Here is a 108,153-nt window from a genome sequence, read left to right as displayed (position 1 = left end):
ATATATTTAAAGATCAGTACACTTTGGATTGTTACAAATGGCTTGGCTACACCAGCATTTTAAAAAAGGACGCTACAGAAGGATATTACCTTATTAAATATACTGGTTTAGAGTTGTCATAAATTTAAGCTGAAGTAAAATTATAAATTATCACTGTCCTACCATCCGCATTAAGAAAAACGAGTAATCAAGAATGGTAGATGGAAAAACCTATGAACTCCTAATAATTAGTCATCAAGGTAAAACTGTTGAGGACATAATTCAAATTAGTGATATTTGGAGTACATTAAGTTATGCTAAATCTCAAGTAGGGAAGGAAGCGCATAATATACTAATTGAATTTGATTGTAATTTAGAGGAACAGCATAACGATTTAATACTTTACTGGCACAAATTAGTGGAAAGCGTACATTATGAAAACATAAAAAAATATCGCCCAATTCCCTTTGAGTTGTTATGGAATTAATGAGCGATCGCATTCGTCATCAAGTAGCAACGCGATCGCGCTATCTAAAGGTCATCGGGATTAATTCCCCGTTCTTGTAACTTAGCCATTAACTCTGCAAGCTGCTGTTGAACGCCCTCAGCACGTTCGCGTTCAGTTTCAGCACGTTGACGTTCAGTTTCAGCACGTTGACGTTCAGTTTCAGCGCGTTGGCGTTCCTGTTCAATGACATTCTCAGGAGCAGGGAAGCGGTTTCCGTTCTGGTCATACCAGTAGAGCCAATCACGAGTCCAACCATGATGCGTCCCCGACTCGTACCCAATGCCTAAATCAATTTCTGGTATCCATACTGGGTTGCCAAACTGTCGGATATAAACCCCATTTTCTAACCGATAAACTTCAAAAGGATCATGCTTGTCCCGCCGCCAGTAATCAGGGTTGTAGATAACGTAATACAGCGCCCCGATGCTGGCATATTTGGTCATTTTGTCGTCATATTCCCCGCCTTTTGTTTGGGAAACATATTCTAAGACAAACTGGGGGACAACCTGTTCTTGCCAAATTAAATAGCTGAGTCTTCCTCGGTTACTCTTGTGTCGCGGTACTCCTAAACTTAAGAAACCATCCGGTACAATTGCTGGCTGTTGGGGGTCATAATAAACTCCCATATTGATCCCAAAAAACCAGTCCGTGCGGTTTGCCCATAATAGACATAGGATGACGCGCAGCAGATGAGGAATCAAAAGTTGAAATTCGTTATCCACAGGGGTATTGTCCGAGTTGGGCAGATCCTCCTCTGTGGAAAGGTACTGTAACGGATTGTACTGTACCATATAAGACTTCTCTTTTATCCTAATTGCTTGCATTTTAGCAAAGTAATCAGGGTTTTCTGCCTGGCAATAAAGCGTTTTCTTACTGGAGCGATCGCGTCTGATTTCACCTAGCAGAAGTATTAGCAAAATTTGGCTTCAATTTGCCCAAACGGTCGAAAGGCCAGAAGCGCACAAATGCTTTACCGATGATGCGATCGCGTGGTACAAAACCCCAGTAGCGACCATCATAACTATCTTTGCGGTTGTCACCCAATACTAAATAAGAATTAGCCGGTACAATAACTGGACCCCAATCTTCCCCCTTAGTATCTCCAATATAGTTTTCCCGCAAAAGTTGGTCATTTATATAAACTCTTCCGGCTTTGATTTCTACCTTTTCTCCTGGCAACCCGATCGCACGTTTAATAAATGTATCGTGGAAATTTTGTTGTTGTAGCTTTTCTGTGGGTGAAAACAACACAATGTCGCCACGCTGAGGATTTTCAAAGTGATAACTTACCTTATCCGCCATCACGCGATCGTTAACTTCCAAGGTAGGCAACATAGATCCGGAAGCAACATAGCGACTTTCGGCAACAAAGGTGCGAAAACCAAAGGCAAAAATTAGGCTTAGTCCAACTGTTTTAAAACCCTCAAGCCAAACATTATTAACTTTCATCTGCTGATGTTTATCTATCACTTTTTCCTCCCTTGATATAGTGTTGCTTTAGTTTACTTCGCTAAGCCTTGAAGACGCTAAGCTGATGTGATTGTGCCATTTTGCAAGATGTAAAGGGCTGTAAAGCAGATTGCCCATGTCTACAACGTCTCTCCACAAGTGGGTTGGGAATGCGATTGCTATTTATTACATTTACCTGAAGATACTGGTACGGTAGCGCGGTAGGCTGGTATCAGGGAATTGCCCGCTGGAGGGATCGATCGATATGGAATTCAAACTGAGGAACGCCTTTAAGTTTTATCAAAATTTAGATCATCAAAATCAAGCCATTGATGAGCTAGAACAATGGTTGCACGATAAGCACCCAGAGGAGTTAGAGAAATTTCACCAAGCTTTGCTAAGTGGGCCCACCCCAGAAATTCACGCGGAAGCGATCGCCGTACCTAAAAAACAAACCAGTGAAATCCTTGATCTAGCAAGCTACTCGGATAAAATTCGTTTAGACGATCCGATTATTCCAGGGGGCGATATTACTTGGGCAGCAGCGATTCCTAATGGCGATCGCCACCTCCCCGAAAACAAAGAAATCGTCCAAAATATTATCACCCTAGCCGAGCAGCTACAAGTTATTAGAGACCAAATTGGCAAGCCTTTCCGCATCACCAGCTGGTATCATCATCAACCCTTCGGTTTTAAGCTCAATGGAGCGTCGAAGAAAGAGTATGTCATGGGAGGAGCTGTTGATTTCTGGGTGGAGGGCTACACTGGTCCTCAACTGGCTCAGATGTTGGATTGGTGGGAGGGCGGTTTAGGTACGTACCTTTATGTACCCTACATGGTTCATCTAGATATTGGCCCCCGCCGCCGCTGGCAAGCACCATATCCCCGTTAGGGAGAGTTATGAGTTTAAACAGCCTTCAATTCAAACTTAACACTCAAAACTCTTTTATTACGAGATAGTAGGAAAGTTATAGCAGTCCTATTTCATTTGTAAACTGTAGGACAGGCGAGAACGCTACAGAGGAAAAAATATTTCATAACTCGTTTAGGACTGCTATATCAACAAATGTGCTCTTTAGAGCGGGAATCAATTCGACAATCTACATCTTAAAATCGGGAAAGTTAATTGTTAATGGAAAAGTGAAAAGTTAGGAGGTGAGGAGCCAGTAATTAGTAACTTTTAACTAACTTTAATCCCAATTCCCAATTCCCAATTCCCAATTTTAGTAATTAATTCCCAATACACCTTGCAGTATAGTTCCCCTTAGCTGGGCCAGGTATAAATTAGCATTTTGCAGATTAACACCAAGCAAGTTTGCATCTATCATCTTGGCGTATGCTAAGTTAGCAAATCTCATATCTGCCTGTTGCAAGTCAGCACCTTCTAAGTTGGCACCGCGCAAGTTAGTAAATCTCAGAAAGGAATTTTGCAAGTTAGCTTGCTGGAGTTGGGCGCGATCTAAATTAGCTACGTACAAATTAGCACCCGCAAGATTTGCTTTTGTCAAATTAGCTTTTGTCAAGTTTGCCCGTTGCAGGTTAGCATCTCTCAAGTCAGCGCCGCTTAAATCAGCACCGCTGAGATCACAACCTAAACATTCTTTGGTTTTTAGTAAACGATCTACGTGTCCCGGATTTGCAGCTTGTACGGGTGTTGTTAAACACAGCACTGATAGCGCGGCAACTAGCGTTTTGAGTTTCATAGTATTTATAGCATTCTAATTTTATTATGGCGCTATTTAGAGGGAACGAACCGCAGAGGGAATAGGGCGAGTAGCCTCATTTTGCTAATAGCTCCCTACAATGAGCTTATATCAGAGTTAATAATGCTGCTATGACTTCCGTTACTACACAATCAGAGTTAGGTTTACTCTTACCTGACCATACGCAATTACCAGAGTCAGATGGCACATTTGTGAAAAATTGGCAAGAGCATCCCCAAAGCATCTTACTGACTGGTGCGATTCTACCTATCCTAGAGCAACGTCATCCCGATGAAAACTATTGTATTGGACAGGATTTAGGCATCTACTGGCGCATTACTGAACCACCAGAACGAGGCGCAGAAGCACCAGACTGGTTTTATGTGCCAAATGTCCCGCCTACATTCAATGGTCAAATTCGGCGTTCTTATGTCATGTGGCAAGAACATATTGCACCGTTGATTGTGTTGGAATTTGTATCTGGGGATGGACAAGAAGAACGCGACACCACACCCATGACTGGCAAATTTTGGGTTTATGAACAGGTGATTCGTCCGGCATTCTACGGAATTTATGAAGTAAATAAAGCCAGTGTTGAGGTCTATCACATGATAGAAAATCGCTATGAACTCATAGCTGCAAATGAGCGGGGACACTATCCAATTTCACCGCTTGGAGTCGAGTTGGGAATTTGGCAAGGACAGTATCAAAATACAGAATTACCTTGGTTGCGTTGGTGGGATGCACAAGGTAATTTGTTGTTGACTGGCGATGAACGCGCTGACCAGGAAACCCAACGCGCTGAAACTGAGCGCCAGCGGGCGGAAGCTGAGCGCCAACGCGCTGAGCGATTAGCAGCACAATTAAGAGCTATGGGAATTGAACCGGAAGCGTGACATACTCCCGAACAAAACGATTAAGGGCTTGAAAAACAAATGAATTTTTCTTGTTTTTTTTCAGGAGAAATGACTGCACTGCGGTTGCTGGTGCCGAATCGAGCTAAACTTTAAACTGGTAATTTAGCTAATCAGAAGTATTTAATTAACTTCAGGTTAACAAATGATTAAAAATATTATATAAAGGATTGATGAAGGAGAGCGCAGTTTGTTCAGGATTTGTTAAAGATGGGACGCTTTTGGGACGGTAATACCCAACCGTGGATACGTAAATACCGATCCTGGGATTGCACAAGGCTACTTACAATGACCATAGAGGCAGCCATAAGCCAGATGTAATGCTGATTTTTCTGTGTTATGGGTGTCTGGAGTGGTCTGTTAAGCAGTAGTTATCATGCAACCAACTAATCCGAACCAATTTACAGAAAAAGCTTGGGAAGCCATCACCCGCACCCCAGATATTGTTAAATCTGCCCAGCAGCAACAACTGGAAAGCGAACACTTGATGAAAGCGCTGCTGGATCAAGAAGGACTCGCCACCAGCATTCTCAACAAAGGTGGGGCGAACGTGCAGCGATTTAGAGAACGCACGGAAGACTTTATTAAGCGTCAGCCCAAGGTTTCTGGTAGCGGCACCTCTGTTTATGTAGGGCGCAGTCTTGATACTTTGCTAGATAGGGCTGAAGCTTTTCGCAAAGAGTTTGAAGACGACTTCATCTCTATCGAACACTTGATGCTGGCTTATCCCAAAGACGATCGCTTTGGTAAGGCTTTGTTTCAAGAATTTAAACTGGATGAAAACAAGCTAAGAACTATCATCGCCCAAGTTCGCGGGAGCCAAAAAGTGACTGACCAAAATCCAGAAGGCAAGTATGAATCTTTGGAAAAATATGGGCGCGATTTGACAGCATTCGCCCGTGAAGGGAAGTTAGATCCAGTGATTGGGCGCGATGATGAGATTCGCCGCACGATCCAAATTCTGTCTCGTCGCACTAAGAATAACCCGGTGCTGATTGGTGAACCTGGGGTAGGTAAAACTGCGATCGCTGAAGGTTTGGCGCAGCGAATTGTCAGTGGTGATGTTCCTGAGTCGTTGCGCGATCGCAAACTTATCGCCCTCGATATGGGTGCTTTGATTGCTGGTGCCAAATATAGGGGTGAATTTGAAGAACGCTTGAAAGCTGTTCTCAAGGAAGTTACCGATTCCAAAGGACAACTCATCCTATTTATAGATGAAATTCACACCGTTGTTGGTGCTGGTGCAACTCAAGGGGCGATGGATGCTGGCAACTTGCTCAAACCAATGTTAGCAAGAGGTGAGTTGCGTTGTATCGGTGCGACAACTCTGGATGAATACCGCAAGTACATCGAGAAAGATGCAGCTTTAGAACGGCGTTTCCAACAAGTTTATATCGATCAGCCCAGCGTGGAAGATACTGTTTCCATTCTGCGGGGTTTGAAAGATCGCTACGAAACGCACCATAACGTGAAAATCTCTGATAGTGCGTTAGTGGCTGCGGCTACTTTGTCTACTAGATATATTAGCGATCGCTTCCTCCCAGATAAAGCGATTGACTTAGTAGATGAAGCCGCCGCCCGCTTGAAGATGGAAAGTACCTCTAAACCAGAGGAACTTGACGAAATCGACCGCAAAATTATCCAGCTAAAAATGGAGCGTTTGTCGCTACAAAAAGAAAGCGATGCACCTTCTAGAGAACGGCTGGAAAGGTTGGATAAAGAACTTGCCGATCTTGAGGAAAAACAACGGACGCTGAATGCTCAATGGCAAGCTGAGAAAGATGTTCTCGAACGCCGTAAAACCTTCAAAGAAGAAATCGATCGGGTGAATATTGAAATTCAACAAGCTGAGAGAGAGTACGATCTTAACAAAGCTGCTGAATTGAAATATGGCAAGTTGACCGAATTGCAACGTCAGTTAGAAGAGACGGAAACGCAACTAGCGCAAACTCAAAATAGTGGGCGATCGCTACTTCGGGAAGAAGTCACTGAATCTGATATTGCTGAAATCATTTCTAAGTGGACTGGGATTCCGATCAGCAAGTTAGTGGAATCAGAGAAAGAAAAACTCTTGCAGTTGGAAGACGAACTACACAAGCGCGTCATCGGTCAGGATGAAGCGGTGACAGCTGTAGCTGATGCGATTCAGCGATCGCGTGCTGGTCTTGCCGATCCAAATCGTCCAACTGCTAGCTTTATTTTCCTTGGGCCCACTGGTGTTGGCAAGACGGAACTCGGAAAAGCCCTCGCCGCTTATCTATTCGACACCGAAGAAGCTTTGGTGCGAATCGATATGTCCGAATACATGGAGAAGCACAGCGTTTCCAGGCTTATTGGTGCGCCTCCCGGATACGTCGGTTATGACGAAGGCGGACAATTAACTGAATCTATCCGTCGTCGTCCTTACGCAGTGGTGCTATTCGACGAAATCGAAAAAGCTCACCCAGATGTTTTCAACATCATGTTGCAAATTCTCGATGATGGTCGCGTTACCGATTCTCAAGGTCACACTGTAGACTTCAAGAATAGTATCATCATCATGACCAGCAACATCGGTTCGCAGTTCATCTTAGATTTGGCTGGTGACGATAGCCAGTACGATGAGATGCGTAGTCGGGTAATGGAGGCGATGCGTACTAGCTTCCGTCCAGAGTTCTTGAACCGAATTGACGAAATTATCATCTTCCACGGCTTGCAGAAGTCGGAACTGCGGCAGATTGTCCAAATCCAAGTCAAGCGATTGGAAAAACGGTTAAGCGATCGCAAGATGTCTCTCAAACTTTCCGAAGCTTCTCTTGACTTTTTGGCAGAAGTTGGATACGACCCAGTTTTCGGCGCACGTCCCTTAAAGCGTGCCATTCAGAGGGAACTGGAAACCCAAATCGCCAAGGGTATCCTGCGCGGCGAATTTAACGACGGCGACACCATCTTTGTCGATGTGGAAAATGAGCGTCTTGCCTTCAAGCGCTTACCAGCTGAGTTAGTAACTGCACATTAAGTATTAGGTAGGGTGGGTTTTTTCCCACCCTATTTTTTTATCAATTAAACAACCGCGCCACAGGACAAGTAAAACCGGGAAGCAAAGGCGAAGTCAGTTCATCGCTGGCAAACAATGTCGCTGTTAGCACCAATGTTGCCCCCTCTCGTCGATAAATCTGAATTTGCTGCAAACGCCAATCCACTATCCAGTATTCCGTGGCTCCCTGCGATGCGTAAAGTTTCAGTTTCACCTGTCTATCTCTGCGTTCATTCTCCTCGCCTGGAGATAGCACCTCAACCACCAACTCTGGTGCTGCGGTTAAATGCCCTGCATCATCTAGCACAGCAGCTAATCGTTCCTTGCTTGCCCAAACTACGTCAGGAATCACGTTATCAGCATCTGTAAAAATGATGCCAGCACCACTTGCAGATTCTCCTAGACCAGTCTGTCGCGACCAAAAATTCAACTCTGTACAAATGTTGCTACATACTCTTTGATGACCCCAGTGTGGTGCGCGTGTCACAAATAATTCTCCATCCACAATCTCATAGCGATTCCCGTTATCTGGCAACAACTCCAGATCGGCAACTGTCCAACGGACTCGATCGGTAGTGGTTTGGCTCATCAGGCACTCCTTGAGTGTGTTACTCCATTTTATGAGTGCAAAGAAAAGACTGAGAACTAAAATTTAGTCCTCAGTCCGCGAAGAGAGTGCCGCTACGCGAACACTCCTTAGTGCTATTTTCAGATGAAGGCTTTAGCCGCGCAGATGGGCAGCTTCCATCAGCTGCTGTTGCAGATTCGCGGGTACCGGCTTGTTGGAGACGAACTCCATTGAGAAGTTAGCTTGACCGGAAGAAAGCGATCGCAACTGTGCAGAATAACCGAACATTTCCACGAACGGCACTTCCGCACGGATGACAGCGTAATTTTCCATCGTCTCAGAACCCAGCAGGACGCCGCGACGAGACGAGAGATCGCCCTGAACTCGACCGACAAACTCGTTAGGTGTTTCCACTTCCACGAGCATAATCGGTTCGAGGATGACTGGCGTTGCTTTGGCAAAAGCTTGCTTGAGTGCAAGACTCGCCGCAGTTCGGAACGCCATTTCCGAAGAGTCAATCGCGTGGTAGGAACCCGCTTCTAGTATCGCTTTGACACCAACAATCGGATAACCGATGAGATGTCCGCTTGCGATCGCTTCGCGGAAACCTTTCTCGCAAGCGGGGATGAATTCTTTGGGAATTGCACCACCAACCACCCGATTCTCGAACGCAAACGGTTCTTCGCAGGGTTCAATCCGACCGATAACATGAGCATATTGACCGGGACCACCGCCTTGCTTCTTGAGCCTGTAGTCGAAGGTTGCCGACTGGGTAACGGTTTCGCGGTAAGCTACGGCGGGCGCACCGACGTTCACTTCGGCGTTGTATTCCCGCTTCATGCGTTCAATGTAGATTTCTAGATGCAGTTCGCCCATCCCCGAAATCAGGGTTTCCTTGGACTCCGGATCGATGCTGACGCGGAAGGTAGGATCTTCTCGTGTAAAGCGATTGAGCGCTTTCGACATTTGAGCGGCATCTTCCTGTTTCTTGGGCGCGATCGCTAGCGTCATCACAGGTTCTGGCACAAACATCCCCTCTAAAGAAAGGTAGGTTCCGTCCGAGCAGAACGTATCGCCAGAAGCGCAGTCTACGCCCAGTAAAGCTACAATGTCCCCAGCTGCGGCACTTTCGACCTCCTCGCGTTTGTTCGCGTGCATCCGCACAATTTGGCTCACTAGCACCCGTTGGTTGGTGCGAGTGTTGTAGATGCGTTGTCCCTCGTGCAGCGTCCCGGAATAGATGCGGGTATAAGTCAGTTGTCCATACTCATCTTTGGCGATTTTGAAAGCCAAGGCAACGAGTGCGACTTCCGTGTCTGGATAGACATGAATCGGCTCATTGGTCGAAATCGCGATCGCTTTCACCACCTCTCTATCCACTGGAGACGGCAAATAAAGAGCAACAGCATCTAATAGGTTTTGAACCCCCTTATTTTTGAAGGCGGAACCCATCATAACTGGCGTTAATTGCAAGCTTAAAGTTGCCCGACGAAGGGTTTCCCAAATCATTCCTTTGGGGATTTCTTCGCTCTCAAGTAGCATCTCCATCATTGGTTCGGAGAACATAGAGAGTTGATCGAGCATCTTTTCTCGTGCTTCTTTTGCCTCCTCGCGTAAGTGTTCGGGAATCGACTGAATGACGCGAATTTCGCCTTTTTCTCCAGCAAAATAGTTTGCCGTCATTTCAATCAAATCAATGACGCCTTCAAACTTATCCTCGCTGCCGATAGGATACTGAAGCAGTACCGGGTTCAAACCGAGTTTTTCTCGCAGCGATCGCACGACTCGGAATGGATTTGCACCCGTCCGATCCATCTTATTAATGAAGGCAATACGCGGCACTCGGTATCGCTTCATCTGCCGATCTACGGTGATAGATTGCGATTGCACACCAGCAACCGCGCAAAGCACCATAATCGCACCATCAAGAACCCGCAATGCACGTTCAACTTCAATCGTGAAATCTACGTGTCCGGGGGTATCAATCAGGTTAAGCTGCGTATCATTCCATACGCAAGTTGTCGCTGCTGAAGTGATGGTAATGCCTTTTTGTTGCTCCAACTCCATGTAGTCCAACGTAGCGCGATCGCTACCTCCCCGAACTTCGCCAATCTTGTAAATTTTGCCCGTGTAGTACAGAATCCGCTCGCTGAGGGTTGTTTTACCAGAGTCGATGTGAGCAGAAATTCCAATATTACGGATGCGCGTTCGGGGAATCATAGGACAAATACTCTGCCTTACCAGAGCCATGAAAAGACGTTTGCCACTTGTGCGGCAATTTTATACTACATTTATACTACGAAAGTGTCAAGGGTGTGGGAAGGTAGAGTGATCGCGCTTTATTATCAATGAAGCTAGGGATTTTCCCCATTACTAAAAGTTGCTACTATCAAAGTACAAGCGTATTCAAATAAACCTAACCGACCTTTAAATTTAATTAAAAAAATGCAAAATGTTATATTGAAAGGGGAATATTAATTATGAAATGGCTAATTTTACTAGAAATTAATGAGTCAGATTTTTTGAATCTGTCCAAATTGCTTACTTTGTCTGAAAAATTGAAGTTAATAGAAAAAAATAGTTGTTATTACCTATATTCTTTAGATTTTGAACCGCTAACGAACGTCAGCGATGTATATGGGCGTGCTACTGAACTCTTTCAGAAACTAAATGCTGTGGCGATGATTCATTTTCCTGAATTTCAATTGCTCAATGCTGATGTAATTGAGCAAGTTGACGAAAATAGGAAACATCACCGCTTTATTGCTGGTTCAGGTACTATAAAAATGGATAAAAGTAAGGCTTCGATAAAAGTCGAAGGTGGCCAAGATTCGGCCCAGTTTTTAGAGTTAGAACCTTGGATTGATCTTGCAGATAAAGACAAAATAGTTGAAAATGTTTTCCGGATTTGGACTTCTTTTGAACAGAACTGGGTTAATCTTTACAAAATTTACGAAATTGTTAATCAAGATGCTAAAAGCAAGAAGCTCGAAGAATGGGTAACGAAAAATAAGATTAGTAACTTCACGCACACATCTCAGAGCGTAAACGCTATTGGCGATGACGCACGCCACGGTGTCGAAAAGCAAGAACCCCCGAAAAATCCTATGTCTTTACTAGAAGCAAAGAATTTGATTAGGGAAATCCTGAAGAATTGGCTTAATTGGAAGTGTCAACAAAAGAAGTAGAACAATAAAATAGTTAACGCATCCTAGCCGCTAAGCGCGATCGCTTCCTTCCCTTTGTCCCAGATAAAGCGAGTCAGCGCGATCGCGTAGTGTTGGGGAACGCGAAGTGTGTAGACGCCCAAAAAAAGGAATTAGCTGGATCAGCTCTCCAGGGCGATCGCATTCTCAATCCTTGCAAACTTGCTCAAAATATAAAAAAGCTGACCTGTAATTTGGTCAGCTCATAAGATTAGATTTAGCTAGAAATCTTAAGTCCAGTAGAGAATGCGACCTTGGGGAAAGCGCTTAGTAATCTCACCCTCAAAAAAGCGCCGTAGCGTCTTCATCGTGTCAGTGTCATAAACATACTTGGTGCCGCCAAACTTGTTACGCTTAACAGTGCGTGTTTCTTCGTCCATGTCCAGCTTTGATTGGGGATACCTAGTTTGCAAAACCTCTTTTGAGCCAGGTGTGAAGCGGTGAGAAATCAGCTCGAAAGTCAGGTCACAATCAAAATCGAGTGCTTCGCTAATCGAGTCAAGCAAACGAGTGTAATGTGTCTCCCAATCCTCTATAGGCATAATCGGCGCAATTACTAAACCCACTGGATACCCGCCACCGCCAGAAGATCGAGGTAAAGCCAACCGCCGCAAAGCTTGAAGCCGGGAAGCGACCGAGGCTGTACCGCCTTCAAACCGACAAGACACCGGATCGGCATTCACACTGATTCGACAGCGGGTGTGACCATTGTGCGGTAAGTCGAGTAATTCATCCACCGCATCAAACTTGGAAACCCAACGCAGATATCCGTTCGTCCGCGTGGTTCTCGATATCTATCAACTTGGAGCTTAAGTAAGGGGTAATCATAATTACCCCTTACCCATGACCTTAATTCTCTAAAACTTGGCGGATGCGCCGTTCCAACCGTTCCAGATCCAGACCGCCTTCATCGCGACTAATGCGACGCACAGTTAAGTTAACGTTGCCTAGGTCTACCAATAAATCTTGGAGAATTTCTTGCTGTTGACGCGATTGGGTGACTTCACGCGGTTCTTGTACTAAGTCACGGACAATGGTATCTTCAGCTCGTGAGGCAACGATGGGGTCAGCTTCCCCCTGTAGATGAACGAAGGTTCGCCGCCCCGGTCCACGCTCTTCCTCAATTGGGATAACTGCTGTCACCTGGTCGGAGCGCACGTACTTTCCAAATCCGAGATGGACTAAGACCGCTGACTGTAGTTTCATTTAGAAGAATGTTTATTTTGTTCCTTACTTCTATTTTAAACTCCTGCTAAAAGACCTATTAGCTATAACTAGAGCGGGTTCTACCCCTTTAAATGTAGTAGTATCCGCTGCGCGATCGCGCAAGCGATTTGACACCGCTATCATTCCCTACGGGTAACCTTGTCAAGTCCGACTTAGAAAATTGGCGGCGAAATGCGATCGCGTATACAAAGTCCCTGTAACATATTAAATAGTACATAAGCAACCGTATTAATTCGGAAGTTTGGTTTTGGGAATACACAACTTCCTACTGTTGACTAAACAGCACTTATGATCGCTATTGCGTCTATTGGATGGCTGTAGAATAATGCACTTTGGTCTACAAGTCAGGTTAAATTGGAAACTACGTGCAATCGAATCTTGCAAAGTTAAATAATCCTGTTGAAGAGGAGTCATATTCTGGTAACACAGAACCCCCCTTCACCCTGCAACAATTGAAAGCTGCAATTCCCTCAGATTGCTTTATGCCATCTGTTGGGCGATCGCTTTCCTACTTTTTGCTGGATGTATCCATAATTGGCATCCTTTATGCAGTTGCCAGCTACCTTGATTCCTGGTGGTTCTGGCCAGTATTCTGGCTAATGCAGGGAACGATGTTTTGGGCGTTGTTTGTCGTCGGACACGACTGCGGTCACGGTTCCTTTTCTAGGAAAAAATGGCTAAACGATCTGATTGGTCATATAGCTCATACTCCTATACTGGTTCCCTATCACGCTTGGCGCATCAGCCACCGAACTCACCATCAAAATACTGGCAACATTGATACTGATGAAAGCTGGTATCCAGTAACGGAAACCAAGTATAAGGAGATGGAGTGGGCTGAAAAATTTGTCCGCTTCGATGCCTTACTGCTTGCCTATCCCCTGTATCTGTTTAAGCGTTCTCCAGGTAAGCAAGGCTCCCACTTTTCCCCCAATAGCCCTCTGTTTAAACCCTCAGAAAAATGGGATGTAATTACTAGCACCACCCTCTGGACATTGATGGTAGGTTTGCTGGGTTTGCTGACCTATCAGTGGGGTTGGATGTGGCTAGTAAAATACTATTTGGGGCCATACGTGGTTTTTATAACCTGGCTTGATTTTGTGACATTTTTACACCACAGCGACCCGGATATCCCCTGGTATCGTGGCAAAGACTGGTATTTTCTCAAAGGTGCCTTATCCACAATTGACCACGATTACGGGTTTATCAATGGGATTCACCACAATATCGGTACCCATGTCGCTCATCACCTGTTTTTAAACATTCCTCACTACAATCTGAAAACAGCAACTGAGGCGCTTAAACCGATTTTGGGGGATTACTACCGAAAATCCAACGTGTCTGTCTTCCAAGCCTTCCTGCGTTCCTATCCTTCCTGCCACTTTGTGCCGGATACAGGCGCGGTAGTTTATTACAAATCTAAAAAGGAACTAATGAAGGACAATTAATCCTCGTTCTTAGTCAGAGACTCTGAACGTATTGCAGGAGGCGAAGAGCCTCCTTTTTTATGCCTGAAAGTCTATTTTGAGTCAGGCACCTGAATCGTAGGCATTTCCAGCATCTCACGGGGAAGGAGAAAACAGTATTAACGTATTGCCTTTTTATAGAGAGGTGGTGGAAAATTGTAAACTTATGTTAAATAAAGTCCTCAGTTTTCACTATGATTTCCCGTCGCACCTTTGTGAATGTTTTACTAGCCAGTTGTTTAGCCTTAATTGCCTGGTTTAACATCTCACCATCTGCATCTGCACTAGGCGGCAAGCTGCCCTCTGTAGATCAACCTGCTCCAGAGTTTACGCTGCCAACTAACAACGGCGATCGCGAACTCTCTTTGTCGGACTACCGGGGTAAGTGGGTGGTTCTCTACTTCTACCCGAAAGACTTCACCTCTGGTTGCACTCTGGAAGCCCGCAGATTTCAGCAGGATTTGCCGAAATACCTAGACAAAAATACTCAAATCATTGGTGTGAGTGCGGATTCTGTGGATTCCCACGCCAAATTCTGCGATTCTGAAAAGTTAAAATTTCCGCTTTTAGCTGATATCGATGGCAAAGTAAGTAAAGCTTACGGGTCTTGGATTGGCTTTGTCTCAATGCGCCATACTTTCATTGTCGATCCACAGGGAATGCTGCGGGAAACATTTACCGGAGTAAACCCAGCGATTCACAGTACCGAGGTGTTGTCTCGCTTGGATGAATTGCAAACGACATAAGCTAATGGCGAATGGCAATAAACAAAATGGCTATTAGCAAATAGCAAAATTGCTGGTGAACTTTCTTTCACCAGCAACCTACAATCTAAAACCTAGTTTTAATCACTCAATAACCCAAAAGAAATCGCTTTTTTTCCTTAACGACGATAGGTTGTAGAACCAACTTCTTCGGGGTCACGGTAACGGGCTGGTTCGCTGTTCTTGCGACCTGCAAGACCACCCAAACCTAGTAAGCCTAGTAGACCTAACCAACCCCAATCAAAACTGTTATCTTCCTGGGTGTCGTAAACGCCTGTAGTGGGGGCAGTAGTAGTAGTATCGCCAGTTGTTGTATCGCCTGTCTGGGAAACGGCAGGTAGGGCTAGGGGTAGAACGGCTACGCTGGCTGCGATCGCACTAGCACTAACAAATTTGGAAACGTTTGAAAATTTCATGTGTTAATCTCCTCTTCTCTTACTACTAAGAATAGCGATCGCACACCTCCAATTAACTCCATCTGAAGCTGGAAACTAAACCGCTTCTTTGTTACTGCCCAAGAGATAGAAAAAGCCGTTAGAGTATATGTGACTCTACGGCTTTAGTAGTATATACTTATTAGCAATTAGCAATTATTTCTTTTCCGCCAAGCGCTGTAGCTGCTTGAGAGTTTGATACATCTCTGGAAGGCGGTGGTAAATAGCGGCTGCTTTGAGAAATACTTTGTGGGGAATGGCTGGGGTACCTGTAACAATGGCTCCGGGTTCGATGTTGTTGTGGATGCCTGCTTTGGCGGTAGCGATCGCGCCATCTCCAATATGCGCTTGATTCGCTATCCCCACCTGTCCTGCCAGCAACACCCGATTTCCCACTGTTACGCCGCCTGCCATCCCCGCTTGTCCAGCGATCGCGCAGTTAGACCCCACTTTGCAGCCGTGACCGATATGCACCAAGTTGTCAATTTTCGTATTTTGTGCTACACGAGTTTCCCCTACAGCGGGGCGGTCGATGGTGCTGTTGCAGCCAACTTCGACACCATTTTCTAGCAGGGTGTAGCCAGACTGCTCCATTTTGAACCAACCTGTCGCGGTGGGGACAAAACCGAAGCCTTCGGCACCAATAACTGCACCGCTATGAATTACGCAATCTGCGCCGATGCGGGTGCGTTCGTGGATGCTACAGTTGGCGTGTAAGACGGTGCGATCGCCTATTTCCACATCGGGGTAAATTACAACGTTGGGATGAATCACTACCCCATCGCCAATTTTCGCCCCGGCTTGAATTACTGCATGGCCGCCGATGTAAACGTCTTTGCCAATTTCTGCGTCGGGATGAATTATCGCTGTAGGATGAATTTCGGGGGCGGGGTGAAAGGGTTTGTAGAAGAGTGCGATCGCGCCTGCAAATACTAATCGCGGATCGGATGCGGCTATCCAGGCAATATTGCGATCGCTGGCTTGCTGTTGTAATTTTTCATCTTTGGGTAAAATTAAGGCGCTGGCTGAAGTTTTTTCAACGAAAGCGGCAAATTTTCCCCCTTCGATGTAGCTGAGGGTGCCTGATTGTGCCTCATCGACTGCGGCTATTCCGGTGATTTCTGGATCGCGATCGCTGTGGGATGTGAGGCTGGTGTTGGTCGCATTGAGTTTTTGGACGATTTCGCTGAATTTGAGCATTGTGGCTAGAGATTTAAGAGAATAAACCGCACAGACAAGAGAGGAACACACAAAGGTTAGGAGGCGATCGCGTTTCCTGCTATGTAAGCTGTTGTCCAGGCATTTTGGAAGTTAAAGCCGCCTGTTACTCCGTCGATATCTAGGATTTCTCCGGCAAAGTAAAGTCCGGGACAAATGCGGCTTTCCATCGTTTTGAAGTTTACTTCTTTGAGGGTGACACCGCCACAGGTGACAAATTCTTCTTTAAAGACTCCTTTGCCTTTAATTGGGTATTGACTTTGGGTGAGTTCTTGAATTAACTGGTTGAGGGTTTTGTTGGATAGTTCTGCCCAGCGTTGTTCGGCACTAATACCAACAGCAGCAATTAAACTTTGCCACAGGCGACGCGGTAGGGGAACTGGGCAGCTGGTGGAAATTGCTTTTTGGGGTAGTTGGGATTTAACTGCTAATAGCATTTCCCGCAGGCTTTCTGGATTGTACTGGGGAAGCCAATTAATTTGCAAAGTTGCCTGATATTTGCAATCGTGTAGGACTCTGGCACCCCAAGCAGAGAGTTTCAACGCAGCGGGGCCACTTACACCCCAATGGGTAATTAGCAATGGCCCTATTTGTTCTAGCGGGGTTTTACCGGAAGTTAATAATCGCAGGCGCACATTTTCTACGCTGACTCCAGGCAAATCTTTTAGGCGGGAGTCGGGAATATTAAAGGTAAATAGTGAGGGGACTGGTGGTTCTATAGTGTGTCCTAAATCTTTTGCCCAGTGGTAGCCTTGAAAGTTGCTGCCAGTTGCGAGGAGAATGCGATCGCAATTTATTCTCTCTTTTGACTTCAACACTATCTCAAAACCTTTCCCCTCCTCCTTCCCAGCCTCAGCCTCGATTCCATCAACAGGGTTCAACGGTAAAATCGATGCCACAGGTATCCCCGTGCGAATTTCGACCCCAGCTGCGTCTGCTGCCTTAATCAAACAATTCACAATCGTTTCTGAACTATCTGTAACCGGAAACATCCTACCATCCGGCTCAGTTTTCAACTTTACGCCATGAGCTGCAAACCACTCTACTGTATCCTTGGCTTGAAACCGACTGAAAGCACCCCGCAGAGCTTTTCCGCCTCTGGGGTAACTTTGCACCAATCCGGCGGGGTCGAAGCAAGCATGAGTAACGTTGCACCGTCCGCCGCCGGAAATGCGAACTTTGCTCAGGAGTTGTCTTCCTGCTTCTAATAAAATAACTTGGGCGCGGGGATTGGTGGCACAGGTAATGGCACCAAAAAAACCCGCTGCCCCACCGCCAATTACCACGACTCGTAAAGGTTGCACAATCAAAAGGTAATATCTAACTACTATTCTTCTAGTTCAAAATCCTCTTTGGTGGCACCGCACAGAGGACACACCCAGTCATCGGGTATATCTTCAAAAGGTGTGCCTGGTGCGATACCTCCATCTGGATCGCCTTCTGCTGGATCGTAAACGTATCCACAAATCTTACATAGATACTTTTTCATTTTATCTGTTTTCCTCACAATTCTTCTGTATAGTAAAGCCCCTGAAGTCGGAACTCCAGAGGCTTATTGCAAAGGATTATTAATCAAGAGGCTCCAGCCTCGATTAATACTGGTGCAAGATTGAACCTGCTATGCAATTTTAGGTAGTGGTATAGAAGTAGTGATAAATCCACTTCCACCCCCTACCGTACAGGGCTTTGAGCATGGAATATCACTACCTGTTTACCACTACCGCAATTTTATTAGCCTTACCCCCCTTTTGAAGGCAGCAGGGTCATTTCATACAATCGAAGACAATATCGAAAATTGCGACATCTTGTAGGGGCATGACAATCAAAAGCCCCTACCGCCAACCAAAATCAACGTTACAAAATTTTCTTGTAATAAATGAAACCACTGTGCAATTTACCCTTGGGTAAATTGGGGGCAGATTTTAGCTGTAGGGTTAATCGATTCACAACCCACAAAATTACAGCTTGGCTTTTGCTTTCGACCAATAGCCGTGTTCGTCTTGTTCAAACTGCTCAGAAACTACATCCCAAGCATGATGTTCTGCCTTAGATTCATCGCCAGATTCAGTTAAAGCTTGATTGTAATTGGCGATAAATGTTCTTTGAGCGTCATCTGAAAGGTGAGAGCGAACTTCTGGGGATAAATCGCTGGGGTTTTCCAGTTGTCCGGAACGTTTGCGGGGTAATGTTGTTTCGCTGGTATGCACTTCTTCGCCACCAGCACTTTCTAGTAGTAGCTGAATTTCACCACTTTTATCAGCGGGGACTTCCACAGCTAACAAAAAGTCTCCGGCTTCCACGCGGGTTTGATAGATGGCGGCTTTTTCTTCTGGCATTCCCACAGCTATTAAAGCTGAGACTAAGCCAGCGCCAGTTGCACCTGCGATCGCTCCACTAGCTGCACCCAGCAACGCCGCACCCAATGGGCCTGCTGCCACTACTTGCCCTACAAACGGAATGAATAGCATGCCCACGCCAGTCAGCAAAGCTAGAGCTGAACCAAACAAGGAACCAAAGATTCCGCCTTGTTTGAGTCCACCTAAGATTACATCTTTTTTGGTGATGAAGCCAGTAATCCGGGTTTCCGAGTGAAAGTTTTTGCCAATAATTGAAATGTCATCACGGGAAACCCCACGATCCAGCAAGCGGGGAATTATGTTATCAATTTGCTCCCGCTCTTTGAAAACGGCTGATATAGTTCTTTCAACAGTGGAAACTGTTGACTGTGCAGTGGTGTCTATGGCTGTCATTCACTTCTCCTGAGAATTTTTAACTTTTGTTAAGTCTTCTAGGAGTTTATGTAACGATGCAGCGCGCTGCATGGCCCCCAAGATTGATTAAAAAATTGTACTTTTGGATACTGATAATAATTAAGAAATTGAGCTAGTATCGCCTAGTTTTCTCAATTCCAAAGAAAATACCAGTAGCAATCGACAGCAGGATTAACATCCAAATTACGCCGCCTGGTAGGAAGGTGAGAATGCCAAAGCCCCTCAGCACATAGACAGCGACGGTTAGCCCTAGAACACCAGCAAAAATAGCAGAAATCAGATTTTCGGAATTAGGAGATCGACTCACTTTCCTTGACAAAATAAATGGTAAAACAGAGTATACGATTAGTTAACGTCTGCTCAGGTTGTTTATGGCGCTCTTTTGAATCACGATAGTGGATGCGATCGCTCTGGCCATGCCAAAAATATACAACACGGTTGACGTTGCGGCGTTAGAACGGCTCACTTTCGTTGACTCCTGAAATGAGACTGGGTGGAATAATCGGTAGATGGACTGATTTGCTTTGACTATTGCCCTTGGGCAGAGCAACGTTAACTAGACATGGAATTAGTATAATCTCAGGAAAATTGATCTAGGAGTGGCTGAGTCAGCATGAGTATACTTTCTCCGTCGGACTCGATGGACGCCTTCTCAGACTCACCGCTGAATAAGGGATGCTCAGCGGCGCTTTTAAAAGGCGAGATTTTGTTGGAAACCCGAAAGCATTCTGCTTGGGGTGGTGCTGTCACAGCCCAAATGTATTTGCCTTCTTCGCGATCGCTTATCTGGCCCCAATTAACAGATTACCCCCGATGGGTGCATTATTTCCCGGATGTCATTCGTTCGGAGGTTCTTCACCCACCAGATGCTTTAAATCAAGGTTGCAAGCGTCTCTATCAAGTTGCCAATAAAGCTTTCCTGTTTCTCAGTATCCAGGTTGAGGCTTATCTAAGGGTAGTTGAAATTGTTCAGCAGCAAATTCAGTTTCGCTTAGAAAAAGGCAGTTTTGTTGATTTCTCAGCCGATTTAAGTCTGCAAGATTACGCGGATGGAACTTTGCTCACCTATGCTGTGCAAGCAACGCCCACTATCCCAGTACCGTCACTTTTTATTGAACAGGCAATGCAATTGGAATTGCCTGCTAATATGCGAAAAATGCGGCAGGTTCTTTGTGGGGGTTAGGGGCTGGGGGCTGGGGACTGGGGACTGGGGGCTAGCGACTGGGGACTGGGGGCTAGCGACTAGGAACTAGGTAAGACTTTTTCCCAATCCCCAATCCCCAATCCCCAATCCCCAATCCCCAATCCAATGACCTCATGAAAAAAGTTGATGTCCTCGTCGTGGGTTCCGGTCACAATGGCTTGGTAGCAGCAGTACTACTAGCACGCCAAAAATTGGATGTTTTAATAGTTGAAGAAAAAGCCGTTATTGGCGGTGCTTGCCGTACAGAAAAGCCATTTCAAACTGCGCCACAATTAAGCATTTCAACTGGTGCTTACCTGCTGGGATTAATGCCGCCGGAACTCCTGCAAATTTTAGATATAGATTTGCCTCTCATCCGCCGTGACCCGCACTACTTTCTCCCCACTACAGGCAAGCGGTATCTGCTGTTCGGTTCAGACATAGAGGCGATGCAGCAACAATTTACCGAATTTTTCTCTGAAGCTGACTGGAAAGCTAACCAGAAGTTGCAAGAGGAAATTTCCCAGATTCGGGAAGATATTGCACCAACTTGGCTAGAAGAACCACTTTCAATTGAAGATACAGCAGAACGCTACCTGCGTCCATCTTTGCGTCAGGTATTCATTGATTTGTGTCAAAAATCAGTAGGCGAATATCTGAATCGCTTTGAGTTTAAAAGCGATTTGCTAAAAGCAATGTACGCCGTGACTGATGGGTTTTCAGGACTTTATGGCACTTGGGATACTCCTGGTACGGGGATGAATTTTTTAATTCATAATATGTGCAGACTTCCAGGTAGCGACGGCACTTGGATGATGATTAAAGGCGGTATGGGTACAGTAACTCAACGTCTTGCGGATGCTGCAATTAAAGCTGGTGCGAAAATAGAAACGGGATGCGGTGTGAGGCAAATTCTGCTAGAAAATGGCGTTGCCAAAGGCGTTGTTTTGCAAAATGATACGGAAATATCTGCTAATACTGTAATTGTGAATGCCGATCCCTTCCGAATGCGCGATATAATTGATGCGAAAAATTTGCCAGCAAATTACAACGCCAGAATCGATAATTATCGAAAAGACGGTTCTACCTTTAAGGTGAATTTATGTCTCAAAGGATTGCCAAAATTTACCTGTCTGCCTGAAGATTGCGGTCAGTACGGCACTACAATTCACCTGCTTCCAGATGAGGCACAGGTGATGCAGCAGTTGCGTAGCACTTTCGCTGATGTGCAAGCTGGTCGCCTCCCGGATTTTCCAGCGATTGAGTGGTATATTCACACTACCCTCGATCCATCTATGCAGGATGCTGAGAAACACCACAATTCAGCGCTGTTTGTGCAGTGGGTGCCTTATGAATTAGAGGGTACAACTTGGGATGAGGAAGAAAGCAGATATATTAGTCATTTGCTGGAAATATGCGATCGCTTCGCCCCCAACACGTCACAATTAGTTCAAGAAGTGTTTCCCCTCCATCCCCAGAAGCTAGAACAACACTTCGGTTTGACGCGGGGACACATTCATCACGTTGATAACTCTTTTGGTTTTGCTGACAGGTTGCCTTACAATACACCGATACCGGGACTTTATTCTGCCAGTGCAGCTTGTCACCCCGCTGGTTCTGTGATTGGTGCGGCGGGTTATAATTCAGCCCAGCGCGTGTTGCGAGACTTTAGTTTTTAAGGCAAAGGTAAGCTAAGGTAATCGCAAATGAGCAGGGAGGCTTTGCGTTAGCGAAGCGGCGCGACAGCGCTACCTTTGTGTTTATAGATATTAGACAGGAGAGCGCGAGCGTGGACGTTAAAGCAGCAATAGCATTTGAGGCGGGTAAACCGTTAAGTATTGAAACGGTACGGCTGGATGGCCCCAAGGCGGGCGAGGTGCTGATAGAAATTAAGGCGAGTGGGGTGTGTCATACGGACGCTTACACGCTTTCTGGTAACGATCCTGAAGGTTTGTTTCCGGCGATTTTAGGACATGAGGGCGCTGGCGTTGTTGTAGAAGTTGGCGCAGGAGTGAGTAGTTTAAAAGAAGGCGATCGCGTAATTCCCCTCTACACTCCAGAATGCCGTCAGTGCGAATACTGTCTAAGCAGAAAAACTAATTTATGTCAAGCTATTCGTAGCACGCAAGGACGCGGTGTAATGCCTGATGGCACGAGTCGCTTTTCCATTGATGGTCAAATGATACATCATTACATGGGGACATCGACCTTCGCCAACTATACAGTATTGCCGGAAATTGCCGTTGCAAAAATCCGTGAAGATGCCCCTTTTGATAAAGTTTGCTACATCGGTTGTGGCGTTACTACTGGCATTGGCGCAGTTATCAACACTGCAAAAGTAGAACCGGGAGCCAATGTTGTAGTGTTTGGATTGGGCGGCATTGGTTTAAATGTGATTCAGGGGGCGCGGCTGGTTGGCGCTAATATGATTGTGGGTGTTGATATTAATCCGAGTAAGCGATCGCTTGCTGAAAAATTCGGCATGACTCACTTTGTAAATCCCAAAGAAGTCGAAGGCGATTTGGTTGCTTACTTGGTAGATTTAACTAAAGGCGGTGCAGATTATAGCTTCGAGTGCGTTGGTAATGTGAATATCATGCGCCAAGCTTTAGAATGCTGCCATAAAGGTTGGGGAGTTAGTGTTATTATTGGCGTTGCTGGTGCTGGACAAGAAATCAGCACTCGTCCCTTCCAACTTGTCACGGGGCGCGTTTGGAAAGGTTCCGCTTTCGGTGGTGCTAGAGGTCGTACAGATGTCCCGAAAATTGTTGATTGGTACATGGAAGGTAAAATCAACATTGACGACTTAATCACTCATGTTATGCCGATTGAACGCATCAATGATGCTTTTGATTTAATGCACCACGGCGAATCTATCCGCAGCGTCGTCACATTTTAGATTTAGTAGCGTAGGCATTACCCACCAACTCTAATTTCCCGGAAATTATCCCTTTTTCTCTCAAATTCCCTCTACATCTTCTTTTGGCTGGAGTGGTTCGTGAAAGCTATTTTTAGAGGATGTCTGAAAAGTCATAATCGAGACGCTTAGAGGATGGAGATCCCCCTAAATCCCCCTTAAAAAGGGGGACTAAGACTTGATTCTCCCCCTTTTTTAAGGGGGGGCTGGGGGGGATCAAACTAACTTTTGACACTTTTGGGACATCCTCTTAAAAAGGTGCGGTGAAACAAACTTGCATCCGCTTGCGCGGACGCGAGTTTGTTACGTCAGACATTTTCTAAACGCTGTCAAACAAAACAGTCGTCATATAATGTTCTGCCCACTCCAAACCAAAGGCTTTTTCTAGCACCCGACGAGTTTTGTCATTCTGCTGCTGTTTAGTAGAGTAGTAGCGCTGCCCGTTAAGGATTTCAGCTTGTTTTTCAGAACTTACTGGCTGGGCTGCGATCGCATTCAGACAATGAATTTCTAAAAACGACTCCACGCGAGAGAGAAACTGATTTTCTTCCTCTGGGCTACCAGGACGGACAAAAAAGCAAAATTCCGAAAAAATATCGCCCCAATCGGGTAATTCGCGGGGTTGAGAGAAATTGGGGGTGGGTAGCCCCCCCAGGGAAAAAGTATATTCTTCGGGTAATGAGCGATCGCTGCTGACGGGAGAAAGATCCGCGATCGCTGCGCTAATTTGTCCCCGACCACCGATTAAATCGCAGCCAAACATCGGCAGATTGTATTGTGGGTGAGGAAACATCACGCAATGCAAAATATCCAGCATTGTGCCGACTTTTGCCAATTCTAGGTGCATTTTGCGAAATTGCGGCGACTGGTAGCAGCGATTTTCAATCGTCAGCTTTTCTCCCTCTAATCTTCCTTCCACATAACCCAACTCAGCTGGTAGTTGGTAAGGTGAAAGATCGAGGTGTTTGTGCCAAACTGCTTCAATAGTGTCAGCCAGTTGGCGAATTAGAGGGTGTTGTTGTTCGCGTAGGGAAGACTTTGAAGTTTCTAACATTTCTTAAAATTTGCTTTCTCTTAACTACGATAATCCAGCAGCAGACACGGGTAGGTTAAGAATATCAGCTTGTCAGGGACAAAAAAAGCTATAACAGCCTATATATGCCAGTGACAGCAGTAAAAATATGAAGGGTGAAGTATTAGGTCGCTACCAAATCGAACAGCAGCTAGGTAAACGTGCTGGAAGACGCACACTGTTAGCGCGTGACAACCAAACTCAAGAATTAGTCGTAGTCAAGCTATTGTCTTTTAGCAGCGATTTTGAGTGGGAGGAGCTTAAGTTATTTGAACGAGAAGCGGAAACTTTAAAATCTTTAACGCATCCGGCTATTCCGCGCTACTTAGATTATTTCGAGCTAAATTCATCAGCATACAAAGGATTTGCCCTCGTTCAAACTTATGTAGAAGGGAAATCTTTAGAAGAACATCTCAAAGGAGGACGAACTTTTAGCGAAGCAGATATCAAGGAAATTGCCACAGCAATTTTAGAAATTCTCAATTATTTACATAGCCGTCAACCAGCAGTAATCCACCGCGATATTAAACCCAGCAATATTTTATTAACCAATCGTTCTGGTAATAGCGTTGGTGAAGTCTACTTAGTTGATTTTGGTTCGGTGCAGACTCTCGCCGCCAAGGAAGGCGGGACTATTACAGTAGTGGGAACTTATGGCTATATGCCGCCAGAACAATTTGGTGGACGTGCAGTTCCCGCATCCGACTTGTATAGTTTAAGTGCAACTTTAATATATCTAGCAACGGGTCAGCATCCTGCCGATTTACCGCAAACCGATGATTTACAAATTGAATTTGAAAAAACTGTTAATCTCAGTCCTTCTTTAATCAATTGGTTAAAGCGGATGACTCACCCCAACCTGAATCGACGCTTGGCTTCTGCTAAGGAAGCACTGCAAGCTCTCATGCAGCCGCAGGAACCAGACATTGCTCCTGTAACTGTGAGGAAACCCGCTGGTAGCAAAATTTCCGTGACTGAAAAAGCAGATTCTCTAGAAATTCTCATCCCTCCAGCGGGGTTGAATTCTAATATTCTAAAGCTGTGCTTTTTTGCGATAGCTTGGAATTCTTTCATATTAATTTGGACAAGTTCCTTCTTCTTTACAGCTTCCGGTATTAACTTCTTCATGGTGTTATTCTCTCTACCTTTTTGGTACCAAGGCATTCACATGGTATGGCAGATTCTCTTTGGGTTGTTTGGACGTGTTCGGCTAAGTATCGATCCGCAGCAAATTAGCTTAACCTATGAAATATTTGGATTTAAATTCAATTTTCCTAAGCCAGCACAAAGACAAGACATCACTATGCTGGAACACACCAGAAAATATTTGGCAACAGGCCATAGGGGCAGAGAAGTTGAGGTCAGCCCCCGCGTTATTATTTGGGCGGGAACGCAGAAATATGAGTTGGTTACTGATGAGGTGATGACTGAACCGGAACTCAACTGGCTCGCTCATGAACTGAGTGATTGGTTGAAATTGCCAATTATACGACCCATTAAAAACGAGCAGGTTCTTCCATCTGATAGCTAGTCTCCTATATTTGGGCATGGATAGTTTATCGGAGACTGGTATGTTTGGTTTAGGATGGACGGAAGTGAGTGTAATAGCGATCGCTCTTTTTCAACGAATCTCATTCTTGTTACAAAAAATGACAAAAATAGTAAAAGTATGAAGGGTGAACTATTAGGTCGCTACCAAATCGAACAGCAGCTAGGTAAACGTGCTGGACGAAGAACGCTGTTAGCGCGTGACAACCAAACTCAAGAATTAGTTGTAGTCAAGCTATTATCTTTTAGCAACGATTTTGATTGGGAGGATCTTAAGTTATTTCAACGGGAAGCGGAAACTTTAAAAACTATCTCCCATACTTCTATTCCCCGCTATCTCGACTTTTTTGAGCTAGATTTACCCACAGGTAAAGGATTTGCTCTCGTACAAACTTATGTAGATGGGAAATCTTTAGAAGAACATCTTAAAGCTGGACGTACTTTCAGCGAAGACGAAGTAAAGCAACTAGCCAAAGACCTTTTAAAAATTTTAATTTACCTGCATGGCCGTCAGCCTCCCGTCATCCACCGGGATATTAAACCTAGCAATATTTTATTAACAAATCGTTCTGGTAATAGTGTTGGCAAAGTCTACTTAGTTGATTTCGGTTCGGTGCAGACTCTCGCCGCCAAGGAAGGCGGAACAATTACAGTGGTGGGAACTTATGGCTATATGCCGCCAGAACAATTTGGCGATCGCGCAGTTCCATCATCCGATCTTTACAGCTTAGGCGCAACTTTAATTACTTTGGTGACGGGAACTCATCCCGCAGATTTACCGCACAAGGATGGACGCATTCAATTTGAGAAAGCGTGCAATCCTAGCCCAGCATTTAGCAGATGGTTGCGGTGGATGATAGAACCCAGTTTAGACCGCCGCTTAGCTTCTGCGCCCGTTGCACTGCAAACGCTCGAAAAGCCGCCGGAAGAACCAGAAATCGCTCCTTTAGTTGTTAGTAAACCAACGGGTAGCAAAGTTTCTTTGAAAAAAGACAATGATTATTTAGAAATTCTCCTCCATCCAGAGGGATTTAAGTTTAATTTGGTATTCTTGTACTGTGTTGACCTTTTTGTGGCTGTAGTTCTGTTTTCTGCCTTTTCTGCCTCTATCCCTTGGATGAGCCAATTTTTCTTTTTGGTGCTGATACTACCTTTGTGGAGGACTTTGTTTGCATTGTTTCGCCGAGTCAGGTTGCGGCTCGATCAGCGACAAATTTCCCTAATTTATGAGATATTTGGAATAAAGTTTAAATATCCCAGTTCGGCATCGAAACAAGATATCAATAAGTTGGAAGTGAAATATGTAGACCAAGTTAGGCAGAAGATTATTATTTGGGTAGGTACGCAAAAATATGAGCTTGGCGGTAACGGTATCATTTCTGAACCGGAACTCGACTGGCTGGCTTATGAACTGAGCGATTGGTTAGGATTACCAATCAATGTCAGGAAATGACCTCGTAGCGAGAGTTGATAGGACACGAAGAGATCCCCCCAACCCCCCTTATTAAGGGGGGCTAAGAGATGCCCCCAGCCCCCTTATTAAGGGGCTAACGGGCGAAGAGATGCCCCTAACCGCCCTTTTTAAGGGGGCTAAGAGATCAGCCCCCCTTTTTAAGGGGGGCTTAAAGGGGGATAGATGTCCCTATCCCCCTTATTAAGGGGGTCGCCGCAGGCGGGGGGATCGAGGTTTGAAACCCTCAGTGCGTAAGTCCTAGTTAAATGAAGATGTTTTACAGGAGAGTGATATGTTTGGTTTAGGATGGCCGGAAGTGGGTGTGGTAGCGATCGCTGCTATTTTAATCTTTGGCCCCAAGAAGATTCCAGAATTAGGTAGCGCGCTAGGGAAAACCTTGCGTGGCTTTAAGGATGAAATGAATCGCGAAGGCGAGGAACCATCCCAGGAAAATCAAGATAATAAATAAAGGCAAAAGGCAAAAGGAAGAATTCCTCACTTTTTGCCTTTTACCTTTTTATAGCTTCTGTACTACAGAAGACTTCACACTATCTTTGTTCTCCACTGGGATAGTGTTATTGTCGATGTTTTCCCCGACTGGGCGACGCGCCTCAATTAAGCTAATTGCGCGAGTGACGCTTTCTGGTAAAATCACCACCAAGCTGCCTTCTGGGGCTTGGTCGAGAGCGGTGTTAATCGCTGTCGTCTCATCAAGGATAGTTTCATACTGAGCATCTGGCTTTTCTTGGGATATCCCTTGAGAAATTAACTCAGAGGCATTACCGCGATCGCGTCCCCGCGTATCATCGTCTTCCTTAACGATAATGCGATCGAACATTAGGCTAGAGAGTTTACCCAGCGTCACAAAATCTTCGTCACGGCGATCGCCAGGGCCGCCCACAACCCCAATTCTTACCCCAGGCCAATTGCGGACAAAACCGCCCAACGCCTCGTAAGAAGCTGCATTGTGAGCATAATCTATCAGAGCATTATATTTGCCCAGATTGAACATATTCATCCGCCCCGGTGTCTGAGAAGCCGAAGCCCGGAACGTACTTAAGCCCTGACGAATCTCCTCAATTTTCACCCCTTGAGCAAACGCCGCCAGACTCGCCGCCAGCGCATTCGCAATTTGGAAAGGTGCCAACCCACCCATTGTCAATGGCACATTCACCGCCTGCTCAATTCGCAGCGTCCAATCTGCCTTTAAAATTGACAGATAGCCATTCTCATAAGCTGCTGCCAAGCCGCCTTTGCGCGTATGGCTCTGCACCAGCTCATTCTCCGGGTTCATGGTGAAATAAGCTATTTGCCCTTTCACGCGCCTTGCCATCGCCGCCACTAGAGGATCGTCTGCATTGAGTACCGCATAGCCTTCTGGCGCAACCGCTTCGGCTACCACACTCTTGAGATGAGCCATATCATGTATGGTTTCAATATCGCCAATTCCCAGGTGATCTGCGGCGACGTTTAAAACTACGCCCACATCGCAAGTGGTGAAAGCCAACCCAGACCGAAGAATACCGCCGCGTGCAGTTTCCAGCACCGCCACCTCTACCGTAGGATCTGAAAGAATCAAATTGGCGCTTTGCGGGCCAGTGTTATCTCCTGGTTCCGCCATGTAATCACCAATGTAGGTGCCATCGGTCGTTGTGTAGCCAATGGTTTTACCTGTCTGCTTAAAGATATGGGCAATCAGGCGCGTAGTGGTGGTTTTGCCGTTAGTTCCAGTGATGGAAACAATGGGAACGCGGCTGGCAGACCCTTGCGGGAACAGCATATCTAGCACTGGTGCTGCGACATTTCGCGGTAAACCCTGACTGGGACAGACGTGCATCCGGAATCCAGGGGCGGCGTTTACCTCAACAATCACGCCATCCATTTCTCTGAGTGGTTTGCTGATATCATTTGTCACCACGTCAATTCCAGCAATATCCAGACCGATAATCTTAGCTATTCGTTCAAAAAGCCAGATATTTTCTGGATGCACCTCGTCAGTACGGTCAACAGCAATGCCTCCGGTGCTGAGGTTGGCTGTTGCCCGCAGATAACAAATCTCACCTTTAGTTAGCACAGTCTCTAGGGTGTATCCCTGCCGTTGCAAAAGTTGCCAAGATGTGCGATCTACTTCTATTTTGGTGAGGACGTTATCGTGTCCCTCCCCGCGGTTCGGGTCGCGATTGGTTTCTTCTATCAGTTGCTCAATTGTGGACTTGCCATCTCCCACAACGTGGGCGGGGACTCGTTCCGCTAGCGCCACCATTTTGCCATTTATTACTAGCACCCGGTGATCCCGCCCGTTATAGAAGCGTTCCACGATTACGGATCGGGTTTTGGAGGCAGCACTGGCAGCATCGTAGGCTTCCTGTGCCAGTTGCCAGTCGTTGATGTTGATGGTGATACCTCGTCCGTGATTGCCGTCCAGGGGCTTGATCACAATTGGGTAGCCACCAACGTCTTCTATGGATTGTTCAAGTTCATCTAGGTAGCTAATTACTGTGCCACGCGGTACTGGCACCCCAGCTTCGTGTAGGATTTTTTTGGTGCCTTCCTTGTCGCAGGCAAGCTCTACCCCTAAAATACCGGAGTAATTGCTGAGCGTTGCTTGCATTCGCTTCTGGTAAATGCCATAGCCCAGCTGAACCATAGAACGGGCGCTTAAAGACATCCAGGGAATACCCCGCGCTTCTGCTTCTTTGACGATGGTTTCGGTGCTGGGGCCGAGGGCGGCATCGCGCGCCAAGTCTCTCAAGTCTTTGAGATCCTGCTGTAATTCCGCGGTGGGATAGCTGCCTGTGTCTACAATACTCTGGCATAGTCGCACTGCTGCTCTGGCGGCATAGCGACCCGCTTGTTCATCAAAATACTCGATGACTACCTGGTAAGTGCCTGGGGTGGCGGTTTCGCGGGTACGCCCAAAGCCGACTTTCATCCCCGCGAGTTCTTGTAGTTCTAAGGCGACGTGTTCAATGATGTGTCCCATCATCGTGCCTTCCTGAACTCTGCTTAAGAAGCCACCTCGGCAACCAGGGGAACAGAAGTGTTCTACCAGACTCGGCAGTGCCTGAACTAATCCCTCGTAGAAGCCTGGAATTTCATTGGAGGGCAACTCTGCCAGCTCTTCTAAGTCTAGGCGCATGACTACCAGTTTGTGGCGTCGAATGCTCCAGTAGTTTGGGCCCCGTAATGTCTGGATTTTTAGAATTCTCATACCTAATTTTGCGGGTGATTCAGAGGATGTGGGCGGTAGGGCGGGGTAGGGACTTTCACACAAAGCGATTTAGATATAGGTGTGCTTTTCTTTTATATAGACTTAATGCGAAAGCCCTTACATCTTGGTGGGAAAGCTGGAAATGGTTGCTGATGACCCCGCCCGTATTTAGTAATCTCTTAGTTTCCAGCTTTAAAAAGTGATAAAACTGTTCATAGAGAACAGTTTTATGACAAATGTAAAATTTAAAATCAAACATTCGGGGGCAGAATGACTCGCTGCTGTAGATGGTAGCGATCGCCATAGCTGAGAATATGCACCCGGAGATTGAATATACTAATTGGTTCGGTAGCTCCCACTGAAGGCTGGTTGGTGTAAGAAACTTCACCGGGATCGACGATAGAAACTGTACCTTTACCCATCACCTGTAATACACCGTCTCCCTCGATTAAGGCGCAGGTATCTTCGTCAATACCCATCCCTAGCTTATCTGGATAACCGGAGATCGCGCTGATCAACCGCCCCATGCGATTGCGATTGTGAAAATGCTGATCGACTATTACATCCGGGAAAATTCCTAAGCCCACTGCCATATCAACTAAGGAACGATTGGGAGATTCGCCGCTACCGCCACCAGCTATCATGTGATGTCCCATCACCGCTGCCCCTGCGCTAGTGCCTGCTAAAGTAATCTCACCCAAATGCGCCCGCTTGCGAATTCTTTCCATCAACGGTGTTTCTGCCAATAGCCCGCACAGCCGCAGTTGGTCGCCACCTGTCAGGAATACTCCAGTACACTCTTCAATGTACTCCTGCATCAAGGGATCTTCACTTTGAGAGCGATCGCGGATGTCTAGCACCTTTACCACCTTCGCTCCCATTTCCGTAAAAATGGTACGGTAGCGATCGCCAATCACTGCTGGTTCTCGCGATGCTGATGGAATAATGGCAATAGTCGCCTCTAGCGCCCCAGCACGATTAAAAAAAGTTTGTAGGATTTCGCGTCCATGAACTTTGTCTTCAGCGCCGCCAATAATCATAATGGCGGTTTTAGTCGATTGGGGCATCGTCTGTACTAAGGATTGAGATTCTAATTGCAGCATAATGTCACTTTTGAGCATAGGGTGAATCGAATACAATCTTTGGAGCTAGTTGATAGGAATGCCAATTTATCGCGTTATTGGTTTTTGCTCAACTATCTGGACACCCTTGCTCACAAGGACAATCCCTATTTTCACTCTTGTCAATAGTCCCAATTTTTCTTAATGACAGGCGTCCGATCAACATCACCAATATTTTGCTTTTTTTTCCTGATCCGCTCAGTAACAACGGTTACTACTCGCCATAGCGACTTAACCTTATAAGCATAATGCCAGATCCCGTAAACATTTTTTATAAAATATTTAATATTTTTTTATGTAACACATCAACCTGTGGGCAGAATGCTTGGACTGGGGGCTAGGTACTGGGAGAATTAGGAGTTATGAGTTTTGAATTTATAACTTCTAACTCCTGGCCTCATAACTCTTTCCTAGTCCCCAATCCCTAATCCCTAATCCCTAATCCCTAATCCTGCTGTGCGAATTGATATAGTTACTCTTTTTCCAGATTTTTTCTCCTCTCCCCTGAATTCAGGACTGCTGGGGAAAGCTTTAGCCAAACAGATTGCAGGAGTGCATCTGGTAAATCCCCGCGACTTTGCCACCGATAAACACCACCGCGTCGATGATGAACCATACGGCGGCGGCGTGGGAATGCTGATGAAACCAGAACCGATATTCGCCGCTGTGGAGTCCCTACCCGTTTTACCTAGACGCGAGGTGATCTTGATGACACCGCAGGGGCAAACGATGAATCAGCCGCTGTTGCGAGAATTGGCGACATATGACCAGTTGGCGATTATCTGCGGACACTATGAAGGTGTGGATGAGCGAGTATTACATTTAGTGACGCGAGAAGTATCTTTGGGCGATTTTGTGCTCACGTGTGGAGAAATTCCCGCTTTGGCACTAATTAATGGTGTGGTGCGCCTGCTACCGGGAACGGTGGGAAAGGAAGAGTCGCTGAAAGCAGAGAGTTTCGAGGCGGGATTATTGGATTATCCCCAGTACACTCGTCCGGCGGAGTTTCGCGGCTGGAAAGTGCCACCAGTGCTGCTGTCGGGAAATCATGCGGAGATTGAACGCTGGCGAAACTCACAGCAAATAGAGAGAACGCGCGATCGCCGCCCCGATTTATACGCTCAATGGTTGGACGATAATGCTAACGGGGGCTAGGGGCTGGGGACTAGGGACTGGGGACTAGGTAAGACTTTTTCCCAATCCCCAATCCCCAATTCCCAATCCCCAATTCCCAATCCCCAATCCCCAATCCCCAATAGGTAAAAATTCCATGAACATAAGAATTGGCAACGGTTACGATATCCACCGTTTAGTTTCCGGTCGTCCCCTGATTCTAGGAGGGGTGAAAATTGAGCATGAGTTGGGGTTGCTGGGACACAGTGACGCTGATGTGTTGACGCACGCAATTATGGATGCGATGCTTGGTGCCTTAAGTTTGGGTGATATTGGTCATTATTTTCCCCCCACAGATGAAAAGTGGGCGGGTGCTGATAGTTTAGTGTTGCTATCGCAGGTAAATGCGCTAATTCGCGATAAAGGCTATTCAATTGGAAATATTGATTCTGTGGTGGTGGCGGAACGTCCGAAACTGAAACCGCATCTAGAGAAAATGCGCGATCGCTTATCCCACGTCCTAGAATTAAAACCCGACCAAATTGGACTCAAAGCCACCACCAACGAAAAGTTAGACGCAGTTGGGCAAGAAGCAGGAATCGCCGCTTATGCTGTTGTCTTACTGGTAGCTTCTAATTAACCGGGCTAAACCATATCTAGTCAAAGGTTAAAAATGTTTAGGATAGGAATGAACCAGAGACGGATAAGGCAGAGACTCTCAACGCGCTGGGAGAATTAGAACAATGGAGGCTGGAAGATTTGAACTTACTCAGAGCGATCGCGCTTTGGTTTATCCTGCGGATATTATCGCCCGCAACAGTGAAGGGCAAACCGTTCTAGTAGTTGAAGTCAAAGCTACTCAACTCAAAGATAGTAAAGCCAAACAATGGGCGATCGAGTCCCTCACGTCGTACTTGCAAGCTGCGAACACGAAAATTCCCTTCGCTATGCTGGCTGACCTGGAAAACATCGAGATTTTTCAATGGGACGATGCTAAATTATCCGAACCAGTCAGCGTACTTAACACTGCTGCCATACTTAATCATTATGATCCCGAATTTAGCAGCAAACGGATATTTTGGCACTATTTGGAAACATTAATTGAGGCTTGGTTGCGCGACTTAGCTTATCATTGGAAGTCGGAAAATCCGCCAGCATCTGAAGAATTGGCCGCCATAGGTTTGTTACAGGTGCTGGAAGATGGAAATACTTACTCTGAAAGGGACTCTGAAGGTGGCGCTGCTTGGTGATACTTTACGTTGAAACTAATTTCCTAATGAGCATTGCTACAGGGCGCGACTCCCAAGCGAATACTTTGCTAGAGAATCCGACCGCATCAGTTCAGATAGCGATACCAAGCATTTGCTGCATGGAAGCTTTCTCTGCATTAGAGGATGAACTGAAGCGCCGCAATCGTTTCATGAATGAACTGAAAAAACAAATCAGCCAGTTACAGCGAGATGTCACTTCATCCCACGCCCGGTCTCTACTTTCCCATTTAGAACAATCCCTGATTGAGAATGAGGCGTTACTAAACGATGTCGAAAACCGTCTCTTTCAATCCCTCGCTCATCTCAACACGAAAGCAGAGATGATTTCATTAAATGGCGATATGCTTCAAGAAAGTTTGGATACACGTTTGATCAACAAAGACCCTACAGATAACTTGATTTTGCACTGCATTCTTAATCATGCACGCCTGCATCCCAGAGATATCAAAGTCTTCCTCAGCGCTAATTTCAAAGAATTTAATACGCCGGAAGTTCAAGCGGCTTTGCGTAATACTGGCGTGAATAGGTATTTTAGCCGCACGGAAGACTTTCTTGGTTGGCTACAAACTCAGTAAGCTTTATCAGCAGTTAGTAGAGAATTATGAGAATCCCTGTTATTAAATATTGTTGGCGGCGTGTGGTGGCTTTTGGGCTGGCGGTAGTGAGCGCGATCGCACTTCATGGCTGCAACCCAACAAACCTCAAAAAAACAGAAGCCGCCCAATTGTCGTACATCGGAGACGCTAGTCTCAGCGAACCTAATTCGTTTAACTACGTCCTCAGCGAAGGTGCGCCTGATGTTCTCAGCCTTGTTTATGAGGGGCTGCTGACTCAAAATGGACTCACTGGAGAACTAGAGCCAGCTTTGGCTGAGAAATGGGAAATTTCTGAAGATAAGAAACGGATCGTTTTTACTCTCAAACCAGGGCTGAAATGGTCTGATGGTGCGCCTCTAACCGCAGATGATGTGGTTTTTACCTACAACGATATTTTCTTAAACAAGGAGATTCCCACAGATATCAGAGACATCCTCAAAATTGGTAAAAGTGAAGCGCTGCCAAGCGTCCGCAAAATAGATGATTTGAGGGTAGAATTCACAGTACCGGAGCCGTTTGCTCCCTTTCTTCGCTACAGCGGCGGGTTGGCAATTTTACCAGCTCATGCCTTGCGGGAATCTGTTAAAACTAAAGATAAGGATGGAAAACCTAAGTTTCTTACAACTTGGGACACTGATATAGATCCTAAAAAAATTGTCGTCAATGGCCCTTATATGTTGGAAAGCTACACGCCCAGCGAGAGGGTAGTGTTACGACGCAATCCCTACTACTGGAAAAAAGATGCACAAGGCAATCAGTTGCCTTACATCGAGCGCTATTACTGGAATATTGTAGAATCTACTGACACTCAATTACTTCAGTTTCGCTCTGGGAGTTTGGATACATTTACTGTTTCTCCCGATTATTTTTCTTTGCTAAAACAACAGGAAAAGCAAGGAAAATTCACGGTCTACACCGGTGAAGCAGAAATGAGTACAACTTTTTTAGTTTTTAATCTGAACCAAGCCAAAGATTCAAAAAATCAGCCGTTGGTAGATCCGATAAAATCTCGGTGGTTCAATACGGTGGAATTTAGACAGGCTGTTGCTCATGCGATCGATCGCCCGGCAATGATTAACAATATTTATCGAGGTTTGGGCGAAGCGCAAAATTCACCAATTTATAAACAAAGTCCTTTCTATCTTTCACCGGAAGAAGGATTGAAAGTTTACGATTACAATCGGGAAAAAGCCAAGGACTTGTTGCGAAAAGCGGGGTTTAAATACAATGCTCAGGGGCAACTTTTCGATGCGGATGGTAATCGGGTACGCTTTACCATGCTGACAAATGCAGGGAATAAGCTACGAGAAGCGATTGGCTCTCAGATTAAACAAGATTTGGCTGGGATTGGTATTCAGGTGGATTTCAATGCGATCGCTTTCAATACTCTGCTCCAACAAGTCTACACTCAGCGGAATTGGGATAGTTACATTGGCAAAATTGGCGGCGGTGGTATTGAGCCTAACGGTGGAGCAAACACCTGGTTGACAAAAGGAGGCTTACATGCGTTTAATCTTGGCCCCCAAGAAAGCGAACCACCACTGATTGGCTGGAAAGTTTCCGACTGGGAAAAGCAAATTGAGGAGCTTTATATTCGGGGTGCTGGTGAACTTGATGAAGCCAAGCGCAAAGAAATTTATGCGGAAAGTCAACGCATTACCCAGGAGAATTTGCCATTTATCTATTTGGTGAATCCGCTAACAATGGAAGCAGTACGCGATCGCATTGAAGGGATAAGATATTCAACTCTGGGAGGTGCGTTCTGGAACCTTACCGAACTTAAAGCCAAGTCTGTAGAATAAAGGATGAAAAGTTTGATCAACAAACTTCGTAAATCTCGCTACCAGGCTGAGTCTGGTAGCGAGAATATGAGGCAGAGCCTCACGATTCCTCTAAGGAAATATTTACATGGCAAAAATTTAGCAATTTTCTCAAATTTTACATCCTTTTTCATCAGACAGAGCCTCCGAAGCATCGTTACCAAGCTGAGCCTGATAACGAAAAAAGAAAATCTAGCCGCGAATTATTTTCGCCAAGGCTGGGTTTTATCATTTATTATCTGTGTTACTTTTGCCTTACTTGGCTGTAGTCCGCAATCATTCAAAAGTCAGGAGTCTGAGAATTTATCCCAGCTGGTGACAGTGACTTTGGCAGATCCCAAAACCTTTAATTGGGTGCTTAACCAAGAGTTTCCTCATGTTTTTCTCTTTACTTATGAGGGGTTAACATTTGAAAACAGGGTTACTGGTGAAATTGAACCAGCGTTAGCCGAATCTTGGGAAATTTCTAAAGATAAAAAACGAGTGGTTTTCACCCTGCGAGAAAACTTGAAATGGTCGGATGGTGAACCCCTGACAGCGGATGATGTTGTTTTCACTTATGAAGATGTAGTTTTTAATAAAGAAATTCCCACCGATGCTAGAGATAGCCTCAAGATTGGAACTTCTGGTGCTTTTCCGAAAGTCCGAAAGGTAGATGAGCGGCGAGTAGAGTTTGTTTTACCAGAACCTTTTGCGCCTTTTTTGCGAACTACCACAGGTACACAAAATGATGCTATTATTATTTTGCCAAAACACGCCCTTCAAGACGCTGTAAAGTCAAAGAACTCCGAAGGAAAACCCAAATTAATGTCTATTTGGGGAGTTGATGCAAAACCAGATGAAATTATTGTTAATGGCCCTTACAAAATAGAAAGCTACACCACCAGCGAACGGGTTGTTTTTCGGCGTAATCCTTATTACTGGCGGCGGGATGCTCAAGGCGATCGCTTACCTTACATTGAGCGCGTAATTTGGCAAATTACGGAAAATATGGATACTCAGCTACTCCAATTTCGCTCTAAAGATTTAGATACTACTGACGGTTGGGGACGGATGCGACCGGAAGATTTTCCCCTACTGAAGCGAGAAGAAAAGCGGGGAAAGTTTAAAATTTACACCGGAGAGGGAAGACCGGGTACAAATTTTATTGCCTTTAACCTTAACAAAGGACGGCGTAATAGTCGCCCACTAATTGATCCCATCAAGTCTCGGTGGTTTAATAATGTGGCATTTAGACAAGCTGTTGCTTATGCCATTGACCGACAAACTATGATTAACAACACCTTGCGCGGCTTGGGTGAATTGCAAAATTCACCTATTTCTGTGCAAAGTCCCTACTACATTTCTCCAAAAGAAGGTCTAAAAGTATACGAATATAATCCAGAAAAATCAAAAGAATTACTGTTAGGGGCGGGATTTAAATATAATGAAAAAGGCGCACTGCTAGATGCAGAAGGCAACCCCGTCCGCTTTACTCTGATTACGAATGCTGAAAATCAAACCCGCGTGTCAATAGGAGCTACAATTAAACAAAATTTGAGCCAAATTGGTATCCAGGTTGATTTTAACCCGATGGCTTTTAACACGCTGGTAGATAAACTTACTAATACTCTGGATTGGGAATGTTATCTCTTGGGCTTTACGGGCGGCGTTGAACCTCATAATGGTGCTAATGTCTGGTTTACGGATGGGGGATTACATAGCTTTAATCAGGCTCCTCAAGTAGGGCAAACGCCGATTGAAGGGCGGGAGGTGTATCCTTGGGAGCAGGAAATTGCGGATCTTTACGTTAAGGCAAGCCAGGAATTAGATGAAACGAAGCGTAAGGCAATTTATGCCGAAACTCAGCGGATTACGCAAGAATATTTACCGATGATTTATCTAGTGAATGCGCTGTCAATGTCGGCGGTGCGCGATCGCGTCTCTGGCATCAAATACTCTTCCCTCGGCGGTGCCTTCTGGAATATTTATGAATTGAAAGTATCTGATTAAAGTAGTTTATCCACCAAAATCAGCAATTGGTGGGTAAACTGCTTTATCTGACCAATCCAAAATCTAAAACCTAAAATCCTTGTATCGGATAAGCCGTGTCCCAAACTGAAGCCTTACAGTCATTATTAAACGCCGTTGCCGCTGGTGAAGTAAACCCAGAGGTAGCCCTGGAAAAACTCAAGCACTTTGCCTTTGAACCAGTGGGCGATTTTGCTAAAGTTGACCATCACCGAGGTCTGAGAACTGGTTTCCCGGAGACGATTTGGGGGCCGGGGAAAACGCCGGAACAAATTGCGGCGATTATGGAAGTGATGCGCGATCGCAACCCCGTAGTCATGGCGACGCGCATTGACCCCGCAGTTTCAGACCAGCTGCAAGAAAAAGTTATTGGTCTGCGCTACTATCCCACGGCCCGGATTTGTGCTATCTCTCCTATTACCATAGAACCTCAGTATCCCGGTACCATAGGCATTCTTTCTGCTGGTACAGCCGATTTACCCGTCGCCGAGGAAGCAGCGGTGACAGCCGAACTCTCTGGCTTTCGAGTACAGCGTCTCTGGGATGTCGGCGTTGCTGGCATTCATCGCCTGCTGAGTAACCGCCACGTCCTTGAGTCGGCTGATGTGCTGATTGTCGTGGCAGGGATGGAAGGCGCTTTACCCAGCGTTGTTGCTGGTTTGGCGGATTGTCCGGTAATTGCCGTTCCCACCAGTGTCGGCTATGGCGCAAGTTTCGGCGGTCTTGCCCCCCTCTTGACAATGCTTAATTCTTGTGCTGCTGGTGTGGGTGTGGTGAATATAGACAATGGTTTTGGTGCCGCTATCTTAGCAGGACAAATCCTGAGAACTGCTTATAAGTTGCAGTAAATTTAGCATTAAGTTAGGGTGAGGAACTTCAGGCAACTTTTTAAACTTTATTCAGCTGATTTTCAATAAAATGAGGAACCTCATGCAACTTTTTAAACTTTATTCAGCTGATTTTCAATAAAATGAAACCCGCAAATTAACCAGGCAAGCAGCTCCTAATATTAAAATTATCTTTGGTTTTGGGTAGATGTAATAGAAGATTAAAGCGAAGCGTCAGGCTGACACCCCTAACGCCTCCGCAACCTTTCTGCGTTGAGTCGCGCCACATCTACTCAACAACTAGCGCGAGTAACTTTGGATAGGCAAAAGAATCCTGAGCTTGTAATAAGGAGCCGTGATAACTTTGGAATACGTGACTGGCTACAGCTTTCAGATTACCCATCAGATGCTCATCTTCGCCCAAGGTTTCAAAGCCTAAACTCCACCAATCATTATCTCTGATATTCACCTGAGCAATTTCTACAGCGCAGGTTTCATAAAGACGCTGCGATCGCACCTTTTTTACACTCACCCACTCGCCTTTTTCTGCAACAGATGCTACTAAGAAGCTCTCTGGTGTAGGATCTTTACAACTCCACTTTACCCATTTCTCTGCTTTCCCCTCTACTTTTTCTGCACGCAGCACGCCTAATTCTTGTTGTCGCCATTTGACTTCTAGCTTATTCTGCCGAAATTTGATACCCAGGTAATCGCACCCCGCCGCGTATAAATATAAATCTTCCGGTTCTTCTGGTGGTGCTAGATGACCTAAGAGAGAATCTGCACCGAACCACTGTTTGATTTCTTCTGGTATTGTGCCGCGATAAAACCAGCGCAGCTCCATAGTTGTTAACATCAGTTTGTTCGACTTGATAATTGTTTTAATGTTTATTACAGATAGCAGAAACAAATTACTCAAACAAACTGCCTTTAGTAAAATAGTTTACTTTAGTCAATCCGCTTTTTGATATAAAATATGTGAGGATTTCGGTTTATTGGTATATGAAGATACAAAAAAAAGTTAAAAAATGAAACAAACGCATTGAAAAAATGCTTTTTTTACATTTTACAGTTTAGATGAGTTGATTTATAAACATTTATATTGTTCAAATTGAAAAAGGCCGCTGGGGATGTCTTTGGGTAAGGGTTAATTTTTCTTGTAATGTAAACTGGATAACATAGATTTGTAATGATGACATTAAATGTTATAGAACAGGCTACTATTGCGGCACAGCAAAAAAACTGGTCATTGCTAACCGAGTGCTTGCAGCAGCTACCAGTGACGAAAACCTCGGCGGGAAAAGGTGAGGCGAGTATTCATCTGGAAGATGAATGTTTAGAGCAAATCCTTTCGTTGGCTTTAGAGGTACTGTACTCTGGTGATTTTCGGGAACGGTGGGAGGTGGCGAAGGTGCTTCCAAAATTTGGAAGCTGCGCGATCGCTCCTCTGATTTCCATCTTAGAAGACGAAGATGCCGAAATAGAAGAGCGTTGGTTTGCTGGGCGAATCCTGGGAGAATTTGACGATCCCGCCGTTGTCACCGCCTTAGTAGAAAGCTTGAAAACGGCTGATGATGAAGAACTTACTGTGGCGGCGGCGGCGGCTTTGGCGAATATCGGTTCTCCTGCTGTGGAGGCTTTAACTGGGCTATTGGCAGATCCCAACACGCGGCTGTTAGCAGTGCGTAGTCTTGCCCAAATTCGTCGTTCCGAAACCATTGCGCCGTTGATGGAAGTAGTTGAAGATCCTGAAGCGACGATCCGGGCTGCGGCTATTGAAGCACTTGGTAGCTTTCACGACAGTCGGGTGCCGCTGATACTGATAAAAGCTCTGAAAGATACCGCAGCACAAGTCAGAAAAGAAGCTGTAATTGGCTTAGGAATGCGGCCTGACTTGCTACCAAAATTGGATCTGGTTACGCATGTGCGATCGCTATTATTTGATTTTAATTTGGAAGTGTGCCAGCAGGCAGCGATCGCATTAGGACGGCTGGGTACAGAGGAAGCCGCCGCCGCTTTGTATGAGGTACTGTTGTCGCCCCATACGCCGATCCGCTTAAAAGTAGATATTGTACGATCGCTTCCTCAAACAGCAACCTCCTTAGAATATTTACAAAAAGCCCTCTCTGTTGAGTCCCCTGAACTATGGCAGGAAATTATCATGGTTTTGGGGCGAGTTGAGGAACCAAAGTTAGTACCATTAGCCGCTAAAATTCTCCAAAGCGCACTTGACATTGGAAGCCCAACAGCTCAAAATCCCAAAGTCAAGCAAGCTATGGCAATGACATGGGGACATCTTGGCGATCCATTAGCGATAAAGCCGCTAATTGAGCTTTTAGCAGATCCGGATGCAGGGATAAGACTGCATTGCATAGCAGCTTTGAAAAAATTTCCCACGGCTTATGAGAAATTACAGCAACTAGCTACCGACGAAAAGCTGACAGCAGAGTTACAACAAGGAGTAGCGATAGCGTTAGAAGAATGGGGGCTGGGGAATGGGGACTAGGGACTAGGGACTAGGTAAGATTCTTCCCAATCCCCAATCCCCAATCCCCAATCCCCAATCCCCAATCCCCAATCCCCAATCCCCAATCCCCAATCCCCATTACTGCTGTATCAAGCCTTACCAAACTCAGTAGCCAAATCCGCTAAATTCATTTCAGAAGGAAATGTAATTTAGGCTACACCCATGCGGCTAGAGCAGTTGCAAGCATTTCTGGCAGTTGCACAAACAGGCAGCTTTCAGCAAGCAGCACGAAAATGTGGATTCACCCAGTCCACCATCAGCAGACAAATCCAGTCTCTAGAATCAGAACTTGGTGTTCCACTGTTTCATCGCACAGCTCAGGCAAAGCTAACATTAGGGGGAGAAAGATTTTTGCCAAGAGCAGGCAAAATCTGTCAGGAGTGGCAACAAGCCACCCAGGAATTAGCAGACTTGTTGGCGGGAAAACAGCCAGAACTATGCGTAGCGGCGATTCATTCAGTTTGCGCCCACTATTTACCGCCAGTGTTGCAGCAATTTTGCCGAAATTATCCAGATGTGCAGCTGCGAGTGACTTCACTGGGAAGCGATCGCGCTTTAAAAGTCCTCCGCGACGGGTTGGTGGATGTGGCAATTGTGATGAATAACCGCTTTTTAACGGCTAGTCCGGATATGGTGGTAGACATCCTATACAATGAACCCATCGAAATCCTGATGGCGGCAAATCATCCGTTGACTGAGTATGAACAGGTGCCTTGGTCAGAACTCGTTAAATACCCGCAAGTTGTGTTTAAAGATGGCTACGGGATGCAACGCTTAGTGCAAGAGCGATTTTTGCGCCTTGGTGCTAATCTTCAGGCAGTTATGGAGTTAAATACGCTTGATGCCTTTCGCGGCGTTGTGCGTCAGGGAGAATTAATTGCTCTTTTGCCGCAGTCGGCTTTGGTGGATGCGCGTCACGATTCAACGCTGGCTATCCGCACCATTGAATCCACCCCAGCATCCCATAGCGTCGCTGACTCTCTCACAGAAATGGGCTTGTCTCGTCAAGTGGTGATGGTGACAACACGTGATCGCTTGCTGATTCCCCCAATTCAGCGTTTTTGCCAGCTGGTGCGCGAATCAATTCCGTTGCAATTTAAGCAAGCAATTAGCAACGCCGTAATCTGTTCCCCAGCCTCAGTCATTAGTCATTAGAAAAACAACTGACAACTAATAAAATCAAAACTCAAAACTCTTTATGAGTAACGCCTTTAGGGAAATTCTGCGAAAAATTGGTAGCGGCCCCCACACCGGGGAAAATATGACTCGCTTTGAGGCGGCGGAAGCGACGCGGATGATGCTGCTACAGGAAGCAACACCAGCGCAGATTGGGGCGTTTATGATCGCCCACCGAATTAAGCGTCCTACAGGCGAAGAATTAGCCGGGATGCTGGATGCTTGCGACCAAGTGGGGCCAAAGTTGCAACCGATTGACTCCCAGCGACCAGTTATAGTTTTAGGAACGCCCTACGATGGGCGATCGCGTACCGCCCCTGTGACTCCATTAACCGCTTTGATTCTGGCAACCGCAGGGCAACCAGTGGTGATGCACGGCGGCGGCCGGATGCCCACCAAAGAAGGCTTGCCGCTGGTTGAGATTTGGCAGGGTTTAGGCGTTGATTGGAGTGGGCTATCTTTAGCGCAAACCCAGCAAGTCTTCGAGACGACCAAAATAGGATTTATCTATTTGCCATCGCATTTTCCCCTCGCGGCTTCCTTGGTTCCCTACCGCTACCAAATTGGCAAACGTCCTCCCTTTTCGACGATGGAGTTGATGTGGTGTCCCTACGCAGGAGTTGCTCACGTTATAGCAGGCTTTGTGCATCCTCCCACAGAAGGAATGTTTCAAGGTGCTTCGGCGTTCCGAGGCAAACCGCAGTATTTTACGACGGTGAAGGGATTAGAGGGTAGCTGCGATTTACCACGCGATCGCACCCCCATCATTGGCACCTGGCAACCCGGTTCGGATCTAGAACGCATTATATTGCATCCCCGCGACTACGGTTTTGAAGGCAAGGAAGTACCCCTAGACGAAAAAGCTTTAGTGCCACAAATGCAGCTAGTATTGCAAGGCAAACCAGGCGAATTCACCCAAGCTGCTATTTGGAACGGTGGATTTTACCTGTGGCATAGCGGTGTAGTGACAGATTTATCATCCGGTTTAGCTGAAGCAGAAAACTTGTTAAAAAGCGGTCAGGTTGCTCAGAAACTACAGGAGATTAGCAAGGCTGTTGCTTCTTTTAGCGTGTTTGAAAAATATCTATCCGGGACTGGAGACTTGACGAGCGGGGGTTAGCCCGCTCGTCATCTGATGAATCAGTTACAGCAATCCCAGAAAATTGTTACACAAGGCATAGCGTAGGGCTTGATGAGAGTTTGTGAGGACACCCACAGGAAATTAACTGCTACTCATGGCTTTACGTCGCTGTAGCCTTAAGCCAATGCCAGTTAGAGCAAATAATCCTAGTGCCGCAACGGTTCCAGGTTCGGGGATAGTTTCGCCCGCCAGTGGAGGTGTACTGGTAGGAGGACGACGAACCAGCGATGCCTGCTCATAAGCATAAGCTAACCCAAGCAGCGTTGGCTCTGTGTAAGCCTTACCTAAGAAGCTGATGCCGAAGGGTGCCAAGTTTGCTTGATATCCAGCCGGAACGATAATGGTGGGATATCCTGCCTTAGCTCCGATGGATGCGCCTCTGGTTCCAGCAAACAGAACAGCATCTAGATCGTAAGTGTCGATGAGGAAGTCAAGCCCTTGTTCTTTTGCAAGGCGCAGGTCTGTTGCGCGATCGCTGAGGTACTTGATTGTATCGTCGCTTGCTGGCGACAGGTCGATCGCTTCCGATGCCAAAGCACGAGTCTGCCCATACTTCAAGGCAATCTCAGCATTTGCCTCATTAAAAGCAATTACATCAGCCAGAGTCTTCACAGGAGCGTCTGGCCCCAGACTAGCAAGGTAAGCGTTGAGGTCGCGCTTGAACTCGTAAGTCAATACCGAGGAGCTGAAGGTAGACAATTCTCTGGCTGTGGAGATACTAGCATCAATAATTTCAGCCCCCATGCTCTCCATGATGGCGATCGCTTCTTCGGCAATCGTCTTCTCCTCATCAGACAGTGAATCCCAATAAAAGTCTTTGGGAACACCAATCCTCGCCCCTTTGAGTGCATCCGCCTTGAGAAAAGGGGTATAGTCGCTATAAAACTTACCTGCGCTGGTGAGGGTTGCCGGATCGTTGGAGTCTACCCCTGTAAGTGCGCCTAAGAGGATGGCTGCGTCTGTCACCGTGCGCCCAAAGGGGCCTGCGGTATCTTGGCTGGCAGCAATTGGAATAATCCCATCCCGGCTAACCAGTCCCACCGTAGGCTTAATGCCTACAACTGAGTTTTGATTACCGGGACTGAGAATTGAACCAGAAGTTTCAGTTCCTATCGCAACTGTCACTAAGTTAGCCGCCACCGCTGCTGCTGAACCCGCACTAGAGCCACCCGGAGAAAGGATAGCTCTGCCATCTCCGCCTGGGAGAGGAACCGGGTTATACGGGTTAAACGTGTAGCCGTTTAGCGAACTGTAACCAGCAGGCATCCCGTTAGTCAGGAAATTGGCATACTCTGTCAAGCTTGCCTTTCCCAGAATGATTGCACCTGCATCTCGAAGTTGCTGAGTGATGAAAGCGTCGTTTGGTGGAATCGATCCCTCCAGAGCAACAGAACCTGCTGTGGTGGGCAGATCAAATGTGTCGATGTTGTCTTTGAGGAGGACGGGAATTCCATGTAGTGGGCTTCTTGCTCCTGTGGTCTGCCGCTCTAAATCTAGTGCTGCTGCTGTCTTTAGCGCATCGGGATTGATGGTGATGAAGCTGTTTAGTTTGGGCCCGTTGACATCGTAGGCTTCAATCCGGTTTAGATAAAGCTGAACCAGTTGCTCAGAGGTGAGCCGTCCAGAGTCAAAAGCCTGATTAATTTCAGGAATTGTGGCTTCTTGTAGGGTGAATGAAAATGCTTGTGCTACTGTCGGTAAAATCCCAATCAGTGCAGTTTGAACTGCTAAATAAGTAACAGCCCGTTTAGTTTTAAATTGCATATCTGTACAGTCTTGATAGGAACACAGAAACAGCAAGTTTGCATACCGAATTAGGCTGAATACGTTAGCCGCTCAAGCTAACTAAACAACCCTTAGGCATCAGTTACTCCTAACTCCTAAAGAAGCGAGCCAGGAAAGACGTTGATGTTATTAAAAGACCGCAAACTTACTTGCCAGACATCCTATAATTTTCTAAAAATAAATATTGTTAGAGGTGATACAGTAAGTAGAAATAAAACGATATAAATATTGCTGTAACAACGATTTTCGACGGTTGCGCGCCAAAGAACTATAGCGATCGCGCGTTTTACCACCGGATTTAGGTAGTGGAATATAACTAATACACCGACAAAATCATTCCCTCACGAGCCAGTAAACTATTGGGAAAAGCTGACTGAATTTGCTGTTCCATCAAGTCGAGAAAATCATCGTTGTAGTCAGGCTCGTAACAAGACATTACCACCTGTTTAACACCCGCAGTATGAGCCGTCTCAACGCAGGTTTGCCAAAAGCAGTTATCCCAAGGCTCAAGTTCATCAGCGCAAGACTTCACCGACTTTCCATGCAACCCGCAATCTCCGGTTTCTTGCGAATTAGATGCGCTGTCGTAAATTAGCAAATCTGCTTGACGGACTAAGTGCAGCAAATTTTTATCTGAGGCTTTCAAGTTATGTTCTGCACAAGTGACATAGACAGCAGTGTGTCCATCCCAGGTGACTCGGTAGCCAATTGTCTTTAGGGAGTCTTTTGTTAAGCAGGTTTCAATCTCAATTTCTCCTAGTGTCACCGTGTCACCGGGAGTAAGATCGTAAAATTTCAAGTCAGACTGCATCACCTGAATTGGAACAGGGAAATTTGGCGGTGTCATCTGGTCGCTGAGACTTTGTTTAATAGATGCGCCGTTACATGCAGCTGCGCCGTAAATGTGAAAGCAATTACCTTTAATAAAGGCGGGAACGAAAAAAGGCACTCCTTGAATACGAGCGATTTCCGTCTGAGTAAAAAATATATAAGCTTCCACTGGCATCTGTCGCAACAAATTGTTACCCAGAATTCGCAAGCCAGTTCCACCATCAAAAATTAACCGTTTGTCGCCTACCCGCATCTCTAGACATGGGGTATTACCACCGTAGCGAATTGTCTGTTTTCCTGTAGCGGCAATTTTGCCGCGCACCCCCCAAAACTGGACAACAAACTTGGTATCAGCGTTACTTGAAAGATGTGCTTGGTTAGACATTTGGGGATTTGCTGCGGCTGGCTCTAAAGAAGACATATGCTAGATCACATTAGCTGCAAGAGTTGCAGATCGTCGTAGCGTCGGACTTCCACCAGGCGATTTTCCCCGTCTACGAGGACAACCGTTGGATGATAAGTTTTCAGTTCTTCGGGGCTAAGTTGTGCGTAAGTCATAATTATTAAGCGATCGCCCTTTATTCCCAGACGTGCCGCTGCACCATTTAGTTCAACCACACCAGAATTTTCTGGTGCAGTGATCGCATAGGTAATGAACCGCTCTCCATTAGCAATATTAACAACTTGCACCTGCTCATAAGGTAATATACCAGCGGCATCCAACAAAGCTTTATCAATGCTGATACTACCCACATAGTCCAGATGGGAACCTGTGAGGGTGCATCTATGAATTTTCGATAGAAGGAGCGATCGCTGCATAGAAGACGGGTACTTACCACCAATGCTTTTGAAAGTGCAGGTGCATTTGTGCTAAATGCTTCCTTTTACAGGCTCTGCACCTTCCCCATTATGGCCCTATCAGCACCATGTTTGTAAGTAGGGAAAATTTTGTGAGCTACAGTTGATTTTAACCTTCAAAAACCATCTGCTCACAATTTTTTCCCGCTTTATCCGATAGTGCTACTTATTGCGACCCGCTATAACACATTGTTCCACCAGCGGCATCACCTCTTCGACATCTTTCCAACCGCGAATTTCCGTGACCTTCTTTTCTAAATTTTTGTAGGTCTTAAAAAATTCCGCGATTTCATCCAGCCGATGGGGGGCGATGTCTTTGAGAGATTTTACGTGGGCGTAGCGCGGGTCTTTGTCGGGAACGCAGAGAATTTTTTCGTCGCGATCGCCTCCGTCTATCATCTCCAACATTCCAATCGGTCGCGCAGCAATTACACACCCCGGAAAGGTTGGTTCTTCGATTATCACCATGCCATCCAGGGGATCGCCATCATCAGCCAAGGTATTTGGCACAAAGCCGTAGTCGTAGGGGTACTGCACAGAAGAATAAAGCACCCGGTCTAAGGCAAAGGCTTCCAAGTCCTTATCGTATTCGTATTTGTTCTTGCTACCAGCAGTAATCTCAATCAGTACATTAATCAGACCTGGTTTGGGTTGTGCAGGAATGCGTGATAAATCCAAAACTTTACTCCTAAGCGACACGTTGGTTTGGGGTAGCTTGTAAGGCTCTAAGGAAAAAAAGCTGAGACTTGATTAAATCTCATCCTTGCAAACAGCCCCCGTGTAGCATTCTACGGGAAGACGGTCAGCAGATAATCGCTGAGTGTCCAGATCCCGCTTGAGTGCAGCTACACCAGTTTAGGTGAAGGTAGTTGAGGAGTCCATCAATCTTCTGGCAAGGGTAATGAGTATAGGGTAGGCCGCTGTAAGGTTTCGACCCGACTAGGGGAGTAGTGGGCGATCGCAAACACAGGCAAAGTCAGAGTAATGAGCGCGATCGCAGTTCCCAGAAACTCTGCCCACCTTTGAGGAGGAGGTTGGTCAGAAGAGTTGGCGGACTGGCCACTTGATTCCATAAAACTAGGTACAAACTCAACAAAAATCAATTTCAAGCAAATTAAAGGGATGCAAATTTTAAACCCCTCTACCCTTGATTCTAACGAGTTTTCCCCAGCAGACTGTCTTCCATTAAACAATCTCAACCTCTAGGGGGCTGCTATCAAAGAAATTCGCTGATGTCAATAACATCTTCACGAGAGCGCCTGCACCGAGCTATCATTCATAAAGGAAGCGCACATCCGCACACGGACGGATAGTTATGTATATTCCCAACGCCCTAGCCGAAGAAATTAAATTCTACCTCAAGAATTTAGCCCAAAAGGGAGACATTGAAGCCCAAAAGCTGTTATCTCAAATGGAACAAGCAGCCAGTTCAACGCTGACGACGATAGAAGAAATACCACCAGAGGAGATAGGTTTGCAGTGTTAAACTAGGTGTCCGTTGGCATTTAAACCTTTGAACATTGAAAGGTTGTTGAGTTCTAACAACTTGACAACTTAACAACTCTTAAGTGACTACTACTTCGTTGTAATGTCTCAACCTCCTGCAAAACCTTCCCCGAAATCAGAAATTGCCAAGGCTGCTAAACTCAGGCGGGTACGCCGCTTAAGCTATATCTTGGATAACGCGATTCCAATTCCGGGAACATCCTATCGAATAGGCATAGATCCCCTACTAGGACTTCTACCGGGAGGCGGAGATATTCTGGGAAGCGGCTTTTCAGCTTATATCGTACTAGAAGCAGCGCTGCTGGGACTGCCGCGAGAAACTTTGGTGCGAATGGTGTTAAATATCGTTTTAGAGACATTAGCTGGCACTGTGCCAGTTGTGGGGGATTTTTTTGATGCTACCTGGAAAGCCAATGTCAAAAATATCGCTTTGCTGGAAGCTCACCTAGATTCCCCTCGACAGAGCCAAAGGGCAGATTGGTGGTTTATCATACTGCTGTTGGGCGGGTTGATGCTTTTTGTAATCGCGATCGCAGCTCTGAGTATTGTTATCCTAAGACTATTGTGGCAAGTGATAAATTTTTAAAAATTACCCATAAAAAATTAAACTTTGTTAAATTTAGGACGTATTTAGACCAGGTTGTTGAAAAAACTGAATTTCCAGGGAAAAATGGGAATTCTGTCATGATTTAATTTTAAGGAAAACATATCTAATTTTTAATATATGAAAGACTGGTGGCGAGCCACATTTCCACAAGGGCGTCAAACAGTAACAATTACCGACGCTAACGGACATCCTGTAAAAATTGCTTATGGCGAGAAAGGCACAGGCAAACCGCTATTTTTGGTGCATGGAGTTGCCAGTTGGAGCTATAATTGGCGTTACCTCGTAGACACACTGGCACAACATTTTCGCGTCATTTGTTTCGATGCCAAAGGACACGGGTTTTCCGAAAAGCCACTACATCCAGAAACATTGGGACATCAAGCTGTCGAACTAGAAAGAATTATGAGACGCTTGTGTGATCAACCCGCTGTAGTGGTTGCACAATCACTGGGAGCGTTGGTGACACTGGCTACTGCTCAGAATAATCCAGAATTATTTTCTGAGTTAGTAGTAATAAATGTACCAATTTTTCTAAAAAAATTGCCATTCTGGGGTATGCAATTGTTGGCAGATTTGCCCCTGGATTTAGTGCGGATAGCGGACGATATGCGGTTAACAAAACTGCTTGCACCGTTGATGAGGCAAATTGTGGCGGTGGGGCGGCGTGAAGTTGTTTTCGATCCAGCACAGATAACAGCAGAAGAAGTGTATTGGATTACTTATCCGTACATTGAATTTCCGAATGCTTTGACGAAAACTGCCGAAGATTTACAACACGCGGCGCGAGAAATTCAGTTTTTGGTACAGAATCAACCGAATCTGATTCGTAATGTACAAGATAAACTGAGCGCGATCGCAACTCCCACTCTCATTTTATGGGGCGCACAAGATCAGTGGTTTCCTTTTCAAGATGGGGAGAAACTACACGCCCATTTACCCGGTTCCAAATTCCAGATTATTCCAAATTGCGGACACGATGCGGCGGCAAATTGCCCCAATGAAATTTATTCGGCAATTCTTGAATTTTGCAGAACCTCACCCCCTATCAGCCTCGGAACCAGCAAAGAGGGAGTATAAGAAATAAATTCAAATGGTTAACTAGAACCTGGCTTTTGACGTGCAGCCGATTCCCATCACCCTTCATATAAGCGATCGCTTTAACTGGCGTTCCGCGCCACAGACGCTGACAACAGGATCAGGGTTGCCATCAGCATACTTGACTTCAAACGAAGAAAAACTAGGTATTAAGCCTTGAACTGGTGGAATTGGCGCAGTCAGCGACATTACAGGGACAATAGTTCTCAGCAAGCAATTTGTCAAAATTCGAGATAAGCGAATTTTAGGTTTTAGTGACATAGCAATGATTTACACGCAGAACAAAAAGACGTGCAGCAGCATTGTTATGTTGCGAATGCGGTTCCCCAGGCTGAGTACATCCGCGCCGCAAGAGCGATCGCCAACCCGTTCTAGCCAGCTTTAGAAGTCCCGATTTGCCTGGGATTCTGCCAATTTAGGAATGCGGTTAATATAGCACTCACCACGTTCCTCCTAATCTATCGAGTAATTTAAGCCGAAAGCATTAGACTAATTTTGACGAATTGTCCTAATATTTTTTAAATAGGCTTCTCACACTGGGTGTAAAAATGATAGAAATGCCCTTGTCTTTCATGATGCCGCTGGCAGTTGTCCTGCTATCTATCTATATATTTAAAAAGTCTGCTGACGAAATTTCCTATCTCGCTGCCTGTATTTCAATTAGCGCCTTACTGCTAAGTTTGTTGATAGCACCTTGGCAGCTCAAAAGCTTGCTGCTAGGGATTGCCATCTTCAGCACTAGACAGTTTTCGCTGCCGAGTCAGCCTGTAATGGAGACTCAGGAAGTCCAAAAAACTACACTCACTTATCGCGGAATTGACTACGAACCAACCCCTCCTACAGTTGAAGGAACTGAAAGCCAGATAACCGGGAACTATCGAGGTCAAGCTTGGAAATGTAACAAAACAGACAAAACTCCCACAACTCAACCAACATCGCGACTAAAGTATCGAGGTGCTAACGTTGTTAGCCAAGCTTCTAACACCCCTGTAACTAAAGAACAAAAAGTTACACCAGAATCATAAGTTATACTTAAGGTATGCGATCGCTATCATCGATAAAATCAGACTGTAAGCGAATATAAATTAGCCTAGAAGAAAGGTTAATTTTATATGGGGTAAGTTTGCAAAAGTGGTTAGATCCTGAATAGGAATGAATATTAAATAATTTGTATCTTTTAACTTTCTAGCGGTTGTCTAGAATGTTACAGTTAATCAGTTATCAGAAGACTTCTGATAACCAGTTTGGCACGCCATAGAGGTAATTGTTATGACAATAGAAATAACAGCTAACCAACAGAGCTTATATGACACAGACTACCTGATATGGATTAAAACTACAGTAGAGAAGTTGCGGGTTCATGACTACTCAAACATCGATTGGGAAAATCTGATTGAGGAAATAGAGGATATGGGGCGAAGTGAGCGCAGGAGTTTAGAGAGTAATCTCATCATTGTCCTGACTCACTTACTCAAGTGGCAATATCAACCAGAATTAAGAAGTGGTAGCTGGAAGGGCAGTATTGTTGAGCATCGTAGACGCATCCGAAAAGCTCTTAAAGAATCTCCCAGCCTTAAGCCCTACCTGGAAGAAGTGTTTGCTGAATGCTATTTAGATGCGGTTGAACAGGCGAGTGCTGAAACTGAACTACCAGTGGAAACCTTTCCACAATTATGCCCATACACATCCGCCGAGATTTTAGACTCTGACTTTGTTCCAGAATAAGTTTGGGTTCTCACTATGAAATGCGATCGCACCTCAAAAAGCGGCAAAAGAGGCGATCGCGCTACTCTATTAGCGAGTCTTTGGCTACAGATTGTGTCATAATAGGGCGATCTCTCCCCAGTGAACGCTACTAATGGTGCAAGTACCCCAATCCCCCAGCGACTTAGCTGCTATCCTGAACAACCCAGTCGATTTGGATTTTCATCTGCCCGATCCAGAGGACGAGGAGATTCCAGAACTGGATTTTCAGCAGCAGGTAGATAATGCTTGGTTAGTGTGCGATCGCTTCGACCTACAGACAGAAATTTGGCGGGGGCGGATTTTGCGGGTGGTGCGCGACAGAGAGAAGAAAGGCGGGGACGGGCGCGGGACGGGATTCCTCAACTGGCTAAAAGAGCGGGAAATCAGCAAAAGTCAGGCTTATTCTTTGATTCAACTGGCAAATAGCGCTGATACCCTCTTAGAAGAGGGAAAGCTAGACCCAGATGCCATTCGCAGCTTCAGCAAACGCGCCTTCATTGAAACTTCTAAGGCATCTCCAGAAATTCAACAACTGGTGACAGAAGCGGCGAATAAAGGCGATCGCATCACCAGGCGGGAAGTTCGACAACTTGCCGACGAGTGGACGGCGATGAATTCCGACTTGCTACCCGATGAAGTCAAGGAAATGGCTGCATCCGGTTCTCTTCCTTCCCGCTATCTGTCTCCCCTAGTCAAGGAAATGGAAAAATTGCCCGATTCTCACCTGAAGGTACTAAGAGGGGAAGTTGCGGGAAATCCTGACGTTGATACTGTTAAACAAGCTACATCAGATGCCCGTAATTTATCTAAGTATCTGGATGCCGCCGCCCAAGTACAAGCGATCAGCGAAACAACTCTAGATGTGGAAATGGCGTTAGAGGAAGCTTTGCGGGTGGGTTGTCTGAATACCACTGCTGACATGGTGAAGCAAGCGGCGCAGCTGGAACAAACTATCGCCAAATTTTACATGACCTGGAAGCGTCTGGGCAGTCTGGCAGATAGACTTTATGTGGACACTGGCGCAAGTACCCCCAATTTGCGATCGCTTCTCACTTGCTTGGAACGTCTCGCTGGTGAGGTGATCGAAGTTAATCTTGATGATACAGGCGAGCGAACTATTCGCCTCAAAGTTCTCACTGATGCTGAGTAGGGCGGGCATCTTGCCTACCCTAGAACATATGTGTAGGTTCGCGTGTTTCTACTTTCTGCGGAGCAATTTTTTCAAATTCTGCCAAATAGTGCCAGGATTCAAGTAACGGCGATATTTGGTTGCTGCTTCTTTTCCCACTAGCAACAAACCCACCCAAAAGGTAACTTCTGCTGAAACCGCCAACACCGGAACTAAGAGAGCTTTTTGAGCGATCGCTAGTGGTAGCAACGGCACAACCAATAATATCGCCACCCAAGGCAGAAAAGAGAAAACAATTAAAAATAGACCAAGCTTCTGCATATATCTTGATTGTGGCAGAATTTAAGTCTACTGTTTGGGTTCCTCAACCATTCCCTATGATTAACTAAGTTTGATGTAGCCGCAGATTGAAACCTGCGGGCATAAGGGGGCTAATTCTTCATCCCAGTTGCGGCAATACCGCGAATAAACTGACGCTGCCCAGCGAGAAACAGCAACACCACAGGCACGGTAGCAATTACTACAGCCGCCATCAACAGTTGCCAACTACTGGTAAACTGCTCCTGAAACTCTGCCAAAGCCAGCTGCACCGTCCGTAACTCTGGGCGCGTAGTGAATACCAACGGCTTAAATAAATCGTTCCACTCACCAATAAAGGTGAACAGAAACAGCGTCACCAACGCTGGACGAGATAAGGGAAGCATCACCCGCCACAAAATTTGCAGCCGATTCGCCCCATCCAACGCCGCCGCTTCCTCCAACTCTACTGGAATTGTCTGAAAATACTGCCGCAGCAGGAAAATTCCAAAACCATTCGCAGCTGTGGGCAAAATTAGCGCCCAGTAGGTGTTAATCATGTGTCCCCACTTTAAAACTAGGAAAATCGGAATCACCAACAGCTGAAACGGAATCACCAGCGTTGCCAGCACAATTAACAAAATTGCCTGTCGTCCCCGGAATTTGAGACGCGCCAAGGCATAACCTGCGAGTGCTGAGGTAAAAACCTGAAACGCAGTCACCGCGATCGCTACTAAACTCGAATTTGCAAACGCCAGCAGGAACTTTCCGCGCCGCCAAGCTTCTGTGTAGTTTACAAGGGTAGGGGCAGATGGCAACAAGCTACCGGGCGCGGTGCCAGCTTTATCAAAGGAGGTGAAGAAAACTATGCCCAGGGGCAGAAGTACAATTCCAGCGCCCAATAGTAGTACACCTAAGCTTAGCGGTTGCCAAAACCAAGCCGACCAATTTTTTAGATGTCTTTTAGGCATAAGTACGCATTTAACTCTATGCTTTTAGTAATCAGATCCGCTATTCTTCCACATGGGGAAGATGTATCAAAGAGTAGTAACGTCTAAGATAGACATTTGTTAAGTTATATTTAACCATTTTGTCCCGCACCCTGAATTTCTAGGGTTTACATATCTCGGACAGCTTAGTTACGCACACAGGAGACAAGCAAGAAATGCAGATTGCAGCCAACGCCGCAATTGACTTCCAGAGCGAAACCTACAAGGACGCTTACAGCCGCATCAACGCGATAGTGATTGAAGGCGAACAAGAGGCACATGAAAATTACATCCAACTGGGCGAAATGATCCCAGAGGAGAAGGAGGAGTTAATCCGCCTATCCAAAATGGAGAATCGTCACAAGAAAGGATTTGAAGCTTGCGGCCGGAATCTTTCTGTGACACCAGACATGGACTTTGCCCGCGAGTTCTTTTCCGGATTGCACAGAAATTTCCAAGATGCAGCAGCTCAAGGTCAGATTGTAACCTGCTTGCTGATTCAATCATTGATTATTGAGTGCTTTGCGATCGCGGCATACAACATCTACATTCCTGTGGCTGATGACTTTGCCCGTAAAATAACTGAGGGTGTTGTCAAAGACGAATACTCTCATCTCAACTACGGCGAAGTTTGGCTGAAAAACCATTTTGAGGAATCCAAAGCCGAACTCGAACAAGCGAATCGTCAAAACCTACCACTGGTTTGGAAAATGCTCAACTCTGTTGAGAATGATGCAAGCGTCCTGGGAATGGAAAAAGAATCGCTGGTTGAAGACTTCATGATTCAATACGGTGAAGCCCTAAGCAATATTGGCTTTACCACCCGCGACATTATGCGCCTCTCAGCTTACGGTTTAACCGGGGCATAATAGAAAAAGGTCGGTGAGGATACTCAAGTCAAAGCCAAAACCATCATCTTTTTACTTAAATTCGTCCTCAGTCGTGCCGATCAGTCAATGAGTCTTCTGATCGGCAATTTTGCGTAACCTTTTTAAGGTTTATCTCTGGTTTTCTGTCCCATCCACACTTTTTTGCCTGAAACGCAGGTTTAAATAAAACAGTCCATGTTTGGTCTAATCGGTCACCTTACCAATTTGCAACACGCCCAATCTGTGGCTAGAGAGCTAGGCTATCCAGAATACGCCGATCAAGGGCTGGATTTCTGGTGTAGCGCTCCGCCTCAAATCGTTGATCACATCACCGTCACCAGCATTACTGGGCAAAAAATCGAAGGTCGGTATGTGGAATCTTGCTTTGTGCCAGAAATGCTTGCCACTGGCAGAGGGAAGACAGCGGTGCGGAAAGTTCTCAATGCTATGGCTCATGCTCAAAAGCATGGTATCAACATTAGCGCTTTGGGCGGCTTTTCCTCAATTATTTTTGAAGAATTTAACCTGCACGAAAGCAAGCAGGTTCGCAACATCAAGCTAGAGTTTGAGCGCTTTACGACAGGCAACACCCACACGGCATACATTATCTGCCGCCAAGTGGAACAGGTATCGAAAAAGCTGGGAATCGAACTGAATAAGGCGACTGTTGCAGTTTGTGGAGCTACTGGCGATATTGGCAGTGCTGTATGTCGCTGGCTAGATGCGCGGACGGATGTGGCGGAGTTGTTGCTGATTGCCCGGAAGCAGGAGCGATTACAAGCTTTGCAGGCGGAATTGGGCAGGGGCAAAATTATGGACTTGGAAGAAGCTCTACCCCAAGCTGACATCGTGGTTTGGGTTGCCAGTATGCCTAAAGGTGTCGAAATTGACCCCACGGTTTTAAAGAAACCGTGTTTGCTGATCGATGGTGGCTATCCTAAAAACATGGCAACTAATATTCAGCATCCGGGCGTTTACGTCGTCAATGGTGGAATTGTGGAGCATTCCCTGGATATTGACTGGCGAATTATGAAAATCGTCAACTTGATGGATGTGCCAGGTCGTCAGTTGTTTGCCTGTTTTGCTGAATCGATGCTGCTGGAATTTGAAAAGCGGTATACCAACTTTTCTTGGGGACGGAATCAGATTACTGTGGAAAAAATGGAGCTAATCGGCGAGGCTTCTGTGAAGCACGGATTCCGACCGCTGTTGAGCTATTAACTTTACTCTCGTTCCCAGTCAGAGACTGGGAATGCAGTTTATAATCCAGCCGATTCCACTGTAAATGCGATGTACCGCAATTTTGTACAAGAGGAACTAGAGCGATCGCTCTAGTTCTTTCACGTAAAATCGCCCTAGATTTCCCGGCGCTGTTCAACTTCCACTAAAACCAGAAGCGCTAAATCTTCAATTGGCGCTAAAACAGCTATACCTTTGCCTTGGTGGTGCAAAATCACTTATTTGCCATCAGTCACTACCTGCGGTACACTCTCATCCAAATTTTCTGGCAGTTCGCTCAGGTTTATCCGAACAAGAATCGGGTGATTGAGGTTAGGGTAGATTTCTTGCATACTCTTACGAGGTAGGATGTTGAGATAATGTACTTAATGTTATCGAACTCGTTAAGGTGGCAAATCCTGAGCGCAAGCCGTTACTTTTAGATTTTGAAAAGCCTCTCTCTGAGCTGGAGGCACGAATTCACCAGATTCGCGAACTTGCCGAAGATCAGGATGTCGATGTCTCTGAGCAGATTCGGCAGCTGGAGGTGCGAGCGGTGCAACTTCGTGAAGAGATATTTAGCAGTTTGTCGCCGTCTCAGCGGCTACAACTGGCTCGTCATCCTCGGCGACCTAGTACATTAGACTACATCCAGGCGATCAGCGATGAATGGATGGAACTACATGGCGATCGCGGTGGTTGTGATGACCCGGCTTTAGTCGGCGGTGTGGCTCGTCTGGGCGGTCGTCCGGTGTTGATGCTCGGTCATCAAAAAGGCAGAGACACAAAGGACAATATCGCCCGTAATTTTGGACAGGCTTCTCCAGGCGGCTACCGCAAGGCGATGCGGTTGATGGAACACGCTAACCGTTTTGGGATGCCGATTTTAACATTTATCGATACTCCCGGTGCTTGGGCGGGTGTGGAAGCTGAGGAATTGGGGCAGGGAGAAGCGATCGCCTATAATTTGCGCGAGATGTTCCGCCTAGATGTCCCCATCGTCTGCACCGTTATTGGCGAAGGCGGTTCCGGTGGCGCTTTGGGAATTGGCGTAGGCGATCGCCTGTTAATGTTTGAACACGCAGTTTATACCGTAGCAACACCCGAAGCGTGCGCCGCTATCCTCTGGAGAGATTCCAGCAAAGCTCCCCAAGCCGCAGCCGCACTCAAAATCACCGCTTGGGATTTGAAAAATCTCGGCATTCTCGATACTATTTTGCCAGAGCCGATTGGCGGCGCTCACGCCGATCCTCTTAAAGCAGCCAGCATCCTCAAAGATGCCCTTTTGCAAAATTTGGAAGAACTCACCAATTTGACAGGTCAACAACGCCGGGAGTTGCGCTATCAAAAGTTTCGTCGCATTGGAGTTTTTACTGAAATCTCTGCCTAAAGGGGGTTGACAGTATCAGGCATTGTAGCGAGTGCTATAATTAGCGAGTAACGAAATATTACAGTGCCAGCAGCGACCGTTAGCTTTCTTAAAAATTAGCGATTAGCAATCTTAGCAATTGCAGCTATCGCTAACAGATGATAGACAACGGCTCAAAAGGTGAAAATGTACGCAATAAGCGCTCCCGTGGGCATTATTGGTAGCCTTCCTCAAAGGGAAAGCTAAGCTGAGAATTGATGGCTATTCTTCGTCGAGAAAATGGGAAGATTTGATGACTTCTCCTGTTCGTAAGTCTGCCTTGATTACCGGGGCAAGTAGTGGAATTGGCAAAGCGACGGCTCTGGCGTTTGCTAAAGCGGGGATTAATCTGGCTTTAGTGAGCCGTCAAGAGTCAAAGTTAGAGGCGGTAGCCGAAGCTGCTAGGGAAGCTGGGGTGGAAGCTAAAGCTTATCCCTTGGATCTGGCGGAAGTTGGTCAGGTAAAAGAAAAGATTAGCGCGATCGCTAACTCATTTGGTGCCATTGATATTTTGGTTAACAACGCCGGAATGGGCTACACCAACACAGTTATGGAAACACCCCTAACTGACTGGCAGCAAGTAATTGACCTGAATCTTACCAGCGTATTTCAGTGCATCCAAGGAATTTTACCTCAGATGCGCGATCGCGGGTCTGGGACAATTATTAATGTGACATCAATTGCTGCCCAGCAACCCTTTCCCGGTTGGGGTGCCTATAGCGTCAGCAAAGCTGGCTTAGTTGCTTTGTCTAAAACCCTCGCAGCTGAGGAACGTGCCAAAGGCATTCGCATTGTCACCATCAATCCTGGTGCTGTTAATACCCCAATTTGGGACACAGAAACGGTTCAAGCTGACCTAAACCGTTCAGCTATGTTAACACCAGAAATAGTTGCCCAGTCGATTCTTCACATGACACTGCTACCAGAACAGGCAGTAATTGAAGAATTAACCTTAATGCCCAGTGCTGGCGCTTTATGAGTTTTGAATTTTGAGTTAGGGATGAAGAGTGAAATTTATAATTCCATACTCTCAAATAATTCTTAACTCAATCCTCAAAATTTATAACTCTCAAAACAACTCCAAACCATAACACAGACTTATCATGACTATTGCTTCTTCCAGCGGCTCTAACTTATCCGCCGATTTAGGCTCTAAAATTGCTGCGCCTCGACCTGACCGAAACACACTCAATGGCAAAGAACCCAATTTGCAGCCGCCCTCGGAAGAAATCAATGACGAAATGATGGACGCTGTGCGGACGCTCCTATTGGGAGTAGGCGAAGACCCAGAACGTGAGGGACTACTGAAAACGCCGAAGCGGGTAGCAGAGGCAATGCGATTCCTAACTGGTGGCTACAATGAATCCTTGGAAGAACTTGTCAATGGAGCCATCTTTGATGAAGGTCACAACGAAATGGTTCTCGTGCGGGATATCAACTTCTTTAGCCTTTGCGAACACCATATGCTGCCATTTATGGGCAGAGCGCACGTCGCCTACGTCCCCAACCAAAAAGTGGTAGGACTTAGTAAGCTGGCTCGGATTGTCGAGATGTATGCGCGGCGTTTACAGGTGCAAGAACGGCTAACGCGGCAGATTGCAGAAGCAGTTCAATTAGTTTTGGAGCCGCAGGGAGTCGCTGTTGTCATGGAAGCTACTCATATGTGCATGGTGATGCGAGGTGTCCAGAAGCCCGGTTCTTGGACTGTCACCAGTGCAATGGTGGGCGTATTTCAGGACGATCAAAAAACTCGCGAAGAGTTTCTGAACTTGATTCGCCATCAACCAGCCTTCTTTTAGCAAGGTTCTTAGGCGGTAATCCCAACCCCCCTAAATAAGGGGGATTGGGGAATCAAAAAAAATTATTTACTGTAGGGACATCGCAATGCCATGTCCCTACAGATTTATAGAACCCAAGCCTTAAAGGGCTATACTACCTGGCTCAAAAACTTCACCTGTTGGTCAAAGTCAAGAGATTTCAGAGAGTTCAACAATTCTGTACCTTCCGACGAGAGCTGATAGTCAGTCGGCAAGCTAACCTGTTGTGCAAGCTGATACAAAAAGCCTAAACGGGAGTTAGTATCCAGAGAGCGATACTGACTTAGGGGGGGAGTACCTACCCCAGGAATCAGCTCCAGCAGTGCCTTGCTAGGATGTGGGTCAAGCACTTCCTCTTCTGCTTGAGTCTTTTGGTCGCAGAAAACATCGCGCAACAATTGCACCTGCTCATCCGGCCGCATTTCCTTAACGTGCTTTAGCATCTCTCCAGCATCTTTTGATGACGCTATACCGGAAGCGGAAGATGAAAGCGATCCGCTTGCTGCGGTGTAAATGGAGGCGAGTGCAGCCAGCTGGTCATCTACAGGTAAGCGCTTAAAGGCTTTTACAGCTTGGTCGAGTGTATCGGTGTTTGTAAATGTCATAGAGACTTCTAAAAAATTGACGACAGCTTCTTAGTCTCAGGGGCTAAGCAAATATCTTTACTGCGCCCTGAGTAATTCGAGGTTATTTCTGTAAACAAATGTAAACCTTTAATAAAAGGTCAACGCCTATACAAAGGCAGAGGCTTTTTCCAGATATTGATCCGAATAAATCCTTCGGCAGTAGGAGGCGGAATATTAGGTAAAGCTAAGACTATGATTTGTAGCCACACCCACTCTTGGCAAAAAGGTTTTAAGAAACCTGTAATCTCATAGTTTGGGTGACACAAAAGGTAAGCAAAAAAACCATTATTGTAACTAAAATATGGGAAAAATGCTTACTTTTAGTGGGTGAATTCTTTCTAATAATTTGTCAAAGTAGGAGAAAACTCTTGTTTAACTCAATGTTATTGGCAGCAATACAATCGACCACTCCCGATACTGCATTATGGCACTGGCAAGGAACGCCAATCATAATTGGTTCCTGTCTCTTGGTTTTATTAATTGCTAGTCGTACTATTCGCTATCCTCAGGTGGGTGCTAAGATGCCTTTGCCCTTCCCGTCTCTTTTCAACAACATTAGTGTAGGAGGCTTTCTGGCTGCGATGAGCTTCGGTCACATGATTGGAGTCACCGCAGTTATTGTGCTATCCAATATGCAAGTTTTAAAGTAACTACCATCAGCTAATCAGGTTGTGGTTTATCGTTTTTAAAGAGGCAATTTACTTTCTTTATAGGACTAATAATATTAGTCTCTCGAAGAAAGCAAAATGCCTCTAAACCAAGCAAAAGTTTGAATTGAGATTGTCAAGCCAATAACCTAAGAGGTTTTAAGATTTTGTAGAGTAGGCAATACCTACCCTACTACTAAACATCAAAACGAGGAAATGTTTATGAGCATCTTTTTTTAGACAACTTTGGCTTTGTGGCTGTGGGTGCAATTATGCTTCTAATCTCACCTTTGCTTCAGCTTTATTAATCCGGGCTGGTTTGCCCAGTCTTAGGGTGACAATGTGGCGGATAAAAGACACGAAGAGATCGTAAAATTACTACTGCCGCTTCCCTTCTAGCTTCTCAAATAGCTGGGCTACTCTGTCTAAATCTTTGTCTCCAGGCGATCGCTCCACGCCGCTAGATAAATCAATACCGGACGGATACACCTGCGTTAAGGCATCCAACACGTTATCGGGTGTTAAGCCACCTGCAAGAAACCAGGGACAGCTAGGCTGGAATTGTTCTAGGGTAGCCCAGTCCAGTGTTTTTCCGGTGCCTCCCAACATTTGGGGATGATAGGCATCCAGAAGTAGAGTGTCTGCACACTCTCCATAGGCATCTGCCTGAGTTAAATCTTGTGTCGTTTTTATTCTCAACGCTTTGATGATTTCCACGTTAGGTAGAGATTGACGCAGCTTGTGGCAAAATTCCGTTGTTTCTATTCCATGTAACTGTACACCTGTCAAGGCTGCAACGGCGACAGTTTCGCAGATTTCCTCTTGTGTAGCGTTGGCAAAGACACCAATCCGGTCAACGTCGGGGGGCAGTTCTTTCCCGACTGCTCGGATTTGCACGGCACTGACGTAGCGCGGGGACGCCTGTACGCAGATAAATCCCAGAGCGGTTGCTCCCAGATGCGCGATCGCTTGCCCTTGCTCCGGTTTCGTAATCCCACAAATTTTAATTCGCATTGAAATTGTTCTGATTTGTATTAAAAATTAATATAACTGTTAACTCTTAAAACAAATTCTGGCTTAGTGCAAAGAGATTTTTATAATCTTTTTTGTTACTAGATTTTAATAAAAGCAGGAGACAGTAATTTGATGACAATACTAGCTGCCCTCCAGTCTACCGTTCCCGCGACACCATCATGGACTCCCACAATAGGGCTGGTGATGATTTTATGCAACTTACTTGCTATTGTCATCGGTCGCTTTGCCATCCAGAAACCCGGTGTGGGGCCTGACTTGCCCTTTGAAAAACCTGCTCTGTTCCGGAATTTCAGTATTCCTGAATTGCTGGCAACCATGAGCTTTGGTCACATAATTGGCGCAGGTGTCATTCTGGGACTGACTAACGCCGGAGCGCTATAAAATAAGGCAACAGGCAAAAGCGTCCAAAATTCTGGTGCGAGGATGAGCGCGATCGCGCTACAGCCTTCCCCGGATGTTGAGGCAAAACAGGCGAAAGGCAAAAATAATTCTTCACTTTTTCCTTTTCAGCCCCTATCCCCTATTAACAATTCAGGAGAAAACAAAAATGGTTGACTTAAGTAGTTTACTTGCAGCAGTGCAGCCGACTGTTCCCCCAACTCCAAGCGGCACTATGGCCGGGTTCATTATCATGGGTATTTTCAACCTTCTTGGCTTGTTCGTCGCCGCCAATGCAGTCCAAAAGAAGGGAGTCGGCCCCAAATTGCCTTTGCAGCTTCCTGGTTTTGGTAAAAACTTTAGCGTCGCTCAATTTCTTGCAGGGATGAGCTTTGGTCATGTGCTGGGGACTGGTGCGATTTTAGGGCTGACCAACATTGGTGTCCTTTAGCACTCTGATTTAACTGCGAGCGAAACGAACAAGTTACTAAGGTGGGTATTGCTCACCTTAGTGATTATGGCACTCTATCGATTCATCCCACAGCTAGAAGCAACGGGATGAATCGTTTGTTATTTGTAATAGCAGGAATCAAAGAGGAAAATTTCGATGCAAGCAAGTTGGCGTATTGGCTCGATATTCGGAATTCCGCTGTTTATAGATTATTCGTGGTTTTTTATTTTAGCTTTGATAACTCTTGCCAATGCCCTGGATTTCTCAACAGTTTTAGGCCCAGTTCTTGGTGGAGGTGCTGGATTATTAATGGCTTTATTGCTGTTTGGTTCTGTCTTGCTACACGAACTGGGTCACAGTTTGGTAGCGCGAAAGCAAGGCATTCAAGTTAACTCAATTACTTTATTTCTATTTGGTGGAATTGCTTCTATAGAGCAGGAATCAAAAACCCCAGGCGAAGCATTTCAAGTAGCGATCGCAGGCCCTGCTGTTAGTTTTGTTCTTTGGTCGCTATTTTACCTGGTGGCTCACGCTCTCCCAGTAACGGGTATAGTGCAGGCTATGACATTAAACCTGGCAAAAATCAACCTTATCTTAGCATTATTTAACTTAATTCCCGGACTGCCTTTAGATGGCGGACAAGTTGTGAAAGCTGCGGTATGGAAAGCCACCGGAAACCGCTTTCAAGGCGTGCGTTGGGCAGCTAAATTTGGTTTAATTTTAGGATGGGGCGCGATCGCATTGGGGATGGCAATTATTGCTTTCAATGATCAGTGGTTCAATGGCTTCTGGATTGGCTTACTCGGCTGGTTTGGCATCCGCAACGCTACGTCCTACGAGCGGATGTCTACCTTACAGGAAACCTTGCTACAGATAATAGCAGCAGATGCTATGCAACAGGAATTCCGAGTTGTGGATGCTAACATGAGCTTGCGCCAGTTTGCTGACGAATACATTTTAGAAGCTTCTCACTTTCCCGTTTACTTTGCAGCTTCCGAAGGTCGCTATCGCGGTTTAGTTTCAGTTGACGATTTGCACTTCATCGAACGCAGTCGTTGGGAAACCGAAACCCTACAGAGTATCGTACATCCGCTGACAGAAATTGCCACAGTTGAAGAAAAGACACCCATAGCGGAAGTAATTAACTTTATTGAAGCCAAACAGTTAAATCGAATTACCGTACTTTCACCCGCAGGCGCAGTTGCTGGCGTTATTGACAGAGGTGATATTGTGCGTGCAGTAGCCGCCAAGCTAAATCTGGCAATTTCCGATGCAGACATCAAGCGCGTCAAAGCAGAAGCTAGCTATCCGCAGAGTTTACAATTGAATGCGATCGCTAAAGCAGCAACCCTCCAAGACTAACACCATTAACTTCAAGTTACGGCTGAATAACTATCTTTCCCGACTTGTCGATATAACTCAGCTTCCGCTCAAACGTCACCAACACGAAGCAATAACTACCTTACTATTTTTGTCCATGTAGCCAATCTTTTTTTGTTAATATCTCAGAAAGGTTGAATAATAAGAAGCTAACATACTAACTCTAAACATTAGCTTTAGATGATTTTTTGCTGCTGTATAATCATTAACGAATTATACAAATTTTTGCCAATAATTAATATATCGCCGCTTTTTGTAAATCCTCAATTACTCCTTCATAATCCCCTATGCCAGCCTTTTCCATTCCCTGTTTATAGAAGTATTCAGCACTCATGTGATTAATAGGTGTTTGTAGTGGTTCATAGATAATTAAAGGTAGTCCAGCCAACACAGTAGCTATTCCCAGAATTACAATTGTGCGGCGTAGGAAATTCATAATTTTACTTTTTTTCTATAACATCTGCACTGGAGTGCGCTAAAATTTCTTGCCACTCTGCATCAGATAAAGGCTGCATCACCATCTCGACACCGAAACAATTAGCTGCTGCTACAGTTAGGGCATCCACAACAGTTTGAATCAGCGTATTTCCCTGCTGAGAAAAGGGTAACTTTATCGGTGTCATAACTTCGCCAAACACCTGTTTAAACAACTCAGCATCCGGAGACAAACGCATCGAACCGTGTTGTAAGATAGCATTGCCTCGCCGCAGTTGAGCGCTACCAATCAACTTATAACCATCAACAGTAACTAAATCAGCACCAGTGGCGGTGCCAAAACAATTAGGATTGTGAATGTAGCCACGCCCAGCTGTACCGTAGTGTAAGTCTAAGCCAAGCGATCGCCATCCTTGAATCAAAAACTCACAAATTGCCTCATACGCCTTCAGGCGACTCCCAGCCAATCCTGAAGTAACAACCATATAGGTAAGATCTCCTTGGTGCAACACAGCACGTCCGCCAGTCGGACGACGCACCAAATCCAACACACCAGCTGCATTTAGCTGCTGCCAAGATGCAGGCCATCGAAGTTGATGATACCCCAGCGAGATTGCCCCTGGAGACCAAGTATAAAAGCGCAAAGCTGGCGGATGCCGTCCCATCTGGTGTTGCTCCAATAACCATCTGTCGATAGCCATCTGGACGCAACCTGACGCTTGCAGCAAGGGAATCAAACGCCAATAGTTGTCATTAGTCATTAGTCAGTTGTCCATTGAAGTATTCGTAGTAGCTAATTGCCATCTTATTTTTGCGATTACCAATTAGCTACTAGCTTTTGACTAATGACCACTGACTAATGACTAACTACCATATTCAGCCTGTAAAGGTTCGTCGTTGTTATCTGCAATAGTCGCCACAATGGTAATAGCGCGGGAAATTTCTCCCGGAGAAAGCTCTGCCACAGTGCGAGACGAAAGCACAACAACTTGGTTGTCTACAATACCGAAATGCGATTCAAACGTGTCAGACCAGTTCATCTCCAGTAGTTTCCGCATCAACTGCGCTTCGTTCTTGGCAGGTAGCTTCAGTACATTAGACCAAACTGTAAACGTATCATCATCGGTAATGCCAGTGAGTTGCACAAACACTTCGACAGTACCGTACTTAAACTTCCAGAGGTATTTATTGTCCTCGCCTTGACTCACCATCGCGGTGTCGTCCTGATCCAAGCTGGAGATGACAGTTTGAATCACATCTACATAATTCACTGCCGTTGCATCCTCGATCTGCTCGTTGGTAATCAGATCCTCTGTTGAAAGTCCTTGAGTGGATACAGTTTCGGTAGCAGGCTGTTTGGTGGTCATAAAACCTTCTGCTTATGAGTTTTGCGGTTTGCTTAGACCAACTCTATCGTCTAGAGGGACGCTTTGAGGACACCCCAATAGATTAGTTTTTTTTAAGTTTCTGAAATTTGAATGGGCGAGCCTCATACCTCCCCTCCCCATAACTCGTTCCCAGGATGAGCCTGGGAACGCTAGAGAAGGAAGCGATCGCGTCCCCAGGAGACAACCATAGTGCGAGACTATCGTTATACCAGTGGCTTTCTCGCGATCAAATACTTGCTCATAAAGTGAACCTCAGTGGTAATATCCGTGAACCCAGCCTTATCCAACCGTTCCACCAAATCATCAGTGATGTAGTGCTTGTAATACGGCTCGTGGAACATTTCGTGAAAATTTTCCATCAGTGGCTTCAATTCCGGAGAATCGCTCATCTGAATCGAGTCGCAAATAATAAACACTCCTCCCGGTTGCGTTACCCGGAACGATTCCTCAATCACCCGCTGACGCGCCGCCCCTGGCAACTCGTGGAACAAGAAAACAGACGTTGTCGCATGGAAATAGTTATCCACATAAGGTAACTCTTCCCCATTCGCCTGTAACAGTTGCGGCAATTCCCCTTGATTTTCCGTCAACAGTTGATTTGCCTTACGCAAGTAAGCAGGCGACAAATCTACACCAAACAGGGATGCCTTCGGCAGAGCATCACGAATTAACTTCAAAGTGCGACCCGTTCCGCAAGCCACATCAAGGATGCGAATTTGTTGTGGTGGAGTCGAATCAAAAGCTTTCAGTGCTTGCTTCAACGGAGCGAGAATGCGCCGCCGCATCGGATCTGCCGTGCCACCAAACAAAATTTCCACCTGCAAATCATACAGATTTGCTGACCAATCGCTCAAGTAGCCATCAGTTTGATGATGGAAGTTTTGCAGATAGTAGCTAGGATAACCATCCATCGCAATGTCTGGCGAAAACTCTTGATAACGCTTCTGATTTGCGCGCTGCCAAATTTGCAGCGTATCCAGGCAAAGCACGGGATAGTAGCGGAAAAAATCTGACCAAGGATTATCAAACAGCACACTCTGGGGATATACGCCCCGTTCGGCATCCTGCCAGTCTGCTTCGATAATCTGATTCATCCGTTGTTGAAGTTTGGGTATAACTTCTGGCGGAACAGGTTTACTTTTTATCTCAACACGAGGAGAGATTAGGTTCAGCAGCTGTGTAGTTAAGGCTTTATGAGCTAGACCAAAGTAACTTTTTCCCTGCTGAAAAGTTTGATAGGTCAGCTTGGCGAGATTGTCAGGAATGGGAATTAATTGGTCAATTTTGGAGGTGGACTGCATAGCGATTGAAGATTTGCGCTTTCTAACTTGGGATGAGTATAAAACGATGAGAAGGTTTATTTAGTTTTGTAAAGACACATTTTTTATCGTAGCTCAGTTTTTTCAGTTTCCATCTGTCGTTAGTGAGACAGCAAAAAAAAGCGCCACCCGTCAGAGTGGCGATTTAGATTTGGTTTTCTCGTTCCCGGTCGGAGACTGGAAACGAGAACGAGAAAATTAGCAATCGTAGTAGAGGGCGAACTCGTAAGGATGAGGACGCAACCGCATTGGGTTAACTTCGTTATCCAGCTTGTAAGAAATCCAGGTATTGATGAAGTCTTCTGTGAACACACCCGGTTCAGTTAAGAAAGCGTGATCGTGTTCTAGTGCTTCGAGTGCTGCATCCAGAGAACCTGGGGTAGAAGGAATTTTGCTCAACTCTTCGGGGCTGAGGTCGTAGATATCAACATCCAGGGAAGGGCCGGGGTCAATTTGGTTCTTGATACCATCTAGACCAGCACAGAGCATAGCAGCAAAAGCCAAATAGGGATTGCTGGTGGCATCCGGACAACGGAACTCTAAGCGCTTCGCCTTGGGATTGGTGCCAGACAGAGGAATCCGGATGGAGGCGGAACGGTTGCCTTGCGAGTAAGCCAAGTTTACGGGTGCTTCAAAGCCGGGGACTAGGCGCTTGTAAGAATTGGTTGTGGGATTAGTCAACGCCAACAGTGCGGGTGCGTGCTTGAGCAAGCCACCGATGTAATGCAGCGCCATTTGACTCAAACCAGCGTACTTATCGCCTGCAAACAGAGGTTGCCCATCTTTCCAGATAGACTGGTGGGTGTGCATCCCGGAACCGTTATCGTTAAATACTGGCTTCGGCATGAAGGTGACGGTTTTGCCATATTTCCTCGCAACGTTCTTGATCACATACTTATACGTCATCAAAGAGTCAGCTGCCTTGATCAAAGTTTCAAAGCGGAAACCGAGTTCGCACTGACCGCCCGAAGCAACCTCATGATGATGCTTTTCAATTGGCACGCCGCACTTGGCCATCGTCAGCAGCATTTCCGTCCGCATATCTTGGGAGGTATCGGTCGGGGCAACGGGGAAGTAACCTTCTTTGTAGCGAGGCTTGTAACCGAGGTTGCCACCTTCTTCTTTTTTACCAGAATTCCAACGACCTTCGATGGAATCTATGTGGTAATAGCCTTCATGCTGGTTTTGGTCAAAGCGAACATCATCAAAAATGAAAAATTCAGCTTCTGGGCCGATGAAGACGGTATCGCCAATTCCGGTAGAAATTAAGTAATCTACTGCTTTCTGGGCAATCGTGCGGGGGTCGCGGCTGTATGGTTCGCCTGTCCGGGGTTCGACAATGCTACAGACTACGCTCAAAGTCGGCTCTGCCATGAATGGGTCGATCCAGGCAGTTGTTGGATCAAGCACCATTGCCATGTCTGATTCGTTGATGGCTTTCCAACCTCGAATACTTGAGCCATCGAAAGGTACGCCTTCGGTGAAGCTGCTTTCATCGATTTGGTTTTGGTACACCGACAAATGCTGCCAGATACCCGGCATATCGATGAACTTTAGGTCAATGATCTGGATGTTTTTTTCTTTAACGTAATTCAGGAACTCTTGCGGGTTCTGGAACATTTGGCGGACTCCTTAATTTCTATGCTGGCTCAAATCTGGAAAGCCAAAAAAAACGGTCTAACGATCATCAGGGGTGGTGGATCGCCAAGTCAAGGGGAAACTTGGAGCGAGGGCAACCAATTTTCAGACAAAAGGCAATGCTTGTACTGAAACATCCTAAAGATAGGTTTCGGGATGTTTTGTATCGTACTATACAAATTTACGAGTCCTGATTTGCAACTAATTTGAAAAAAGTTAAAAATTGTAGCAAAATTTACAAATATATCTTATGCGCATCATAATTATAATTAATCGGTATCAAAAGCTACTTTTTAGGCGGGGGGAAGCGTGGTGTTTAAAATAAATCAGGATTTTGACCAGCAAGAAGCACTACAGTATCAATCGGGAACGCGGGTAGAGCTAAAGCAGCGTCCTGGGGTTGTAGATATTATTGCGGAATATGACCCGATGATGGTGCCACCAATCTGGTTGGTTAATGATCCTCAACCACGCTATCCAGAAGAATTGACATTGGTGCCAACAGCATGTATGAATGTCGGTTGGTTGAAAGCAGTGGGGGGTCGGAAAGTGCGATCGCAAGCTTCCCAGTCTCCAAACAGCAGCACAAGGTCGCTGGCATATCGCAGTTGCTCTCTTCCAAAAGTTGCCCACTAAGAAAGCACCGCACGCATCAACACTGTGGGATGCTTAATAGATGAGAATATGCTCAGGGAAGTGTTGGGTGTTGTAAACTACAACGTTGGTAGTGGGTAGGCAACAGCACCCTGAGTGATAGAAAATCATCTATAGAGCTTGTTGTTGGGAGAGTAATATCATGCGGGACGCAATCACAAACCTGATTAAGAATTACGATGTTTCGGGTCGTTACCTGGATCGTAATGCCGTCGATTCGCTGAAGTCTTATTTTCAGACAGGTACGGCACGAGTCCAAGCGGCTGCGGCAATCAATGCCAATTCAGCATCGATTGTCAAGCAAGCTGGTTCCCAGCTATTTGAAGAATTGCCGGAGTTGATTCGACCCGGTGGAAATGCTTATACGACTCGCCGTTATGCGGCTTGTCTGCGGGATATGGACTATTATCTGCGCTATGCCAGCTATGCGTTGGTCGCTGGTGATACGAATGTGCTGGATGAGCGAGTGCTACAAGGTCTGCGGGAAACCTACAATTCCTTGGGTGTGCCTATTGGCCCGACTGTGCGCGGTATCCAGATAATGAAGGATATTGTGAAGCAGCAGGTAGCAGCGGCTGGGGTGGAAAATACTGGATTTGTAGATCAGCCGTTTGACCACATGACTCGCGATTTGAGCGAACAGGATGTTTAAGCTAGAAGATTGAAGGTTAGAAAATGGAGGATTGGAGGTTATAACCTGTAACCTTCCAACCTTCAACTTCCTTTTTGAAGCGATCGCACTTTTTCCTTTGTATTGGGGAAAAGCGCGATCGCTTTTTTTATGTAGCTGCTTGAACCAAATGAAAGCCTATCTCGATCCTAAACTCTCGGCACTTAACGGCACCAAATCCCCGTGTGTTGTGTATCCTAACAGCATTGGCTCATGCTGTCGGATAAACTTGCCTGTCAGTACACAGCGTTCTTCCTGCTGGGCTGTGGCGGGAACGCTGGCTCGAATATCAGACCGGGAAAATTTGGGTTTATACTCATCGGATTTTTGCTGCACGTAGTTCCAGAGGATATCTCGAATCAACGCTTGATATCCTTGATGTCCTGCGAGTTCTTTGAGTTCTTCCTTGAGTTCCCTTTCTAGGCGTATGCTGGTGACTTCCATTTCTGTTGTCGAGGTGCGTGGTAAGGTACGCATGATTTTTTCTCCTAAAGATGTGGACATAGTAATACAAGTGTAGTATATTGAAAGTCACATTCAAATTAAAACCTTCAAAAAGCTTTCCTGTGAGACACATACCTACCCGCTCCATGTCAACCTGCCATCCGAACGCCCAAACAAGTTGGGAATCGGCGGCTATTGTCGTGGAGCTTCGATTTATGGGCGATTATGGCTTACAGGGAGATTCCTGCGGGATTGATGAAAAAAATTTGGATGGCAAAAATGGTGGTAGCCTGCGGTTTGCAGAACCACAGATAAATAAACAAAGCGGGAGGTACAGGCAAAAAGTGACTGTACCTATATAGGACGAGAAGACCCAAGAGCAGTTTTCCAGCCCCCGCTTCTAAGAAAAAGAGGCGGGGGTTAATTGTATGAGGAGCCAAGTCGTGACAAGCGCAACTGAGGTGTTAAATAGGTCGGTAGTGGTATTTTCCCAGAATTACTTACCGATGAGCCGGGTGAATATTAAACGAGCGATCGCATTGATGATCAGCGGTAAAGCCGAACCGCTAAATTTTAGCGATGCAGCCGGTTGGCAAGTGCGATCGCCCAGCATAGTTATCGATGTGCCAGAACAAATCCGCTTGACGGTGACTGGCGCAGAGAGAGTCTGGCGGGTTCCCCCAGTAAATCGTAGAGAATTGCTGCGGCGAGATCATCACACCTGTCAATACTGCGGTAACACGAAACAGTTGACGATAGATCACGTCATTCCCTTATCAAAAGGCGGAAAACACACTTGGGATAACGTAGTTATAGCCTGCGAAAAGTGTAACCAACGTAAAGGCGATCGCACTCCCCTACAAGCGGGAATGCCACTTCGTACCCAGCCAAAAGCACCCATGCACCCTGCTGTTGCCTTTGCCGAACAGTTTTGGCGCGAACAGCACACTCACTCTGAGTAAAGGAGATACCAGGCAATGTTGAAATTAACATACACCGAAAATGGATTTTACTTGGAATGTCTGGCTCAATCCTTAGAGGAGTGGGTAACACTACGGGTTGTTTTGGCGCTGCGAGTTGGCACAAGTATCTCCATCGAACCCAGCACTGCTTCGTTTTTGCTCCCCGCTACTTTGCCAGAAGTAGAACAATTAGCAACTCTGGTACAGCGGGAAGGTTCTGAAATCATCGGCGTGTGTGCTTGCGATGCCGATTACATCGAAGTCTGTCTGAATGGAACTTGGATCGAGGGAGATGGGGAGAATGGCGAAGGTGTGTTTGTAGCTGCATTAAGCGATCGCACTGAATTCTTCCTCTTCAAACTCTGGCAAGATGCTCAAGCTTGTACCTCCTCCTTGAGGTAACTGTAGGGGCGCACTGCGGTGCGCCTTTTTCTTGGCAAAAGGCGTTATGTCTTCTACTATCTACATAGAACAGCGAACAGATCGTCTGGATCTATTCGGTTAGCCATGTTAGGATTCTTACTCAAGATAAACGCCCCTCCTTCAAACACGATTAGGGGAGGTTTATTTCCACGAGCATTATAAGCACCCATAGTGGAATAAGGGCTACCATACTGTCCGTATTTATTCCATACACTGCTTGCAGAATAGCGGCTGCCATAACTTCCATACTGGTTGCAAATTGACATAGCTGCACGTTGGTTACTTGAAACCACACCCAACTTCTGATCATCTGCACCCAAAATATATGCGTTGCCATCTAGATCACGAATTACATCTACAATACTGACTTGAGCTACAAGCTGCTGTTGCAACGGAACTGTTGCTTGAGACTGTAGGGGTAAAAAAATTCCACTTGTTAAGGTTGCAATTGTAGACAAAACTGCTGTTTGAAGGGATCTCATGATTATTCTCCGTAAATAACCCATCAAACTAAGTATTCCCGGTAGTGGTAAACAGGTAGTGATATTCAATGCTCAAAGCCTTGTACAGTAGGGGGTGAAAGTAGATTTATCACTACTTCTATACCACTACCGTATTCCCATTAGCAACTGAGTTCTAACGTCTGTAATTTTTAAATAGCAGCCCTAGCGATTAGAAATCGCGGCTAAACAAACCAAGTCCGCCTGCGCGGACTTGTGAAACCTGCGAAGGCAGGTTAAGTCTCGTATAGGCGCGAATTCCATTCGTCAGCCTCACCGCAAGATGACAGGCCAGATCCCCACTCCTCATCGGCGACTAGCTGCTGTCGTGTAGCGCGATCGCATATTGTGCAGCCTTGGCGATTAGAAATTGCAGCTACACAAACTTGCCTCCGCCTGCGCGGATTTTTGAAACCTGCCTATACAGGTTTTGTTTGTATAGGCGCGAATTGTATTCTCTAGCCTTAGTGCAACATATGCGATCGCCCACTCCTCATCTGCTTTTGAAACCTGCCTTCGGTAGGTTTTGTCAGTATAGGCGCGAATTCTCTTCACCAGCCTTAGTGCAACATATGCGATCGCCCACTCCTCATCTGCTTTTGAAACCTGCCTATACAGGTTTTGTTTGTATAGGCGGGAATTCTATTCGCCAGCCTGAGTGCAAGATATGCGATCGCTCTCCCCCATCCTTCAGCACGTACTACAGCTACATATATATAGATGACTTGCCCGGTTATCAGCCGTAAAACCCTGTTTTGGCAAGGCTTCTGGTTATTTTTTATATCCCAGGGAAATTCTCAAAAAAAACTTTCCCCAAACCCTTGACACTTTATGTAGTATTTATGTAGTATAAATATATTGAAAGAGAGAAGAGACAAAAACCTCTAACCCCAAAGAGTCATGGTGCTACTCTACATTGAACGAATTAATAAAGGCTGGCATCCGCCAGAATCCTTTGAATTGCCGCATCAGCCTACTTCCAAAAAACCTGAAGTAGACATGGAAAAAGCGGATAATACACACCTAATTCAAACCAAAATTGCTGAATCTAGGCGTAATATTCAACAGATTTATCACCTAGAAAGGCGGTTGTGTTTGTAACCAATTACAGTCTTTTTTCTGAACCTTGAAAACTGAATAATAAATCACCCATTTAACGATTTATACTGTGCATTTTTAATGAAGCACAGACATCTCAAGTGGGGGAAAAGCCTAGCAAGCAATGCCCCCACATTCCTGAGATGTAACACGATTGTAGTGAGAGTATTTGCTGAAATGCTGCTGAAATTATGGGGCTGTAGCTCAGTTGGGAGAGCATCGGCTTGTCACGCCGAAGGTCGCGGGATCGAGACCCGTCAGCCTCGTTCAGCAGCAATTCGGACAGTGAAAATCTGGTTGCTCTCACCACATGGCCCCATCGTCTAAGCGGCTAGGACACAGTGCTTTCAATACTGTAATACGGGTTCAAACCCCGTTGGGGCTATCGGACAATTTAGTATCTGTGCCTCTTTGCAGAGGATAAATTATCCGAACCATTAAGGTCGAGTACCCAAGTGGCTTAAGGGGGGAGTCTGCAAAACTCTTTTGCGTGGGTTCAAATCCCACCTCGACCTCTCAAAGGGAGTATAGCTCAATTGGCAGAGCAGGCGGCTCTTAACCGTATGGTTGCAGGTTCGAGTCCTGCTACTCCCACTGCCATCAAGGGAGTATAGCTCAGTTGGTAGAGCAGCCTTCTCATAAGAGGCTAGTCGTAGGTTCAAGTCCTACTACTCCTACTCAAACTCAAAGCCTCATCGTCTAGTGGTTTAGGACGCTGCCCCCTCAAGGCAGAGACGAGGAGTTCAAATCTCCCTGGGGCTATCTGGAGAGGTGGCTGAATGGTCAAAGCGCTGGTTTGCTAAATCAGTTTGGGGCAACCCATTGCAGGTTCGAGTCCTGTCCTCTCCGCCTTTTTACCTGGGTCGGCCCGCCTATTAGTTTGTGGGGCAACGGTCTGTAAAATCGTCCTTTTTTGGTTGCAGGTGCAAATCCTGCCCGACCCATTCGATTCTGGATTTTGGATTTTAGACTTTGGATTCAAAGTTCAAACCGTATGTGGGGATGGTGTAACGGCAACATCTCGATCTCCAAAATCGATGATCTGAGTTCAAATCTCAGTCCCCGCGCCTTTCATAGTGCTGTAGGCAAATGGTTTAAGCCGCTTGACTTTCAATCAAGTGATTTGCTCACTTCAAATCCCGTCAGCACTACTAATGCCCTGTAGCTGAGTGGTAAAGCAGCGAGCTGTTAACTCGATGATCGCGGGTTCGATTCCTGCCGGGGCAGTGCAGTCAAATGACTGTTTTCCTGACAACAAATGAGAGCGTAGTTTAACTGGATAAAATCTCGGTCTACGAAACCGAAGACGTGGGGGTTCAAGTCCCTCCGCTCTCGTCAACTTGGAGAGGTGGTCGAGTGGCTTAAGGCGCAGGCTTGGAAAGTCTGATTAGGTTTTACCTAACGCAGGTTCAAATCCTGTCCTCTCCGCTTTGAAACTTTCCTCAGTAGCTTAAATGGTAAGCTATTTGGGTTTTACCATTTAAGACTACCTGGAATTATGCCTACCTGTCTGTATTGCGAAAAGCAGTTTCCTGTCAAAATCGTCATTGACGGTAAACAACACAACCTTCAACGGCGGAAGTATTGCTTGGACTGTTCACCGTTTGGCAGTCGCAATACAAGGAAACTTGTTCTCGCAAAAAAGCCACCAATTGAGCATTACTGTTCGATTTGTGGGCGCTGTACAACCGCCCGAAGACGACGACGGTGCCAATCCTGCTGCACTAAAATCAGGCGTTACTTGGCTAAGTCAGCGGCAGTACAGTACCTCGGCGGCAAATGTCAGCGCTGCGGTTGGGAAGGAGCGCTTCCAGCTTATGAGTTCCACCACCTAGATCCCAATAGCAAGGACTTTGCTATTGGAAATGTAGCCAATCGTAAGTGGGAGCTAATCAAGCAGGAACTTGATAAGTGTGAGCTACTTTGTTCTAACTGTCACAGGATTGAACACAGTAAACATGATCAAGTTCTTATAGCGGAAGCTGCAAGGTACAAAGGTCGTCTTTTAAGGGGAGATAGCTGAGATGGTTTTAGCACTTGCCTGAAAAGCAAGAGACGTGGGTTCAACTCCCACTCTTCCCATTTTTCAATGCCGGGTAGACGAATTGGTAAAGTCCTCCGCCCCTGAAGCGGAAGTCATGTAGGTTCAAGCCCTACCCCGGCAGCCATTCATTGGGGAGTAGGCGACGTTGGCAAAGCCACCTGATTTTGACTCAGGATTTCGTAGGTTCGATTCCTGCCTCCCCAGTTCTGCTCTCTCGTTTTGATTAGAGCAGCTAAGTAATGCTCCTGTAGCCCAATCGGAAGAGGCAGCAAGCTTAAACCTTGCGCGTTGCTGGTTCAAGCCCAGCCAGGAGTATTAACGGGATGTAATTCAGCGGCTAGAAGCCATGCTTTGGGAGCATGGAGTCGCAGGTTCAAATCCTGCCATCCCGATATGCCCCTGTAGCCCAATCGGAAGAGGTGCCGCACTTAGAATGCGGAGGTTACTGGTTCAAGCCCAGTCAGGGGTATTGGTGCGATGCGGGTGAAGTAGCCAGGGTAGGCTTGGAGGTCTCATAAGCCTCTTATCAGCAGGTTCAACTCCTGCCCCCGCCACCAAAATGCAGGTGTGGTGCAATGGCAAGCATAGAAGTTTCGTAATCTTCTGATGCGAGTACCCTTCGGGAACGCTTCGCGAACGACTCTCGCCGCCTGCTTCGGTGCAGATGTGGTGTAAGTGGCAACACAAGGGCATGGTAAGTCCTCGATGTGGGTTCAATCCCCGCCGTCTGCTCTTTGAATAATGCAGGTGTGATGTAACAGCAACATGAGGCTCTTGTAAAGCCTTCTTGCGAGTGCAAATCTCGCCTCCTGCTCTCAAGCGGATATGGTGCAATGGCTAGCATCTGAGTCTTCCAAACTCACGATACGGGTACTCTTCGAGAACGCTCCGCGAACGAGTCCCGTTATCCGCTCTTTCAAATATGCGGGTGTGATGTAGCGGCTAGCATCTGAGTGCGCCACACTCAGCGCGAGGGTTCGAGTCCCTCCACTCGCTTACGTAGTCCTGTAGCTCAGTCGGGAGAGTGCCTCTCTTACAAAGAGGATGTCACAGGTTCAAGCCCTGTCAGGACTACCAATCATGGGAGTGTAGCTCAATGGATAGAGCAAGGAGCTTCTACCTCCGAGGTTGTGGGTTCAAGTCCTACTACTCCTGTTGAAAACAAGATAAAAGGAGGTTGCCTTCTTCTGTAATTAATTGAACGAGATATGCGATAAGCCTAACGGCATGCTTCGCTAACGCATCGCATCTTGCGTGACCCAATCTTTAGAGCCTACATACTTTAGTACGAAAGGAAAAGTAACGCTGTTCTAAGACAGTGGGCGTTTGTAAACGAGGAGTGCGAAGAACCCGGCAGGTTGGCTTAAAGGTAGCCATCCTTTAAAGAGTGTGTAACAACTCATCGGCGGAGTCCCTCTAGTAACTGAGAAAACGTAAATTGCTCTTTTAACTTGCACGCGAGAATGCGATCGCATTCAACAAAACAAAACACGGGTCTGTAGCTCAATTGGCAGAGCGTCTACCTTGCAAGTAGAAAGATGTCAGTTCGATTCTGACGAGTATCCACCAAATTTAGGGGTCATAGCTCAATTGGTAGAGCGCTTGTTTCGCACGCAAGAGGTCAGGAGTTCGATTCTCCTTGACTCCATGATGGTGTCTGAAGCCAAAGCGATCGCGGCGCTTGCTTGTGAGGCAAGCCATAGCGGGTTTGAGTCCCGTCAGACACCCTCAAGGAAGGTGCCGCCGAGTGGACGGCAAGCGGTCTTGAACACCGTGGTGCGGCTAATAACCGTAGGAGTTCGATTCTTCCACCTTCCTCCAAGCTTGGACTCTCAGGTGGCATTAGTTTCCTGGTGTGCTTTACAGGAAGATGCTGCTAAATGGACGGCAACCAGTATGGAGGGACAGATAGATTGGCGAATGTGGGAAGTGCTGGGATTTGCCGGGAAGTGTTGTGATGCAAGGCTTTTAGCCTCTTGAGAATTATTTCTATTAGACAAATAGTTTGGCAAATCATGTCATGTCAATGACAAATAGTTTGGCGAATCATGAAACGCTCATAGTGCAAAGGGTTGCGATTTTAGGTATAAGATTAATTCTCAATAATGCTTGAATATGACAAATAGTTTGGCGAATCTGACTCGGATATTGACTATATAAGTTAAGTTGGTACTACAGTTTTTAAGTTATAAGCAATTTAAAAGATAAAGCATTTTCTTTGTTTGTTTAGGAGTTTAGAAGCAAGGAGAAAAGTAAATATATAATCTTATTGACGTTTACCGGAGAGTAGCTAGGAGAACTAGCTAGGCTACCTGTGGATCTGTCAAATAATCAATAGGATGTATAGACCCTGCCCCTTGGTGGGGTTTTATTATTTCGGCATGGACGGACAGCAACTCTATCAATTCCAGGGGATAGTGACTATTTCCTGGAAGATGGTAATTTTACAGGCGCACAAAATGGCTCTTAAAATGGATGAAAGCCTTACGGGATAATCGTTTTGCAGGCGCACAAATTTATAATTTTTGAATCGCGGTTTAAAAATTAATGATCAGGCATTGGTTCACAAATTGGGGCAAAACACAACATTAGGAAAATTGTCCAGTGATTTTCCTTTAAGCGCCCAGTTTTGGCGGGTTGCCAAAAAGAAAGGTCTGACAGTTCAAATCCTTGCAGTCAGATGGTTTTACAGGTTGGGAAATTCTTGATCGAGAGATTGATTTCAGGCAAACAAAAAAACCGCTGCGCAGTAATAAGCAGCGGTTTTTTTGTTTGGTTTTATTATCTTTAATCTTCAGTAAATTTGATGCCACAGCACAGTCCGAAGCCGAAGCCTAGTAACATACCTTTGCTTGGGTATTTTGGCTGGATTAATAGAGTCATAAAGCCGAAGGCGCAACTAACTGCCATTGTCTCTACTGTCACACTTTTGATTCTTTTGCGAACTCTACGATTCATTATTATTCTCTTTCTCAATTCTTCTCAGGCGTATGTTTAGCTTCCATTGCTCTTAGCAGTCCCTCCAAAATGATGGGAACAACCCCACCTTCGTCTGTTATGCAGTGCCAGTAATCCCACTGCGGCGGTAGCGGCTTGCATAACATCCAGCCCAAGTATTTAGTAGCTTCCAACAAGACAGGATGGTCTGGGTTCAACGGCACGGGTCTTGGATTGCTCTGCAATTCTGAAACTAGACGAGAACCATCATCTGGTTGCTCTTTTATGTCTTTCAGCTTGTGTAAATAGGCGATTATTTCTGCTGGACTCATCGGACTATAATTCTCTTCTCCAGTGGTTGTTAATTGCTTCTGCGGATTTCCGCATGAACTGTGAAATAAGATCGCGTTTCCGTAGTCTTATTTGACTAAAGATGCTTTCAGTAAAATAAGAACCCTGCTCAAAGGCAGGGTTCTTATTTTCTGTATTACTGTGTTTTAAAGGACTGGGGCTTCTCTCAATACATCGTAGGCTGCTGGTTTGGAGATGCCACCGCGAATTTGCTCCCCAAATTTATTTGTGAATAAAATGTACTTTGTCCAATAACGCACCACGGCATTATCAGAAGGACGCACTAGCTCATATTCAAAATCATTTACGACTTCTCCTTGCTCCAAGCGGTTGCAGAGGGAATCAAACTTCTTCATCGTAGGATCGGCACCCCGCCAAGACTTCAAGTAATCGTAATTATGAAATTTGGAAGGTGTCCACTGTTCGCCATCTTTGCTACTACCAGCTCTTTTGGCGTTTAGGTTGTCTGAAGTGAAGAAGCATCTGTTTGGATGCTGGGATTTTGTGTGCCAGGTCAAAATAACTATATTTCCGTTAGATTCTTCCTCGGCGGCAAACTCTAGTAGTTCTATTTGAGAAGTTTGAATTATAGAGCCGGAATCCTTTAACTCTATGATTGCGCTCTTTTTAGAGCCTGCCTCGCCTGCTTCTTGGGTTTGGGCATATCTCACTGGAATTTCGTGAGGGCTTCCTCCGTCTCCATTCCATCGCACTACTACCGTGTCAAATTCTTGTTCTAGTTCCTGGGATTTTTCCTTCCCCCATTGAGCTACTTGCTGCCAGCAACGCCTTAAGCCGAGTGCGTGTAATTTATCCTGAGCGTAAAGCACTAACTCGTTTTCGGATGAAATTTCTTGCTGGCACCGAGATATGAAAAAGTTAGCATCCATTTTCTTGCTTCTCCTGATGGTGATAGTGTTTGTGTCCAAGCTTTTCTACGATGTCGGGCTTTAAGCCTAATGCTCTGGCGAGTCCGATGATTTCTTCGGGTGTTGGGTGTTCGCCGTCTGCATTTCTAATCTCAATTATTCGCTCTACTGGAAGGAAGGCTTGTTCAGCAATGAAGCTGAGGCTCCCTTTGGTGTCGATCAACTCTTGCAGAGATATTTCGGTCATCTCTCGGTGGGACAATTGCCTGAGCCATTCCTCCATCTTTCCGGGCTTAGGGCTGGGCAGCCCCAGATTTTCAATCGCCTCCCATAGTTCAGTTGCTGTAGCGATCGCGTTCCGGATCAACGAGCCGATAGATTGAGCTGGGTCTTTCGCCCACTTTTTTAATGTTGGTCGCCAGCCTCTAAGGTCGATTGTGATTCTATCTTCTGGATCTTTCCTTCCCTCTTTCGCCATATGTTCACCGTTTTTCACCACTGTAGCTTGATTTGGTGCTATCAAGTATTTATGGTGAATGATGGTGAAACATTAGAGTAAATGGTGAACGATGGGAAAACGTAGAAATTTTGAACTAGCGAAAGTAATTCTAAGTCTACCAGAAATAAATCCAGCCTCTTACTGCGCTCGGTATTCTTGGCTTTGCCCGGAGGAATGGGGAGCTAGAAGAAACTATGCTAACCTGCTGCATCGGTTGCTGTTTGGTGCTTACAGCAGTTCGACCATTGAGAGGAAGTGGGGGATTGGGCTTGTTGATATTCCTGTACTGGCGAAGCTACTCCTTAAGATTCATTATGCTCTAAGCGTAATTGAAGACGCTTACCCCGACCTCGGTTTCAAGTTGCAGCAGGCAAAAGACCGTGATCGTGATTTGTTCATTAATGGTGAATAGTGGTGAGACATATAGACCAATGGTGAAGCTTTTCTTGACCCCGCTAGTCGGGGTTTTTTATTGTCAGTGTGTCGAGAGCAAACAAAAGGAACCTATGAAAATCGATGAGCTAAACACCACTGGACTTGACGTAGATCCAGGCGACGAGGATGAGACGGATGAAAAGGAGGATGACGAAGACTTAGACCCAGACCAACTCTAAGTGACTAATCATCTGCCCTCCCTTGGGGGCAGATGTAGGAGAAAAAAATGTTTAGTGTTTTCTTTGCAATTCTGACTCTACTACTTCCGGTATTTCATTTAGCTGGGTTCACCTTCACCGCAAAACACATCGACGGCACGGGGACAAGTTCGCCAGATAAGAGCGGCGAACACCCACGAAGACCCTAGTTCAATCAACAAAATAATTTTCACCTAGTCGGCTTGTTGAGCCGACTTTTAAAGACCATTCAGTAGCTACCACCGCTCACTTAATAGCACGATACGAACCCATCATGGCAACCACCAAAGAAATCAGACAAAACTTAGTATTCGCGCCTGGGCATGGCTTTACTAAAATTGCTCTCGGCGAAGAAGCGACTCCAGAGCAGAAGCAGCAGGCAATTTTCCCCAGCATAATTCGCCCTTGGCCCTCTACGAATGCGCCTAAGCTGGACGATCACACGTACTTGGTCGAAGTGTCGGAGAGTTCAAACCCTGATCTGCATGGACAAGTCCGACTCATAGGGGAGCAAGTTAAAAATCTCGGCACCGATACCATCCGAACATTCGCGAGAAATTCAGATAAGTTTTCTTCGCGGATTGCCCCGTGGTTGGCGTTTGCATCCCTATCAACTAACATTCCGCCCGGAGTTAAGAACTGCGAAATAGCGGGTGTTGTGCTGTCGATGTTGCCGCACCCAGATTTACATGGAGACATTTACCGTCAAGCATTGGCGGGAAAGCATAAAATTCGGCTGCACCGGAAGGCTGGAGTTGTGGATGTTCAACTCAATTGGACTAACCCAGAGGAACAAATCCAGATTTTCCAAGAGGGTGCTTATGGTTTCTATTACTGCCGAGCGCAAAACTTGTTCGGCAAGATGTACTCAAAGGCTTTGTATGTGTCCCAAGATACTGGGATGAACACCGCTATAGTCTGTGTTCAGGATGCTCAAGGCGAGATTCTGAAAGTCCGAGTTTTTGAGGACTCCGGCGCTGTGGGGCTGGCGGAAAATATTAAATCAGATCCGAGGCTGCGGCAGCGGGTTGGCGGTGATTGTGACTCTACTGTTTTAGTTGACGCTTTCTCATCTCCAGATCCGCAGTTTGTTTATGGAGAAGGTGGATGCGGGATTAAATTTGGCGACATTTTCCCCTCATGCCGTGAGCAGTGGGAGTCTTCTATTGACTCTATGAGGAACGAAGTCCTATCTAAAAAACAACGTCCTTCTGTGGCGTTTATCACCCTGTTGGGCGGAACCAGCCACCACTACGAGAAAGAAGATCCCTTAATTCTGCGCTTGCAACATCCCCACGATCCACAGAGGGCGGACGTTGAAGGGCTGCGGATTTATGCGATAGAGAAAGGACTGATTCAGGAGTAATTAGGTAATGAAACGGGAACAAATTTCGAGTCGTTTGATAAATCTATCGGGGGACATTAGCCCTGGCTGTAGCAAAGGGTCGGCTGAATCTCGCCATATTGCAACCATTGTGGGGATTTTAGGGCTGTGCTTGTCGAATACAAAGCCAAGAGACAAGGTTCTCCTGAATTACCTAAAAGTGCTTGAGGATGAGATGTTAAAGAACACATCCAGGTTCAGACACCGAGGTGGTGATTGAAGTTAATAGGTCATTAATAAAAACGGGTGCGGCCCTTCACTGCACCCGTTACTAAGGGAGAGATCAATGGCAAGTAAAGAAACGGTGAAATGTAGGGTCTGGCAGGAGAACTATCACAGAGTTGAAGCGCTGGCTGACAAGCTGGGCTGGCATACCCCGCACGGGAAAAACCAGATTCTGAATTTAATGCTCAAAATCGCCGAGGATGCTATCAATAGCGGCGCTGTTGATTTAAACGCTCTACTTCTTGGCGGTTCTCCGCAAGTCAAAGCAGTAGAGAGAACAAATTCTCCAGTCCGGGCTTCTAAACCTGTCGCGGTTCCAAGTCCGCCGAGAGAGTTGGGCGAAGACGACGATGAGGAAGAAGTATTTATCAATCCCCTCTATAACCCATCCTCTTCACTGTGGGAAAAGAAGGCGGGATAGGAGCGAGATACATAGTAGCGCTGTTGAAGATACAGCAGAGCTACCAAAGGATTCAACAGAGACACGCTCGGTCACTCTACAAGACACAACCGAGCTACTGACGTACCAGGGAAACATTACCAACTATTTACCATGCACTACCGGAAAATCTGGGCTGATGCTCCGACGCACAATCAGCCTAATCTAGTCGCACATCGCCCTTCACCACTACAGCGCTTTATCAAAGAAGTTTTCTGCGAGGCGCGAGTCTGGATTGCGATCGCAGAAGGGGTTATCTCCAGGGCGGCCGACACCGTGACCGCAGCCCTAGCCGCCAGTCCTACTGATGATTACGCTTACGATCCGCTCTACCTGTTGCCTTGTTGAAGCTGTTTAACTGTTGCGCTGTTGAAGCGCGAAAAGCTTCCAGATCAAGGTATTCAGCCACCAAACACCTCAACTAAACACCATGTATTTGCAGCAATGGAGACTTTTATCTGAATATCGAAAGCGCCTGATTGTGGTGGCAGGGCTTTTGGGTTTGTTCGTGCTTGGGATTGGAATCGCGTTCCTGTTGACCTCACTCCGCAATGCTCCAAGCGAGGGAGAGAAACTTTGGGAGGCAGAACACGGTGCCAGGGTGTTGTTTGTTCAGGAAGTTGCAGAGTTTGACTACACCTGGAAGCCAAACGCGGCGGCGATGGGGCTGCTGTGGCAGAACGAACTCAATCACGCAACGAGTCTGCGCGAACAGGTGAAGAACGACCCCAAGACTCCTGGCACCGATTGCTATGAGAAGTTATCCGTGAGAACAGCGGATGCTTGTGCGGATTTCCTCACAGCACGGGCATTCAAAAAGCTGTCGAAGGCGATCGCTTCCTCAGACAGTGAAACTGTGATGGTGAAACTCACCAAACGCGATCGCGTGGCCCTGGCGCTTCTGGAAATTGTCAGCGCTGACTTGAGCCGTTACCAGGAAGCATCTTTTGCAGTTGAATTGAATCCGACAGCTTTACTCAAGCGATGGATGGCATTAAGCGAACTACGCATCCCCCGGCAGATTACTGATTCCGCTTCCTTCGAGGAGCTTACGAGACAACTACTTGACTACTTTGGGAAATAATCATGGGTGTGGGAATAGCAAAATTTATTCTGGCTTTTGTAATTGCGCTGGGCGCGATCGCTTCTACGCCACCCAAGAGCAATGATTTCACCAAGCCGAAAGCTAATGATTTTTCTGGGTTGCTGTGGTTTGCCAGTATCAGCTTAGTTGTCTGGGGTTCGGTTGATATTCTGTTGCCGCCCAAAGCCAGTCAGCGACCAATGCCAGAGGAACCAACACCCACGCCCGTCGCACCTATTCAGCCCTATCCTTCAGATCGCCCATCGCTCTACGACACCATCAGGGATGAAATGCTGAATTCCCAAACTCCAATATCCAATCCCCAATCCCCAACGCCTAATCCCCAAGTTCAAACTTCTTCAATTCAACGCCAGGTGCCACTGCCTCAAGCTCCGAACATTACGCCCCAAGCTGCGAACATTACACCTGAGCTGCCAAGTTCCCGCCCACCTCTTCAGTCTGAGGAAAATTTATTTGGCAGTCCCCGCAGCGTCTACGGCATCGCTCCCAGCGGCACAGGCAAAAGCACCCACCTCCGCTATGAGTTAGGCAAGCTGTTCCGCAATGTTCCAGGCGCTCTTGTCGAGATTCTAGAAACTAAAGGCGACGACTGGAACGGACTAGAGGAGATTCCTGGGGTCGTTACAACTGTTGGTATGAGCAACGTGCAAGAGGCAATTAAGTTTCTTGAAAGGGCCATGCGGATGGTTGAAGAGCGTCAGTCCTTGCCCGAATCAACCATTGAAAAGCTACGGGTTGAGCAGCCAGCTTGGTTTGTGATCGATGACCATTTCGGAGTCCGCAAGCTCATATCAACTTATGATGCGAAACTCCTGAAGAAGTTTGATGATCTGATTCAGTACGTCGTCACCGTAGGGCGCAGTTTGGGCGTGAAGCTGGCAGTCTTCACCCAAAGCCCCAACCTCAAAGCTTTGGGAATCGACGACGCTGAGGTACGCAAGAGCATCATTCTCTATTTCTATGGAAGAGAGAAGGCAAAGGGTCAAGAGCAAGGCGATAGCTACTTCCGGGAGGATGAGTCTTCCGGGTTTGCCGCGATTACTAATGTTCTATTCCGGAACGCGGCAATTATTGATGATCCGGAAGTACGCGATCGCTTAAAGTCCCAGCTCCCCGCGATTAAAGAATATTGTCTGTCTAGTGGGCAAGGCGTGTTGATGAAAGCCTCCGGGATGGGTGGTTACTCGCTGCTGCCTGAATACAGTCAGATGTTGGCTGGCGCGGAGATTCCAGCAGAGGTGCTTCAGAAGTCATCCCAGCAGCCATTACCTCAGTCTGAAATCCCCGCGCCTGTCGCTGAGTTGCCTCTTGAAGCCTTGCTCAAAGCGGAGTTGGAGATGCGGCAGGCGCGGACAAATTTGGAATGTCAAATGCCGCCGCACCTGGACGCGATTCTGTCCGTTGCTCAGGCCAGAAAGAGATCAATTAAGGCTCGTGACGTTCAAATGGCGAACAAAAAGGCTACTGAATCGCTCACGCCGCAAGACATTCGCCTTTGTTTCACCACCCTAGAGAACTGGGGATATGGCAAATGTGACGGAGAAGGCGATCGCATAAGTTTTTGTCTCAATGAATTTTTGGAGGATTAAACAATGCCTACAGATAAAAGTCGCGACATTGATATTGAACCAGATGAAATCGTTGCCCGTGCCGCTTGCAGCATGGTGCAGTCTTTGCAAGACCAAATCGACTCCAGAAACGAGATGGCAAGAGAGGCGATGAAGCGCCAGCGCCAAAACCTGAGTATGCAGCATATGTTTGGGACAATTGGGCTTTTAAAGCAAGCTTTCCCAGAATATTTGGGAACTGTTGAACAGCCTGGGACACTAGAGGCAACCTATACAACTGTTCCCACTCCCAAAGAGGATGATTCGAGCAAAGAGGCGCTTTATCAACTCAAATTAATAATCGCTTTCCTGCTGGGAATCATCGTTTGTGGTTTGATTGGCGGTTTTATGATGTGGCGCTCCTCTGGCGATGAACCAGCGCACTCAAACGCTTACAGCAGCGAGATAGAGGAGGCACGAAGGGCAGGGGAAAACATGAAGGGGAAGTTTAATAACCCATGATTAAATTTCGCCTGTACGACAAGCTTGTCGGCTTTGGGTTGGTTGCAATTCTCGGCTTAGTCTTTGTTCCTGAGAAGATGCCGAAATCGTTGGTTTATGCCGCGAACAATATACGGCCGCAACCAAAGGGTAAATGTAAATCAAGCCTTACTTTATCTGAATGGATGCGGGTGAATCAGCTGATTAATGCGAAAGCATCCTACAAAGAATTTGAATCTGTGATTGGGAAAGGTTGCGTTGTTGATAAGAAGAAAGTCAAGTCTGCGACCTCCCCAAAATCTCTGGAACTGAGATTCGATACTCAAGGCAAGAGGAGACAGAAGTGAACAGAACCGATTTGAAACGGCTGAGGGAAGCCGAAGATTCTCTGACTCCAGAACAGCGCTATCAGGCAATTTATAAAAGATACAACACCGAAAAACGGGAGGGATTAATCAAATCCCTGTTTGGTAAGCAGGCTAAACCTCAAAAAACTTCCGCTGTTTCCCTTCCTTCCTCTGAACAAAAACCTTTAACTTCCGCTGAACTTTTTGAGCAACAAATAGAAGGATTAATTGGGAGTTTCGCAGGGAAGAAGGTCAAGGGCGCGGCGATTCCCCCGGTGGTCGCATCCGACCCCAGAAAAGCTTATCGGCGCGGGTCTGCATTAGTAGCACTTATGGCGCTTATGGCAGTTGGATCGCTGGGGACAATTTGGATCTCAGCTCCGGATACCATCACTATTTTCCGGCTACTGCCCAACCAGGAGAAACGCCAACAGCAGCAAATTAAAAGTGAACCTGGCAAGATTAAACACCTGCTATCAGGGAAGCTTGTCAACTCCCGCAAAATCCGAGTGAGCGGCTGCAATATTACCGATATCAAGCGGTTCCGGTTCCGGCATCCGGTGAGCGGCTTGGCTCGGTGGCATAACGGTATTGATTTGGTCTGCCCAAGGATGCCGCACCCCATTTATTCCCCGTTTGACGGCACCCTAAAGGTTCTCCGTCCCGCCAACTCTGGTGGCGGTGGTCTGGTAATGCGGGTTACATCGCCCGATGGTTGGATGGTGCAAATTATGCACGCGCACTCATCTATCAAACCGGGGAAGGTGAGGATAGGTCAGGAAATCGGCATGGGGGGTGCCACTACACAGCCCAATATGGGCAAGGCAACCGGGCCGCATAGCCATGTTGAAATAGCAAATATCAAAGGCGGCCGCCGCCGCTACTATACCCCCAGCGTCAACTTGCTAACGGCGATTTTGGAGGGTAAGGGCAAATGACGCTCAAAAAACACCTTCCTAATCGATATCAGATTGTAAGTGGCGTTTGCTTGGCGGCAGCAGGCTGGCTATTTTTCAACACCGCGCCAAAGCTGCTAGTAGTTCTAGAACGTGCGGAAATCCTCACACCAAAATTGAGTTCCCCACCTACTCGCATGGAGGTTATCAGGGAACAAGCCTTCCTAGATACTCTCGCCACCGCCGAGGTCGGAACTGTTGACCCTGAAGGCTACAGAAGAATTGTTTTTCGCGGTAAGGTTAAAAATTTTGCTAGGCACCCAAGAAAGTTGGAGTGCGGAATCATAGGTGGAAAGCGTGTTTGCTCTACGGCAGCGGGGCGATATCAGGCATTAGATATCACCTGGTCGAGGATTGCCGCAAAGCTGAAGCTGAGGGATTTTAGCCCGAAGTCTCAGGATAAGTTTGCCATTGAGTTGATTAGGGAGAAACGGGCATTAAGGGATGTAAGGGCGGGGCGATTTGATAGAGCGATCTGTAAGGTCGGGGGGGTCTGGGCATCTCTGCCATGCAATACCTATAGGCAGAATCCGCGATCGCTCTCAGCTCTGAGAAAAATTTACAACCAGCGGGTTGAGTTCTATCTGAATTTCTACCGCCGCCGTGGACAGGAGGTTCGCTAGTGGCATCAGGGAAGACTCACGATATCGTCACCGCTTACACCGGACACGTTGTTTGGTTTGTTGGGGTTATTACCACCTGCGCCGAAGGAAGTCGTGACGCTCTTTACCCAGCCGCCATTACAGCCGGATATCTAATTGGCGGCTGGCTACTTTCCCCCGATTTGGATTGCTATCCTGCGGTGTCGAATCCCCTGAAGCGGTGGGGTTGGTTCCGAGTGATTTGGTTCCCGTACCGGAAAGCTGTAAAGCACCGGAGTTGGATTTCCCACACTTACGTTGTGGGAGTAACTTTGCAATTAATTTATTTAGCTTTAATGCTGCTGCTAATTTATTGCGTTTTATTCGGCTTGCTTTCCGTAGTCGTTTCACTGCCCACGCCAAAGGATGCCCTGGTGTGGGGATTCGGGTTAATTGAAAGCAACTCCGCTATCTTCCTATCCCTCTGGATAGGTTTGATTATGGGCAGCGCTTCCCATTTAGTTCTTGACGGAATTGGATTAAAAAAATGAGGGGACAATAATGAAACTACCATTGAGCAACGCTTACGATGCTTACCTTAGAGGGACAATCACGGTTAAAGAGTGGAAGAGGCTATCTAGAGATTCAAATTTATCGTTAGCTACAAGCACTGTTGGTATGGGCGTTATTTATTTGCTCAATCCTGCACTAGGAGTAACTGTGTTTGCTGGAACACTTTTAGCTTCGGTCTTTGACGAGTATGTTGTACAAGCGAGTAAGTATAGAGAATCTGGATCGGATATCCAGATTGAGGATTTAGAAGGAGTTGATACAACTTACCGAGTGGCTTATTTAAAAGGGGATAGGATCGTCCCCTTAACCGAAGAGCAGGTAGAAGCATTACAAGAACTCAAAAACGAGTTCATTAATTTGGAATATACGCTTTTTTAGAATCGGAACCACAACCCAGATGAAAGTGCCTGGAATAGAAAAGCTGTTTTGGGTTGGTGTGATTGCAGGGCTTTATCTTTATCCAGTGCCGCAATCAACCAACAAACCCCAAGCGAAAAGTAGAGGAAAGGAAACGATCGATTATTTTCTGGAAGTCGCTATGGGGAGTGAGTACGAAGGTGCCAGCCCCACGATTAAGAAATGGGAGAGCGATATAAGGATTAAGGTTATTGGTTCGCCGACACCTGAAGACCGGAAGACTTTACAGGTGGTGAATCGTGAGCTTAACAGCTTAATCTCTTCTATTGAAATAAAACTTGTGGAGCAGAATCCCAGCCTGGAAATTTATTTTGTTCCGGTTTCACAATTTGCTAAGTACGAGCCAAATTATAAGCCGTCAAACTATGGCTTCTGTTGGGTTGGCTGGAAGGATGATGTCATCTATAAGTCAAGAGTTTTAATTTCTACAGTTGGAATCACCCAGAAGGAACGCTCTCACCTTATCCGTGAGGAGCTAACTCAAGCTTTGGGGCTGATGAAGGATTCTGATAGATACGCAGAAAGCATATTTTATGCTGGCTGGACTGACTCAACAAAATATGCTGAGATTGACAAGGTTCTTATTCAAATGCTTTACAGTCCAGGGGTTAGCCCTGGTATGAATAAAGCGCAATTACTCGAAGCATTTAATTCTGGAGGGCAAAATGGGACATAAATTTCACGCTTGCTCATGTGAAGAAGATGGGTTTAAATTTCCTAGCAAGTTGGAGCGGGACACCTATTCGCAATTGAAAAGGTTGCATGACAAAGGGGTTATAACTAACCTCTTCCTTCAGCATACTTTTCAGCTAAAATCAAATTCAGGAAAGGTAATAGGTAAGTACGTCGCTGATTTTGTTTGTGTCTTACCTAGTGGAGAAAAAATAGTAATTGAGTCGAAAGGAGTTGCTACCGCAGTTTGGCGACGCACTCGGAAGCATTTTATCGCTGACTTTCCAGAATATAGATTGATTGAAGTACGCGATCACTCTCAGTTCCCTTTGGAGTTTTGAAGCCATGAATGACAATTTTTTACCCAACAGCTACGAACCACCCAAAGCAGCTTCTGGTTTATTCTTTAAGCTTCTAGGCGGTGAAAACCGCATCCGAATTTTGGATAAGCCTGAGATGGGCTATCAATACTGGAATGAAAATAATAAATGTGTGTACTTACGTGAACGCCCTGCTGTCCCGCCAACCAACATTCGCAAAAAAGGTGGAGTGCCTGAGAAAATTAAGCATTTTTGGGCGATGCCTATTTGGAATTATGGAACAGAACAAATTTGCATTTGGGAAGTCACCCAGTCCACCATTCAAAGTGCGATTATGGCTCTCAGCCGAAGCGAAGATTGGGGAAGCCCCATTGGCTATGACCTCAAAATTATCAAAACGGGCGAAAAGCTAGAAACCGAATACAATGTTATCCCCGTTCCCCCTAAGCTGCTCTCCAAAGAGATAGAAGAAGCGTGGAAAAAGAGCAAAGTAAAGGTTTCGACACTGTTTGCTCCGACCGAAGTTGAATGGGAGGAAGACTACCAGGCAGAAGATGAGGAGTTGAACTATCAAGAGATATTTCCGCAGCCTCCGTCTCCTCGTACAGCCGCTGCGCCTCCTTTGGTGTCTTATTCAGCTCCGAGTCCGAGGCGATCGCATCCCGCGCAACTTACACGCGATCGCTTGATGGAGATATCACTTCAGGAATGTAAGCGTGTCGGGTTGACCAGTAGAGCCGATGGGTCAAGGTATTTGCAGTCTAAGTACAAGAAGAACACCAGGCAAGAACTTTCTGATGAGGAGCTGTTGGAGTTCGTGGGATTCTTACAGTCCCAGCCCAGTGCAGTCCGTTGAGGTTTCTGCGGAATTCCGCACGATTAATCGTTCTTAAGGCTGATAGTACGCTGAAATTTTATTGTTGCTGGAGCGTCGCCGAGGGTGATTCCTCCAGCTTTAGCTAGAGTGGTAAGCCGTTCCGATAGCTCTTCTAGCTGGATTCTATGGAACGCGATCGCACTCCACTTCGGCGAGACTCCAGAAATTCTGCCGCCAGTTTTAGCCATAGCGATAAAAGTGCTTAAAAGCAAATCGAGGTAGGACACTCTCAACGTCTCAAATCCTTGCAGAACAAGAAAAAAGTGTTTTAAAGCAAATTGGGAGTATTAAGGCATGAGTGAGGAAGAGATTTACACTAAGACTTGTGCTTCGTCCGATCCTGAGCGGGATTTTGCAAACATTTCTATTTTCACTTTAAATAATCGAAATCCAAGCGCAGAGTATATTTGAATTGCAAGTTACCAGGTGGATTATCAAGGCGGTGATGTGATTGGAGCTGCTAAAACTATCGGCAAGGCTATACATCTTATTCGTATGTGGCTTAGCAATAATAGCTATGCTGATGAACTTCAAGTAACCGAAATAGAGCTTTATTAATAAACCATGTAACTTAAAAGCAAAACCGGAGACAATAGATCAACGGCAAAATCTATCTCTCCGGCACACTTATGAGCGTTAAGTTTCTGAGTATTATTATAGTTTCATTTGTTCTAGTTGTTGGTTGTTCTCGGCGTGATACGTCCACCCCAGCGGCAACTCTACAAGGTCACTGGGTTAGTGATAACAAGCGATCGCATTGGTGTTTCGATGATGGCACCATGTATGTCTACGATGCTGTAGAGGATAAATTGGTTAAAGACTTCTACGCTATCTTGTCTCAGTCGCCCAAGTCGCGGTCACTTAATTTTAAGTTTGGTGAGGGGAAGGGTTTTGAAATGTTGATGGTGTTTTCCCCTGATGGGAAAGCAGCTCAAGCCGTTGAACCATTAACTGATACTACTGTGTTTAACTTTAATTATGCAGGGAATGACGTGAAAACTTGCGGAGCCAAGTCGAATTAACTGCTTTAAGCTATTTTTATATGGAGAGTCAATCCGCCTATTTAGGGATTAAAATTGACTTTTACTCCGTAAAAATAGCAGGAAATAGCCAAAAACGGTTTATGTCTCGCTCTCAATCTCCCCTGTGTACTGAGGTATTAGATTACTTCATAGCGCTTTGCGAATCTGAAGTAATTTCAACGTGTCAGATTTATCGAGAGGAATCAGAAACAGGGATTGTTTTGGTTGTTGATTGTCCCTCTAAGGTTGTGACTGAAAAACTTTGGGATGAGAGGAGTTTATTAGTCTCTGCGGCCCACTTGCTAGGATTAGCGGAAAGGATAATACTGAAGATGAAAGGATGCCGTTACGGATCAGCATCCTTTGCTGGTAATTCACTAGACTTTTCAGAAAAGGTAGAACCACATACCATGTTATCTCTAATCCTGCCTCGCGCTCAACGTCATGCCGCTTTGCTGGAAGCTGTCGGCGCAGGTGCAGTTACAACAACTTTACACGACAGCAGTCAAGACAGTGACTTCACTTATTTAGATGTATATGCGCCCTTGCCAGAGCGTCTGAATAAGCCTAAGAAAGAAATGATAGGACAGCCTCTTTCCTTGATTGACCCTCGGATCTCGGAGCCTCGGCGACACTACATTAAACGAGCTTTGGCTAACGGACAGTGTGAGAAATATAGCTATAGCTATGAAGACTCTCACCTTTGGCATTTTGAGGTCACACTAGCTCCTTTGTATGGCACTGAAGAACTCATTGCCATCATCCGTGATACTGCATCTTGGCAGCTAGGTCATTGGGTAAATCGCAGGACAAAATCCGAATAATTGTCTAGCCGTTTTGAAAATTACAATTAGTTTCTGCCTCTTCACAAGGGGCAGATTTTTTTTGGTTTGATAGGGCTTTAAGCCATTCCTCTTCTGAAAATATGGATTCATGAGGATCTACCAATTCTCTAATAACCCGTAGTTCTTCATCATGGGGAATAACTTCCCCTCTAAATATTAATTCAAGCTGCTGGAAAGACATATCTGCCGTCTCCTTGAGACGCATCTCTCCTAGTTGAAATTCTATTTCTTGCAAAGTGACTTGTCTGCGATGCAAACACTCGTTTATTAAATCTTGAATAGTAGTAGTAGACACTTTCCCTTTCCCTTTTTGCTCCCCATTACCGAACGCCAACAACGCACGATTCTTGCTCACAATGTTGAGGGGTCGAGATACCAGTGCCATTGACAGCAGTTCCCATGTCCCGTAGGGTGCACCTGTTTTCGGGTTTATGGGTTCTAAAATCTCGCACAGTAAATCAAGCAATGGGACATTAACACTCTCGGTTGCCCCATTTTCCAAATTGTTAATCGTGGATCGGGGGAATCCTGTCACCTCATAGAGATCATCCAGGGACAGATTCTTCTGCTCCCTGGTTTCGCGAAGAATCTGCCCCAGCTTCTGAAGTCCTCCCGCATCAAACCAAGCCCGTTTGTTGACGGGCTTTTTCTTTTGCTTCTCTCTTCTGGCTAAGGATGGTGCGGTCATTGGCGTTACTACGCGATCGCTTTCTGCTCTAACAATGTCTCCGTAGGAGGTGCGCCAATAGAGGTTTTAAAGCAGTACATTAAAAACCAAGAAAAGCCGTCCTATAAGGACGGGGCTTGTATCCCATTAATTTCGGTCAATTAACTGCTGATATTCTGCATTGAATATCTTCTGGTAATCCAGAGATGTGATACTCCCAGCCGCCTCCGCGTTCTTGGCGTTTACGTTTAGGATTCCAGTCCTGACCTTTGACTTTTTTCTGCAAAGACCGAGAGGTAACACCCAGTATCGTAGCTAGTCTGCTCAAGGAAATCCATTCTTCGGACGCTTCGCGCTTTGACAGGCTGCTGCGCCTCTCGTTAACCAATAATTCTCCTATACTGCAATCGAAATAGTCACACAGAATTTGAATCAACGAGCAATCAATTTTCTTGAATCTGTTAGAAAATAGCTTTTCTAATTCCTTGAGATCGATTTCAGTTTCGCAGGCTAAGCGTTCAACAGTTAATGACGGGTCTTCCCTGGACATTAATTCTTTTAGCCTGCACCTGACTCCCTGCTCTGTTTTTGGCACACTTGTTATTCGACGTTCGTTAAGCGCAGGATTTAATAGATTGATCATCACTGCCTCGATGAGTTCAAGAGATTTTGTCTCGTCACACTCCAGCCAAGCAATATAGATAGTACCGTTGACTTCTCGGTCTTTAAGTTGATACCAGCGCTCATGGCCCCTCCATCGCTGAACCAAATTAATTGCTTTGCCGATGTAAAGTACAGTACCTCCTTGGATTACGAAGTAAACGGCTGAGCAGGTGGGTAGGAGTCGCCTGTCAGCAAGCAGTAATTTTGGCAAGGCTGATAGGCTAAAAGCTGACAAGTCAATTGTGCTTGTCTTCACTTTGGTATCTGCGCCTAGTATTGCCTCTTGAATCTTGATAGGTAAAGAGCTGATGTGATATTCCCATCCGCCGCCCCTCTTCATCCTTTTTCTTTTTGGTATCCAGCTAATCGCCTTCTTGTGTACCGCCTGCCGAGATATCCCCAAGAGACAAGCTAGTTCTGTCCCCGATATCCATTCCTTGTCGTTCATTGGCCGCTTCCTTCTCTGGTAGGTCAATATGTGTGATTTTTTCTTTCGCCCCTCTTCGTCCTTCTTCTTTTTGGTACCCAGCCCTCTTTATTCGCCTTTCTTTTGATTCCTTGGCAGGTCTGGGGAAGTTCGGACAAACCCAAGGACAGCAGCTCAGAAATTGAATACCACATACTTCTCCCGCACTACTAAACGGCTTTTTCTTCGTTTTGCCTGACGGACTCATCTAATCCATCAGTGCGATCACTTTCCTCAATCGGCTGGGTTTCGGCGCGATCACTTTGTTCTGCTACGGGCTGATAGGTTTCGGGGCTTTCTTCTCCCTCCACGGGTGTGATCTCTTTAGGTAATTGCGGTTCGGGGTGATTGCTCTCCTCAACGATCAAGTCGCTCAGCGTCTGCTCAAACTCATAAATAATCCAGTCTCCTGGCTGGATTCGCAGTCCTCGGCAAATATCGCCGATAGTCTTCAACGTAGGATTTGATTTTCCGTTTTCAATTTTGGAAAGATACTGTGGACTTAATCCGGTCAGCCGAGAGACATCATTTAAGGACACTTGTCTGGCCTCTCTTATTTCTTTAAGCAGAATCTTCACGGGCATAATTTCGGCTCTCAATTAATACTTTAGTTTAATATCCCCTTGGGTGTCAACCATTGGTTGACAGTTGACAGATGTCAACTAATAGATGAAAATTAGGTATAGAGAAAGCGGCCACCGCCTGGACAGCAAACAACCGCTTCTCTACCCCCAAAACCACCATTGATTAAGGGTTGTAATCATCATGTCACAGACAATTGCCGCGATCGCATCCTCCCGTAGATCGCCTCTTTCGCTTCAAGACAAAATCACGATCGCCCAAGTCCTTACCTGGGACTTGCAGCGCGAGGTTCACCCCGAAGAAATCGAAGGTATCCGCCTCGACCATGACATTGTTTGGGTTAAGCTTTCGGGCGGCTCAAACCCCATCCACAAAGAAACCTTCAAGAGCATCCTGGCAGCGCAGCGCCAGCAGCAGGCACAAAGCGAACTCAACCAATACATTGAAGCCCAAGCGCAGGAAATCGCGCCAGAAGTCGAGATTGATCGCACCGAAGAAGGTGTTTATCGTGCCTGGATGGGGAGACAGCTTATCGGCACTTTTTACTACAACAGAAAACTCGGCAAGTGGGAAGCAGAACCCCGATATGCAACCCTGCGCCGCTACACAACCCGCGAACAAGCTCAAAAAGCGGTAACTGAGGCATATACCCAGAAATTCCGCTGTGTCGCTTAATTAGTTCCGACTCAACAACAGCGGTCTCCGGGCTGCTGTTGTTTGTCCTAGTCATCTCTCGTAAATAATCATGATTTCAAGTAATCGGCTAACCGTCATACAACCTAAGTCCCTACGCGCCACAAAAAAGGAACTGCTGCTTCAGGTAGGCGCTCTAGAAGGAGCTTTAAACAGTCTCTCTATCGCGCATCAAGAGCAAGCCACGAAGATCCAGCGACAGTTTGCCAGAGATACAAAGGCGCTCAGACAACAGATTCAGTTCTTGCGAGACTCTATCGCGCACCCAGGAGGCGAATTAGCTCCGGATGTTGCACAACAAGCTCAGGAAGTCACGCCAGAGATTGAAATCAACATCAATGTCGTCCCCAGTGGTGCATACCGTGCTTGGTGTGGAACCACTCTAATTGGCACGTTTTATCACTACTTCAATCCTAAAAGGTGGGAGGCAGAGTCTTGTTATGGCACCACCATCGGCGTGTGTTACTACAACTGCGATTTAGAGAAGTGGGAAGGGAGGTCTTCCTATAGCTTTATTCCTCACTATGGCACCTACAAACAGGCACAAAAATACGTAATTAGGACGTACATCTGCCAGACAATCTGTTTAGCTGCGATCACTCAGTCCACAGAAGAGCAAAAGTTCATGCCCCTAATTAAGGAATACATCCGCCATGCCGCCCAGCTATAGCAAAGATGCCTGAACTTGCCTAAAGCTGTGAGGATTTCCGCAGAGATGGACGAACTAAACAACAAATTTTCTTTGGCTTTTACCTCTACAGCGCTGGTGGTCAAAGCAGATGATTTTACTACCGCCGTAAAACTTAGAAAGCAGATAAAGCGCTGGGCTGTCTCCGCCTTAAAAACTGAAAAGGAGGTCACTCGCATTACATGGGCGGGATCTAATAGGTCTTTCGATATTCCGGCATTCCTGGGACTGAAGTATCAAACGTCAAGATTTTAGTTTTGACTCTTTAAAATTTAAAGGCTTAATAGGCATACCTAGGATGCGCCCTAGGTATGCTTTCTTCTTTAAAATAGGAAATTAAAATAGCAGCTTGTCCTTTTGCTGATTTGGGGTTGCAGTTCCTCTGTATATAAGTTGAACGCCCAAGATGAACCTAACTTGAACCTAAGTTCATCTTGGGTTCAAGTTTTGAAACTCACCGCCAACAATAGTTCTAAGTGTTAGCTACGATAAATTAACGCCAAAAGAACTGAAGTTGAACCTACAAGATACGAAGTTGAACGTACTTAACCACAAAGTTGAACCAGTATGACAGCTTGGCAAGATACTGATCCTTTCAATGTTTCTTCCGGCAACAGTAATCCCTACTTGGCGCTAATCAACCAGTGTCAATTGTCTTTTGTAGACGACGAGGTATTAATTGGGTGCTTAAATGATGAGTTATTTAAAGCTGTCTATCGTTGGGGGTATCAAATCGCTGAAGAGATCATGAAGACAGCATCAATGGAGATAAATCGTATCACAATAGTTACGGGGAACAGAAGAGCATCGCTCCCCGTAAAACCTACTGTTGATTTGCATTTACCAAATACTATGATACAGCCACAAACTTCCGTTCGCATTCCTTCTTTGTCCGATGAAGATGTTATCAAGGAAGTCCTGGGATTTCCGGGCGCTGCTGCAATCGTCAGGTTTCGAGACAATAAAGGCTTGTTGTCTAACGAGCGAGTGGAACTCGCCAGCGGAACAAACCCCAACGACTGGCAGGGGCAGAACATGGCGAACTATTGGCCGGAGGATGAGCTGCTGAGGTTCAAACGAGCTTTGCTCAAAGATACCCAAGTCCTGAATTATCCCTATGTCGCCTATCTTTTTTCTGGGGAAAAAGCTAGTTTTCTGGTGGAAGCTCGCCTGATCTACTACCGAGGAGACTTAGTGAGAGTGGTCAAGCATATTGAGCCAGCGAAGCCCTTAACCTAAGAAACTCCGTTATCACAAATGCTACCTTGATCGTCTTCCTGCCCCTCTTGGGCGGGATTTTTGGTTTTTGCGAGTCCGCAGTATAGAGCCAGCTCTTCCCAGCTAGAAAACGTTTGTCCAGTTTCGGGGTTTCTCAGTCTTGTTGCCAGCAATCCTAGCTTGTATCTAGCGTCGCTGAGAATAATGCCTTGCAAGATGTCTTTGATATCTGAGGGAGAAAGTAGAGCCTCTCTGGTGAATTGCTCTAAGTCAATATCCTGTCGTCGTATCTCATCCAAAATTAATTGGGCAAGCTTTTCCATTTCGCTGCTACTAGCTTGTTGGTAGACCTCCTGCTCTCGATCAAAGGCGCTCGTGGCAATTCTCTCCAGCTCTCTCCAGTCGCTTCCATAGGTATGTTCGGTATCTATGGTAATTAAGTCCGAAGGAAATGAAACTACTTTGAAGATGTATGGAGCTAAGGCTTCAAGAGTTTTCGGCTGTGGTTCTGATATATGTCCGTTCACGTACTTGTGAACAGTCCCATGAGAAATGCCGGCTTTTCTAGCTAGCTCCCTTGCAGACCAGCGATTCTTTTGCAGCGTCGCCCTAATTGCAAGTTTCAGCCTTGCGATCCCAGCCGCTGTATACCTTGTTCCCTCTAGCTCGTGTTGAGAGAGAGAAATTATCGTCATTAGCCCCTCCAGCTTGTCCGTACAACAAATATAACTTCATCGGTACCACTAGCACCAGTGGTACCGTAGTGATAAGATTGTCGTTAACAGCCGTAGACAGTCATAGACAGTCGAAGTCAGATGACACAAGTAAGACCTAGGATTTCTCGAAAACTTTATCGGTTGGTGAGGTTGGGCGCGGCTGTCAAAGAAGTCTCCGAGCGCGATTGGCTGGCTGAAGCCATTCAAGAAAAAGCTGCCAGGGAAAAAATACAGGAGGTTGTAAGTGAGAGCTTCAGTAGTGTTCCAACCTAGCCAACAAGAGGAGTATGTGGTATTCCATTTCTGAACTACTGTCCTTGGGTTTGTCCGAACTTCCCCAGACCTGCCAAGGAATCAAAAGAAAAGCAAACAGGGAAGGCTGGGAGCCGAAAAGAAAAAGAAACAATAGAGGCGGCGGATGGGAATATCACCTGTCAGCACTGCCTCTCAAGATAAGGGAATCGCTGGGCGGAGAAATAGTAGAGGCTCCCCCGCCAGCTGTCCCCAGGACATCTTCTGCTGATGTTGACCCTGAATCCATTATCGGACGTTCTCCTGAGACAATGCGAACGAATGTGCGGAATTACGCATATTCCAAGGCAGCAGCGATCGCGTTCATCCTCGAAGAGCTATTGCCCTTCTGTGAGGAAAATTCTCTACTTAAGTGTCACTGCCGGATGCTGTTCGCCAGTGCGTACAACAAAGGACTGATCTCAATTCCAGAGTGGGTGCGAAAAGCTGTGCCGACTGTTAGCGATCGCAACCTCCAGCGCTGGGAAAAAACTTCGATAGAAGAGCTTGCTATCAATAAGTATGGCAAGCGCAAGGGACAGGACAAAGTTGGGCGAAATCCCGAAGTAGTCGAGTTGATCCAAACTAAAGTGGCAGCGGGCTGGTCAACTCCTCATATATATGAGCTGCTAAAGCTGGATTTTGAAATCAACTTTAGCTCTCGCACCCTTTCCCGTTGGATCGACAACTGGAAAGCTAAGAATCCGTCCCTTGCCGCCATCATCGAACATCCGGAGAAAGCCCGGAGTTCCTACGGTTCTGCTATTGGCTCTCAGTCCCAGAACCTGACTCATCCGAATCAGGAATGGGCATTAGACAGCACATTAGTAGATAGCAAAGTGGTGGAGTTCTCTTTGAAAGAGGGCGCGACTTGGAAACGCTTCTACTTAATTGCAGGCATTGACCTTTACAGCTGTCGCTGTAGATTCTATGTCACTCCCACGAGTAACGCCGAAGCGATTATTGCCTTAATCAGGCAGATGATGCTGGACTTTGGTGTTCCAGAAGCAATCAGAACTGATAACGGAAAAGACTATATCAGTAAAAGATTGCAGATTGCGATCGCGCCTCTCAATTGCCGACATATTAAATGTCTGCCTCGCACTCCCAAACAGAAGGCGCGGGTGGAAAGGTTGTTCGGAGTATTGTGCGATGACCTGATAAGTCGCCTGCCAGGATTCTTGGGGCGCAATGTAGAAGAGCGTCAAGCCATCAGGAGCAAGAACAGACTCATCGGCAATACCGACGAGAAGCTATTGGGACAATTCACCCTAGACCGCCATGAGTTTCAGCAGCGGCTGGATGAATGGTGCGGATGGTATGAATCGCAACGTATCCATAGCGAGTTAGGCATGACCCCGATTGCTAAATGGCATGAGGGCGTGATGGCGCAAGCTCCGACATCAGTGGAGGAGAGACAGCTTGACTTACTCCTAGCGCCTGCGGCTAAAGCTCAGTATGGGCTGGGATTGAGAAAGGTCACTCAAGGGAAAGTCATCATTTCCGACTATGAATATGTCTCTGCGCTACTCATGCGTTCGGACATCAATGGCACCCTGGTTCACGCCAGGTACGACCTCTGCAATATTGGCAGAGTCGTAATCTACCGAGATGAGAGCCTTGCTGAATTCCTGTGTGTTGCAGAGTGTAAAGCTCTGATGGGGCAGAAAGAACTCATCGCCGAAGCCAAGGCAGGCAATAAAGAATTTGCCAAAGCTGAGAGAGAAGCCAAAGCCTTGCTACAAAAGGCTGCTGACACTAGCGACGATATCGCAAGAATCCAAGATGATCGTGCGGCTAATTCTAAGGTGATTCCCCTATTTGGCAAACGCCAGCCAACTAAAAGTTTTGAATCTCAGAGTCTACGCGAGGCTCAAGAAGCGCTCTCTGAACTGGACGCGCAGCAGCAAATCAGTCTGCCTGCGATCGCTCCCGTTCCACCAGCGCAGCCCGAAGAGTCCGCAGCCCCAATCATCATTCGCGACGGCGAATATTTCCTGGCACTTTGGCGACAGCTAGAGACAGGTAACTCAATTCCTGCTGAGGATGCTAACTGGATGCGGCTCTACATGGGTTTGTGGCAAGGGCAATTAATTCTGGAAGAGCAAAATCTTTCTGAAGTGCAGATACTCCATAAACTTAACCAGCTCAACGGCTCTAGCCGGGAAGCTTTGTAGTTCAAAAGAAAAATCCCCAGGTAATGGGTTCCAATTCAGTGCCTGGGGCAAAAACTCCACGTTTTGAGGTCAATTATATGGCAAGTAGCGACAAGACTAAGACTTTAGCGAACACAAGCAACCGCCGCAAATTGAGGCTTGCTTATGAATCTTTGCTTCGGCAGCCAGCATTAGTAAATGTCAAGTTTGCCGTTCTCTCCGGCCAGTCCGGTACAGGCAAAACGACTGCGATCGCAAACCTCGCGGCCACTACAGATGCCTACTATGTTTCTGCCTCCCCCAATTGGACACCCGCGACCATGCTCCGAGACATCATCCGGGAGTTGGGGGCTGCACCGCTTCATCGCACGAAAGATATGGAAGATGCAGTCATCAAAATTTTGAGCGAAACCCGAAGAGGTTTGTTTGTAGACGAGGCTGATTATTTCTTCAGCCACCGCAGTCCAGCGTCGCCAGCTATCAGCACAAAAGGCTTGGCGATGCTGGAAACCCTTCGCGTAATTCATGACCGTGCGGAAAGCCCAATCATCCTGGTGGGCATGGAGCATCTAGAAGCAAAGCTGGCACATCGGGAGCAACTAGATCGCCGGATCTCGCAGCGAATCCGGTTCGGCCCGATGACTGAGGACGATGCGCGAACAGTCGCCGATAGTTGCTGCGGCATCCACTTGGATGAAGATTTGTTAATTGAAATCTTCAAGCAAACACAGGGGAGCATTGGACGCTTTGTTTTGCGCCTTGCGGAGATTGAGGAAGTATCCAAAACCCAAGGCTGGGAAGCAATGACTGCTAACCAGTACGCACAAATTCAACGCGGTAAACGCGGGGGGATGAGATGAAAAAATTTCCTCAACATCAAATTTTGTGGCAGTCGATGAAAGAGTTGGGAACCTTCAACACTGAGCGATTGCAGAAAGACGCGCAGGTTGGACTTGCGACAACTGTTGCCTACTGTCGGCATTTGAGGAACGCGGGATATCTACTTTTGATTGGCAAGGATGAGAGATTTCCTATCTACAAAATGGTGCGAGATACAGGAGTATATGCACCCGTAATTGACGTGGATGGTATCTTCGACCCCAACATTCAAGGGAACCTTGATCCCAAGGCTCGGATGTGGAAAGCAATCCGCATCCTAAAAAAATTCACTCTAGCTGATTTGCAAGGAACAGCCGAAGTCCCAAGCAAGGTGGCGTGGAAATATGTCAATTTCCTTTGCCGCACTGGGTTCTTACATCTGCTGAACCCAGATGCCAGGAGATCCGCATCTAAGCGAGTTTATATGCTGGCGCGGAACACTGGCCCGATTTCTCCTACTGTTTGCCGATTAGGGAAGCGAGAACAAGTCCTCGACTTCAACACCAAAACTTATTACGACGTGCATCTGGAGGTAGCAGCAAATGGATAGTCTTCCCAGACAGCAAGGCGATCGCGTTACGACCCTCTACCCTATCGCCCTACAAGCAGCAATTGAGGAACTGGTAGAGCGGATTTTGGAAGATGTTGACTACTGGTTTGAAGTTTCTGATATCGACCGCAACCAGGCGGAAATCCTCGCTGCTTGTTTAATCCGCAGACTTTCCTGGTCATCCGACCTTAGAAATGATTTGAGTACCTTAATTTGCGACCTACCTTCCGACTAATTAAAGGCGCACGGGCATCAACCGTGCGCCAACTTTATTTGAGGAAAAACAAATGAACGAGGCCGGAATGAAATGCCCCCAGTGTTCCACCTTCAATAACAAAATTCTCCAAACTAGAAGCTCCCCTTTTCACATCAAACGGCGGCGGCAATGCCTTGATTGTGAAGCTAGATGGACAACTTACGAGCGAGTCAGACCGTGCAATCCAGTAGAGGGAGAGAGCGTCTGATGAACCAAGTAAACCCAGACTTCGCCGCCTACCAGCTAAAGGAAATCATTGCTTCAGTGAAGAGATTTAGCGGCGTGATGCCAGAAGCTCTTACACCAGAAGCCAAACGCAAAGCGCTTAGTGAGTTTCGCGGTTGGATGGAAGCCCAGCCTGTAGATGTAACTCGCCAGATGGCAATTACTGCGTTTGGTGAATTGCTGGATGCGATCGCTCAAAAAGAGCGTTCTGTTGCTGATCAAAGAATCTTGAACTATCAAATTGATTGCTTACAACGGCGCTTGCAGGAAATCGGCAAGATTGCAGGAGGTGGGCTGTGAAAACAACTCGTTGGTCGCAGCAAGACCAGGACTTATTAATCGCCGAATATGATGGCACAAAGCCATCTTCTGAGCTTTTATCTAAAAAACTCGGTAGGAGCGAAGGGGCAATTAGACGCAAAGCTGCCGAGATGAACTTGACTCGCTGCCTCCGACTGCGCCGCTGGGAACCAGAAGAGATTCAGCTTTTGGAAGAACACGCAGGCAGCGAACCGATATCCACGATTCTCGGACGCTTGAATAGTTTATGCCGCAGTAAAGGTTGGAACGGTAGAACGAGGGATTCCCTACAAAAGCAGATTAATTACTTAGGGTACAGCCGGAGAGTAGAAGGCGATTACTATTCCCTAACCCAACTCTCAGAGGCTCTTAAATGCAACAAGCACGTTGTTTACCGCTGGCTAGAAATCCCTGAATTTGTAAAGCTGTTGAAACCTCATAAAGGGGAGCATTCAACATTAATACATTGCAAAAACTTGAAGAAGTTTTTCACCGTTTATCCGGGTGAATTAGCACGAACTCGCCCAGATTTAGTTTGGGTTGTTTCAGTTTTGACCTACACCAGTCAATACAAAACTGACGATTGATGTCCTACCCCGTGACACTGCCGGAGCCTTGCTGGGTATGCGGATTCGCTAGGGGTTGTGCGATTTCCCTCAGCAAAAAGGAATCCCTACCCGCCTTAATCAAGTGCGGCAAATGCGACACATTCCAATACAAACAAGAAGAGAACAATGCAACAGAATTACATTCCTTTCCGCCCATATCGCCGCCGAGTCCTCCAACCCCTCGACCGCGTTCGCGTCGAACGCCTGGGTAGCCGCTATCACAATCAAGAATTTTTGGTAGCGTCTGTCGCCTTTGAGGGGGTGTATTTGTCCGAGCATCAGGGTCAAAGAACAAAGTCGAATTTTGGCGAATGTGGACACGTATACAAGCGGCTACCGGAAGTTTTTCAACTGTCCGACTTGGTGCGAATCAATTAACAACAAGGAATTAAAGAATCATGGCTAATAACTCTTTGTCGGTAAGTAGCAGTAACAATTTGCTTTCGCTTGAAGAACTCGAAGGCATTGTAATGAGTGATTCGATAGATGCGGTTGATCTACCGAAACTTAAAACCCTCTCCAAGGCAGATGAGAAAGCGTTGGAAAGCTGCGAACTCGCTCTGTCTAGAGGTTTCAAAGTTGACTTTATCAAAGGCTTGGCACTTCAATGTATCAATGAGAATCGGCATTACCTGAAGTACGCCGAAACCTTTGAGCAATACTGCGAGAAACGCTGGGAACTCAGCGTGAGGACAGCTTACGAGCTAATTGATGCTGCCAAAGTAATCGCGATATTTCTGCGGAATTCCGCAGAGGTTCTGCCTAAAAATAAATCCCAGTGCTTACCTTTGGCGACACTGCTGAAGAATACAGAGCCAGAGGAGCAAGAACAGAAGGTTTTGGGAGCATGGAGCGAGTGCCTTAAGGACAGAGGCAAACCCACCATGAGCCAAATAGAAGAGGTGGTGAATCGGATAGTAGGCAAGCCTCGCCGCGATACTGCTGGCTCCTTGCCTACGGCTTCGCAACAACCAGTAGAAGATGAAATTTTTTACTACCAGGGGAAGGAAGTACCCGGCAAAATCAAAGCTGGCATGACTGAAGACGCTTATGGGTTTCTGAAACCAGGAACAGAGGTTTACATCTCTACTACCTCCCAGCCCTCAGACCCAAATAAAGTTTATGTCCGCATTCTCGGTCAGCCGGAGTCTGTGATTGAGGTTCGACGAAATGATTTAAAGACTCTGGCTGAAAGTTTTGATTTTGCCGTCGGCGATTACGTTGCCCAAAAACAAAACTATGATTTCGCTATCGAGCGGCTAGAAAACCCGAATTTGATTCAGGTTTATGGGCGGGTTACAGACATTATTAAATCTAGCCCAAACCCATTTGTCGTTAAGTGGAATGTGGGTTCGTCTGAGGCGGGGTATCCAGGGGAACATTTAAAGAAGATACCCACTGAATTAATTGAGGAATACCTCAAGCAAATTACCCCTCCCAATCCCAGCAACCCTAAGCCTAAGTCTGGCGGCGGTGGAGGAGGTGGCGGATCGGCAGCAAAGTATTGCAAGGGTGACTTGTACAAAATCATCGGCGCGTACCCTGAAAAGATTGGGCAGGTTGTTGAGTTCATTGAGCAAAACAAGGACGGCTCAATGCGATTCAAGTTCCAGAACCGGGAAGAATACATTGCTTTGAGGGATGGTGATGTTGAGTATGTCGGAAAGGCGGCGCGTCCGGAGCCGGAGACTCCATTGGAGAGAGCGATCGCATCAACCCTCGAATCCCCAGAGACAGACTATCTTGCTCCCAAGTCTCTCTCGCAGCTAGAAGATTTTCTGTCTGTGTCTAAGTCGGTTGCTGTATATGCCAGCGAGAATTCAATTAGCCAGACTAGCGGAACGAGGGAATTCCATCAAATACTTTCAAATCTCCAAAGCTCCTATCAATCAGGAGCCATAGAAAGCGCGATTATAACGATGTCCGTAGCCATGACTGACAGCAAAGGCTTCTTGAAGCTTGTCAAGATGGCTGGCGGCATCTGCTACCTGGAGGGGGACGGCAGACCTCCAATGGAAGTGGCAATTTATTTAGGCAAAAAGTTTCAGGCTTTCCGGTTCTATCTGGAGCTGCACAGTGTAGGGAATGTCGCCCTAGAGCCTCCTAGCGTCTCTGCTGATAATGGGGAGGACTATGAAGAACCGGAGAAACCAGAGGTGGCAGAGGTACGGGAGATGAGTGCTGGCGAGATCATCTAAGTTATAAAGAGCAAGGGCGATTCTCCCTATACGGGAAAGGCGAAGGTTCTTTCAGTTGGCAATAAGTATCTCAGAGCGGAAGTCTGCGGAAAAGAAATTTTCTGCGATCGCGATAAGGTAAGGTTCCTGACCCCGGAAGAGGAACGCCTCCCAATCCTAGAAGCGATTGAAGCGTTGTAAGTTCAATAAATGCGGAATTCCGCATTTATTGATAGGTTTAGCTAACCAAACGGGACACAGTTTCTGTAAGCACTTTCACATTATTTTGTAAATCCCGAATTTCCAATAGTAGCCCTTCAATTACCATGTCATCTTCAGTTTTTGGCTGTCCATCATCCCAACAAAGATTAGGTGTGTGATAGCTAGGCATCCCTAGTTCTTGTCTCAACCTATTGATTTGACTTCTGTGCATAAATTTTATAGCTGTTTAAGAAACAGATTGATTTTAGAGGAATTTAGTTAGCTCCAACGCGCCGTCACAAGCTATTAAGAAGCTCTCTTAACTCAGCTTGGATTTTACGAGTATCGTTCACAATCCTCCAGCCCTCCTCAACATGGCTACCTCTGGTGTCTCCCATCAGCAAAATAATTCTTTCAGCGTCAAGGTTACGCGCCCCGTGATACCAGTTGAGAAAAGCCTCGCCTGAGAGGAACACTAAATCACCCGGTTCTAACTCGACCTCGAACTTTTCAGCTAGGTCATCGTCCGATTTTTGAAGGCTAAAAAGGGCATCTCCGCAAATGCCCAAAAAAGCCATCCGACTAAAATTGAATGGGTCATCCTTATGCGCTCCGAGTATGGCACAGGGGTCATACTTTGCTATTTGGAAGAAGGATGGCAGGAAGTCTTCCTGTGGATGCGGAAATTTGGGTAACTTAGCAACCAGCTCCCGCCATTCCGGCCCTCTGTTTTTTATGTTGACGGTTTCCTTTCCAGCGGTTAAGTCCAGCCGCCAAAAATCCCCATCCTTGGCAGCAGCACACCTTTTTCTACCTTCATGGAGGACGCAGCGGTGACAAGGGGCTTCATGCCAGGGAAGGGAACGGGCATAAGCGGCAAGATCGGATAACAGCTTTTCGTCTGTACAAAATTGCTTAATAAGGGTAAAACCGTCAGGAGGATTAATCATTGTTAGAAACCAAGACTAACTTCCTTTCTAATAAAAAACCCACCCCTCATCCAGGGTGGGTTTTCTGCGGAATTCCGCACAGGAGGATTATTCAGATTTCACTCGGCGATTAACCCAGTAACCCAGCTGCCAAGATGCGGCATCATGGACGACAGTAATCACCTCCTCCGAGCCATACAGAGGCGCTACCGTGACATCAAAGTGCCAGATATGGGAGTCTTCGTAGGTGTAGCTGTATTTCTCGCATTGCCCGTTGGCTAAAGCTCGTTTGATGTAGTGCCGCCTGGGTTCTGAGATGCGGGGGTCAACAAA

At 46.3% G+C, this 108,153-nt stretch carries 125 protein-coding genes, 29 tRNA genes and 1 pseudogene; 108 read left to right on the top strand and 47 right to left on the bottom strand.

What is annotated here, in order from left to right:
- The first annotated feature begins 193 nt into the window (after positions 1-193).
- Entirely contained in the window at positions 194-466 is a 273-nt protein-coding gene (locus H6F63_RS25170; protein WP_190640057.1) for a hypothetical protein, read from the top strand.
- Between the two features lie 44 nt (positions 467-510).
- Here the strand turns inward: H6F63_RS25170 and H6F63_RS25165 are convergent, their stop codons facing one another.
- Complete coding sequence (locus H6F63_RS25165) at positions 511-1,404, bottom strand: Uma2 family endonuclease (protein ID WP_347276836.1); 894 nt, start codon at positions 1,402-1,404, stop codon at positions 511-513.
- Positions 1,382-1,936 (bottom strand): signal peptidase I, encoded by a 555-nt coding sequence (gene lepB / locus H6F63_RS25160; RefSeq protein WP_190640078.1) that lies wholly within the window; start codon positions 1,934-1,936, stop codon positions 1,382-1,384. Before lepB ends, H6F63_RS25165 begins: the two co-directional genes overlap by 23 nt.
- 265 nt (positions 1,937-2,201) lie before the next feature.
- Here lepB and H6F63_RS25155 point away from each other — a divergent pair, with 265 nt between their 5' ends.
- Positions 2,202-2,828, top strand: coding sequence for a D-Ala-D-Ala carboxypeptidase family metallohydrolase (locus H6F63_RS25155; protein WP_190640056.1), 627 nt, complete (start codon positions 2,202-2,204; stop codon positions 2,826-2,828).
- Positions 2,829-3,159: 331 nt separating this feature from the next.
- On the opposite strand, the gene H6F63_RS25150 is transcribed toward H6F63_RS25155, so the two are convergent.
- Positions 3,160-3,639, bottom strand: a complete 480-nt coding sequence (locus tag H6F63_RS25150) for a pentapeptide repeat-containing protein (protein ID WP_190640055.1) — start codon at positions 3,637-3,639, stop codon at positions 3,160-3,162.
- Between the two features lie 131 nt (positions 3,640-3,770).
- Here H6F63_RS25150 and H6F63_RS25145 point away from each other — a divergent pair, with 131 nt between their 5' ends.
- Complete coding sequence (locus tag H6F63_RS25145) at positions 3,771-4,535, top strand: Uma2 family endonuclease (protein ID WP_190640054.1); 765 nt, start codon at positions 3,771-3,773, stop codon at positions 4,533-4,535.
- Positions 4,536-4,929: 394 nt separating this feature from the next.
- Positions 4,930-7,551, top strand: coding sequence for an ATP-dependent chaperone ClpB (clpB, locus tag H6F63_RS25140; RefSeq protein WP_190640053.1), 2,622 nt, complete (start codon positions 4,930-4,932; stop codon positions 7,549-7,551).
- Between the two features lie 40 nt (positions 7,552-7,591).
- On the opposite strand, the gene H6F63_RS25135 is transcribed toward clpB, so the two are convergent.
- The gene (locus tag H6F63_RS25135; RefSeq protein WP_190640052.1) at positions 7,592-8,158 is read right to left on the bottom strand and encodes a Uma2 family endonuclease; all 567 of its coding nucleotides are present in this window, start codon (positions 8,156-8,158) and stop codon (positions 7,592-7,594) included.
- A 132-nt stretch (positions 8,159-8,290) separates the two neighbouring features.
- Positions 8,291-10,357: an elongation factor G gene (gene fusA, locus H6F63_RS25130; protein ID WP_190640051.1), complete on the bottom strand. Its 2,067-nt coding sequence runs from the start codon at positions 10,355-10,357 to the stop codon at positions 8,291-8,293.
- A 260-nt stretch (positions 10,358-10,617) separates the two neighbouring features.
- Between fusA and H6F63_RS25125 the strand changes: the two genes are divergently transcribed.
- On the top strand, positions 10,618-11,325 hold the full coding sequence (locus H6F63_RS25125) for a hypothetical protein (RefSeq protein WP_190640050.1): 708 nt from the start codon (positions 10,618-10,620) through the stop codon (positions 11,323-11,325).
- Between the two features lie 248 nt (positions 11,326-11,573).
- On the opposite strand, the pseudogene H6F63_RS25120 reads toward H6F63_RS25125, so the two are convergent.
- From H6F63_RS25120 to H6F63_RS25110, 3 genes and pseudogenes are all read right to left on the bottom strand, one after another.
- Positions 11,574-12,125, bottom strand: a pseudogene (locus tag H6F63_RS25120) (spore photoproduct lyase family protein); the annotation flags it as partial.
- 67 nt (positions 12,126-12,192) lie between these two features.
- On the bottom strand, positions 12,193-12,549 hold the full coding sequence (locus H6F63_RS25115) for a hypothetical protein (RefSeq protein WP_190640049.1): 357 nt from the start codon (positions 12,547-12,549) through the stop codon (positions 12,193-12,195).
- 88 nt (positions 12,550-12,637) lie between these two features.
- Positions 12,638-12,787, bottom strand: coding sequence for a hypothetical protein (locus H6F63_RS25110; protein WP_190640048.1), 150 nt, complete (start codon positions 12,785-12,787; stop codon positions 12,638-12,640).
- A 148-nt stretch (positions 12,788-12,935) separates the two neighbouring features.
- Between H6F63_RS25110 and H6F63_RS25105 the strand changes: the two genes are divergently transcribed.
- Entirely contained in the window at positions 12,936-14,018 is a 1,083-nt protein-coding gene (locus tag H6F63_RS25105) for a DUF3474 domain-containing protein (protein WP_190640047.1), read from the top strand.
- A gap of 212 nt (positions 14,019-14,230) precedes the next feature.
- Positions 14,231-14,782, top strand: a complete 552-nt coding sequence (locus H6F63_RS25100) for a peroxiredoxin (RefSeq protein WP_190640046.1) — start codon at positions 14,231-14,233, stop codon at positions 14,780-14,782.
- A 137-nt stretch (positions 14,783-14,919) separates the two neighbouring features.
- Here the strand turns inward: H6F63_RS25100 and H6F63_RS25095 are convergent, their stop codons facing one another.
- From H6F63_RS25095 to H6F63_RS25070, 6 genes are all read right to left on the bottom strand, one after another.
- Positions 14,920-15,216: a WGxxGxxG family protein gene (locus tag H6F63_RS25095; protein ID WP_190640045.1), complete on the bottom strand. Its 297-nt coding sequence runs from the start codon at positions 15,214-15,216 to the stop codon at positions 14,920-14,922.
- A 174-nt stretch (positions 15,217-15,390) separates the two neighbouring features.
- Positions 15,391-16,434, bottom strand: coding sequence for a UDP-3-O-(3-hydroxymyristoyl)glucosamine N-acyltransferase (lpxD, locus tag H6F63_RS25090; RefSeq protein WP_190640044.1), 1,044 nt, complete (start codon positions 16,432-16,434; stop codon positions 15,391-15,393).
- 56 nt (positions 16,435-16,490) lie between these two features.
- A complete protein-coding gene (locus H6F63_RS25085; protein WP_190640043.1) occupies positions 16,491-17,756 on the bottom strand; it encodes an aminoacetone oxidase family FAD-binding enzyme in 1,266 nt (421 codons plus the stop codon).
- Between the two features lie 23 nt (positions 17,757-17,779).
- Positions 17,780-17,941 carry a rubredoxin gene (gene rd / locus H6F63_RS25080; protein WP_190458687.1) on the bottom strand — a complete coding sequence of 54 codons (162 nt, stop codon included), beginning with the start codon at positions 17,939-17,941 and terminating at the stop codon, positions 17,780-17,782.
- 469 nt (positions 17,942-18,410) lie between these two features.
- Positions 18,411-19,202, bottom strand: a complete 792-nt coding sequence (locus H6F63_RS25075; protein ID WP_190640042.1) for a ChaB family protein — start codon at positions 19,200-19,202, stop codon at positions 18,411-18,413.
- A 133-nt stretch (positions 19,203-19,335) separates the two neighbouring features.
- Positions 19,336-19,530, bottom strand: a complete 195-nt coding sequence (locus H6F63_RS25070) for a hypothetical protein (RefSeq protein WP_190438336.1) — start codon at positions 19,528-19,530, stop codon at positions 19,336-19,338.
- Between the two features lie 306 nt (positions 19,531-19,836).
- Between H6F63_RS25070 and H6F63_RS25065 the strand changes: the two genes are divergently transcribed.
- The 3 genes from H6F63_RS25065 (at position 19,837) to H6F63_RS25055 (ending at position 23,305) form a co-directional block, all read left to right on the top strand.
- Positions 19,837-20,406, top strand: a complete 570-nt coding sequence (locus H6F63_RS25065) for an SRPBCC family protein (protein WP_190640041.1) — start codon at positions 19,837-19,839, stop codon at positions 20,404-20,406.
- Positions 20,407-20,540: 134 nt separating this feature from the next.
- The gene (locus tag H6F63_RS25060) at positions 20,541-22,085 is read left to right on the top strand and encodes an NAD(P)/FAD-dependent oxidoreductase (protein ID WP_190640040.1); all 1,545 of its coding nucleotides are present in this window, start codon (positions 20,541-20,543) and stop codon (positions 22,083-22,085) included.
- Between the two features lie 110 nt (positions 22,086-22,195).
- On the top strand, positions 22,196-23,305 hold the full coding sequence (locus H6F63_RS25055; protein WP_190640039.1) for an S-(hydroxymethyl)glutathione dehydrogenase/class III alcohol dehydrogenase: 1,110 nt from the start codon (positions 22,196-22,198) through the stop codon (positions 23,303-23,305).
- A 337-nt stretch (positions 23,306-23,642) separates the two neighbouring features.
- On the opposite strand, the gene H6F63_RS25050 is transcribed toward H6F63_RS25055, so the two are convergent.
- Positions 23,643-24,377, bottom strand: a complete 735-nt coding sequence (locus H6F63_RS25050; protein WP_190640038.1) for a phycocyanobilin:ferredoxin oxidoreductase — start codon at positions 24,375-24,377, stop codon at positions 23,643-23,645.
- 127 nt (positions 24,378-24,504) lie between these two features.
- On the opposite strand from H6F63_RS25050, the gene H6F63_RS25045 reads away from it, so the two are divergent.
- The 3 genes from H6F63_RS25045 to tatA all read left to right on the top strand — a co-directional run bounded on the left by H6F63_RS25045 (position 24,505) and on the right by tatA (position 27,865).
- Positions 24,505-25,926, top strand: coding sequence for a serine/threonine-protein kinase (locus H6F63_RS25045; protein ID WP_190640037.1), 1,422 nt, complete (start codon positions 24,505-24,507; stop codon positions 25,924-25,926).
- A gap of 138 nt (positions 25,927-26,064) precedes the next feature.
- Positions 26,065-27,396 carry a serine/threonine-protein kinase gene (locus H6F63_RS25040; RefSeq protein WP_190640036.1) on the top strand — a complete coding sequence of 444 codons (1,332 nt, stop codon included), beginning with the start codon at positions 26,065-26,067 and terminating at the stop codon, positions 27,394-27,396.
- A gap of 292 nt (positions 27,397-27,688) precedes the next feature.
- Complete coding sequence (tatA, locus tag H6F63_RS25035; protein ID WP_190438317.1) at positions 27,689-27,865, top strand: twin-arginine translocase TatA/TatE family subunit; 177 nt, start codon at positions 27,689-27,691, stop codon at positions 27,863-27,865.
- A 48-nt stretch (positions 27,866-27,913) separates the two neighbouring features.
- Here tatA and cphA read toward each other — a convergent pair whose 3' ends face one another.
- Positions 27,914-30,607: a cyanophycin synthetase gene (gene cphA, locus H6F63_RS25030; RefSeq protein ID WP_190640035.1), complete on the bottom strand. Its 2,694-nt coding sequence runs from the start codon at positions 30,605-30,607 to the stop codon at positions 27,914-27,916.
- A 251-nt stretch (positions 30,608-30,858) separates the two neighbouring features.
- The gene (locus H6F63_RS25025) at positions 30,859-31,710 is read right to left on the bottom strand and encodes a cyanophycinase (protein WP_190640034.1); all 852 of its coding nucleotides are present in this window, start codon (positions 31,708-31,710) and stop codon (positions 30,859-30,861) included.
- Positions 31,711-32,184: 474 nt separating this feature from the next.
- Between H6F63_RS25025 and trmD the strand changes: the two genes are divergently transcribed.
- From trmD to larB, 7 genes are all read left to right on the top strand, one after another.
- Entirely contained in the window at positions 32,185-32,883 is a 699-nt protein-coding gene (gene trmD, locus H6F63_RS25020; protein WP_190438308.1) for a tRNA (guanosine(37)-N1)-methyltransferase TrmD, read from the top strand.
- Positions 32,884-32,998: 115 nt separating this feature from the next.
- Positions 32,999-33,481, top strand: a complete 483-nt coding sequence (gene ispF / locus H6F63_RS25015) for a 2-C-methyl-D-erythritol 2,4-cyclodiphosphate synthase (RefSeq protein WP_190418368.1) — start codon at positions 32,999-33,001, stop codon at positions 33,479-33,481.
- 103 nt (positions 33,482-33,584) lie between these two features.
- Positions 33,585-34,091: a type I restriction enzyme HsdR N-terminal domain-containing protein gene (locus H6F63_RS25010; protein ID WP_190640033.1), complete on the top strand. Its 507-nt coding sequence runs from the start codon at positions 33,585-33,587 to the stop codon at positions 34,089-34,091.
- On the top strand, positions 34,088-34,687 hold the full coding sequence (locus tag H6F63_RS25005) for a PIN domain-containing protein (protein ID WP_190640032.1): 600 nt from the start codon (positions 34,088-34,090) through the stop codon (positions 34,685-34,687). The genes H6F63_RS25010 and H6F63_RS25005 overlap by 4 nt, the downstream gene beginning before the upstream one ends.
- A gap of 26 nt (positions 34,688-34,713) precedes the next feature.
- On the top strand, positions 34,714-36,510 hold the full coding sequence (locus tag H6F63_RS25000; protein WP_190640031.1) for an ABC transporter substrate-binding protein: 1,797 nt from the start codon (positions 34,714-34,716) through the stop codon (positions 36,508-36,510).
- Positions 36,511-36,513: 3 nt separating this feature from the next.
- Positions 36,514-38,520 (top strand): ABC transporter substrate-binding protein, encoded by a 2,007-nt coding sequence (locus H6F63_RS24995; RefSeq protein ID WP_242020098.1) that lies wholly within the window; start codon positions 36,514-36,516, stop codon positions 38,518-38,520.
- A gap of 95 nt (positions 38,521-38,615) precedes the next feature.
- Entirely contained in the window at positions 38,616-39,386 is a 771-nt protein-coding gene (gene larB, locus H6F63_RS24990) for a nickel pincer cofactor biosynthesis protein LarB (RefSeq protein WP_190640030.1), read from the top strand.
- Between the two features lie 268 nt (positions 39,387-39,654).
- Here the strand turns inward: larB and H6F63_RS24985 are convergent, their stop codons facing one another.
- Positions 39,655-40,221 carry a hypothetical protein gene (locus H6F63_RS24985; RefSeq protein ID WP_190640029.1) on the bottom strand — a complete coding sequence of 189 codons (567 nt, stop codon included), beginning with the start codon at positions 40,219-40,221 and terminating at the stop codon, positions 39,655-39,657.
- A gap of 333 nt (positions 40,222-40,554) precedes the next feature.
- Here H6F63_RS24985 and H6F63_RS24980 point away from each other — a divergent pair, with 333 nt between their 5' ends.
- From H6F63_RS24980 to H6F63_RS24970, 3 genes are all read left to right on the top strand, one after another.
- The gene (locus H6F63_RS24980; protein ID WP_199298267.1) at positions 40,555-41,871 is read left to right on the top strand and encodes a HEAT repeat domain-containing protein; all 1,317 of its coding nucleotides are present in this window, start codon (positions 40,555-40,557) and stop codon (positions 41,869-41,871) included.
- A 183-nt stretch (positions 41,872-42,054) separates the two neighbouring features.
- Positions 42,055-43,047, top strand: a complete 993-nt coding sequence (locus H6F63_RS24975) for a LysR family transcriptional regulator (RefSeq protein WP_190640028.1) — start codon at positions 42,055-42,057, stop codon at positions 43,045-43,047.
- A gap of 43 nt (positions 43,048-43,090) precedes the next feature.
- Positions 43,091-44,188 (top strand): anthranilate phosphoribosyltransferase family protein, encoded by a 1,098-nt coding sequence (locus tag H6F63_RS24970; protein ID WP_190640027.1) that lies wholly within the window; start codon positions 43,091-43,093, stop codon positions 44,186-44,188.
- Between the two features lie 102 nt (positions 44,189-44,290).
- Here H6F63_RS24970 and H6F63_RS24965 read toward each other — a convergent pair whose 3' ends face one another.
- The 5 genes from H6F63_RS24965 to H6F63_RS24945 all read right to left on the bottom strand — a co-directional run bounded on the left by H6F63_RS24965 (position 44,291) and on the right by H6F63_RS24945 (position 48,756).
- Positions 44,291-45,973, bottom strand: a complete 1,683-nt coding sequence (locus H6F63_RS24965; protein ID WP_190640026.1) for an amidase family protein — start codon at positions 45,971-45,973, stop codon at positions 44,291-44,293.
- A gap of 337 nt (positions 45,974-46,310) precedes the next feature.
- Positions 46,311-47,210, bottom strand: a complete 900-nt coding sequence (locus tag H6F63_RS24960; RefSeq protein ID WP_199298266.1) for an MBL fold metallo-hydrolase — start codon at positions 47,208-47,210, stop codon at positions 46,311-46,313.
- Positions 47,211-47,254: 44 nt separating this feature from the next.
- A complete protein-coding gene (panD, locus tag H6F63_RS24955) occupies positions 47,255-47,644 on the bottom strand; it encodes an aspartate 1-decarboxylase (RefSeq protein ID WP_190640024.1) in 390 nt (129 codons plus the stop codon).
- A 201-nt stretch (positions 47,645-47,845) separates the two neighbouring features.
- The gene (locus H6F63_RS24950) at positions 47,846-48,361 is read right to left on the bottom strand and encodes an inorganic diphosphatase (RefSeq protein WP_190640023.1); all 516 of its coding nucleotides are present in this window, start codon (positions 48,359-48,361) and stop codon (positions 47,846-47,848) included.
- Between the two features lie 203 nt (positions 48,362-48,564).
- A complete protein-coding gene (locus tag H6F63_RS24945; protein WP_190418344.1) occupies positions 48,565-48,756 on the bottom strand; it encodes a hypothetical protein in 192 nt (63 codons plus the stop codon).
- A gap of 242 nt (positions 48,757-48,998) precedes the next feature.
- Here H6F63_RS24945 and H6F63_RS24940 point away from each other — a divergent pair, with 242 nt between their 5' ends.
- The 3 genes from H6F63_RS24940 to H6F63_RS24930 all read left to right on the top strand — a co-directional run bounded on the left by H6F63_RS24940 (position 48,999) and on the right by H6F63_RS24930 (position 50,873).
- On the top strand, positions 48,999-49,169 hold the full coding sequence (locus H6F63_RS24940; protein ID WP_190640022.1) for a hypothetical protein: 171 nt from the start codon (positions 48,999-49,001) through the stop codon (positions 49,167-49,169).
- A 102-nt stretch (positions 49,170-49,271) separates the two neighbouring features.
- The gene (locus tag H6F63_RS24935; RefSeq protein ID WP_190640021.1) at positions 49,272-49,775 is read left to right on the top strand and encodes a DUF4112 domain-containing protein; all 504 of its coding nucleotides are present in this window, start codon (positions 49,272-49,274) and stop codon (positions 49,773-49,775) included.
- Positions 49,776-49,913: 138 nt separating this feature from the next.
- A complete protein-coding gene (locus H6F63_RS24930) occupies positions 49,914-50,873 on the top strand; it encodes an alpha/beta hydrolase (protein WP_190640020.1) in 960 nt (319 codons plus the stop codon).
- Between the two features lie 63 nt (positions 50,874-50,936).
- Here the strand turns inward: H6F63_RS24930 and H6F63_RS24925 are convergent, their stop codons facing one another.
- Positions 50,937-51,152, bottom strand: coding sequence for a hypothetical protein (locus H6F63_RS24925; protein WP_190640019.1), 216 nt, complete (start codon positions 51,150-51,152; stop codon positions 50,937-50,939).
- A 287-nt stretch (positions 51,153-51,439) separates the two neighbouring features.
- Here H6F63_RS24925 and H6F63_RS24920 point away from each other — a divergent pair, with 287 nt between their 5' ends.
- From H6F63_RS24920 to H6F63_RS24910, 3 genes are all read left to right on the top strand, one after another.
- Positions 51,440-51,916 carry a DUF4278 domain-containing protein gene (locus H6F63_RS24920; protein ID WP_190640018.1) on the top strand — a complete coding sequence of 159 codons (477 nt, stop codon included), beginning with the start codon at positions 51,440-51,442 and terminating at the stop codon, positions 51,914-51,916.
- Between the two features lie 244 nt (positions 51,917-52,160).
- Positions 52,161-52,616, top strand: coding sequence for a DUF29 domain-containing protein (locus H6F63_RS24915; protein ID WP_190640017.1), 456 nt, complete (start codon positions 52,161-52,163; stop codon positions 52,614-52,616).
- Positions 52,617-52,749: 133 nt separating this feature from the next.
- Positions 52,750-53,787 (top strand): hypothetical protein, encoded by a 1,038-nt coding sequence (locus tag H6F63_RS24910; protein WP_190640016.1) that lies wholly within the window; start codon positions 52,750-52,752, stop codon positions 53,785-53,787.
- Positions 53,788-53,835: 48 nt separating this feature from the next.
- Here H6F63_RS24910 and H6F63_RS24905 read toward each other — a convergent pair whose 3' ends face one another.
- Entirely contained in the window at positions 53,836-54,087 is a 252-nt protein-coding gene (locus tag H6F63_RS24905) for a transporter suffix domain-containing protein (RefSeq protein ID WP_190640015.1), read from the bottom strand.
- A gap of 110 nt (positions 54,088-54,197) precedes the next feature.
- On the bottom strand, positions 54,198-55,034 hold the full coding sequence (locus tag H6F63_RS24900) for a carbohydrate ABC transporter permease (protein ID WP_190640014.1): 837 nt from the start codon (positions 55,032-55,034) through the stop codon (positions 54,198-54,200).
- Positions 55,035-55,228: 194 nt separating this feature from the next.
- On the opposite strand from H6F63_RS24900, the gene H6F63_RS24895 reads away from it, so the two are divergent.
- The 5 genes from H6F63_RS24895 to folE all read left to right on the top strand — a co-directional run bounded on the left by H6F63_RS24895 (position 55,229) and on the right by folE (position 60,346).
- On the top strand, positions 55,229-55,921 hold the full coding sequence (locus tag H6F63_RS24895) for an aldehyde oxygenase (deformylating) (RefSeq protein ID WP_190640013.1): 693 nt from the start codon (positions 55,229-55,231) through the stop codon (positions 55,919-55,921).
- 195 nt (positions 55,922-56,116) lie between these two features.
- Positions 56,117-57,142 (top strand): long-chain acyl-[acyl-carrier-protein] reductase, encoded by a 1,026-nt coding sequence (locus tag H6F63_RS24890; RefSeq protein ID WP_190418321.1) that lies wholly within the window; start codon positions 56,117-56,119, stop codon positions 57,140-57,142.
- A 406-nt stretch (positions 57,143-57,548) separates the two neighbouring features.
- A complete protein-coding gene (gene accA / locus H6F63_RS24885) occupies positions 57,549-58,529 on the top strand; it encodes an acetyl-CoA carboxylase carboxyl transferase subunit alpha (RefSeq protein ID WP_190418319.1) in 981 nt (326 codons plus the stop codon).
- 271 nt (positions 58,530-58,800) lie between these two features.
- Entirely contained in the window at positions 58,801-59,526 is a 726-nt protein-coding gene (locus H6F63_RS24880) for an SDR family oxidoreductase (RefSeq protein ID WP_190418317.1), read from the top strand.
- Positions 59,527-59,650: 124 nt separating this feature from the next.
- On the top strand, positions 59,651-60,346 hold the full coding sequence (gene folE / locus H6F63_RS24875; RefSeq protein WP_190452425.1) for a GTP cyclohydrolase I FolE: 696 nt from the start codon (positions 59,651-59,653) through the stop codon (positions 60,344-60,346).
- 128 nt (positions 60,347-60,474) lie between these two features.
- Here the strand turns inward: folE and H6F63_RS24870 are convergent, their stop codons facing one another.
- The gene (locus H6F63_RS24870; protein WP_190640012.1) at positions 60,475-60,969 is read right to left on the bottom strand and encodes an orange carotenoid protein N-terminal domain-containing protein; all 495 of its coding nucleotides are present in this window, start codon (positions 60,967-60,969) and stop codon (positions 60,475-60,477) included.
- Positions 60,970-61,370: 401 nt separating this feature from the next.
- Here H6F63_RS24870 and psaK (H6F63_RS24865) point away from each other — a divergent pair, with 401 nt between their 5' ends.
- Positions 61,371-61,640: a photosystem I reaction center subunit PsaK gene (psaK, locus tag H6F63_RS24865; RefSeq protein WP_190418478.1), complete on the top strand. Its 270-nt coding sequence runs from the start codon at positions 61,371-61,373 to the stop codon at positions 61,638-61,640.
- A gap of 375 nt (positions 61,641-62,015) precedes the next feature.
- On the opposite strand, the gene H6F63_RS24860 is transcribed toward psaK (H6F63_RS24865), so the two are convergent.
- Positions 62,016-62,651, bottom strand: a complete 636-nt coding sequence (locus H6F63_RS24860; RefSeq protein ID WP_190640011.1) for a phosphoribosylanthranilate isomerase — start codon at positions 62,649-62,651, stop codon at positions 62,016-62,018.
- Positions 62,652-62,783: 132 nt separating this feature from the next.
- Between H6F63_RS24860 and psaK (H6F63_RS24855) the strand changes: the two genes are divergently transcribed.
- The 3 genes from psaK (H6F63_RS24855) (at position 62,784) to H6F63_RS24845 (ending at position 64,863) form a co-directional block, all read left to right on the top strand.
- Positions 62,784-63,053 carry a photosystem I reaction center subunit PsaK gene (gene psaK / locus H6F63_RS24855; RefSeq protein ID WP_190418309.1) on the top strand — a complete coding sequence of 90 codons (270 nt, stop codon included), beginning with the start codon at positions 62,784-62,786 and terminating at the stop codon, positions 63,051-63,053.
- 166 nt (positions 63,054-63,219) lie between these two features.
- Entirely contained in the window at positions 63,220-63,501 is a 282-nt protein-coding gene (gene psaK / locus H6F63_RS24850) for a photosystem I reaction center subunit PsaK (protein WP_190418307.1), read from the top strand.
- 156 nt (positions 63,502-63,657) lie between these two features.
- Entirely contained in the window at positions 63,658-64,863 is a 1,206-nt protein-coding gene (locus H6F63_RS24845) for a site-2 protease family protein (RefSeq protein WP_190640010.1), read from the top strand.
- 253 nt (positions 64,864-65,116) lie between these two features.
- On the opposite strand, the gene H6F63_RS24840 is transcribed toward H6F63_RS24845, so the two are convergent.
- From H6F63_RS24840 to glnA, 5 genes are all read right to left on the bottom strand, one after another.
- Positions 65,117-65,317: a hypothetical protein gene (locus H6F63_RS24840; protein ID WP_190640009.1), complete on the bottom strand. Its 201-nt coding sequence runs from the start codon at positions 65,315-65,317 to the stop codon at positions 65,117-65,119.
- Positions 65,318-65,321: 4 nt separating this feature from the next.
- Entirely contained in the window at positions 65,322-66,077 is a 756-nt protein-coding gene (locus tag H6F63_RS24835) for a biotin/lipoate A/B protein ligase family protein (protein ID WP_190640008.1), read from the bottom strand.
- A 102-nt stretch (positions 66,078-66,179) separates the two neighbouring features.
- The gene (locus H6F63_RS24830; protein WP_190640007.1) at positions 66,180-66,683 is read right to left on the bottom strand and encodes a YbjN domain-containing protein; all 504 of its coding nucleotides are present in this window, start codon (positions 66,681-66,683) and stop codon (positions 66,180-66,182) included.
- A gap of 224 nt (positions 66,684-66,907) precedes the next feature.
- Positions 66,908-67,969: a methyltransferase domain-containing protein gene (locus H6F63_RS24825; protein ID WP_190640075.1), complete on the bottom strand. Its 1,062-nt coding sequence runs from the start codon at positions 67,967-67,969 to the stop codon at positions 66,908-66,910.
- A gap of 252 nt (positions 67,970-68,221) precedes the next feature.
- Positions 68,222-69,643 (bottom strand): type I glutamate--ammonia ligase, encoded by a 1,422-nt coding sequence (gene glnA / locus H6F63_RS24820; protein ID WP_190438200.1) that lies wholly within the window; start codon positions 69,641-69,643, stop codon positions 68,222-68,224.
- A gap of 330 nt (positions 69,644-69,973) precedes the next feature.
- Here glnA and H6F63_RS24815 point away from each other — a divergent pair, with 330 nt between their 5' ends.
- Complete coding sequence (locus H6F63_RS24815; RefSeq protein ID WP_190640081.1) at positions 69,974-70,297, top strand: hypothetical protein; 324 nt, start codon at positions 69,974-69,976, stop codon at positions 70,295-70,297.
- A 160-nt stretch (positions 70,298-70,457) separates the two neighbouring features.
- A complete protein-coding gene (apcB, locus tag H6F63_RS24810; protein WP_190418295.1) occupies positions 70,458-70,967 on the top strand; it encodes an allophycocyanin subunit beta in 510 nt (169 codons plus the stop codon).
- A gap of 156 nt (positions 70,968-71,123) precedes the next feature.
- Here apcB and H6F63_RS24805 read toward each other — a convergent pair whose 3' ends face one another.
- Positions 71,124-71,462: a hypothetical protein gene (locus tag H6F63_RS24805; RefSeq protein ID WP_190438194.1), complete on the bottom strand. Its 339-nt coding sequence runs from the start codon at positions 71,460-71,462 to the stop codon at positions 71,124-71,126.
- Between the two features lie 113 nt (positions 71,463-71,575).
- Here H6F63_RS24805 and H6F63_RS24800 point away from each other — a divergent pair, with 113 nt between their 5' ends.
- The 3 genes from H6F63_RS24800 to H6F63_RS24790 all read left to right on the top strand — a co-directional run bounded on the left by H6F63_RS24800 (position 71,576) and on the right by H6F63_RS24790 (position 72,793).
- On the top strand, positions 71,576-71,791 hold the full coding sequence (locus H6F63_RS24800; protein WP_190640006.1) for a hypothetical protein: 216 nt from the start codon (positions 71,576-71,578) through the stop codon (positions 71,789-71,791).
- Positions 71,792-71,872: 81 nt separating this feature from the next.
- Complete coding sequence (locus H6F63_RS24795) at positions 71,873-72,391, top strand: HNH endonuclease (protein ID WP_190418289.1); 519 nt, start codon at positions 71,873-71,875, stop codon at positions 72,389-72,391.
- A gap of 15 nt (positions 72,392-72,406) precedes the next feature.
- Positions 72,407-72,793 (top strand): alr0857 family protein, encoded by a 387-nt coding sequence (locus H6F63_RS24790; RefSeq protein ID WP_190640005.1) that lies wholly within the window; start codon positions 72,407-72,409, stop codon positions 72,791-72,793.
- 56 nt (positions 72,794-72,849) lie between these two features.
- On the opposite strand, the gene H6F63_RS24785 is transcribed toward H6F63_RS24790, so the two are convergent.
- Entirely contained in the window at positions 72,850-73,296 is a 447-nt protein-coding gene (locus tag H6F63_RS24785; RefSeq protein WP_190640004.1) for a hypothetical protein, read from the bottom strand.
- Between the two features lie 452 nt (positions 73,297-73,748).
- Between H6F63_RS24785 and H6F63_RS24780 the strand changes: the two genes are divergently transcribed.
- From H6F63_RS24780 to H6F63_RS24620, 33 genes are all read left to right on the top strand, one after another.
- A complete protein-coding gene (locus tag H6F63_RS24780) occupies positions 73,749-74,060 on the top strand; it encodes a hypothetical protein (RefSeq protein ID WP_190640003.1) in 312 nt (103 codons plus the stop codon).
- Positions 74,061-74,214: 154 nt separating this feature from the next.
- Positions 74,215-74,415 (top strand): hypothetical protein, encoded by a 201-nt coding sequence (locus H6F63_RS24775; protein ID WP_190640002.1) that lies wholly within the window; start codon positions 74,215-74,217, stop codon positions 74,413-74,415.
- A gap of 190 nt (positions 74,416-74,605) precedes the next feature.
- A tRNA-Asp gene (locus H6F63_RS24770) sits at positions 74,606-74,678 on the top strand.
- 46 nt (positions 74,679-74,724) lie between these two features.
- Positions 74,725-74,797, top strand: a tRNA-Glu gene (locus H6F63_RS24765).
- Positions 74,798-74,853: 56 nt separating this feature from the next.
- Positions 74,854-74,927 (top strand) — tRNA-Cys (locus H6F63_RS24760).
- 6 nt (positions 74,928-74,933) lie between these two features.
- A tRNA-Lys gene (locus tag H6F63_RS24755) sits at positions 74,934-75,006 on the top strand.
- Between the two features lie 10 nt (positions 75,007-75,016).
- Positions 75,017-75,089: transfer RNA gene (locus H6F63_RS24750), tRNA-Met, on the top strand.
- Between the two features lie 11 nt (positions 75,090-75,100).
- Positions 75,101-75,174 (top strand) — tRNA-Glu (locus H6F63_RS24745).
- 3 nt (positions 75,175-75,177) lie between these two features.
- Positions 75,178-75,261: transfer RNA gene (locus H6F63_RS24740), tRNA-Ser, on the top strand.
- An 11-nt stretch (positions 75,262-75,272) separates the two neighbouring features.
- Positions 75,273-75,356 (top strand) — tRNA-Tyr (locus H6F63_RS24735).
- Between the two features lie 52 nt (positions 75,357-75,408).
- Positions 75,409-75,479: transfer RNA gene (locus H6F63_RS24730), tRNA-Trp, on the top strand.
- A gap of 8 nt (positions 75,480-75,487) precedes the next feature.
- Positions 75,488-75,563 (top strand) — tRNA-Glu (locus H6F63_RS24725).
- A 4-nt stretch (positions 75,564-75,567) separates the two neighbouring features.
- Positions 75,568-75,639, top strand: a tRNA-Asn gene (locus H6F63_RS24720).
- A gap of 33 nt (positions 75,640-75,672) precedes the next feature.
- Positions 75,673-75,747, top strand: a tRNA-Arg gene (locus H6F63_RS24715).
- A gap of 7 nt (positions 75,748-75,754) precedes the next feature.
- Positions 75,755-75,840 (top strand) — tRNA-Ser (locus H6F63_RS24710).
- 119 nt (positions 75,841-75,959) lie between these two features.
- Entirely contained in the window at positions 75,960-76,247 is a 288-nt protein-coding gene (locus H6F63_RS30215; protein ID WP_242020095.1) for a hypothetical protein, read from the top strand.
- 174 nt (positions 76,248-76,421) lie between these two features.
- Positions 76,422-76,494, top strand: a tRNA-Phe gene (locus H6F63_RS24700).
- Positions 76,495-76,502: 8 nt separating this feature from the next.
- Positions 76,503-76,580, top strand: a tRNA-Gln gene (locus tag H6F63_RS24695).
- A gap of 5 nt (positions 76,581-76,585) precedes the next feature.
- A tRNA-Gln gene (locus tag H6F63_RS24690) sits at positions 76,586-76,660 on the top strand.
- Positions 76,661-76,697: 37 nt separating this feature from the next.
- A tRNA-Leu gene (locus H6F63_RS24685) sits at positions 76,698-76,771 on the top strand.
- Between the two features lie 4 nt (positions 76,772-76,775).
- A tRNA-Pro gene (locus tag H6F63_RS24680) sits at positions 76,776-76,848 on the top strand.
- A gap of 3 nt (positions 76,849-76,851) precedes the next feature.
- Positions 76,852-76,925, top strand: a tRNA-Leu gene (locus tag H6F63_RS24675).
- Between the two features lie 92 nt (positions 76,926-77,017).
- A tRNA-Thr gene (locus H6F63_RS24670) sits at positions 77,018-77,111 on the top strand.
- A 5-nt stretch (positions 77,112-77,116) separates the two neighbouring features.
- A tRNA-Thr gene (locus H6F63_RS24665) sits at positions 77,117-77,188 on the top strand.
- Between the two features lie 11 nt (positions 77,189-77,199).
- Positions 77,200-77,270 (top strand) — tRNA-Thr (locus H6F63_RS24660).
- A 5-nt stretch (positions 77,271-77,275) separates the two neighbouring features.
- Positions 77,276-77,369 (top strand) — tRNA-Gly (locus tag H6F63_RS24655).
- A gap of 11 nt (positions 77,370-77,380) precedes the next feature.
- Positions 77,381-77,452: transfer RNA gene (locus H6F63_RS24650), tRNA-Gly, on the top strand.
- Positions 77,453-77,457: 5 nt separating this feature from the next.
- Positions 77,458-77,533 (top strand) — tRNA-Val (locus H6F63_RS24645).
- Positions 77,534-77,538: 5 nt separating this feature from the next.
- Positions 77,539-77,611: transfer RNA gene (locus H6F63_RS24640), tRNA-Arg, on the top strand.
- Positions 77,612-77,948: 337 nt separating this feature from the next.
- Positions 77,949-78,025, top strand: a tRNA-Ala gene (locus H6F63_RS24635).
- A gap of 6 nt (positions 78,026-78,031) precedes the next feature.
- Positions 78,032-78,104: transfer RNA gene (locus tag H6F63_RS24630), tRNA-Ala, on the top strand.
- An 84-nt stretch (positions 78,105-78,188) separates the two neighbouring features.
- Positions 78,189-78,277, top strand: a tRNA-OTHER gene (locus H6F63_RS24625).
- Positions 78,278-78,292: 15 nt separating this feature from the next.
- Positions 78,293-78,436 (top strand): hypothetical protein, encoded by a 144-nt coding sequence (locus H6F63_RS24620; RefSeq protein WP_190640001.1) that lies wholly within the window; start codon positions 78,293-78,295, stop codon positions 78,434-78,436.
- A gap of 807 nt (positions 78,437-79,243) precedes the next feature.
- Here the strand turns inward: H6F63_RS24620 and H6F63_RS24615 are convergent.
- The 4 genes from H6F63_RS24615 to H6F63_RS24600 all read right to left on the bottom strand — a co-directional run bounded on the left by H6F63_RS24615 (position 79,244) and on the right by H6F63_RS24600 (position 81,136).
- Positions 79,244-79,414 (bottom strand): hypothetical protein, encoded by a 171-nt coding sequence (locus H6F63_RS24615; protein WP_190640000.1) that lies wholly within the window; start codon positions 79,412-79,414, stop codon positions 79,244-79,246.
- A gap of 14 nt (positions 79,415-79,428) precedes the next feature.
- Positions 79,429-79,725: a hypothetical protein gene (locus H6F63_RS24610; protein WP_190639999.1), complete on the bottom strand. Its 297-nt coding sequence runs from the start codon at positions 79,723-79,725 to the stop codon at positions 79,429-79,431.
- A gap of 165 nt (positions 79,726-79,890) precedes the next feature.
- A complete protein-coding gene (locus H6F63_RS24605) occupies positions 79,891-80,634 on the bottom strand; it encodes a hypothetical protein (RefSeq protein WP_190639998.1) in 744 nt (247 codons plus the stop codon).
- Positions 80,624-81,136: a hypothetical protein gene (locus H6F63_RS24600; protein ID WP_190639997.1), complete on the bottom strand. Its 513-nt coding sequence runs from the start codon at positions 81,134-81,136 to the stop codon at positions 80,624-80,626. Before H6F63_RS24600 ends, H6F63_RS24605 begins: the two co-directional genes overlap by 11 nt.
- A gap of 46 nt (positions 81,137-81,182) precedes the next feature.
- On the opposite strand from H6F63_RS24600, the gene H6F63_RS24595 reads away from it, so the two are divergent.
- The 16 genes from H6F63_RS24595 (at position 81,183) to H6F63_RS24520 (ending at position 91,667) form a co-directional block, all read left to right on the top strand.
- A complete protein-coding gene (locus H6F63_RS24595) occupies positions 81,183-81,524 on the top strand; it encodes a hypothetical protein (protein ID WP_190639996.1) in 342 nt (113 codons plus the stop codon).
- 249 nt (positions 81,525-81,773) lie between these two features.
- Positions 81,774-81,914 carry a hypothetical protein gene (locus H6F63_RS24590; protein WP_190639995.1) on the top strand — a complete coding sequence of 47 codons (141 nt, stop codon included), beginning with the start codon at positions 81,774-81,776 and terminating at the stop codon, positions 81,912-81,914.
- 104 nt (positions 81,915-82,018) lie between these two features.
- The gene (locus H6F63_RS24585) at positions 82,019-83,110 is read left to right on the top strand and encodes a hypothetical protein (protein WP_190639994.1); all 1,092 of its coding nucleotides are present in this window, start codon (positions 82,019-82,021) and stop codon (positions 83,108-83,110) included.
- A 304-nt stretch (positions 83,111-83,414) separates the two neighbouring features.
- On the top strand, positions 83,415-83,774 hold the full coding sequence (locus tag H6F63_RS24580) for a hypothetical protein (protein WP_190639993.1): 360 nt from the start codon (positions 83,415-83,417) through the stop codon (positions 83,772-83,774).
- Between the two features lie 132 nt (positions 83,775-83,906).
- On the top strand, positions 83,907-84,140 hold the full coding sequence (locus H6F63_RS24575) for a hypothetical protein (protein ID WP_190639992.1): 234 nt from the start codon (positions 83,907-83,909) through the stop codon (positions 84,138-84,140).
- A gap of 82 nt (positions 84,141-84,222) precedes the next feature.
- Complete coding sequence (locus H6F63_RS24570; protein WP_190639991.1) at positions 84,223-84,876, top strand: hypothetical protein; 654 nt, start codon at positions 84,223-84,225, stop codon at positions 84,874-84,876.
- Positions 84,877-84,878: 2 nt separating this feature from the next.
- On the top strand, positions 84,879-86,486 hold the full coding sequence (locus H6F63_RS24565; RefSeq protein WP_190639990.1) for a hypothetical protein: 1,608 nt from the start codon (positions 84,879-84,881) through the stop codon (positions 86,484-86,486).
- 3 nt (positions 86,487-86,489) lie between these two features.
- Complete coding sequence (locus H6F63_RS24560) at positions 86,490-86,966, top strand: hypothetical protein (protein WP_190639989.1); 477 nt, start codon at positions 86,490-86,492, stop codon at positions 86,964-86,966.
- The gene (locus H6F63_RS24555) at positions 86,963-87,292 is read left to right on the top strand and encodes a hypothetical protein (RefSeq protein ID WP_190639988.1); all 330 of its coding nucleotides are present in this window, start codon (positions 86,963-86,965) and stop codon (positions 87,290-87,292) included. Before H6F63_RS24560 ends, H6F63_RS24555 begins: the two co-directional genes overlap by 4 nt.
- Positions 87,289-88,230 (top strand): M23 family metallopeptidase, encoded by a 942-nt coding sequence (locus tag H6F63_RS31185; protein ID WP_190639987.1) that lies wholly within the window; start codon positions 87,289-87,291, stop codon positions 88,228-88,230. The genes H6F63_RS24555 and H6F63_RS31185 overlap by 4 nt, the downstream gene beginning before the upstream one ends.
- Positions 88,227-88,871, top strand: coding sequence for a glycoside hydrolase family 104 protein (locus H6F63_RS24545; RefSeq protein WP_190639986.1), 645 nt, complete (start codon positions 88,227-88,229; stop codon positions 88,869-88,871). The genes H6F63_RS31185 and H6F63_RS24545 overlap by 4 nt, the downstream gene beginning before the upstream one ends.
- Complete coding sequence (locus tag H6F63_RS24540) at positions 88,871-89,380, top strand: DUF2227 family putative metal-binding protein (RefSeq protein WP_190639985.1); 510 nt, start codon at positions 88,871-88,873, stop codon at positions 89,378-89,380. Before H6F63_RS24545 ends, H6F63_RS24540 begins: the two co-directional genes overlap by 1 nt.
- A 10-nt stretch (positions 89,381-89,390) precedes the next feature.
- A complete protein-coding gene (locus H6F63_RS24535) occupies positions 89,391-89,780 on the top strand; it encodes a hypothetical protein (RefSeq protein ID WP_190639984.1) in 390 nt (129 codons plus the stop codon).
- Between the two features lie 25 nt (positions 89,781-89,805).
- Positions 89,806-90,495, top strand: a complete 690-nt coding sequence (locus H6F63_RS24530) for a DUF2927 domain-containing protein (RefSeq protein ID WP_206755847.1) — start codon at positions 89,806-89,808, stop codon at positions 90,493-90,495.
- Positions 90,485-90,832: a DUF1064 domain-containing protein gene (locus H6F63_RS24525; protein ID WP_190639982.1), complete on the top strand. Its 348-nt coding sequence runs from the start codon at positions 90,485-90,487 to the stop codon at positions 90,830-90,832. The genes H6F63_RS24530 and H6F63_RS24525 overlap by 11 nt, the downstream gene beginning before the upstream one ends.
- 4 nt (positions 90,833-90,836) lie before the next feature.
- Positions 90,837-91,667 carry a hypothetical protein gene (locus tag H6F63_RS24520; protein WP_190639981.1) on the top strand — a complete coding sequence of 277 codons (831 nt, stop codon included), beginning with the start codon at positions 90,837-90,839 and terminating at the stop codon, positions 91,665-91,667.
- Positions 91,668-91,690: 23 nt separating this feature from the next.
- On the opposite strand, the gene H6F63_RS24515 is transcribed toward H6F63_RS24520, so the two are convergent.
- The gene (locus H6F63_RS24515; RefSeq protein WP_190639980.1) at positions 91,691-91,876 is read right to left on the bottom strand and encodes a hypothetical protein; all 186 of its coding nucleotides are present in this window, start codon (positions 91,874-91,876) and stop codon (positions 91,691-91,693) included.
- A 238-nt stretch (positions 91,877-92,114) separates the two neighbouring features.
- Here H6F63_RS24515 and H6F63_RS30690 point away from each other — a divergent pair, with 238 nt between their 5' ends.
- From H6F63_RS30690 to H6F63_RS24505, 3 genes are all read left to right on the top strand, one after another.
- Positions 92,115-92,246, top strand: a complete 132-nt coding sequence (locus H6F63_RS30690; protein ID WP_277876490.1) for a hypothetical protein — start codon at positions 92,115-92,117, stop codon at positions 92,244-92,246.
- Between the two features lie 71 nt (positions 92,247-92,317).
- Complete coding sequence (locus H6F63_RS24510) at positions 92,318-92,710, top strand: hypothetical protein (RefSeq protein ID WP_190639979.1); 393 nt, start codon at positions 92,318-92,320, stop codon at positions 92,708-92,710.
- 20 nt (positions 92,711-92,730) lie between these two features.
- Positions 92,731-93,534, top strand: coding sequence for a hypothetical protein (locus H6F63_RS24505; protein ID WP_190639978.1), 804 nt, complete (start codon positions 92,731-92,733; stop codon positions 93,532-93,534).
- 4 nt (positions 93,535-93,538) lie between these two features.
- On the opposite strand, the gene H6F63_RS24500 is transcribed toward H6F63_RS24505, so the two are convergent.
- The 3 genes from H6F63_RS24500 to H6F63_RS24490 form a co-directional block, all read right to left on the bottom strand.
- Positions 93,539-94,243 (bottom strand): helix-turn-helix transcriptional regulator, encoded by a 705-nt coding sequence (locus H6F63_RS24500; protein ID WP_190639977.1) that lies wholly within the window; start codon positions 94,241-94,243, stop codon positions 93,539-93,541.
- A 136-nt stretch (positions 94,244-94,379) separates the two neighbouring features.
- The gene (locus H6F63_RS24495; protein WP_190639976.1) at positions 94,380-95,333 is read right to left on the bottom strand and encodes a helix-turn-helix domain-containing protein; all 954 of its coding nucleotides are present in this window, start codon (positions 95,331-95,333) and stop codon (positions 94,380-94,382) included.
- A gap of 188 nt (positions 95,334-95,521) precedes the next feature.
- Positions 95,522-95,935, bottom strand: coding sequence for a helix-turn-helix transcriptional regulator (locus H6F63_RS24490; RefSeq protein ID WP_190639975.1), 414 nt, complete (start codon positions 95,933-95,935; stop codon positions 95,522-95,524).
- Positions 95,936-96,116: 181 nt separating this feature from the next.
- Between H6F63_RS24490 and H6F63_RS24485 the strand changes: the two genes are divergently transcribed.
- The 4 genes from H6F63_RS24485 (at position 96,117) to H6F63_RS24470 (ending at position 98,553) form a co-directional block, all read left to right on the top strand.
- Positions 96,117-96,608 (top strand): hypothetical protein, encoded by a 492-nt coding sequence (locus tag H6F63_RS24485; RefSeq protein ID WP_190639974.1) that lies wholly within the window; start codon positions 96,117-96,119, stop codon positions 96,606-96,608.
- A gap of 70 nt (positions 96,609-96,678) precedes the next feature.
- Positions 96,679-97,296: a hypothetical protein gene (locus H6F63_RS24480; RefSeq protein WP_190639973.1), complete on the top strand. Its 618-nt coding sequence runs from the start codon at positions 96,679-96,681 to the stop codon at positions 97,294-97,296.
- 45 nt (positions 97,297-97,341) lie between these two features.
- Complete coding sequence (locus H6F63_RS24475) at positions 97,342-97,569, top strand: hypothetical protein (RefSeq protein WP_190639972.1); 228 nt, start codon at positions 97,342-97,344, stop codon at positions 97,567-97,569.
- 312 nt (positions 97,570-97,881) lie between these two features.
- Positions 97,882-98,553 (top strand): hypothetical protein, encoded by a 672-nt coding sequence (locus H6F63_RS24470; protein WP_190639971.1) that lies wholly within the window; start codon positions 97,882-97,884, stop codon positions 98,551-98,553.
- On the opposite strand, the gene H6F63_RS24465 is transcribed toward H6F63_RS24470, so the two are convergent.
- Positions 98,550-99,227 (bottom strand): helix-turn-helix transcriptional regulator, encoded by a 678-nt coding sequence (locus tag H6F63_RS24465; protein WP_190639970.1) that lies wholly within the window; start codon positions 99,225-99,227, stop codon positions 98,550-98,552. The genes H6F63_RS24470 and H6F63_RS24465 overlap by 4 nt on opposite strands.
- A 120-nt stretch (positions 99,228-99,347) precedes the next feature.
- Here H6F63_RS24465 and H6F63_RS24460 point away from each other — a divergent pair, with 120 nt between their 5' ends.
- The 9 genes from H6F63_RS24460 (at position 99,348) to H6F63_RS24420 (ending at position 106,711) form a co-directional block, all read left to right on the top strand.
- Positions 99,348-99,521 (top strand): hypothetical protein, encoded by a 174-nt coding sequence (locus H6F63_RS24460; protein WP_190639969.1) that lies wholly within the window; start codon positions 99,348-99,350, stop codon positions 99,519-99,521.
- 14 nt (positions 99,522-99,535) lie between these two features.
- Entirely contained in the window at positions 99,536-101,716 is a 2,181-nt protein-coding gene (locus H6F63_RS24455) for a DDE-type integrase/transposase/recombinase (RefSeq protein ID WP_190639968.1), read from the top strand.
- 23 nt (positions 101,717-101,739) lie between these two features.
- Positions 101,740-102,555: an ATP-binding protein gene (locus H6F63_RS24450; protein ID WP_190639967.1), complete on the top strand. Its 816-nt coding sequence runs from the start codon at positions 101,740-101,742 to the stop codon at positions 102,553-102,555.
- On the top strand, positions 102,552-103,124 hold the full coding sequence (locus tag H6F63_RS24445; RefSeq protein WP_190639966.1) for a hypothetical protein: 573 nt from the start codon (positions 102,552-102,554) through the stop codon (positions 103,122-103,124). The genes H6F63_RS24450 and H6F63_RS24445 overlap by 4 nt, the downstream gene beginning before the upstream one ends.
- Complete coding sequence (locus tag H6F63_RS24440) at positions 103,117-103,359, top strand: hypothetical protein (RefSeq protein ID WP_190639965.1); 243 nt, start codon at positions 103,117-103,119, stop codon at positions 103,357-103,359. Before H6F63_RS24445 ends, H6F63_RS24440 begins: the two co-directional genes overlap by 8 nt.
- A 228-nt stretch (positions 103,360-103,587) precedes the next feature.
- Positions 103,588-103,905 carry a hypothetical protein gene (locus tag H6F63_RS24435; RefSeq protein WP_190639964.1) on the top strand — a complete coding sequence of 106 codons (318 nt, stop codon included), beginning with the start codon at positions 103,588-103,590 and terminating at the stop codon, positions 103,903-103,905.
- Positions 103,902-104,492 (top strand): hypothetical protein, encoded by a 591-nt coding sequence (locus tag H6F63_RS24430; protein ID WP_190639963.1) that lies wholly within the window; start codon positions 103,902-103,904, stop codon positions 104,490-104,492. The genes H6F63_RS24435 and H6F63_RS24430 overlap by 4 nt, the downstream gene beginning before the upstream one ends.
- 147 nt (positions 104,493-104,639) lie before the next feature.
- A complete protein-coding gene (locus tag H6F63_RS24425; protein ID WP_190639962.1) occupies positions 104,640-104,891 on the top strand; it encodes a hypothetical protein in 252 nt (83 codons plus the stop codon).
- A gap of 20 nt (positions 104,892-104,911) precedes the next feature.
- The gene (locus tag H6F63_RS24420) at positions 104,912-106,711 is read left to right on the top strand and encodes a hypothetical protein (RefSeq protein ID WP_190639961.1); all 1,800 of its coding nucleotides are present in this window, start codon (positions 104,912-104,914) and stop codon (positions 106,709-106,711) included.
- Between the two features lie 217 nt (positions 106,712-106,928).
- Here H6F63_RS24420 and H6F63_RS24415 read toward each other — a convergent pair whose 3' ends face one another.
- The 3 genes from H6F63_RS24415 to H6F63_RS24405 form a co-directional block, all read right to left on the bottom strand.
- Complete coding sequence (locus H6F63_RS24415; RefSeq protein ID WP_190639960.1) at positions 106,929-107,123, bottom strand: hypothetical protein; 195 nt, start codon at positions 107,121-107,123, stop codon at positions 106,929-106,931.
- A gap of 64 nt (positions 107,124-107,187) precedes the next feature.
- Complete coding sequence (locus tag H6F63_RS24410; RefSeq protein WP_190639959.1) at positions 107,188-107,841, bottom strand: hypothetical protein; 654 nt, start codon at positions 107,839-107,841, stop codon at positions 107,188-107,190.
- 87 nt (positions 107,842-107,928) lie between these two features.
- The coding region (locus H6F63_RS24405) for a hypothetical protein (protein WP_190639385.1) at positions 107,929-108,153 on the bottom strand (225 nt) is incomplete at its 5' end.

Source organism: Trichocoleus sp. FACHB-40 (genome assembly GCF_014695915.1).
Lineage (GTDB): Bacteria > Cyanobacteriota > Cyanobacteriia > Cyanobacteriales > FACHB-T130 > Funiculus > Funiculus sociatus.
Note: the sequence above shows the minus strand (reverse complement) of the source record. Positions and strands in the feature narration are given on the sequence as shown.

Excerpts from the sequence above, each read along its gene's own strand:
- H6F63_RS25170 (WP_190640057.1), top strand. The coding sequence starts at position 194 with ATGGTAGATGGAAAAACCTATGAACTCCTAATAATTAGTCATCAAGGT.
- lepB (WP_190640078.1), bottom strand. The coding sequence starts at position 1,936 with ATGAAAGTTAATAATGTTTGGCTTGAGGGTTTTAAAACAGTTGGACTA.
- H6F63_RS25155 (WP_190640056.1), top strand. The coding sequence starts at position 2,202 with ATGGAATTCAAACTGAGGAACGCCTTTAAGTTTTATCAAAATTTAGAT.
- H6F63_RS25150 (WP_190640055.1), bottom strand. The coding sequence starts at position 3,639 with ATGAAACTCAAAACGCTAGTTGCCGCGCTATCAGTGCTGTGTTTAACA.
- H6F63_RS25145 (WP_190640054.1), top strand. The coding sequence starts at position 3,771 with ATGACTTCCGTTACTACACAATCAGAGTTAGGTTTACTCTTACCTGAC.
- clpB (WP_190640053.1), top strand. The coding sequence starts at position 4,930 with ATGCAACCAACTAATCCGAACCAATTTACAGAAAAAGCTTGGGAAGCC.
- H6F63_RS25135 (WP_190640052.1), bottom strand. The coding sequence starts at position 8,158 with ATGAGCCAAACCACTACCGATCGAGTCCGTTGGACAGTTGCCGATCTG.
- fusA (WP_190640051.1), bottom strand. The coding sequence starts at position 10,357 with ATGATTCCCCGAACGCGCATCCGTAATATTGGAATTTCTGCTCACATC.
- H6F63_RS25125 (WP_190640050.1), top strand. The coding sequence starts at position 10,618 with ATGAAATGGCTAATTTTACTAGAAATTAATGAGTCAGATTTTTTGAAT.
- H6F63_RS25115 (WP_190640049.1), bottom strand. The coding sequence starts at position 12,549 with ATGAAACTACAGTCAGCGGTCTTAGTCCATCTCGGATTTGGAAAGTAC.
- H6F63_RS25110 (WP_190640048.1), bottom strand. The coding sequence starts at position 12,787 with ATGTACTATTTAATATGTTACAGGGACTTTGTATACGCGATCGCATTT.
- H6F63_RS25100 (WP_190640046.1), top strand. The coding sequence starts at position 14,231 with ATGATTTCCCGTCGCACCTTTGTGAATGTTTTACTAGCCAGTTGTTTA.
- H6F63_RS25095 (WP_190640045.1), bottom strand. The coding sequence starts at position 15,216 with ATGAAATTTTCAAACGTTTCCAAATTTGTTAGTGCTAGTGCGATCGCA.
- lpxD (WP_190640044.1), bottom strand. The coding sequence starts at position 16,434 with ATGCTCAAATTCAGCGAAATCGTCCAAAAACTCAATGCGACCAACACC.
- rd (WP_190458687.1), bottom strand. The coding sequence starts at position 17,941 with ATGAAAAAGTATCTATGTAAGATTTGTGGATACGTTTACGATCCAGCA.
- H6F63_RS25075 (WP_190640042.1), bottom strand. The coding sequence starts at position 19,202 with ATGACAGCCATAGACACCACTGCACAGTCAACAGTTTCCACTGTTGAA.
- H6F63_RS25065 (WP_190640041.1), top strand. The coding sequence starts at position 19,837 with ATGAGTATACTTTCTCCGTCGGACTCGATGGACGCCTTCTCAGACTCA.
- H6F63_RS25060 (WP_190640040.1), top strand. The coding sequence starts at position 20,541 with ATGAAAAAAGTTGATGTCCTCGTCGTGGGTTCCGGTCACAATGGCTTG.
- H6F63_RS25050 (WP_190640038.1), bottom strand. The coding sequence starts at position 24,377 with ATGTTAGAAACTTCAAAGTCTTCCCTACGCGAACAACAACACCCTCTA.
- H6F63_RS25045 (WP_190640037.1), top strand. The coding sequence starts at position 24,505 with ATGAAGGGTGAAGTATTAGGTCGCTACCAAATCGAACAGCAGCTAGGT.
- H6F63_RS25040 (WP_190640036.1), top strand. The coding sequence starts at position 26,065 with ATGAAGGGTGAACTATTAGGTCGCTACCAAATCGAACAGCAGCTAGGT.
- tatA (WP_190438317.1), top strand. The coding sequence starts at position 27,689 with ATGTTTGGTTTAGGATGGCCGGAAGTGGGTGTGGTAGCGATCGCTGCT.
- cphA (WP_190640035.1), bottom strand. The coding sequence starts at position 30,607 with ATGAGAATTCTAAAAATCCAGACATTACGGGGCCCAAACTACTGGAGC.
- H6F63_RS25025 (WP_190640034.1), bottom strand. The coding sequence starts at position 31,710 with ATGCTGCAATTAGAATCTCAATCCTTAGTACAGACGATGCCCCAATCG.
- ispF (WP_190418368.1), top strand. The coding sequence starts at position 32,999 with ATGAACATAAGAATTGGCAACGGTTACGATATCCACCGTTTAGTTTCC.
- H6F63_RS25010 (WP_190640033.1), top strand. The coding sequence starts at position 33,585 with ATGGAGGCTGGAAGATTTGAACTTACTCAGAGCGATCGCGCTTTGGTT.
- H6F63_RS25000 (WP_190640031.1), top strand. The coding sequence starts at position 34,714 with ATGAGAATCCCTGTTATTAAATATTGTTGGCGGCGTGTGGTGGCTTTT.
- H6F63_RS24995 (WP_242020098.1), top strand. The coding sequence starts at position 36,514 with ATGAAAAGTTTGATCAACAAACTTCGTAAATCTCGCTACCAGGCTGAG.
- H6F63_RS24985 (WP_190640029.1), bottom strand. The coding sequence starts at position 40,221 with ATGTTAACAACTATGGAGCTGCGCTGGTTTTATCGCGGCACAATACCA.
- H6F63_RS24980 (WP_199298267.1), top strand. The coding sequence starts at position 40,555 with ATGATGACATTAAATGTTATAGAACAGGCTACTATTGCGGCACAGCAA.
- H6F63_RS24975 (WP_190640028.1), top strand. The coding sequence starts at position 42,055 with ATGCGGCTAGAGCAGTTGCAAGCATTTCTGGCAGTTGCACAAACAGGC.
- H6F63_RS24970 (WP_190640027.1), top strand. The coding sequence starts at position 43,091 with ATGAGTAACGCCTTTAGGGAAATTCTGCGAAAAATTGGTAGCGGCCCC.
- H6F63_RS24965 (WP_190640026.1), bottom strand. The coding sequence starts at position 45,973 with ATGCAATTTAAAACTAAACGGGCTGTTACTTATTTAGCAGTTCAAACT.
- H6F63_RS24960 (WP_199298266.1), bottom strand. The coding sequence starts at position 47,210 with ATGTCTAACCAAGCACATCTTTCAAGTAACGCTGATACCAAGTTTGTT.
- panD (WP_190640024.1), bottom strand. The coding sequence starts at position 47,644 with ATGCAGCGATCGCTCCTTCTATCGAAAATTCATAGATGCACCCTCACA.
- H6F63_RS24945 (WP_190418344.1), bottom strand. The coding sequence starts at position 48,756 with ATGGAATCAAGTGGCCAGTCCGCCAACTCTTCTGACCAACCTCCTCCT.
- H6F63_RS24940 (WP_190640022.1), top strand. The coding sequence starts at position 48,999 with ATGTATATTCCCAACGCCCTAGCCGAAGAAATTAAATTCTACCTCAAG.
- H6F63_RS24935 (WP_190640021.1), top strand. The coding sequence starts at position 49,272 with ATGTCTCAACCTCCTGCAAAACCTTCCCCGAAATCAGAAATTGCCAAG.
- H6F63_RS24930 (WP_190640020.1), top strand. The coding sequence starts at position 49,914 with ATGAAAGACTGGTGGCGAGCCACATTTCCACAAGGGCGTCAAACAGTA.
- H6F63_RS24925 (WP_190640019.1), bottom strand. The coding sequence starts at position 51,152 with ATGTCACTAAAACCTAAAATTCGCTTATCTCGAATTTTGACAAATTGC.
- H6F63_RS24920 (WP_190640018.1), top strand. The coding sequence starts at position 51,440 with ATGATAGAAATGCCCTTGTCTTTCATGATGCCGCTGGCAGTTGTCCTG.
- H6F63_RS24915 (WP_190640017.1), top strand. The coding sequence starts at position 52,161 with ATGACAATAGAAATAACAGCTAACCAACAGAGCTTATATGACACAGAC.
- H6F63_RS24910 (WP_190640016.1), top strand. The coding sequence starts at position 52,750 with ATGGTGCAAGTACCCCAATCCCCCAGCGACTTAGCTGCTATCCTGAAC.
- H6F63_RS24905 (WP_190640015.1), bottom strand. The coding sequence starts at position 54,087 with ATGCAGAAGCTTGGTCTATTTTTAATTGTTTTCTCTTTTCTGCCTTGG.
- H6F63_RS24900 (WP_190640014.1), bottom strand. The coding sequence starts at position 55,034 with ATGCCTAAAAGACATCTAAAAAATTGGTCGGCTTGGTTTTGGCAACCG.
- H6F63_RS24895 (WP_190640013.1), top strand. The coding sequence starts at position 55,229 with ATGCAGATTGCAGCCAACGCCGCAATTGACTTCCAGAGCGAAACCTAC.
- H6F63_RS24890 (WP_190418321.1), top strand. The coding sequence starts at position 56,117 with ATGTTTGGTCTAATCGGTCACCTTACCAATTTGCAACACGCCCAATCT.
- H6F63_RS24880 (WP_190418317.1), top strand. The coding sequence starts at position 58,801 with ATGACTTCTCCTGTTCGTAAGTCTGCCTTGATTACCGGGGCAAGTAGT.
- folE (WP_190452425.1), top strand. The coding sequence starts at position 59,651 with ATGACTATTGCTTCTTCCAGCGGCTCTAACTTATCCGCCGATTTAGGC.
- H6F63_RS24870 (WP_190640012.1), bottom strand. The coding sequence starts at position 60,969 with ATGACATTTACAAACACCGATACACTCGACCAAGCTGTAAAAGCCTTT.
- psaK (WP_190418478.1), top strand. The coding sequence starts at position 61,371 with ATGTTATTGGCAGCAATACAATCGACCACTCCCGATACTGCATTATGG.
- H6F63_RS24860 (WP_190640011.1), bottom strand. The coding sequence starts at position 62,651 with ATGCGAATTAAAATTTGTGGGATTACGAAACCGGAGCAAGGGCAAGCG.
- psaK (WP_190418309.1), top strand. The coding sequence starts at position 62,784 with ATGACAATACTAGCTGCCCTCCAGTCTACCGTTCCCGCGACACCATCA.
- psaK (WP_190418307.1), top strand. The coding sequence starts at position 63,220 with ATGGTTGACTTAAGTAGTTTACTTGCAGCAGTGCAGCCGACTGTTCCC.
- H6F63_RS24845 (WP_190640010.1), top strand. The coding sequence starts at position 63,658 with ATGCAAGCAAGTTGGCGTATTGGCTCGATATTCGGAATTCCGCTGTTT.
- H6F63_RS24840 (WP_190640009.1), bottom strand. The coding sequence starts at position 65,317 with ATGAATTTCCTACGCCGCACAATTGTAATTCTGGGAATAGCTACTGTG.
- H6F63_RS24835 (WP_190640008.1), bottom strand. The coding sequence starts at position 66,077 with ATGACTAATGACAACTATTGGCGTTTGATTCCCTTGCTGCAAGCGTCA.
- H6F63_RS24830 (WP_190640007.1), bottom strand. The coding sequence starts at position 66,683 with ATGACCACCAAACAGCCTGCTACCGAAACTGTATCCACTCAAGGACTT.
- glnA (WP_190438200.1), bottom strand. The coding sequence starts at position 69,643 with ATGTTCCAGAACCCGCAAGAGTTCCTGAATTACGTTAAAGAAAAAAAC.
- apcB (WP_190418295.1), top strand. The coding sequence starts at position 70,458 with ATGCGGGACGCAATCACAAACCTGATTAAGAATTACGATGTTTCGGGT.
- H6F63_RS24805 (WP_190438194.1), bottom strand. The coding sequence starts at position 71,462 with ATGCGTACCTTACCACGCACCTCGACAACAGAAATGGAAGTCACCAGC.
- H6F63_RS24800 (WP_190640006.1), top strand. The coding sequence starts at position 71,576 with ATGTCAACCTGCCATCCGAACGCCCAAACAAGTTGGGAATCGGCGGCT.
- H6F63_RS24790 (WP_190640005.1), top strand. The coding sequence starts at position 72,407 with ATGTTGAAATTAACATACACCGAAAATGGATTTTACTTGGAATGTCTG.
- H6F63_RS24785 (WP_190640004.1), bottom strand. The coding sequence starts at position 73,296 with ATGAGATCCCTTCAAACAGCAGTTTTGTCTACAATTGCAACCTTAACA.
- H6F63_RS24775 (WP_190640002.1), top strand. The coding sequence starts at position 74,215 with ATGGTGCTACTCTACATTGAACGAATTAATAAAGGCTGGCATCCGCCA.
- H6F63_RS24615 (WP_190640000.1), bottom strand. The coding sequence starts at position 79,414 with ATGAATCGTAGAGTTCGCAAAAGAATCAAAAGTGTGACAGTAGAGACA.
- H6F63_RS24610 (WP_190639999.1), bottom strand. The coding sequence starts at position 79,725 with ATGAGTCCAGCAGAAATAATCGCCTATTTACACAAGCTGAAAGACATA.
- H6F63_RS24605 (WP_190639998.1), bottom strand. The coding sequence starts at position 80,634 with ATGGATGCTAACTTTTTCATATCTCGGTGCCAGCAAGAAATTTCATCC.
- H6F63_RS24595 (WP_190639996.1), top strand. The coding sequence starts at position 81,183 with ATGGGAAAACGTAGAAATTTTGAACTAGCGAAAGTAATTCTAAGTCTA.
- H6F63_RS24590 (WP_190639995.1), top strand. The coding sequence starts at position 81,774 with ATGTTTAGTGTTTTCTTTGCAATTCTGACTCTACTACTTCCGGTATTT.
- H6F63_RS24585 (WP_190639994.1), top strand. The coding sequence starts at position 82,019 with ATGGCAACCACCAAAGAAATCAGACAAAACTTAGTATTCGCGCCTGGG.
- H6F63_RS24580 (WP_190639993.1), top strand. The coding sequence starts at position 83,415 with ATGGCAAGTAAAGAAACGGTGAAATGTAGGGTCTGGCAGGAGAACTAT.
- H6F63_RS24575 (WP_190639992.1), top strand. The coding sequence starts at position 83,907 with ATGCACTACCGGAAAATCTGGGCTGATGCTCCGACGCACAATCAGCCT.
- H6F63_RS24570 (WP_190639991.1), top strand. The coding sequence starts at position 84,223 with ATGTATTTGCAGCAATGGAGACTTTTATCTGAATATCGAAAGCGCCTG.
- H6F63_RS24565 (WP_190639990.1), top strand. The coding sequence starts at position 84,879 with ATGGGTGTGGGAATAGCAAAATTTATTCTGGCTTTTGTAATTGCGCTG.
- H6F63_RS24560 (WP_190639989.1), top strand. The coding sequence starts at position 86,490 with ATGCCTACAGATAAAAGTCGCGACATTGATATTGAACCAGATGAAATC.
- H6F63_RS24555 (WP_190639988.1), top strand. The coding sequence starts at position 86,963 with ATGATTAAATTTCGCCTGTACGACAAGCTTGTCGGCTTTGGGTTGGTT.
- H6F63_RS24545 (WP_190639986.1), top strand. The coding sequence starts at position 88,227 with ATGACGCTCAAAAAACACCTTCCTAATCGATATCAGATTGTAAGTGGC.
- H6F63_RS24535 (WP_190639984.1), top strand. The coding sequence starts at position 89,391 with ATGAAACTACCATTGAGCAACGCTTACGATGCTTACCTTAGAGGGACA.
- H6F63_RS24525 (WP_190639982.1), top strand. The coding sequence starts at position 90,485 with ATGGGACATAAATTTCACGCTTGCTCATGTGAAGAAGATGGGTTTAAA.
- H6F63_RS24520 (WP_190639981.1), top strand. The coding sequence starts at position 90,837 with ATGAATGACAATTTTTTACCCAACAGCTACGAACCACCCAAAGCAGCT.
- H6F63_RS24515 (WP_190639980.1), bottom strand. The coding sequence starts at position 91,876 with ATGGCTAAAACTGGCGGCAGAATTTCTGGAGTCTCGCCGAAGTGGAGT.
- H6F63_RS24510 (WP_190639979.1), top strand. The coding sequence starts at position 92,318 with ATGAGCGTTAAGTTTCTGAGTATTATTATAGTTTCATTTGTTCTAGTT.
- H6F63_RS24505 (WP_190639978.1), top strand. The coding sequence starts at position 92,731 with ATGGAGAGTCAATCCGCCTATTTAGGGATTAAAATTGACTTTTACTCC.
- H6F63_RS24500 (WP_190639977.1), bottom strand. The coding sequence starts at position 94,243 with ATGACCGCACCATCCTTAGCCAGAAGAGAGAAGCAAAAGAAAAAGCCC.
- H6F63_RS24495 (WP_190639976.1), bottom strand. The coding sequence starts at position 95,333 with ATGAACGACAAGGAATGGATATCGGGGACAGAACTAGCTTGTCTCTTG.
- H6F63_RS24490 (WP_190639975.1), bottom strand. The coding sequence starts at position 95,935 with ATGCCCGTGAAGATTCTGCTTAAAGAAATAAGAGAGGCCAGACAAGTG.
- H6F63_RS24485 (WP_190639974.1), top strand. The coding sequence starts at position 96,117 with ATGTCACAGACAATTGCCGCGATCGCATCCTCCCGTAGATCGCCTCTT.
- H6F63_RS24480 (WP_190639973.1), top strand. The coding sequence starts at position 96,679 with ATGATTTCAAGTAATCGGCTAACCGTCATACAACCTAAGTCCCTACGC.
- H6F63_RS24475 (WP_190639972.1), top strand. The coding sequence starts at position 97,342 with ATGGACGAACTAAACAACAAATTTTCTTTGGCTTTTACCTCTACAGCG.
- H6F63_RS24470 (WP_190639971.1), top strand. The coding sequence starts at position 97,882 with ATGACAGCTTGGCAAGATACTGATCCTTTCAATGTTTCTTCCGGCAAC.
- H6F63_RS24465 (WP_190639970.1), bottom strand. The coding sequence starts at position 99,227 with ATGACGATAATTTCTCTCTCTCAACACGAGCTAGAGGGAACAAGGTAT.
- H6F63_RS24460 (WP_190639969.1), top strand. The coding sequence starts at position 99,348 with ATGACACAAGTAAGACCTAGGATTTCTCGAAAACTTTATCGGTTGGTG.
- H6F63_RS24455 (WP_190639968.1), top strand. The coding sequence starts at position 99,536 with ATGTGGTATTCCATTTCTGAACTACTGTCCTTGGGTTTGTCCGAACTT.
- H6F63_RS24450 (WP_190639967.1), top strand. The coding sequence starts at position 101,740 with ATGGGTTCCAATTCAGTGCCTGGGGCAAAAACTCCACGTTTTGAGGTC.
- H6F63_RS24445 (WP_190639966.1), top strand. The coding sequence starts at position 102,552 with ATGAAAAAATTTCCTCAACATCAAATTTTGTGGCAGTCGATGAAAGAG.
- H6F63_RS24440 (WP_190639965.1), top strand. The coding sequence starts at position 103,117 with ATGGATAGTCTTCCCAGACAGCAAGGCGATCGCGTTACGACCCTCTAC.
- H6F63_RS24435 (WP_190639964.1), top strand. The coding sequence starts at position 103,588 with ATGAACCAAGTAAACCCAGACTTCGCCGCCTACCAGCTAAAGGAAATC.
- H6F63_RS24425 (WP_190639962.1), top strand. The coding sequence starts at position 104,640 with ATGCAACAGAATTACATTCCTTTCCGCCCATATCGCCGCCGAGTCCTC.
- H6F63_RS24420 (WP_190639961.1), top strand. The coding sequence starts at position 104,912 with ATGGCTAATAACTCTTTGTCGGTAAGTAGCAGTAACAATTTGCTTTCG.
- H6F63_RS24415 (WP_190639960.1), bottom strand. The coding sequence starts at position 107,123 with ATGCACAGAAGTCAAATCAATAGGTTGAGACAAGAACTAGGGATGCCT.
- H6F63_RS24410 (WP_190639959.1), bottom strand. The coding sequence starts at position 107,841 with ATGATTAATCCTCCTGACGGTTTTACCCTTATTAAGCAATTTTGTACA.